Source organism: Streptomyces sp. NPDC032721 (assembly GCF_055579625.1).
The window spans coordinates 234,784-348,026 of the sequence record NZ_JBVIMX010000002.1 but is presented as its reverse complement, the minus strand read 5'-3'; the positions used below and the strand labels follow the sequence as shown (position 1 = coordinate 348,026).

At 70.9% G+C, this 113,243-nt stretch carries 104 protein-coding genes and 2 tRNA genes (2 of these 106 only partly in view); 35 read left to right on the top strand and 71 right to left on the bottom strand.

All coding sequences use genetic code 11. The features are described from left to right. Together ACZ5PB_RS07750 and ACZ5PB_RS07745 are read left to right on the top strand one after the other, a co-directional pair. Window positions 1-192: the 3' portion of a hypothetical protein gene (locus ACZ5PB_RS07750; RefSeq protein WP_468688734.1), read on the top strand. Its footprint begins 612 nt before the window's first position; only the last 192 of its 804 coding nucleotides appear in the window; its start codon lies beyond the left edge, outside the window; its stop codon occupies window positions 190-192. Further along, window positions 189-1,475, top strand: coding sequence for a sensor histidine kinase (locus ACZ5PB_RS07745; protein ID WP_468688732.1), 1,287 nt, complete (start codon window positions 189-191; stop codon window positions 1,473-1,475). Before ACZ5PB_RS07750 ends, ACZ5PB_RS07745 begins: the two co-directional genes overlap by 4 nt. 363 nt (window positions 1,476-1,838) lie before the next feature. Here ACZ5PB_RS07745 and ACZ5PB_RS07740 read toward each other — a convergent pair whose 3' ends face one another. The 3 genes from ACZ5PB_RS07740 to ACZ5PB_RS07730 all read right to left on the bottom strand — a co-directional run bounded on the left by ACZ5PB_RS07740 (window position 1,839) and on the right by ACZ5PB_RS07730 (window position 6,226). Next, the gene (locus ACZ5PB_RS07740; RefSeq protein WP_468688731.1) at window positions 1,839-3,719 is read right to left on the bottom strand and encodes an ABC transporter ATP-binding protein; all 1,881 of its coding nucleotides are present in this window, start codon (window positions 3,717-3,719) and stop codon (window positions 1,839-1,841) included. Next, window positions 3,716-5,455 (bottom strand): ABC transporter ATP-binding protein, encoded by a 1,740-nt coding sequence (locus ACZ5PB_RS07735; RefSeq protein ID WP_468688729.1) that lies wholly within the window; start codon window positions 5,453-5,455, stop codon window positions 3,716-3,718. Before ACZ5PB_RS07735 ends, ACZ5PB_RS07740 begins: the two co-directional genes overlap by 4 nt. Window positions 5,456-5,593: 138 nt before the next feature. Further along, window positions 5,594-6,226, bottom strand: coding sequence for an NADPH-dependent FMN reductase (locus tag ACZ5PB_RS07730; protein WP_468688728.1), 633 nt, complete (start codon window positions 6,224-6,226; stop codon window positions 5,594-5,596). A gap of 289 nt (window positions 6,227-6,515) precedes the next feature. Between ACZ5PB_RS07730 and ACZ5PB_RS07725 the strand changes: the two genes are divergently transcribed. Both ACZ5PB_RS07725 and ACZ5PB_RS07720 read left to right on the top strand, forming a co-directional pair. Beyond that, a complete protein-coding gene (locus ACZ5PB_RS07725; RefSeq protein WP_468688726.1) occupies window positions 6,516-7,220 on the top strand; it encodes a hypothetical protein in 705 nt (234 codons plus the stop codon). Between the two features lie 88 nt (window positions 7,221-7,308). Next, the gene (locus ACZ5PB_RS07720) at window positions 7,309-8,088 is read left to right on the top strand and encodes a class F sortase (RefSeq protein ID WP_468688724.1); all 780 of its coding nucleotides are present in this window, start codon (window positions 7,309-7,311) and stop codon (window positions 8,086-8,088) included. Window positions 8,089-8,110: 22 nt separating this feature from the next. Here the strand turns inward: ACZ5PB_RS07720 and ACZ5PB_RS07715 are convergent, their stop codons facing one another. Genes ACZ5PB_RS07715 through ACZ5PB_RS07705 form a run of 3 tightly spaced genes read right to left on the bottom strand, consistent with a single transcriptional unit; the run spans window position 8,111 to window position 10,472 of the window. Next, window positions 8,111-8,896, bottom strand: coding sequence for a sulfite exporter TauE/SafE family protein (locus ACZ5PB_RS07715; protein WP_468688723.1), 786 nt, complete (start codon window positions 8,894-8,896; stop codon window positions 8,111-8,113). Between the two features lie 37 nt (window positions 8,897-8,933). After that, entirely contained in the window at window positions 8,934-9,155 is a 222-nt protein-coding gene (locus tag ACZ5PB_RS07710) for a hypothetical protein (RefSeq protein ID WP_468688721.1), read from the bottom strand. 48 nt (window positions 9,156-9,203) lie between these two features. Beyond that, a complete protein-coding gene (locus ACZ5PB_RS07705; protein WP_468688924.1) occupies window positions 9,204-10,472 on the bottom strand; it encodes a ferredoxin reductase family protein in 1,269 nt (422 codons plus the stop codon). 383 nt (window positions 10,473-10,855) lie between these two features. Between ACZ5PB_RS07705 and ACZ5PB_RS07700 the strand changes: the two genes are divergently transcribed. Further along, window positions 10,856-11,179, top strand: a complete 324-nt coding sequence (locus ACZ5PB_RS07700) for a putative quinol monooxygenase (protein WP_468688719.1) — start codon at window positions 10,856-10,858, stop codon at window positions 11,177-11,179. 52 nt (window positions 11,180-11,231) lie between these two features. Here the strand turns inward: ACZ5PB_RS07700 and ACZ5PB_RS07695 are convergent, their stop codons facing one another. From ACZ5PB_RS07695 to ACZ5PB_RS07685, 3 genes are read right to left on the bottom strand one after another with little or no spacing between them, the layout of a single operon-like run. Continuing rightward, complete coding sequence (locus tag ACZ5PB_RS07695; protein ID WP_468688717.1) at window positions 11,232-11,960, bottom strand: response regulator transcription factor; 729 nt, start codon at window positions 11,958-11,960, stop codon at window positions 11,232-11,234. A gap of 29 nt (window positions 11,961-11,989) precedes the next feature. Continuing rightward, a complete protein-coding gene (locus ACZ5PB_RS07690; protein ID WP_468688716.1) occupies window positions 11,990-13,234 on the bottom strand; it encodes a sensor histidine kinase in 1,245 nt (414 codons plus the stop codon). Window positions 13,235-13,242: 8 nt separating this feature from the next. Then, window positions 13,243-13,893: a sensor domain-containing protein gene (locus ACZ5PB_RS07685; protein WP_468688714.1), complete on the bottom strand. Its 651-nt coding sequence runs from the start codon at window positions 13,891-13,893 to the stop codon at window positions 13,243-13,245. 136 nt (window positions 13,894-14,029) lie between these two features. On the opposite strand from ACZ5PB_RS07685, the gene ACZ5PB_RS07680 reads away from it, so the two are divergent. The 3 genes from ACZ5PB_RS07680 to ACZ5PB_RS07670 all read left to right on the top strand — a co-directional run bounded on the left by ACZ5PB_RS07680 (window position 14,030) and on the right by ACZ5PB_RS07670 (window position 16,586). After that, window positions 14,030-14,614, top strand: coding sequence for a TetR/AcrR family transcriptional regulator (locus ACZ5PB_RS07680; RefSeq protein ID WP_468688712.1), 585 nt, complete (start codon window positions 14,030-14,032; stop codon window positions 14,612-14,614). A 135-nt stretch (window positions 14,615-14,749) separates the two neighbouring features. Further along, the gene (locus tag ACZ5PB_RS07675; RefSeq protein WP_468688710.1) at window positions 14,750-15,580 is read left to right on the top strand and encodes an SDR family NAD(P)-dependent oxidoreductase; all 831 of its coding nucleotides are present in this window, start codon (window positions 14,750-14,752) and stop codon (window positions 15,578-15,580) included. 34 nt (window positions 15,581-15,614) lie between these two features. Then, window positions 15,615-16,586 (top strand): oxidoreductase, encoded by a 972-nt coding sequence (locus ACZ5PB_RS07670; protein WP_468688708.1) that lies wholly within the window; start codon window positions 15,615-15,617, stop codon window positions 16,584-16,586. 10 nt (window positions 16,587-16,596) lie between these two features. Here ACZ5PB_RS07670 and ACZ5PB_RS07665 read toward each other — a convergent pair whose 3' ends face one another. Continuing rightward, window positions 16,597-17,010, bottom strand: a complete 414-nt coding sequence (locus ACZ5PB_RS07665; protein WP_468688706.1) for a VOC family protein — start codon at window positions 17,008-17,010, stop codon at window positions 16,597-16,599. A 105-nt stretch (window positions 17,011-17,115) separates the two neighbouring features. On the opposite strand from ACZ5PB_RS07665, the gene ACZ5PB_RS07660 reads away from it, so the two are divergent. From ACZ5PB_RS07660 to ACZ5PB_RS07640, 5 genes are all read left to right on the top strand, one after another. Further along, window positions 17,116-17,757 carry a hypothetical protein gene (locus tag ACZ5PB_RS07660; protein WP_468688705.1) on the top strand — a complete coding sequence of 214 codons (642 nt, stop codon included), beginning with the start codon at window positions 17,116-17,118 and terminating at the stop codon, window positions 17,755-17,757. Window positions 17,758-17,887: 130 nt separating this feature from the next. Then, entirely contained in the window at window positions 17,888-19,186 is a 1,299-nt protein-coding gene (locus ACZ5PB_RS07655; RefSeq protein WP_468688703.1) for an ABC transporter substrate-binding protein, read from the top strand. A 65-nt stretch (window positions 19,187-19,251) separates the two neighbouring features. Next, window positions 19,252-20,154 (top strand): carbohydrate ABC transporter permease, encoded by a 903-nt coding sequence (locus ACZ5PB_RS07650; protein ID WP_468688922.1) that lies wholly within the window; start codon window positions 19,252-19,254, stop codon window positions 20,152-20,154. 6 nt (window positions 20,155-20,160) lie between these two features. After that, window positions 20,161-20,997: a carbohydrate ABC transporter permease gene (locus ACZ5PB_RS07645; RefSeq protein ID WP_468688702.1), complete on the top strand. Its 837-nt coding sequence runs from the start codon at window positions 20,161-20,163 to the stop codon at window positions 20,995-20,997. A gap of 118 nt (window positions 20,998-21,115) precedes the next feature. Then, the gene (locus ACZ5PB_RS07640; RefSeq protein WP_468688700.1) at window positions 21,116-22,276 is read left to right on the top strand and encodes an alkaline phosphatase PhoX; all 1,161 of its coding nucleotides are present in this window, start codon (window positions 21,116-21,118) and stop codon (window positions 22,274-22,276) included. Here the strand turns inward: ACZ5PB_RS07640 and ACZ5PB_RS07635 are convergent. The 7 genes from ACZ5PB_RS07635 to ACZ5PB_RS07605 all read right to left on the bottom strand — a co-directional run bounded on the left by ACZ5PB_RS07635 (window position 22,246) and on the right by ACZ5PB_RS07605 (window position 33,037). Next, window positions 22,246-23,238, bottom strand: a complete 993-nt coding sequence (locus ACZ5PB_RS07635; protein ID WP_468688920.1) for an ArsR/SmtB family transcription factor — start codon at window positions 23,236-23,238, stop codon at window positions 22,246-22,248. The two genes, ACZ5PB_RS07640 and ACZ5PB_RS07635, sit on opposite strands and share 31 nt — an antisense overlap. 437 nt (window positions 23,239-23,675) lie before the next feature. Continuing rightward, a complete protein-coding gene (locus tag ACZ5PB_RS07630; protein WP_468688698.1) occupies window positions 23,676-26,084 on the bottom strand; it encodes a discoidin domain-containing protein in 2,409 nt (802 codons plus the stop codon). A gap of 297 nt (window positions 26,085-26,381) precedes the next feature. Next, on the bottom strand, window positions 26,382-29,120 hold the full coding sequence (gene ppdK, locus ACZ5PB_RS07625) for a pyruvate, phosphate dikinase (RefSeq protein WP_468688697.1): 2,739 nt from the start codon (window positions 29,118-29,120) through the stop codon (window positions 26,382-26,384). Between the two features lie 421 nt (window positions 29,121-29,541). Next, window positions 29,542-30,669, bottom strand: a complete 1,128-nt coding sequence (gene dusB / locus ACZ5PB_RS07620; RefSeq protein WP_468688695.1) for a tRNA dihydrouridine synthase DusB — start codon at window positions 30,667-30,669, stop codon at window positions 29,542-29,544. 164 nt (window positions 30,670-30,833) lie between these two features. Further along, window positions 30,834-31,007, bottom strand: a complete 174-nt coding sequence (locus ACZ5PB_RS07615) for a DUF6243 family protein (RefSeq protein ID WP_468688693.1) — start codon at window positions 31,005-31,007, stop codon at window positions 30,834-30,836. A 177-nt stretch (window positions 31,008-31,184) separates the two neighbouring features. Then, on the bottom strand, window positions 31,185-31,769 hold the full coding sequence (locus ACZ5PB_RS07610) for a LuxR C-terminal-related transcriptional regulator (protein ID WP_468688918.1): 585 nt from the start codon (window positions 31,767-31,769) through the stop codon (window positions 31,185-31,187). A gap of 50 nt (window positions 31,770-31,819) precedes the next feature. Then, window positions 31,820-33,037: a sensor histidine kinase gene (locus ACZ5PB_RS07605; RefSeq protein WP_468688691.1), complete on the bottom strand. Its 1,218-nt coding sequence runs from the start codon at window positions 33,035-33,037 to the stop codon at window positions 31,820-31,822. A gap of 221 nt (window positions 33,038-33,258) precedes the next feature. Here ACZ5PB_RS07605 and ACZ5PB_RS07600 point away from each other — a divergent pair, with 221 nt between their 5' ends. Continuing rightward, on the top strand, window positions 33,259-33,660 hold the full coding sequence (locus ACZ5PB_RS07600; RefSeq protein ID WP_468688690.1) for a hypothetical protein: 402 nt from the start codon (window positions 33,259-33,261) through the stop codon (window positions 33,658-33,660). Window positions 33,661-33,712: 52 nt separating this feature from the next. Here ACZ5PB_RS07600 and ACZ5PB_RS07595 read toward each other — a convergent pair whose 3' ends face one another. Continuing rightward, a complete protein-coding gene (locus tag ACZ5PB_RS07595; RefSeq protein ID WP_468688689.1) occupies window positions 33,713-35,098 on the bottom strand; it encodes a glycine--tRNA ligase in 1,386 nt (461 codons plus the stop codon). A 229-nt stretch (window positions 35,099-35,327) separates the two neighbouring features. Between ACZ5PB_RS07595 and ACZ5PB_RS07590 the strand changes: the two genes are divergently transcribed. The 5 genes from ACZ5PB_RS07590 (at window position 35,328) to ACZ5PB_RS07570 (ending at window position 39,753) form a co-directional block, all read left to right on the top strand. After that, a complete protein-coding gene (locus tag ACZ5PB_RS07590) occupies window positions 35,328-36,341 on the top strand; it encodes a metal ABC transporter substrate-binding protein (RefSeq protein ID WP_468688687.1) in 1,014 nt (337 codons plus the stop codon). After that, window positions 36,338-37,168, top strand: a complete 831-nt coding sequence (locus ACZ5PB_RS07585; RefSeq protein WP_468688685.1) for a metal ABC transporter ATP-binding protein — start codon at window positions 36,338-36,340, stop codon at window positions 37,166-37,168. Before ACZ5PB_RS07590 ends, ACZ5PB_RS07585 begins: the two co-directional genes overlap by 4 nt. Before the next feature lies 1 nt (window position 37,169). Next, window positions 37,170-38,060, top strand: coding sequence for a metal ABC transporter permease (locus tag ACZ5PB_RS07580; RefSeq protein ID WP_468688683.1), 891 nt, complete (start codon window positions 37,170-37,172; stop codon window positions 38,058-38,060). Window positions 38,061-38,135: 75 nt separating this feature from the next. Further along, a complete protein-coding gene (locus tag ACZ5PB_RS07575) occupies window positions 38,136-38,567 on the top strand; it encodes a Fur family transcriptional regulator (RefSeq protein WP_468688681.1) in 432 nt (143 codons plus the stop codon). Window positions 38,568-38,787: 220 nt separating this feature from the next. Then, on the top strand, window positions 38,788-39,753 hold the full coding sequence (locus ACZ5PB_RS07570; RefSeq protein ID WP_468688680.1) for a trypsin-like serine peptidase: 966 nt from the start codon (window positions 38,788-38,790) through the stop codon (window positions 39,751-39,753). A 69-nt stretch (window positions 39,754-39,822) separates the two neighbouring features. Here ACZ5PB_RS07570 and ACZ5PB_RS07565 read toward each other — a convergent pair whose 3' ends face one another. The 9 genes from ACZ5PB_RS07565 to leuA all read right to left on the bottom strand — a co-directional run bounded on the left by ACZ5PB_RS07565 (window position 39,823) and on the right by leuA (window position 48,833). After that, window positions 39,823-40,272: a response regulator gene (locus tag ACZ5PB_RS07565; RefSeq protein ID WP_468688679.1), complete on the bottom strand. Its 450-nt coding sequence runs from the start codon at window positions 40,270-40,272 to the stop codon at window positions 39,823-39,825. Next, entirely contained in the window at window positions 40,269-41,951 is a 1,683-nt protein-coding gene (locus ACZ5PB_RS07560) for a sensor histidine kinase (protein ID WP_468688678.1), read from the bottom strand. The genes ACZ5PB_RS07565 and ACZ5PB_RS07560 overlap by 4 nt, the downstream gene beginning before the upstream one ends. A 1-nt stretch (window position 41,952) precedes the next feature. Continuing rightward, window positions 41,953-43,155 (bottom strand): PP2C family protein-serine/threonine phosphatase, encoded by a 1,203-nt coding sequence (locus ACZ5PB_RS07555; RefSeq protein WP_468688677.1) that lies wholly within the window; start codon window positions 43,153-43,155, stop codon window positions 41,953-41,955. An 84-nt stretch (window positions 43,156-43,239) separates the two neighbouring features. After that, window positions 43,240-44,091, bottom strand: coding sequence for an isoprenyl transferase (locus tag ACZ5PB_RS07550; protein WP_468688675.1), 852 nt, complete (start codon window positions 44,089-44,091; stop codon window positions 43,240-43,242). 22 nt (window positions 44,092-44,113) lie between these two features. After that, window positions 44,114-44,863, bottom strand: coding sequence for a DNA repair protein RecO (recO, locus tag ACZ5PB_RS07545; protein WP_468688674.1), 750 nt, complete (start codon window positions 44,861-44,863; stop codon window positions 44,114-44,116). A 56-nt stretch (window positions 44,864-44,919) separates the two neighbouring features. After that, a complete protein-coding gene (locus ACZ5PB_RS07540; protein ID WP_468688672.1) occupies window positions 44,920-45,138 on the bottom strand; it encodes a hypothetical protein in 219 nt (72 codons plus the stop codon). Window positions 45,139-45,330: 192 nt separating this feature from the next. Next, window positions 45,331-46,125, bottom strand: coding sequence for a hypothetical protein (locus tag ACZ5PB_RS07535; protein ID WP_468688670.1), 795 nt, complete (start codon window positions 46,123-46,125; stop codon window positions 45,331-45,333). Between the two features lie 22 nt (window positions 46,126-46,147). Then, on the bottom strand, window positions 46,148-46,918 hold the full coding sequence (locus tag ACZ5PB_RS07530) for a TerB family tellurite resistance protein (protein WP_468688668.1): 771 nt from the start codon (window positions 46,916-46,918) through the stop codon (window positions 46,148-46,150). Between the two features lie 154 nt (window positions 46,919-47,072). Continuing rightward, window positions 47,073-48,833 carry a 2-isopropylmalate synthase gene (gene leuA, locus ACZ5PB_RS07525; RefSeq protein WP_468688667.1) on the bottom strand — a complete coding sequence of 587 codons (1,761 nt, stop codon included), beginning with the start codon at window positions 48,831-48,833 and terminating at the stop codon, window positions 47,073-47,075. A 318-nt stretch (window positions 48,834-49,151) separates the two neighbouring features. Here leuA and ACZ5PB_RS07520 point away from each other — a divergent pair, with 318 nt between their 5' ends. From ACZ5PB_RS07520 to ACZ5PB_RS07510, 3 genes are all read left to right on the top strand, one after another. Continuing rightward, window positions 49,152-50,213: a M4 family metallopeptidase gene (locus tag ACZ5PB_RS07520; RefSeq protein ID WP_468688666.1), complete on the top strand. Its 1,062-nt coding sequence runs from the start codon at window positions 49,152-49,154 to the stop codon at window positions 50,211-50,213. Between the two features lie 100 nt (window positions 50,214-50,313). Beyond that, window positions 50,314-50,586 (top strand): protealysin inhibitor emfourin, encoded by a 273-nt coding sequence (locus ACZ5PB_RS07515; RefSeq protein WP_468688665.1) that lies wholly within the window; start codon window positions 50,314-50,316, stop codon window positions 50,584-50,586. Between the two features lie 80 nt (window positions 50,587-50,666). Further along, complete coding sequence (locus ACZ5PB_RS07510; protein WP_468688664.1) at window positions 50,667-52,037, top strand: GH1 family beta-glucosidase; 1,371 nt, start codon at window positions 50,667-50,669, stop codon at window positions 52,035-52,037. Here the strand turns inward: ACZ5PB_RS07510 and ACZ5PB_RS07505 are convergent. Continuing rightward, window positions 52,021-52,191: a hypothetical protein gene (locus ACZ5PB_RS07505; protein WP_468688662.1), complete on the bottom strand. Its 171-nt coding sequence runs from the start codon at window positions 52,189-52,191 to the stop codon at window positions 52,021-52,023. The genes ACZ5PB_RS07510 and ACZ5PB_RS07505 overlap by 17 nt on opposite strands. On the opposite strand from ACZ5PB_RS07505, the gene ACZ5PB_RS07500 reads away from it, so the two are divergent. After that, window positions 52,178-53,359: an MFS transporter gene (locus ACZ5PB_RS07500; RefSeq protein WP_468688916.1), complete on the top strand. Its 1,182-nt coding sequence runs from the start codon at window positions 52,178-52,180 to the stop codon at window positions 53,357-53,359. The two genes, ACZ5PB_RS07505 and ACZ5PB_RS07500, sit on opposite strands and share 14 nt — an antisense overlap. A 28-nt stretch (window positions 53,360-53,387) precedes the next feature. On the opposite strand, the gene era is transcribed toward ACZ5PB_RS07500, so the two are convergent. From era to ACZ5PB_RS07475, 5 genes are all read right to left on the bottom strand, one after another. Continuing rightward, the gene (gene era, locus ACZ5PB_RS07495) at window positions 53,388-54,341 is read right to left on the bottom strand and encodes a GTPase Era (RefSeq protein WP_468688660.1); all 954 of its coding nucleotides are present in this window, start codon (window positions 54,339-54,341) and stop codon (window positions 53,388-53,390) included. Window positions 54,342-54,425: 84 nt separating this feature from the next. Next, window positions 54,426-54,788, bottom strand: coding sequence for a transglycosylase family protein (locus ACZ5PB_RS07490; protein WP_468688659.1), 363 nt, complete (start codon window positions 54,786-54,788; stop codon window positions 54,426-54,428). Window positions 54,789-55,082: 294 nt separating this feature from the next. Next, window positions 55,083-55,448 carry a cytidine deaminase gene (locus ACZ5PB_RS07485; RefSeq protein ID WP_468688658.1) on the bottom strand — a complete coding sequence of 122 codons (366 nt, stop codon included), beginning with the start codon at window positions 55,446-55,448 and terminating at the stop codon, window positions 55,083-55,085. 106 nt (window positions 55,449-55,554) lie between these two features. Next, window positions 55,555-56,328, bottom strand: coding sequence for a hypothetical protein (locus tag ACZ5PB_RS07480; protein WP_468688657.1), 774 nt, complete (start codon window positions 56,326-56,328; stop codon window positions 55,555-55,557). A gap of 127 nt (window positions 56,329-56,455) precedes the next feature. Beyond that, the gene (locus tag ACZ5PB_RS07475; protein ID WP_468688656.1) at window positions 56,456-57,376 is read right to left on the bottom strand and encodes a helix-turn-helix transcriptional regulator; all 921 of its coding nucleotides are present in this window, start codon (window positions 57,374-57,376) and stop codon (window positions 56,456-56,458) included. A gap of 87 nt (window positions 57,377-57,463) precedes the next feature. Here ACZ5PB_RS07475 and ACZ5PB_RS07470 point away from each other — a divergent pair, with 87 nt between their 5' ends. Continuing rightward, entirely contained in the window at window positions 57,464-58,909 is a 1,446-nt protein-coding gene (locus ACZ5PB_RS07470; RefSeq protein ID WP_468688655.1) for an MFS transporter, read from the top strand. A 51-nt stretch (window positions 58,910-58,960) separates the two neighbouring features. Here the strand turns inward: ACZ5PB_RS07470 and ACZ5PB_RS07465 are convergent, their stop codons facing one another. From ACZ5PB_RS07465 to ACZ5PB_RS07445, 5 genes are all read right to left on the bottom strand, one after another. Further along, window positions 58,961-59,317 carry an MmcQ/YjbR family DNA-binding protein gene (locus tag ACZ5PB_RS07465; protein ID WP_468688654.1) on the bottom strand — a complete coding sequence of 119 codons (357 nt, stop codon included), beginning with the start codon at window positions 59,315-59,317 and terminating at the stop codon, window positions 58,961-58,963. Further along, a complete protein-coding gene (locus ACZ5PB_RS07460) occupies window positions 59,314-60,615 on the bottom strand; it encodes a hemolysin family protein (RefSeq protein ID WP_468688652.1) in 1,302 nt (433 codons plus the stop codon). The genes ACZ5PB_RS07465 and ACZ5PB_RS07460 overlap by 4 nt, the downstream gene beginning before the upstream one ends. Beyond that, window positions 60,612-61,109, bottom strand: a complete 498-nt coding sequence (ybeY, locus tag ACZ5PB_RS07455) for an rRNA maturation RNase YbeY (protein ID WP_468688650.1) — start codon at window positions 61,107-61,109, stop codon at window positions 60,612-60,614. The genes ACZ5PB_RS07460 and ybeY overlap by 4 nt, the downstream gene beginning before the upstream one ends. A 14-nt stretch (window positions 61,110-61,123) precedes the next feature. After that, a complete protein-coding gene (locus tag ACZ5PB_RS07450) occupies window positions 61,124-62,188 on the bottom strand; it encodes a PhoH family protein (protein ID WP_468688648.1) in 1,065 nt (354 codons plus the stop codon). 112 nt (window positions 62,189-62,300) lie between these two features. Beyond that, window positions 62,301-63,353, bottom strand: a complete 1,053-nt coding sequence (locus ACZ5PB_RS07445; protein WP_468688915.1) for a carbohydrate kinase family protein — start codon at window positions 63,351-63,353, stop codon at window positions 62,301-62,303. 506 nt (window positions 63,354-63,859) lie between these two features. On the opposite strand from ACZ5PB_RS07445, the gene ACZ5PB_RS07440 reads away from it, so the two are divergent. After that, window positions 63,860-65,263 (top strand): MFS transporter, encoded by a 1,404-nt coding sequence (locus tag ACZ5PB_RS07440; RefSeq protein ID WP_468688914.1) that lies wholly within the window; start codon window positions 63,860-63,862, stop codon window positions 65,261-65,263. Between the two features lie 29 nt (window positions 65,264-65,292). On the opposite strand, the gene ACZ5PB_RS07435 is transcribed toward ACZ5PB_RS07440, so the two are convergent. The 12 genes from ACZ5PB_RS07435 to hrcA all read right to left on the bottom strand — a co-directional run bounded on the left by ACZ5PB_RS07435 (window position 65,293) and on the right by hrcA (window position 77,373). Next, window positions 65,293-66,729, bottom strand: coding sequence for a M1 family metallopeptidase (locus ACZ5PB_RS07435; protein WP_468688646.1), 1,437 nt, complete (start codon window positions 66,727-66,729; stop codon window positions 65,293-65,295). A 61-nt stretch (window positions 66,730-66,790) separates the two neighbouring features. Then, window positions 66,791-67,696 carry a ribonuclease Z gene (locus ACZ5PB_RS07430; RefSeq protein ID WP_468688644.1) on the bottom strand — a complete coding sequence of 302 codons (906 nt, stop codon included), beginning with the start codon at window positions 67,694-67,696 and terminating at the stop codon, window positions 66,791-66,793. A gap of 14 nt (window positions 67,697-67,710) precedes the next feature. Beyond that, window positions 67,711-68,070 (bottom strand): histidine triad nucleotide-binding protein, encoded by a 360-nt coding sequence (locus ACZ5PB_RS07425; protein ID WP_468688643.1) that lies wholly within the window; start codon window positions 68,068-68,070, stop codon window positions 67,711-67,713. Window positions 68,071-68,121: 51 nt separating this feature from the next. Further along, complete coding sequence (locus ACZ5PB_RS07420; protein WP_468688641.1) at window positions 68,122-69,261, bottom strand: tetratricopeptide repeat protein; 1,140 nt, start codon at window positions 69,259-69,261, stop codon at window positions 68,122-68,124. Next, window positions 69,258-70,592 carry an ATP-binding protein gene (locus ACZ5PB_RS07415; protein ID WP_468688639.1) on the bottom strand — a complete coding sequence of 445 codons (1,335 nt, stop codon included), beginning with the start codon at window positions 70,590-70,592 and terminating at the stop codon, window positions 69,258-69,260. The genes ACZ5PB_RS07420 and ACZ5PB_RS07415 overlap by 4 nt, the downstream gene beginning before the upstream one ends. Before the next feature lie 74 nt (window positions 70,593-70,666). Further along, window positions 70,667-71,620 (bottom strand): ATP-binding protein, encoded by a 954-nt coding sequence (locus ACZ5PB_RS07410; RefSeq protein WP_468688638.1) that lies wholly within the window; start codon window positions 71,618-71,620, stop codon window positions 70,667-70,669. A gap of 271 nt (window positions 71,621-71,891) precedes the next feature. Continuing rightward, complete coding sequence (locus tag ACZ5PB_RS07405; protein ID WP_468688637.1) at window positions 71,892-72,578, bottom strand: hypothetical protein; 687 nt, start codon at window positions 72,576-72,578, stop codon at window positions 71,892-71,894. 114 nt (window positions 72,579-72,692) lie between these two features. After that, window positions 72,693-73,085 carry a VOC family protein gene (locus ACZ5PB_RS07400; RefSeq protein WP_468688635.1) on the bottom strand — a complete coding sequence of 131 codons (393 nt, stop codon included), beginning with the start codon at window positions 73,083-73,085 and terminating at the stop codon, window positions 72,693-72,695. A 65-nt stretch (window positions 73,086-73,150) separates the two neighbouring features. Further along, window positions 73,151-73,894 (bottom strand): 16S rRNA (uracil(1498)-N(3))-methyltransferase, encoded by a 744-nt coding sequence (locus ACZ5PB_RS07395; protein WP_468688634.1) that lies wholly within the window; start codon window positions 73,892-73,894, stop codon window positions 73,151-73,153. Continuing rightward, entirely contained in the window at window positions 73,891-74,991 is a 1,101-nt protein-coding gene (locus tag ACZ5PB_RS07390) for a nitronate monooxygenase (RefSeq protein WP_468688632.1), read from the bottom strand. Before ACZ5PB_RS07390 ends, ACZ5PB_RS07395 begins: the two co-directional genes overlap by 4 nt. Before the next feature lie 225 nt (window positions 74,992-75,216). After that, complete coding sequence (gene dnaJ, locus ACZ5PB_RS07385) at window positions 75,217-76,356, bottom strand: molecular chaperone DnaJ (RefSeq protein ID WP_468688630.1); 1,140 nt, start codon at window positions 76,354-76,356, stop codon at window positions 75,217-75,219. Next, window positions 76,357-77,373: a heat-inducible transcriptional repressor HrcA gene (hrcA, locus tag ACZ5PB_RS07380; protein WP_399439408.1), complete on the bottom strand. Its 1,017-nt coding sequence runs from the start codon at window positions 77,371-77,373 to the stop codon at window positions 76,357-76,359. Window positions 77,374-77,546: 173 nt separating this feature from the next. Between hrcA and ACZ5PB_RS07375 the strand changes: the two genes are divergently transcribed. Beyond that, window positions 77,547-78,287: an MBL fold metallo-hydrolase gene (locus tag ACZ5PB_RS07375; protein WP_468688628.1), complete on the top strand. Its 741-nt coding sequence runs from the start codon at window positions 77,547-77,549 to the stop codon at window positions 78,285-78,287. A 77-nt stretch (window positions 78,288-78,364) separates the two neighbouring features. Beyond that, window positions 78,365-79,189, top strand: coding sequence for a DUF3097 domain-containing protein (locus tag ACZ5PB_RS07370; RefSeq protein WP_468688626.1), 825 nt, complete (start codon window positions 78,365-78,367; stop codon window positions 79,187-79,189). Window positions 79,190-79,325: 136 nt separating this feature from the next. Here the strand turns inward: ACZ5PB_RS07370 and hemW are convergent, their stop codons facing one another. Then, window positions 79,326-80,558 (bottom strand): radical SAM family heme chaperone HemW, encoded by a 1,233-nt coding sequence (gene hemW / locus ACZ5PB_RS07365; RefSeq protein WP_468688625.1) that lies wholly within the window; start codon window positions 80,556-80,558, stop codon window positions 79,326-79,328. A 96-nt stretch (window positions 80,559-80,654) separates the two neighbouring features. Continuing rightward, window positions 80,655-82,604 carry a SpoIIE family protein phosphatase gene (locus tag ACZ5PB_RS07360; protein WP_468688623.1) on the bottom strand — a complete coding sequence of 650 codons (1,950 nt, stop codon included), beginning with the start codon at window positions 82,602-82,604 and terminating at the stop codon, window positions 80,655-80,657. Between the two features lie 257 nt (window positions 82,605-82,861). On the opposite strand from ACZ5PB_RS07360, the gene ACZ5PB_RS07355 reads away from it, so the two are divergent. Continuing rightward, on the top strand, window positions 82,862-86,962 hold the full coding sequence (locus ACZ5PB_RS07355; RefSeq protein WP_468688912.1) for a HAMP domain-containing protein: 4,101 nt from the start codon (window positions 82,862-82,864) through the stop codon (window positions 86,960-86,962). Continuing rightward, on the top strand, window positions 86,952-87,545 hold the full coding sequence (locus tag ACZ5PB_RS07350; RefSeq protein WP_468688621.1) for a response regulator: 594 nt from the start codon (window positions 86,952-86,954) through the stop codon (window positions 87,543-87,545). Before ACZ5PB_RS07355 ends, ACZ5PB_RS07350 begins: the two co-directional genes overlap by 11 nt. A 40-nt stretch (window positions 87,546-87,585) precedes the next feature. On the opposite strand, the gene ACZ5PB_RS07345 is transcribed toward ACZ5PB_RS07350, so the two are convergent. The 3 genes from ACZ5PB_RS07345 to lepA form a co-directional block, all read right to left on the bottom strand. Continuing rightward, on the bottom strand, window positions 87,586-89,475 hold the full coding sequence (locus ACZ5PB_RS07345; protein WP_468688618.1) for an AMP-dependent synthetase/ligase: 1,890 nt from the start codon (window positions 89,473-89,475) through the stop codon (window positions 87,586-87,588). A 209-nt stretch (window positions 89,476-89,684) separates the two neighbouring features. After that, window positions 89,685-89,855 carry a hypothetical protein gene (locus tag ACZ5PB_RS07340; protein WP_468688616.1) on the bottom strand — a complete coding sequence of 57 codons (171 nt, stop codon included), beginning with the start codon at window positions 89,853-89,855 and terminating at the stop codon, window positions 89,685-89,687. Between the two features lie 71 nt (window positions 89,856-89,926). Next, complete coding sequence (gene lepA, locus ACZ5PB_RS07335) at window positions 89,927-91,795, bottom strand: translation elongation factor 4 (protein WP_468688614.1); 1,869 nt, start codon at window positions 91,793-91,795, stop codon at window positions 89,927-89,929. A 246-nt stretch (window positions 91,796-92,041) separates the two neighbouring features. Here lepA and rpsT point away from each other — a divergent pair, with 246 nt between their 5' ends. Continuing rightward, a complete protein-coding gene (gene rpsT / locus ACZ5PB_RS07330) occupies window positions 92,042-92,308 on the top strand; it encodes a 30S ribosomal protein S20 (protein WP_468688612.1) in 267 nt (88 codons plus the stop codon). Between the two features lie 197 nt (window positions 92,309-92,505). On the opposite strand, the gene holA is transcribed toward rpsT, so the two are convergent. From holA to ACZ5PB_RS07305, 5 genes are all read right to left on the bottom strand, one after another. Further along, window positions 92,506-93,501: a DNA polymerase III subunit delta gene (gene holA / locus ACZ5PB_RS07325; protein WP_468688610.1), complete on the bottom strand. Its 996-nt coding sequence runs from the start codon at window positions 93,499-93,501 to the stop codon at window positions 92,506-92,508. 55 nt (window positions 93,502-93,556) lie between these two features. Continuing rightward, window positions 93,557-93,802 (bottom strand): hypothetical protein, encoded by a 246-nt coding sequence (locus ACZ5PB_RS07320; protein ID WP_468688609.1) that lies wholly within the window; start codon window positions 93,800-93,802, stop codon window positions 93,557-93,559. Between the two features lie 71 nt (window positions 93,803-93,873). Continuing rightward, window positions 93,874-94,773 (bottom strand): YceI family protein, encoded by a 900-nt coding sequence (locus tag ACZ5PB_RS07315; RefSeq protein ID WP_468688607.1) that lies wholly within the window; start codon window positions 94,771-94,773, stop codon window positions 93,874-93,876. Between the two features lie 336 nt (window positions 94,774-95,109). After that, a complete protein-coding gene (locus tag ACZ5PB_RS07310; RefSeq protein ID WP_468688910.1) occupies window positions 95,110-97,602 on the bottom strand; it encodes a ComEC/Rec2 family competence protein in 2,493 nt (830 codons plus the stop codon). 116 nt (window positions 97,603-97,718) lie between these two features. After that, window positions 97,719-98,375, bottom strand: a complete 657-nt coding sequence (locus tag ACZ5PB_RS07305; protein WP_468688605.1) for a ComEA family DNA-binding protein — start codon at window positions 98,373-98,375, stop codon at window positions 97,719-97,721. A 100-nt stretch (window positions 98,376-98,475) separates the two neighbouring features. Here ACZ5PB_RS07305 and ACZ5PB_RS07300 point away from each other — a divergent pair, with 100 nt between their 5' ends. Beyond that, on the top strand, window positions 98,476-99,048 hold the full coding sequence (locus ACZ5PB_RS07300; protein WP_468688604.1) for a hypothetical protein: 573 nt from the start codon (window positions 98,476-98,478) through the stop codon (window positions 99,046-99,048). An 84-nt stretch (window positions 99,049-99,132) separates the two neighbouring features. Here the strand turns inward: ACZ5PB_RS07300 and ACZ5PB_RS07295 are convergent, their stop codons facing one another. From ACZ5PB_RS07295 to leuS, 3 genes are all read right to left on the bottom strand, one after another. Further along, complete coding sequence (locus tag ACZ5PB_RS07295) at window positions 99,133-99,978, bottom strand: DegV family protein (protein WP_468688602.1); 846 nt, start codon at window positions 99,976-99,978, stop codon at window positions 99,133-99,135. 95 nt (window positions 99,979-100,073) lie between these two features. Beyond that, window positions 100,074-100,850, bottom strand: a complete 777-nt coding sequence (locus ACZ5PB_RS07290) for a hypothetical protein (protein ID WP_468688600.1) — start codon at window positions 100,848-100,850, stop codon at window positions 100,074-100,076. 178 nt (window positions 100,851-101,028) lie between these two features. Next, complete coding sequence (leuS, locus tag ACZ5PB_RS07285; protein WP_468688598.1) at window positions 101,029-103,905, bottom strand: leucine--tRNA ligase; 2,877 nt, start codon at window positions 103,903-103,905, stop codon at window positions 101,029-101,031. Window positions 103,906-104,296: 391 nt separating this feature from the next. Between leuS and ACZ5PB_RS07280 the strand changes: the two genes are divergently transcribed. Together ACZ5PB_RS07280 and ACZ5PB_RS07275 are read left to right on the top strand one after the other, a co-directional pair. Next, window positions 104,297-105,100, top strand: coding sequence for a hypothetical protein (locus ACZ5PB_RS07280; protein WP_468688596.1), 804 nt, complete (start codon window positions 104,297-104,299; stop codon window positions 105,098-105,100). After that, complete coding sequence (locus tag ACZ5PB_RS07275; RefSeq protein WP_468688594.1) at window positions 105,097-106,713, top strand: NADH-ubiquinone oxidoreductase-F iron-sulfur binding region domain-containing protein; 1,617 nt, start codon at window positions 105,097-105,099, stop codon at window positions 106,711-106,713. The genes ACZ5PB_RS07280 and ACZ5PB_RS07275 overlap by 4 nt, the downstream gene beginning before the upstream one ends. Window positions 106,714-106,795: 82 nt before the next feature. On the opposite strand, the gene ACZ5PB_RS07270 is transcribed toward ACZ5PB_RS07275, so the two are convergent. Then, window positions 106,796-106,868: transfer RNA gene (locus tag ACZ5PB_RS07270), tRNA-Ala, on the bottom strand. 147 nt (window positions 106,869-107,015) lie between these two features. On the opposite strand from ACZ5PB_RS07270, the gene ACZ5PB_RS07265 reads away from it, so the two are divergent. Then, entirely contained in the window at window positions 107,016-108,293 is a 1,278-nt protein-coding gene (locus ACZ5PB_RS07265; RefSeq protein ID WP_468688593.1) for a glycosyltransferase 87 family protein, read from the top strand. Here the strand turns inward: ACZ5PB_RS07265 and ACZ5PB_RS07260 are convergent. The 7 genes from ACZ5PB_RS07260 to ACZ5PB_RS07230 all read right to left on the bottom strand — a co-directional run bounded on the left by ACZ5PB_RS07260 (window position 108,272) and on the right by ACZ5PB_RS07230 (window position 112,746). Continuing rightward, a complete protein-coding gene (locus ACZ5PB_RS07260) occupies window positions 108,272-108,505 on the bottom strand; it encodes a hypothetical protein (protein ID WP_185026367.1) in 234 nt (77 codons plus the stop codon). The two genes, ACZ5PB_RS07265 and ACZ5PB_RS07260, sit on opposite strands and share 22 nt — an antisense overlap. Window positions 108,506-108,613: 108 nt before the next feature. Further along, window positions 108,614-108,686, bottom strand: a tRNA-Ala gene (locus ACZ5PB_RS07255). 146 nt (window positions 108,687-108,832) lie between these two features. Then, a complete protein-coding gene (locus tag ACZ5PB_RS07250; RefSeq protein ID WP_468688909.1) occupies window positions 108,833-109,498 on the bottom strand; it encodes a histidine phosphatase family protein in 666 nt (221 codons plus the stop codon). Continuing rightward, complete coding sequence (gene rsfS / locus ACZ5PB_RS07245) at window positions 109,495-109,938, bottom strand: ribosome silencing factor (RefSeq protein WP_468688591.1); 444 nt, start codon at window positions 109,936-109,938, stop codon at window positions 109,495-109,497. Before rsfS ends, ACZ5PB_RS07250 begins: the two co-directional genes overlap by 4 nt. Before the next feature lie 140 nt (window positions 109,939-110,078). Continuing rightward, entirely contained in the window at window positions 110,079-111,839 is a 1,761-nt protein-coding gene (locus ACZ5PB_RS07240) for an LCP family protein (protein ID WP_468688590.1), read from the bottom strand. Between the two features lie 47 nt (window positions 111,840-111,886). Continuing rightward, window positions 111,887-112,528 (bottom strand): nicotinate-nucleotide adenylyltransferase, encoded by a 642-nt coding sequence (gene nadD, locus ACZ5PB_RS07235; protein ID WP_468688589.1) that lies wholly within the window; start codon window positions 112,526-112,528, stop codon window positions 111,887-111,889. A gap of 50 nt (window positions 112,529-112,578) precedes the next feature. After that, window positions 112,579-112,746 carry a hypothetical protein gene (locus ACZ5PB_RS07230; protein WP_468688587.1) on the bottom strand — a complete coding sequence of 56 codons (168 nt, stop codon included), beginning with the start codon at window positions 112,744-112,746 and terminating at the stop codon, window positions 112,579-112,581. A 221-nt stretch (window positions 112,747-112,967) separates the two neighbouring features. Between ACZ5PB_RS07230 and ACZ5PB_RS07225 the strand changes: the two genes are divergently transcribed. Further along, window positions 112,968-113,243: the 5' portion of a M48 family metallopeptidase gene (locus ACZ5PB_RS07225; RefSeq protein WP_468688585.1), read on the top strand. It continues 867 nt past the right edge of the window; only the first 276 of its 1,143 coding nucleotides appear in the window; it begins with the start codon at window positions 112,968-112,970; its stop codon lies off the right edge, out of view.

Here is a 113,243-nt window from a genome sequence, read left to right as displayed (position 1 = left end):
ATGATCACGGTGAGCGAGGTACGGAACTACCGCACGGAGGACGGGGGCGAGTCCGGCGACGGAGACGGAGAGGGGAACGGGAACGGGAACAGCAGCGGGTCGGACACCGGCCCGGACACCGGGGGCGGCACCCCGAAGCCGGTCGCACCGCAGGTGCCGCCCCGGTCGACCAGCCCGGAGCCCACCCCGTGATCCGCCGTACCGTCGAGCGGGTGCGCTGCTTCTTCGCCGGGCTCAGCCTCCGGTGGAAGATCGCGGCGCTGCCGGCGTTCGGGGCGGCGGTGGTCGCGCTCGCCATCGGCGGGCTGATCCACCAGGCCCGTACCACCCAGGTGTCCGACACGGCGCGCGAGTCGGCGATCGCGGAGCTGTACCGCGTACGGCAGCTGTACGAGCTGACCGGGCACGTCGACCCCTCCGACACGGGGTCCTCGCTCGACTCCGCGGTCCTTCCGGCGCCGCTGGCCGCCGACGCGAAGGCGGGCGGCCGCAACACCTACCTCGATCTGACGGGGGACGATCCGGCCGTGTGGGCGGCGCGCCCGATCGGCGAGCACGTGCTGTCGGTTCGGCTGCCGCTGACCGCGCAGCGGGCCGAGATCCACGAGCTGGACCGGAACCTGGTCGTGTGGGGCGCCCTGGTCGTCGCGCTGGCCGCGCTCGGCGGGGCGGCGCTGGCGTCGCGGCTGAGCCGTGAGCTGCGTACGGCGGCGGCGACGGCCCGCCGGATCAGCGGCGGGGAGCTGGACGCGCGGATCGAGCGCAGGCCGGGGCGTGCGGAGGGTTCGGGGGACGAGGTGGCGGAGCTGGGTGCCGCGGTGAACACCATGGCGGCGTCGCTCCAGCGGCGCATCGAGGCCGAACAGCGGTTCACGGCGGACGTGGCGCACGAGCTGCGGACGCCGCTGACGGGGTTGCAGACGGCGGCGGAACTGCTGCCGCCGGGGCGGCCGACCGAGCTGGTACGGGACCGGGTGACGGCGCTGCGGACGCTGACGGAGGACCTGCTGGAGGTGGCACGGCTGGACTCGGGGACGGAGGAACCGGAACTGGCGGTGCAGCCGTTGGGGGCGTTTGTGGCGGGCGCGGTGGGGCGGTTGGGGGGCGAGGTGGTGGTGTCGGTGCCGGTGGCGGCGGAGGAGACGTATGTGCTCACGGACGTACGACGGCTGGAGCGGATCGTCACCAATCTGGTGGTGAACGCGCGGCGGCACGGGGGTGATCCGGTGGAGGTACGGGTGGAGGGGCCGTGCATCGTGGTGCGCGACCACGGGCCGGGGTTTCCGCGGGAGCTGCTGGAGGAGGGTCCGCAGAGGTTCCGGACGGGGACGGCGGAGCGGGGGCACGGGACGGGGCTGGGGTTGACGATCGCCTTTGGGCAGGCGAGGGCGGTGGGGGGTGCGGTGGAGCTTTTCAATGAGGGGGGTGCGGTGGCGGTGGTGCGGTTGCCGGAGGCGGGGGTGGGTGAGCGGTAGGGGCTGGGCGGGGGCCATGGCGGAGGTGGGGCGGGAGCGAGGGTCCGAGCGGGGTCGGGGGGCCGCCCCCCTTGCCCACCCGTCCCGCCCCCGGGGGGCGGCCCCGGTGCCCAAGGGGGGCGGGGGCGGCGGCGGCAACGCCGCCGAGGGGGGCGGCGGCGGGGAGGCGCCCCTTTAGGGGCGCGGGGAACTGCGCGACCAGCCACGACGCACCCGCACGTACGAACCCCTGGCCCCGCGGAGCGGTTTAGGTGAAGGGGTGGGGAGGGGCATCCAGCCCGCCGCAGGCGCGACACCGCCGAACGGCTTCGGGGGCCGCGCGGCGGCAGCCGCGAATCCAGCACAGCGGGGAGGGGCATCGGGTTACGCCGTGGTCGCGAATTGGGAGGCGTAGAGGCTGGCGTACGCGCCGCCCGTGTTCAGGAGGGTCTCGTGGGTGCCCTGTTCGACGATGTGGCCCGCCTCCATCACCAGGATCACGTCCGCGTCCCGGATCGTCGACAGCCGGTGCGCGATCACGAACGACGTCCGCCCCCGCCGCAGCGAGTTCATCGCCCGCTGGATGAGCACCTCGGTCCGGGTGTCCACGGAGCTCGTCGCCTCGTCGAGCACGAGGATCGACGGCTCCGTGAGGAAGGCCCTGGCGATCGTGATGAGCTGCTTCTCGCCCGCGCTGAGGTTCCCGCCCTCCTCGTCGATGACGGTGTCGTACCCGTCGGGCAGCGTCCGGATGAAGCGGTCCGCGTAGGTGGCCATGGCCGCCTCGACGATCCGTGTCCGCGACACCTCGCCCGGTACCCCGTAGGCGATGTTGTCGGCGATGGTGCCGCCGAACAGCCAGGTGTCCTGGAGGACCATGCCGGTCGCCGACCGGAGCTCCTCCCTCGGCAGGGCGGCGATGTCGGTGCCGTCGAGGGTGATGCGTCCGCCGGTGACCTCGTAGAACCGCATCAGGAGGTTGACCAGCGTGGTCTTTCCGGCGCCCGTCGGGCCGACGATGGCGACGGTCTGGCCGGGGTCGACGTTCAGGGTGAGGCCGTCGATGAGGGGTTTGGACGGCTCGTAGCGGAAGGAGACGTCCTCGAAGGCGACCCGCCCTGTGACCTTGGTGCGGCGGTCGCCCGCCGGGGGCTGGGCGGGCTCCTCCTCCGCGTCGAGGAGGTCGAAGACCCGCTCGGCGGAGGCCACTCCGGACTGAAGGAGGTTGGCCATGGCGGCGACCTGGGTGATGGGGCCGTTGAACTCGTACGAGTACTGGACGAAGGCCTGGATCTCGCCGATGGTCAGCGATCCGGAGGCCACCCGCAGGCCGCCGACGACGGCGATCAGGACGTAGTTGAGGTTGCCGACGAAGCTCATCGCGGGCTGGATGATCCCGGAGATGAACTGGGCGCGGAAACTGGCCCCGTACAGCTCCTCGTTGTGCTTGTCGAAGGTGTCGACGGCCTCCTGCTTGCGGCCGAAGACCTTCACCAGGGAGTGGCCGCTGTACATCTCCTCGATGTGCCCGTTGAGCCGCCCGGTGACGGCCCACTGCTTGACGAACTCGGGCTGGGCGCGCTTGCCGATGAGGTACGCGCCGTACAGCGAGAGCGGCACGGTGGCCAGGGTGACCAGGGCCATCAGCGGGGAGATCCAGAACATCATCGCGAGGACGCCGACGAGGGTGAGCAGCGAGCGGACCATCTGGCTGGAGGCCTGCTGCATGGTCTGGCTGACGTTGTCGATGTCGTTGGTGGTGCGGGAGAGGAGTTCGCCGCGCGGCTGGCGGTCGAAGTAGGAGAGCGGCAGAGCGGCCAGTTTGGTCTCGGCGCGTTCGCGCAGGCGGAAGGCGAGCCGCTGGACGACGACCATGGCGATCCGGGACTGGATCCAGGTGAAGGCGGCGCCGCCGGCGGTGAGGGCGAGGGCGAGCAGCAGGACACGGGCGACGGCGTCGAAGTCGATGCCGTTCGGGCTTCTCGCGCCGGTCACCACCAGGTCGGTGGCGTCGCCGAGGATCTTCGGGGAGAGGACGGCGAGGGCGACGGCGAGGATGCCGGAGGCGAGGACGGCGAGCAGGAGGTGCTTCTCGGGGGCGGTCATGCGCAGCAGCCGCAGGCCGGAGCGGCGGAAGTCGAGGGAGCGTTCGAGGCCGGGGGCGGCCGCGGCGCCGGGGCCGCGCTGCGGGGGCGGCCCCTGCCGGGCGGGAACCGCCCTGCCGCCGGCCCCGTCGTGCGTCTCCTTCTCCGTCGTGGTGCTCATGCCGCTTCCTCCTCGGTCAGCTGGGAGAGGACGATCTCCCGGTAGGTCTGGTTGTCCCGCATGAGTGCGTCGTGGGTGCCGGTGCCGACGACCCGGCCCTCGTCGAGGACGACGATGCTGTCCGCGCCCCGGATGGTGGAGACGCGCTGGGCGACGATGACGACGGTGGCGTCGGCGGTCTCCTCGGCGAGTGCGGCGCGCAGGGCCGCGTCGGTGGCGTAGTCGAGGGCGGAGAAGGAGTCGTCGAAGAGGTAGATGCCGGGGCGGGTCACCAACGCCCTTGCGATGGCGAGGCGTTGGCGCTGCCCGCCGGAGAGGTTGGTGCCGCCCTGGGAGACGGGGGCGGCCAGCCCTTCGTCGAGTGCTTCGACGAAGTCGCGGGCCTGGGCGACGTCGAGGGCGTGCCACAGTTCGGCGTCGCTCGCGTCGGGGTTTCCGTACCGCAGGTTGGAGGCGACGGTGCCGGAGAAGAGGTAGGGCTTCTGCGGTACGAGGGCGACGGTGCGGGCCAGCAGGGCCGGGTCCACCTCGGTGACGTCCACTCCCCCGACCAGGACCTGTCCGCCGGTGGCGTCGAAGAGCCTCGGGACGAGGTGGAGCAGGGTGGACTTGCCGCTGCCGGTGGAGCCGATGACGGCGGTGGTACGGCCGGGGCGCGCGGTGAGCGAGACGTCGCGCAGTACGGGTTCCTCGGCGCCGGGGTAGCTGAAGTGGGCGCCCCGGACGGTGAGTTGGCCGCGTCCGAAGAGCTGGGTGACGGGGGCGGCGGGCGGTACGACGCTCGGTTCGGTGTCGAGGACCTCCCTGATGCGCTCGGCGCTGACCTCGGCGCGCGGCAGCTGCATCATCAGGAAGGCGGTCATCATCACCGCCATCAGGATCTGCATCAGATAGCCGAGGAAGGCGATCAGCGAGCCGACCTGGAAGCCGCCGGAGTCGATGCGCTGGCCGCCGACCCAGATGATGGCGATGGTGGCCAGCTCCCACACGAGGAGGATGGCGGGCATCATCAGTGCCATCAGCCGGCCGGTGCGCAGCGAGACCCGCATCAGGTCGGCGTTGGCGTCGGCGTACCGTTCCTGCTCGTAGCGGTCGCGGACGAAGGCGCGGATGACGCGGATGCCGGTGATCTGCTCGCGCATCATCCGGTTGACGGCGTCGACGCGCTGCTGCATGTCGCGGAAGAGCGCGGGCATCCGCCGCATGATGAGCCCGATCGCCCCGCCGAGCAGCGGTACGAAGACCAGCATCAGCAGTGCCAGGGGTACGTCCTGGCTGAGCGCCATCACGATCCCGCCGGCGCACATCAGGGGGGCTGCGACCAGCATGGTCAGCCCCGTCACGGTGAGCGTCTGCACCTGCTGGACGTCATTGGTGGTACGGGTGATCAGCGAGGAGGCCCCGAACTGGCCCACTTCCCGCACCGAGAAGTCCTGTACCCGCGAGAACACGGCACGCCGCAGGTCCCGCCCCACTCCCATCGCGATCCGCGCCCCGAAGAAGACGGCGGTCGCGGAGGCCAGGATCTGGAGGAGGGTGACGCCGAGCATGACGCCGCCGGAGGACAGGACGTATCCGGTGTCACCGGTGAGGACGCCGCGGTTGATGATGTCGGCGTTGAGGGTGGGGAGGTAGAGGGTCGCGGCGATCTGGGCGAGCTGAAGGGCCACGACCAGGGCGATCGTACGGCGGTGCGGGCGGAGGTGGACGCGGAGCAGCCCGGGCAGTGCGGACATGGCGGGTACCGGTTCTCGTCGTCGGGACGGCGGAAGGGAAGGGCGGAAGGGAGACCTGAAGGGAAGGGCGGAAGGGAAGGGCGGCCCTGCCGGCTCCGCCGAGGTCGGCGGGGCCGTGGGGCCGTGGGGCCGTGGGCGTCAGGCCGCGAAGGGCCGGACGGTCTTGGCTTCGCGCAGGGCCTGGGCCCACCAGGTCAGCTTGTCCAGCAGGGACTTGGCGGCGGTCTCGCAGGCGTCGGGGTCGGTGTGCCGGCCGTCCTCGTCGAACTGGCCCCACGGCCCGTGGAAGGAGACGGTGTCGCGGATGGTCACCGCGTGCAGCTCGGCGAAGACCTGGCGCAGGTGCTCGACCGCGCGCAGGCCGCCGGAGAGGCCGCCGTAGGAGACGAAGCCGACGGGCTTGGCGTGCCATTCGGCGTTGTACCAGTCGATGAGGTTCTTGAGGCCGGCCGGGTAGGAGTGGTTGTACTCGGGGGTGATCACGACGAAGGCGTCGGCGGCCGCCAACTGGGCCGATGTCTTCGCCAGTTCGGCCCGGACGGCATCGGAGGGGTTGAAGGAGAGGGAGGTCGGCAGGGCGACGTCCGCCACGTCCACCACGTCGATCTCCAGCCCGCCGAACTGCTCGGCCCGGGAGAGGAACCACTGCGAGATGACCGGGGCGAAGCGGCCCTCGCGGTTGCTGGCGACGATGACGGCGACTCGAACGGGCTTGTCCGCAGGGGAGTTGGCGGTGGCGGTGGTCTCGGGTGCGTTGCTCGCGATGTCCATGCCGAGAAGATTCCAACCTCAAGCATGATTGAGGTCAAGCGCGCCCGGAAGTTTCTTGCCCGCCCGGTCGCACGGGCCCTCCCGGACCGCCCCGTCACCCATTCGGTCCGGTCGGCGGGCTGATCCCCCGTCACCGCCGCTGACCTGCCCGAACAGGCTGGCGTACGGGTGACGGGGTGGCTCACGGCCGCCCACAGGCCACCGTCTCGGCAGGCGCGCCGGGCCCGGCGCCGCTTATCTCGGAGGGAGAGGTACGACGAGTACGAGCGGGACGCCCCCGGAGGACCCCATGCGCAAGCCACCCGCCCGACGCCGACACCGCCGCGCCGACGTCCGTGTCCGCGTCCGGACCCGCAGCGGCGTGGTGGCCGGCGCGGTCGCGGTCGCCGCACTCGCGGTCGGCGGGACGGCCGCCCACGCGGCGGGTCACGTGGCGGATCACGCGATGGCTACCGCAGCGGCTCCCGCCCCCGCCCCCGCCGAGAACGACGAGAACGCCGGGAACGCCGAGACCGGGCAGCTGGAGTTCAACCCGGAGACCGTCTCCCCCGGCACGGAGGTCACCGTCAACACCACCGCGTGCGGGCCCCACCAGGCCGGTGCCGGTGACGCCAGCTCGCTCGGCCTCGGCGAGTTCCCCATGAAGACCGCCACCCACAAGGAGGTGCTGGTGGGGAAGTTCACGGTGCCCGCCCACACCGCCAAGGGCGAGTACGGCATCAGCGTCTCCTGCGCCGACGGTGTGAAGGCCGCGATGGGCGAGCTGTGGGTGACGGCGGGGTCGTCGGACTCCGACTGGCCCGGCCCTTCCCCCTCGCACACCAGCAGCCCCTCCACTCCCACCGGGCACGTCCGTACCGGTGTCGGCGGCGGTACGTCCGGCCCCGGCACCCCCCAGATCGCGGCGGGAGCGGCCGTACTGGCCGCGTCCGCCGTGGGCGGCAGCTGGCTGCTGCTGCGTCGCCGGGCGAGGGAGACGCAGCAGCGCGGCTGAACCGCCGCCCCGTGTCCCCGCCCCGCACCATGAGTCCCGGGCGGGGACACGGGCCGTACGCACGAGTGCACCAGTGGGAGTGCCCCCAATGCCTGTGACTCCGCCGCACGGATTCCCGCGCCGCCCCGCCGACTCCGCCAGGCCCGACTTCACCAAGCCCGGCTTCACCAGGCCCGACTCCACCAAGTTCGACTCCGCGAGGCTCCGCACCCAGTGCGCCCTGATCGCCATCGCCGCGCTGACGGGGCTGTGGCTCGTGCAGGAGGGCGTGTCCGACGGCAAGGCACCGCCGCAGCCGACCGCCGCCGAGGCGTTCGCCCCCGGCCGCGCGGACCGCACGGGGACCCGGACCGGCGAACGGCCCGCCGCCGTCGCTCCCGCCCCCGCCCCGCTCCCGCCGTCCGACCCGGTCCGGCTGCGCATCCCGCAGATCCGCGTGGACACCCCCGTGATGCGGCTCGGTCTGGATGCCGGCGGCGGTCTCGACGTACCGCCCGAGGACAACCCCAACATCGCCGGCTGGTACGGGGACGGCACCCCGCCCGGCACCGCCGGCACCGCGATCGTCGCCGGTCACGTCGATACGTCGAGCGGTCCCGCCGTCTTCTACCGGCTCGGCTCGCTGCGCAAGGGCCACACGGTCGAGGTGCTGCGCAAGGACGGCCGCACCGCCGTCTTCACGATCGACGCGATCGAGGTGTACGACGCCCAGGAGTTCCCCGACCGCAAGGTCTACGGGAAGGCCCTGCGCCCCGAACTCCGGGTGATCACCTGTGGCGGCGGCTTCGTCGAGGGCCAGGGGTACCGGGGCAATGTGGTGGCGTACGGGCACCTCACGGGGGTGAAGGCGGTCACCGCACGCGGGTAGCAGGTCCGGGACGGGCCCCGTCTCAGACCGCCACCCACTGGTCGTACGCCAGCTTGGCCACCAGCGTGAACACCACCACCAGCAGCACCACCCGCACGAACCCGCTGCCCTTCTTGAGCGCGGTGCGCGCCCCGAACATGCCGCCCGCCAGGTTGAACACCGCCATCAGCAGGGCGAGTTGCCACAGCACGTAGCCCTGATAGGCGAACATCGCGAGCGCCCCGGCGTTGGTGCACACGTTGACGATCTTCGCCGTCGCCGAAGCCGTGACCATGTCGAAGTGCAGGATCGCGGTCAGCGCGAGCACCAGGAAGGTGCCGGTGCCCGGCCCGAACAGGCCGTCGTAGAAGCCGATTCCGCAGCCCGCGAGGAGGATCGCGGCGAGGATCCGCTGCTTGGTGGCGGGGCCGGTGGCGGGCGCGGTGCCGAAGTTCGGGCGGAAGATGACGAAGGTGCCGACGCCCACGAGGACCACCATGATCATGGGCCGCATGACCTCGTTGCTGATCCCGGCGGCGAAGAACGCCCCCGCCATGGACCCGGCGAGCGCGGCGAGCCCGATCCGTACCGCGATCCGCACGTCGATCGGTGCCTTGCGGACGTACGTGATCGCCGCGCCCGTGGTGCCGACGATCGCGACCGCCTTGTTCGTACCGAGCGCGAACGTGCTCGCCATGGACCCCGGCAGCCCCATGACCAGGGCGGGCAGGAGCAGCAGTCCGCCGCCGCCGACCACCGCGTCGACCCAGCCGGCAACGGCTGCCGCCAGACAGAGGAGGACGACGGCGGTGATCGATATATCAGGCATGAGCACGACAGTACGGAGCGCAGATGCCCTGGACCACTTACTTGATGGAAAGTTGAGCAAGATCGGAACTGCCGGAACCGTCGGAACCGGTCACGGCCGGACCCCTGTCGGGCGCGGGCGGAGCCGCCGGTTCCACGGCCACGGCCAGGAAGGTCGCGGCGAGCGCGCTCACGCCGAAGAGCCCGGCGGCGACCTGCCGACGGGCCCGGCCTGCGACGGCGGCGGTACGAACGGGGACGGGTCTGCGGTGGCGGGCCATGGGTGTGCTCTCCGGAAGGGGTGAAGGAGCGGCAGGAGGAGGCGGGGGCTAGAAACTGAAGACCTCGGCGTGGATACGGGACTCGGGCACGCCCGCCCGTACCAGCGACGCGGTCGCCGCGACCGCCATCCCCGGCGGCCCGCACAGGTACACGTCGTGCTCCGCGATGTCGGGCAGCAGGTCGCGCAGCGCCTGCGGGGCGAGGGGGTCGTACGCCGCGTCGGAGGCGCCGAGCAGGAAGTGCAGCCCCGCCTCCCTGACCCGGGCGATCTCCTCCAGTTCCGCCCTGAGCACCAGCTGGGCGGCGTTGTTGGCCCGGTAGAGCAGGGTCAGTTCGCCAGGGCCGCCCGGCAGGGTCTCGAAGAGTGCCCGCATCGGGGTGATCCCGACGCCTCCCGCGAGCAGCAGCACCTTGCGGCGGGTGCGCCGGTGGGCGGTCATCGCGCCGAAGGGGCCGGTGGCCAGGACCCGGGTGCCGACCCGCAGCCTGCGCAGCCGCCGGGTGTGGTCCCCGGCCGCCTTGACCGTGATCCGCAGGGTGTCGTCCTTCACGGGCGCGGACAGCGAGAACGGCAGCGCCGTGTGCCACACCCTGCGTTGCAGGAACCGCCACCGGAAGAACTGCCCCGGCTCGGCCCTCAGTTCGTCGAGCCCGATGCCCTGCACCACCACCGACACCACACCGGGCGCCTCGTCGCGCACCTCACGCACCCGCAGGCTGTGCCGCAACGCCTGCCGCACCGGCACCACCGCCCGGTACCAGACCAGCAGCACCGCCACGCTCGCGTGCATCATCGCCCACACCCACAGCACCAGCGGATGCCCCGCCACGTCGGGCCCGACCAACTGGTGCGCGAACCCGAGACCGGCCCCGAGGTACGTCAGCAGGTGTACGGCCCGCCAGGTCTCGTGCCGGACCCTGCGGCGCACCGAACGGGCCGAGGTGACGCCCACCGCCGCCAGCAGCAGCGTGCCGAGCACGGCCGCGAGGATGCCTCCGTAGCCGAGCAGTTCCACCCCGGCCGTGAACAGGTCCGTCCCGCTGTGCGCGGCGTACCCGCACAGGGCGAGCAGTCCGTGGCCCGCACACAGGGACAGTACGTACCGTCCGCCCAGCGCGTGCCAGCGGGCGAGCCGGTCCGCGCCGACCCCGTGCTCGACGGCGGGCACCCGCGCCATCAGGAAGAGCATGACGAGCACCCCGTAGCCCGCGAGCAGCCCGCTCAGGTGCGCCCCGGACGCGAACAGCACATCGAGCCGGAACGACGGCACGGCCTGTACGCCCCACAGCAGACAGACGGCCCCGAGCCCGGCCACGATGCCGGTGCGGACGGTACCGGGCGTCAGGCGCGGGGGTGCGGACACGGACGGCACGGCGGCCACGGCTGCGGCGGACCCGGCACCCCAGGGGACGCCTGCGACGGGGGTCACCGCAGGAGCGGCAGGTACGGCGGGGGCAGAAGGAACAAAGGGAGCGGCAGGAGCCGCCGGGGATGCCCGGGTGGCGCCCGGGCGGGACAGGTATGCCGTCAGGGCGGGATAGGCATCCGTCGGCGGTGGGGTGGCCTCGATCGTCACAAGCGGCAGACTAGGGGCAGCGATGCCCGCGAAATCGCTGGTCAGAGGCGTGCGAGCGGATCCTTAAGGCGGCCTTGAGGGAGGGCTGAAGGATGGTTAACCGGGCGCCCTAGAATGGGTCGATGATCTTTATTGTCGTGAAGTTCCCCGTTAAGCCCGAGTACTCCGATTCGTGGATGGACCATGTCGAGGCGTTCACCGCCGCGACGCGCGCCGAGCCCGGCAACCTGTGGTTCGAGTGGTCCCGCAGTGTCGAGGACGCCGACTCGTACACCCTGGTCGAGGCGTTCCAGGACGACGCGGCGGCGGCGCACGTCGACTCGGACCACTTCCGTGCCGCCATGGAGACCATGCGGCCGCTGTTGCGCAGGACGCCGGAGATCGTCAGCACGACGATCGAGGGGCAGACGGGCTGGAGCACGATGGGCGAGCTGACGGTCGACTGAGACCGGAACCGCACGAGGGGAAGGAGGTGCCCGGGGGCAGCCCGGTTTCCTCCTACCCCTCCAGGTACCTGAGGACGGCCAGCACCCTCCGGTGGCCGCCCTCCTCCACCGCGAGGCCCAGCTTGGCGAAGATGTTCGCCACGTGTTTCTCGACCGCCCGCTCGGTCACCACGAACCGGTCCGCGATCGACTGGTTCGTCAAGCCCTGTGCCATCAGGCCGAGCACCTCGCGCTCGCGCGGGGTCAGCCCGTCCAGCGCCGACCGCCGGCGGCTGGCGCCGAAGAGCTGGGCGACCACCTCCGGGTCGAGCGCGGTGCCGCCCGCCGCGACGCGGCCGATCGCGTCCACGAACTCGCCGATGTCGACGACGCGCTCCTTCAGCAGATAGCCCACGCCGGCGGCACCCCGGCCGCCGCCTGCACCGGCGCCACCGCCTGCGCCGCCCAGCAATTCCGCCGCGTACCGCGTCTCCACGTACTGCGAGAAGATCAGCACGCCGACCTCGGGCCGGGTCCTGCGCAGCCGTACGGCCGCCCGCAGCCCTTCGTCGGTCTGCGTCGGCGGCATCCGTACGTCGGTCACCGCCACATCCGGACGGTGCTCGTCCACCGCCGCCAGCAGACCCTCCGCGTCACCGACCGCCGCGACCACCTCCACACCGCGCATGCCGAGCAGTTGCACGAGGCCGTCGCGCAGCAGCGCGGAGTCCTCGGCGATGACGACGCGCAGGGGCACTCGCGGTGCGCCTGGCGGCGGTGCGGCGGCGGGTGATGGATCCATGGGCCGGGGAACTCCCTCTCACGGTGCGGTTAGCCGTACGGCAGCACGACAGCGATCACCGTAGGCCCACCGGGCGGACTGTCGCACTCCAGCGTCCCGTCCACCGCCCGGATCCGCCCCAGCAGTCCGCTCAGCCCGCTGCCCGCGCCGACCACCGCTCCCCCGCGCCCGTCGTCCCGTACCACCAGCCTCAACTCACCCTCCGCTCCCGTCACTTCCACCCGTACCTCGCTCGCGCCGCTGTGTTTGGCGGCGTTGGCGAGGAGTTCGGCGGTGCAGAAGTAGGCGATGGACTCCAGCGCCGGGGACGGCCGCACGCCGATGTCCGTCGTCACGGTCACGGACAGCGGGGAATCCGCGGCCAGGGTGGCGAGGGCGGCGTCGAGGCCCTGGTCCAGGACGGGCGGGTGGATGCCCTTGACGAGGTGGCGGAGGTCGGCGACGGCCTGTTTGGCGTTGTCCCTGGCAGTCTCGACGAGAGCGAGTACCTGCTCCTTCTCCGCGCCGCCCGCGACGAGTTCGCGGATCATCGTGAGGTGCATGCCGAGGCCGACGAGGCGGACCTGCGTCCCGTCGTGCAGGTCGCGCTCGATCCGCCGGAGGGTGGCCGCCGCGTCCTCGACGGCCTGCGCACGGGTCTCCTCCAGGGTGCGGATGCGCCGGTCGGCGGCGCCGGGACCCAGCAGTGCGCGCAGGACGATCTCGTACGGTACGAGGGCCCGGCGGACCAGCCAGGGGGCGAGGGCGAGCAGCAGCGCGCCGAGTGCGACGACGGCCGCCCAGCGGGGCCAGGTGTCCATCTGCACGCCGAAGAATTCGAGCGAGACGTGCCGCTCGCTGCCGTCGGGGCCGTACTCCGTGGCGTAGTTGAGGTGCCGGAGGAAGGGGTGCAGCAGGTAGAGCACCCCGAAGACGTAGCCCATGGCCGCTGCCGCCAGGACGGGCAGCGCGAGCAGCGGTGCGGCGAAGGCCCAGCCGACGGCCCGCCAGCCGGCCCGGTCGGCGAGCGCGGCCCGCCGCCACCCGAGCAGCCCGGACTGCTTCGGCTGTACGGGGGTCTCGACGTCCACTCCCAGCAGTCCTCGCGCCAAGCGGCGCTGGAAGGCGCCCAGCCCGGCCGCGCCCCGTACGGTCAGCGCGAGCAGCCACGGCCCGAGCGCGGTGACGGAAAGGGCCCCTCCGGCGAGCAGCCCGGCGAGCACCAGCCCCATGCCCGCCAGGGCGAGCGGCAGGGCGAGGAGTGCGTACAGAAGGGCGGGGGCGTGACGGCGCATGGTGGCCACTAAAGCTGATGGATGATCGGTACGGACAACAGCCCGCAGAACGCCGCCACGGCGAGCGCGAGAGCGACGGTCCGCGCGAGACCGGTGCGGTCCCGGCCCAGCAGCCCGGCCGCGAGCCGCACCTGGAGCGCGGCGAACCCCTTGGCGATCCACGGCGTCAGCAGCAGGAATCCCAGCCCGCCCGCGATCCCGTGCACCGCCCACGCGCCGGCCATGGTGGGGCCGCCCCAGGAGTCGGTGGGGTCGTTGTCGGGGCGCAGCGGATAGCCGAGGTTGATGGCGACGACGAACCAGCAGAAGAGGACGAACACGGCGGAGACGAGCGCGACGGGTGCGGCGATCAGGGCGTGGACCACGCCGAGCACTCCGGACCGCTCGCGCACCTCGGTGCCAGGTTCCTCCCCCAGCGGCTCCCCCAGCACCCTGCGGACCAGCCAGAACTGGATCCGGCCGACCGGTGCGCCGACGAGGGCGAGCGGGATGCAGAGCAGGGCCGTGGGCAGGGCGAGCACGAGGTACGCGACCCGGCGCCAGGTGGCCGCGCGGAACGGCTCGCGCAGGATCGTCCTCGGGGCGGGGAAGCGGCGTCGGGCGGCGCGGGGCGGGGTGCCCGGTGCGCGGTGAGGGGCTTTGGCGGTGTCGGTGTTCATGTCTCAAGGCTGTCGGGCGGGGGTCCTCGGATCGACCGTGCCAGTACGGCGGTCGGGGGTTCGGTTTACCCCACCCCTGCCTGCACACTGCCGTCTTTCTTGACTGGTCGTTCTGGATTGGACTAGGGTCTCGTTCGTGGCCAGGACCAAGGAATTCGACCCCGATGCCGCACTCCAGTCAGCCCTCGAACTGTTCTGGCAGCGCGGTTACGAAGCGACCTCGATGGCCGATCTCGTGGACCGGCTGGGCATCGGGCGCGCCAGCATCTACGCCACCTTCGGCAACAAGCACGAGCTCTACCTGAAGGCCCTCGACCGGTACGCCCAGTCGAACAATCCACGCCTGCTGGACGAACTGTCCCAGCCGGGCTCCGCACTGCCGGCCGTGCGCGCGGTGGTACGCCGCTTCGCCGCCGAGGCGGGCTCCGAGGAGTGGCGCCTCAAGGGCTGCTTCGTCACCAACACCGCCGCAGAGCTGGGGCCGCACGACCTCGACGCGGCGCGCCGGGTGGACCACAGCTGGACCCACATCGAGACGCTGCTGCACTCCGCGCTCGTACGGGCGCAGGCGCAGGGCGAGCTGCCGGAGGGGCGGGATCCGCGTGCGCTGGCGCGGCTGCTGCTCGTACTCCTGCAAGGGATGCGGGTGACGGGCAAGGCATCCAGCGATCCGGCCAGGGTGCGGGACGCGGCCGAGCAGGCGCTGACCCTGCTGGACTGAGACCGCACCACCGCGCCGCCACATCACCGCACCGTCACATCACCGCACCACCATCGGGACCCGTAGCCGGGGTCCCGTTTTTCCGGCATCGATATTTGACCGATCGTTCTTTATAGAGAGACGGGAATCCTCCTCATGACTACCGCCACCGCAACCGCCTTCGCCACCCCCACCCGCGCCCGCTTCTCCGGCCGTACCGCGCTCGTCACCGGCGCCGGTTCCGGTCTCGGCCGGGGCATCGCGCTCGCCTTCGCCGCCGAGGGCGCCCGGGTGGTCGTCGCCGGGCGCACCGCGGCTCCGATCGAGGAGACGGTCGCGCTGATCGCGGCCGCCGGGGGCACCGCCGCCGCGTTCACCGCCGACGTGACACGGGCCGAGGACGTCACCGCACTGGTCGCGCACACCGTCGAGAAGTTCGGCCGTCTCGACATCGCGGTGAACAACGCCGGGGTCTTCCGGGGCGGCGCCCCGGTCGCCGACCTCCCCGCCGAGGACTGGCAGACCCTCCTCGACATCAACGTCACCGGGGTCCTGAACGCACTGCGGGCCGAGGTCCACCAGATGCGCGCCCAGAACCCCCGCGAGGACGGCGGTGCGGCCCCCGGCACCAAGGGCGTGATCGTCAACATCGCCTCCAACCTCGGCGCCCACACCCGCATCCCGAACGTCACCGGCTACCTCACCTCCAAGGCCGCCGTGTCCGCGCTGACCAGGGGTGCCGCCCTGGACCACATCGCCGAGGGCATCCGGATCAACGCGGTCAGCCCCGGCGCCTCGGAGTCCGCCATGTCGCTGCGGCCCGGCGAGACGGACGCCGAGCGGGCCGTCCGGATGAAGTCGGAATCGCCGCTCGGCCGGATCACGACCGCCTCCGAGGTGGCGGCGGCCGTGCTCTACCTGGCCTCCGACGACGCCGCGTCCTCCGTCGGCACGGACCTGGTCGTCGACGGCGGGGCCTCCGCGTAGCCCCTGGTCACCTCCCGGCTCGTACGCTGGCCGCATGACTACCGGCTGGAACGCGAGCGACATCCCCGACCAGACCGGCCGCACCGCGGTCGTCACCGGCGCCAACAGCGGCATCGGTCTGGTCACGGCCCGGGAGCTCGCCCGTCGCGGCGCGCACGTGATCCTCGCGTGCCGCGACGAGGGGCGGGGCAGGGCGGCGGAGGAACACGTCCGGCGCGAAGTCCCGGGCGCGTACGTGGAGTTCAGGCCGCTCGACCTGGCGGACCTGTCGTCTGTACGGGAGTTCGCGACGTCGTACGCGAAGCCCGGCACCAGCGACGGCACAGGCGTCGCCGCCGACTCGCCCCGCCTCGATCTCCTCATCAACAACGCCGGAGTGATGGCCCTCCCCCGTGGCCGCACCGTCGACGGTTTCGAGACGCAGTTCGGGGTCAACCACCTGGGCCACTTCGCCCTCACCGGGCTCCTGCTCCCCCACCTGCTCGCCACCCCGCGCGCCCGCGTGATCAGCCTGTCCAGCTCACTGCACGCACTGGCCAACATCGAGATCGGCGATCTCAACAGCGAGCACCGCTATCAGCGCTGGATCGCGTACGCCCGCTCCAAGTCGGCCAATCTCCTCTTCGTGCACGAGCTCGCCCGCCGTCTGCACGGCACCTCGGACCTGCTCGCCGCCGCAGCCCACCCGGGCTACGCGCACACCAACCTGATGACGGCGGGCCCGAACATGGAGGGGCGCAGGCGGATCGCCGGAATCATCGACACGGCCACCCGGTTCCTGGCCCAGAGCGCGGAGGCGGGCGCACTGCCCACCCTCTACGCGGCCACCGCCGCCGAGGTGCGCCCCGACTCCTTCACCGGCCCCCGCCTCCAGGGCTGGCGCGGCGCACCCGCCCCGTCGTGGCGCGCGCCCTGGACCCGTAACAACATCGCCGGTGAGCGGCTGTGGGCGGCATCCGAGCAGCTCACCGGCGTCACGTACCCGAAAACGGGCACCGACGCGTGACGCGCAGGGCTCAGCCCTCGACGACCGACGGGTCCATCCACATGACCTCCCAGTTGTGCCCGTCGAGGTCCTGGAAGGAGCGGCCGTACATGGTGCCGTAGTCCTGCGGGTCCTTGGAGTGCGTACCGCCGGCGGCGAGGGCCGCGTCGCACAGCTCGTCGACCTTGGCGCGGCTCTCGGCGCTCAGCGCGATGATCGCCTCGGCGCGGGTCGAGGTGTCCGCGATCTCCTTGGGCACGAACTCCTTGAAGCGCGGCTCGTTCAGCAGCATCACGACGATGGTGTCGCTGATGACGATCGAGGCGGTGTTGTCGTCGCTGAACTGCTTGTTGTGCGCGAAGCCCAGCCGGGCGAAGAAGTTCCTGGAGGCCTCCACGTCCTTGACGGGAAGGTTCACGAAGATCATCTGCTGGTACTGCGACATGGTGTGGTCTCTCGTCTCTCTCGTCCGGCGCGGCCCCACTGCCGCCGCCTTTCACAGATGTAGACCGGGGGTGATCCGAAAACTCATCGCCCCACGGGAAGAAAAATGCCAAAGAATTCGAACGGCGTCCCCTCGGAAGACCGGGCCTCGAAAGACCGGGCCTCGGAAGGCCGGGCTCCCGCCGGCAGGAGCATCGTCGAGAAGCTCTCCGGCGAGGCCCTGTACGCCGAGACCGGCAAGGACTGGCCCGCCTGGTTCGCCGCACTGGACGCCTGGGACGCCACCACCCGCACCCACACCGAGATCGCCCGCCACCTCGTCGAGGAACACGGCGTCGGCGGCTGGTACGCCCAGTCCGTCACCGTCGCGTACGAGCAGGAACGCGGGCTCCGCAAGCCCGGCCAGTCCTCCACGGGCGACTGGCAGGCAGGTGCGAGCCGTACGGTCGCCGCCGCTCCCGCCCCCGCCCTGGAGGCCTTCACCGACGAGGCGGTACGCCGCCGCTGGCTGCCAGGGGGCGACTTCGCGCTCCGTACGCACCGGCCCGGCAAGTCCCTGACCGCCGACTACACCCACCCCCGGGCGGGCATCTCGGGCCGCCTCTCGGTCGGCGTCACCGCCAAGGGCGAGGACCGCACCGTCGTCGCCCTCGCCCACACCAAGCTCGCCGACGCCGAAGCCGTGGCGGCGGCGAAGCAGTTCTGGACGGCGCACCTGACAGCCCTGAAGGACCTGCTGGAGCGTTGACGGCAAAGGTGCCGGGAGACGGTCATGCCGTCGCAACACCCTGGCCGTAATCCCGTCGCATGGTTGATCGTTGGGCCGTCCGGCTTCACCATGGCCCGGTCCCGTCGATCAACCAGTGGGGGAACAAGGCATGTCCATCAGTCGCAGAAATCTCCTCGCCGCAGGTTCCGGCCTCGCCCTGACCGGCGCGCTCACCGCGTGCGGCTCCAACACCGGTCGCGGCGGCGGCAGTTCGACCCCGGGCCCGGACGGCGGGGACGGCCCCGGCGGGGAGGGGCTCGCCCAGTGGTACCACCAGTACGGCGAGTCGGGCACCGAGCAGGCGGTACGGCGGTACGCGGCGGCGTACAAGAAGACCAAGGTCACCGTGCAGTGGCGGCCCGGCAACTACGACCAGCAGACCGCCGCGGCCCTCCTCACCGCGACCGGCCCCGATGTCTTCGAGGTCAACGGGCCGAGCCTGGACCAGATCCGGGGCGGACAGGTCGCCGACCTCACCGACCTCTTCGACGGTGTCAAGGACGACTTCAATCCGGCCGTGCTCGCCCCCAAGACGTTCGACGGCAAGATCTGGGCCGTGCCGCAGGTCATCGACATGCAGCTGCTCTTCTACCGCAGGAGCATGCTGGAGAAGGCCGGCGTCCAGCCGCCCCGCACCCTCGACGAACTCGTGGACGCGGCGAAGGAGTTGACGGAGTCCGGCGACAAGAAGACCAAGGGGCTCTTCCTCGGGAACGACGGCGGCGTCGGCGCCCTGGGCGGCACCCCGCTCTACGCGGCGGGCCTCTCCCTGGTCACCGAGGACGGCAAGGTCGGCTTCGACGACCCGGCCGCCGCCCGCGCGCTCGGCAAGCTGCGGCAGCTGTACGCGGACAAGTCGCTGCTGCTCGGCGCGCCGACCGACTGGGCCGACCCGTCGGCGTTCGTCCAGGGGCTGACCGCGATGCAGTGGTCGGGGCTGTGGGCGCTGCCCGCCGTGCAGAAGGCGCTCGGGGACGACTTCGGGGTGCTGCAGTTCCCGAAGGACGGCGCGGGCGGAAAGCCTTCGGTGGTCATCGGGGCGTACGGGGCGGCGGTCAGCGCGCGCAGCAAGCAGGTGGCCGCCGCCAAGGAGTACGTCAAGTGGCTGTGGATCGAACAGGCCGAATTCCAGACGGACTTCGCCCTGTCGTACGGCTTCCACATCCCGGCCCGTATCTCCCTCGCCAAGAAGGCGGACAAGCTGAAGTCGGGTGCCGCCGCCGACGCGGTGAAGTACGCCACCGAGAACAGCTACGCCCAGCCGCTGCTGTGGACCCCGGCCGCACAGACCGCGTACCAGGACGCGCTGAGCCGCATCATCAAGGACGGCGCCAACCCGGACACCGAGCTGAAGACGGTCGTGCGCAAGACGAACGAGGAACTCCAGCGCGTGAAGAAGAAGCCGTAGTGAGCACGGGAACGGCTCCGGGGGCCCGGCGGAGATCCACGGCGGAACCCAAAGGACGGTCCAAGATCTTCGGCACCCAGAACCGCACCCTCTGGTTCTGGGTGTTCGTCGGCCCCTTCGCCCTCGGGCTCGGCCTCTTCACCTACGTACCGCTGCTGTGGAGCCTCTACCTCAGCTTCTTCGACGCGCACAACACCGTCTCCCCGACGGACTTCGTCGGCTTCGACAACTACGCGGCGATGCTGCGCGACGACGCGTTCACCAGCAGCCTGGGCACGTTCGTCCTGTTCACCGCGTTCATCGTGCCGGCGACGTACGCGCTGTCCCTGGCGCTGGCGCTGATGGTCAACCGGCTCCGCTTCGCGCAGGCATTCTTCCGCTCCGTGTTCTTCCTCCCGGCGGCCTGCTCGTACGTCGTCGCCGCCCTGATCTGGAAGATGTCGATCTTCAACGGGGTGCGGTTCGGGCTGGCGAACACGGTGCTCGGCTGGTTCGGCGCGGACCAGACCGCCTGGCTGTCGACCACCGATCCGCCCTGGTACTGGCTGGTCATCGTGACCGTACGGCTGTGGCTCCAGGCCGGTTTCTACATGATCCTCTTCCTGGCCGGGCTCCAGCGCATCCCGCCCACCCTGTACGAGGCCGCGTCCGTCGACGGCGCCCGCCCCGGCTGGCAGGTGTTCCGCCACATCACCTTCCCGATGCTGCGCGCCACCTCGGTCGCGGTCGTCCTGCTCCTGGTCATCAATGCCTTTCAGGCGTTCGACGAGTTCTACAACCTGCTCTCCGACTCGCGCGGCTATCCGCCCTACGCCCGCCCGCCGCTCGTCTACCTCTACTACACGGCGCTCGGCCAGGGGCAGAACCTCGGGCTCGGCAGTGCGGGCGCGATCATCCTGGCGCTGATCATCGCCGTCGTGACGATCTTCCAGGCCCGTTTCTTCGGCCTCGGCCGGAAGGAGGACTGAGACCCGATGGACGACGCTCTGGTACGGGTGGGACGGGCGCTGCGCGTGGTGCTGCTCGTCGCGCTCGCGCTGCTCTTCCTGGTCCCCTTCTACCTGCTGCTGCGCAACGGGCTGGCCACCGATGCGGAGATCACCTCCCCCGAGTGGACGTTCTTCCCGTCCGCCCTCCGGTGGGGGAACATCGGGGAGCTCTTCGACGACACGGCGATCCCCTTCGCCCGCTCGCTGCTCAACTCCTCGCTGATCGCCGTCGCCACCACCCTCGGCACCGTGCTGCTCGCCTCGCTCGCCGGGTACGGGCTGGCCCGCATCCCCTACCGGCACGCCCACAAGGTCTTCTACGCGATCCTGGGCACGCTGATGGTCCCGGCGGCCGTCACCTTCGTGCCCAGCTTCGTGCTGGTGTCCTCACTGGGGTGGATCTCCACGCTGCGCGGACTGATCATCCCGACGCTGTTCTCCGCCTTCGCGTGCTTCGTCTTCCGGCAGTACTTCCTGGGGTTCCCCCGCGAGCTGGAGGACGCGGCCCGCGTCGACGGGCTCGGCCACTGGCGTACGTACTGGCGGATCGTCGTGCCGAACTCGCGAGCGGTGTTCGCGGCGGTCGGCACGATCGTCTTCATCGGCGCGTGGAACGCCTTCCTGTGGCCACTGGTCATCGGCCAGGACCAGCGGTCGTGGACGGTGCAGGTCGCGCTGTCCACGCTGAACACCGCGCAGACCGTCAAGCTGCACGAGCTGTTCATCGCGGCGGCCGTTTCCATCCTGCCGTTGCTGCTGGTGTTCCTGTTCTTCCAGCGGTGGATCGTGGCGGGCGTGGAGAGGTCCGGCATCGACGACTGATTCTCCTTGTCTTCACCGGTAGTTGAGACACCGTCAACCCCTCGCGCCTAGGTTCCGGGGGCACACCAGAGCCGCATCGAAGCCCCTCCCCGTCCCCGGAACCATGGAGCGAGCACTCATGGAACGTCGTACCTTCCTGCGCACCGCCGTCATCTCCACCTCCGTCACCGCCTTCGGCGGCACCCTGTGGCGCGGCGCCGCCCACGCCGACCCGGCACAGCCGGGCACCGGCCCCTACGGCGCGCTCGGCAGCGCCGACGCCAACGGCATCCAGCTGCCGGCCGGCTTCCGCAGCCGGGTGATCGCCAGGTCGGGCCAGAAGGTCTCCGGCACCGGCTACACCTGGCACAACGCCCCCGACGGCGGGGCCTGTTACGCGGACGGAACGGGCTGGATATACGTCTCGAACTCCGAGATCAACCCGTCCGGCGGCGCGGGCGCCGTGCGCTTCTCCTCGACCGGCGCGATCACCGGCGCGTACCGGATCCTCTCCTCGACCCGGCAGAACTGCGCGGGCGGCAAGACCCCGTGGAACACCTGGCTGTCCTGCGAGGAGGTCGACCGGGGGTACGTCTACGAGAGTGACCCGTGGGGCGTGAAGGCGGCCCAACGCCGCGACGCCATGGGCCGCTTCAAGCACGAGGCGGCCGCCGCCGACCCCGACCGCAAGGTGATCTACCTGACCGAGGACGTCAGCGACGGCTGCTTCTACCGCTTCACGCCCACCAGCTGGGGCAACCTGGCCTCGGGCCAGCTGGAGGTCCTCAAGATGGGCTCCGGCACCAGCGGCCCCGTCACCTGGGCGAAGGTCCCCGACCCGTCCGGCGCGTCCAAGGCCACCCGCGACCAGGTCTCCGGCGCCAAGCGCTTCAACGGCGGCGAGGGCTGCTACTACGCGGGCGGCATCTGCTTCTTCACCACCAAGGGCGACAACCGGGTGTGGCGCTACGACGCCGCCGCGCAGACCCTCGACCTGGTCTACGACGACTCCCTGGTCACCGGCGGCTCCGCCCCGCTGACCGGCGTCGACAACGTCACCGGCACCTCGTCGGGCGACCTGTTCGTCGCCGAGGACGGCGGCAACATGGAGATCTGCGTGATCACCCCGGACGACGTGGTGGCGCCCTTCCTGCGGATCGGCGGCCAGTCCGGCTCGGAGATCACCGGACCCGCCTTCTCCCCCGACGGCAGCCGCCTGTACTTCTCCAGCCAGCGCGGCACCAGCGGCAGTTCGTCCGGCGGCATCACCTACGAGGTGACGGGCCCGTTCCGCGCGTAGCTCAGCGGCGCAGGGGCCGCCGCCCCGCCCCTGAGCAGGGCGGCGCCCAGCGGGGTCAGCGAGTGCAGTACGGCGCTGCCGTGCCGGAGTGTCACCACAAGACCCGCCTCCCTCAGCACGCACGCGTGCTGGCTGGCGGAGGCGAGGGACACTCCGGCCCGCACCGCGAGCTCGCTGGTCGTGCAGCCGTGGTCGATGGCGCGCAGCACGACCGAGCGGGTCTGCCCGACGAGCCGGCCGAGGTACGGGCTGGAGACGGTGGCGGGGGCGGGCGGCGGGGTGTGCGCCACCGGATAGACCAGCACCGGCGGCAGCCCGGGGTCGTACAGCATGACCGGCGCCCCCTGACAGAAGAACGACGGCTGGAGCCGCAGCCCGCGCCCCCGCAGGTGCACCTCGCGCTCCACCGGGTAGTCCGCCTCCAGCACGGGCGAGCGCCAGCGCAGCACCGGCGGCAGGGAGGCCAGCAGCGCGTCGGCACCGCCGTCGAGGAAGGCACGCCCCCGGGCGGCCCGGTCCGCCTCCACGCGCGCGTGCAGATGCGTCCAGTACGGGGCGACGGCCGCCCGGTGATAGTCGCCCAGGGCATCCACCAGCGGGCCGAGTCGCGGCGCCTGCGCCGCCTCGCCCTTCAGCAGGGCCACTTCGCCGTGCACCCGGCTGTCGGGGGTGGCCCGTACGGCCTCAAGCCCCTCGTCCCAGCCGTCCACGCCCTCCGCGGGGGTGAGGAAGTCGGGGAAGTAGCCGCGCTCGGGCACCAGGGACGCGAGCGTCCTCCTGGCGTCCCGGCCGACGCCGCCGCCGAGCCGGGTCCGCGCCTCCTTGCGCCACTGCCCGTACACCCGGCCGCCGCGCCGGTCGCGCAGCCGGTGGAAGCTGAGGACCGTCTCCCACAGGGCGTCCGGCCGGGGGGCGAGCCGCACCCGCGCGAGATCCTCCACCGTGAAGTGGATACGCAGCACCACCGGCCCAACTCCCCACCTTCGCCCGAAGGTTGCATCCGCAACCGTCCCGCAGACGAGTATGCACGCCCTCACACGCGGTCACCACGGCCTTTCGGCCAGAGTTGAAACGCCTCGCGGCAGCTGGGCCGAAACGAGAGGCTTTGTCATGTCGGGCACCGGAGCCGAACGGGTACCAAGAGGGTGGGGCGAAGGCCGTGGGGGGCTTCGTCGCACTTGACGGCGGTGTGCACGGCCGGCTCACCGGCCGCCCGACGGAGGTGCAGGGGCGCGTACCACGGGTGGGGATCCGAGGTGCGCGCCCCGCACCTCTCCTGCTTCGCCCGCCGTCCACTGCCCGTACTGCGAAGGTCCACTTTTCAACTGCCACTTCGCGCAGGTGGGTTGGCGCCGGGTGGAACCGCACAGAACCGAACGCCGGGGCGGGGCAACGAACGCTACGGGCGGACCTCGAACCGCCACAGCGAGTACCCGTAGGCGGACTGCCTCTTGCGCCCCTGCATCCGGATGTGCCGTGCTTCCACCGGCTCCGCGAGCTCCACGGCGTCCTCCCCGGCGGTGGTCCGACCACGCCGCTCGGCGACGGTGCGCCACTGGGTGCCGTCGCCGGACACCTGGAGGTCGTAGTCCTTGCCCGCGGCGGCCTCCCAGTCGAGCAGGATCCGCCGCACCGGGTGCGGCGCGCCCAGGTCGACCGAGAGCCACTCCCCGTCGGTGTACTTCGACGCCCACCGCGTCCCGGGGTCACCGTCGGTGGCCAGCGCCGCGCCCAGGTGGGCGGCCTCGGCGGACGAGGCGGCCGTCGCCCGCCCGCGCGCCAGGTCGGGCACGTCGAAGACCTGCACGGACCACAGGGTGTAGCGCGCGGCCCGGCCCTCCCGCCCGCGCACCCGTACGTAGCGGGCCTCGGCCGCGTCGAAGGCGAGCTCGTCGCGCCCCGGCGCCCGGTGCCCGCGCCGCTCGGCCACGGTCCGCCAGCCGTGCCCGTCCCGCGAGACCTCGATGTCGTACGAACGCCCGTACTCCTGCCCCCAGTCGAGCCGCACCCTGCCGACCCCGCGCACCTTCCCGAGGTCCACCGTCAGCCAGGGCGAGCGCTCGGGGCGGCTGCTCCAGCGGGTGACCGGGCTGCCGTCGGTGGCGGCGGCCGGCTTCGTACCGTACGAGGACGAAGAGGCCGAGGCAGCCGCGCCGAAGGAGATCTGATCGGGCTCGGCGAGCGTCGGTCCGACCACCTTCAGCCCGGGCCCGAGCGCCCCGCGCCGCATCGACGCGGTGAAGGCCGTATACGGAACCCCGGCCGCCGCGCCGCTCCACATCTTCTGGGCGAGCACCCCGAAGGTCTTCTCGATCAGGGTGTGCACGTCCTTCTCGGTGTACGTGGCGTGCACGAGGTCGTTCCAGACGGCGGACATGGCGCCGCGCAGGGCGGGGTCGAAGGGCGCGAGGCTCTCGCCGCCGGGGAAGACGTGCGGCTCCCAGCTGTCGTAGAGGGAGCGGCCGTCGAGGCCGAGGGGGTGGTAGTAGGTGGCGAAGGGGACGACGTAGAGCAGCCCGTCGTTGGTGTTGACGAGGTCGGTGAAGCCGTCGCGCTTGGCGGCCTGCGGCCCGTACCAGCCGTTGTTCCAGCTGTGGACGGTGACGTCCTTGTCGTAGGCGGCGGGCTCGGTGGTCAGCCGGGACAGGGAGCCCCACGCGCGCGGGTGCTTCTTCAGCTTCTCGCGCAGATGGGCGGCCATGGAGTTGAAGTAGGTGCGGTAGTGGGACTCTGGGCCGGTGTACTCGTCGGCCCCGTAGTGCACTTCGGGGCTGCGGAACCAGGGGGTGAACTCGTCGAAGACCTCCTTCATGAAGGTCAGCGTGTCCGGGTTCCCCAGGTCCAGGTGGTCGCTGTTGGGCCCGCCGAGGCCGATGTCGGGGCGGAAGCGCACGAAGGACCGGGAGTGCGCGGGGGCGTCGATCTCCGGGGTGAGCTGGACGGCGTGCGCGGCGGCGGTGTCCTCGAAGGAGTCCCAGTCGGCGCGGTCGTACGCACCGTCCTTCGCCGCGAGCCCGTCCCACCTGCTCTTCTCGCTGCGCAGGCGGAAGGCGTCGTACGCCTTGGACCAGTCGCCGCCGGGGGCCTGGATCTCGTTGTCGTTGAGGTGCAGTTGCAGGTCGTTGAGCTTGAACCAGCCCATGATCCGCAGGTAGTCGCGGAGGAAGCCGGGGGTGAAGTAGCGGCGGGCGACGTCCAGCATGAAGCCGCGCAGCGGGTAGTTCGGCCAGTCCCGGGCGGTACCGGCGGGGGCGCGGGTGCGGCGGTCGTCCTGGAGGAGTATCTGGAGGAGGGAGCGGGTGCCGTAGAAGGCGCCCCGGTAGGTGGGGGCGACGATCCTCAGGTCCCTTTCGGTGGCGGTGAGTTCGTATCCCTCCTGGGTGTAGCGCTCGCCGCCCTGCGGGTGGGCGGCGCGCGGGTCGACGCGCAGGACGATGTCGCCGCGCCGGGCGTCGCCCTGCCGGGGAGCGCCGATCCGTACGCCGGTGACTTCCGCGATCTCCTGGGTCAACGTACGGGCGAGGGAGAGGAGTTGACGGTCGGCGCGGCCCTCGACGACGACCCGGGTGCCGTCGTCGATCCGGTACGTACCGCGGGCGCCGGTCCACTCCTGGAGGGCGGGGACGACGACCGGTCTGGCGTTGGTCCCGTCGGCGGCCCTCGCGGGCTCGCGCAGCGGCGGAGCGGGTTCGGCGGCGTACGCGGAGAGGGCGGGCAGCGGCAGCGCGGTGGCGGCACCGGCGACCGCGACGGCGGTGACGAGGGTGCGGCGCGAGACACGGGTGCGGGGCGGCGGTTCCTTGCTCATGCGGGGGTCCTCCTGGGGGACGTCCGTGGCGTACGAGCGGGGGGTGACGCGAGCGATCCACAGTGGTCTATACCGGTATCCGAACCGTGACGACAAGAGTGCGCACCAGAATCGCCCAGGACCGCACAGGAAGAGGCACGTGCGCAAAGGGGTACACACCGAAGCGGCGGCACCCCCGCACAGGGTGCCGCCGCTTCGTCATGGGCCCGGGTCCGCCGCCGGGGGTGAGGGTGGGACTTGCAACGTCCCGGGGGCGGATCCGGTGGTCTTACGGGGTGGTGCCGCTCGCGCGGTGGGTCAGCGGCTGTCGCTGCCCGTCGCCTGGGCCGCGGCCCGGCCCGCTTCCAGCCGGGCGACCGGAATACGGAACGGGGAGCAGGAGACGTAGTCCAGGCCCACCTCGTGGAAGAAGTGGACGGACTCCGGGTCGCCGCCGTGCTCGCCGCAGACACCCAGCTTGAGGTCCGGGCGGGTCTTGCGGCCGGCCTCGACGGCCTGCTTCACCAGCGAGCCGACGCCGTCCTTGTCGATCGTCTCGAACGGGGAGACGCCGAAGATGCCCTTCTCCAGGTACGCCGTGAAGAAGCTCGCCTCCACGTCGTCGCGGGAGAAGCCCCAGACGGTCTGGGTCAGGTCGTTGGTGCCGAAGGAGAAGAACTCCGCGGCCTCGGCGATCTGACCGGCCGTGATGGCCGCACGCGGCAGCTCGATCATGGTGCCGAGCGCCAGCTTGAGGTCTATGCCGTGGGCCGCCTCGACCTCGGCGATGACCGCTTCGGCCTCCTCGCGGACGATCTCCAGCTCCTGGACCGTGCCGACGAGCGGAATCATGATCTCCGCACGCGGGTCGCCCTTGGCGTTCTTGCGGGCGGCGGCTGCCTCGGCGATGGCGCGGACCTGCATGGTGAACAGGCCGGGGATGACCAGGCCCAGGCGTACGCCGCGCAGGCCGAGCATCGGGTTCTGCTCGTGCAGGCGGTGCACGGCCTGGAGCAGGCGCAGGTCGTTCTCGTTGGCGTCCTTGCGGGACTCGGCGAGGGCGACGCGCACCGACAGCTCGGTGATGTCGGGCAGGAACTCGTGGAGCGGCGGGTCCAGGAGACGGACGGTGACCGGCAGGCCGTCCATCGCCTCGAAGAGCTCTATGAAGTCCTTCTTCTGGAGCGGCAGCAGGCCCTTGAGGGCTTCCTCGCGCTCGTCGTCGGTGTCCGCCAGGATCAGCTTCTCGACCATCGAGCGGCGCTCGCCGAGGAACATGTGCTCGGTGCGGCACAGGCCGATGCCCTGGGCGCCGAAGCGGCGGGCGCGCAGTGCGTCCTCGGCGTTGTCGGCGTTGGCCCGTACGCGCAGCCGACGGCGGCGGTCGGCGTACGCCATGATCCGGTGGACGGCCTCGACCAGCTCGTCGGCGTCGTCGGCGCCGGCGTGCATCCGGCCCTCGAAGTACTCGACGACCGGGGACGGGACGACGGGGACCTCACCGAGGTAGACCTTGCCGGAGGAGCCGTCGATGGAGACGACGTCGCCCTCCTCGACGACCGTGTCGCCGACGGTGAGGCGGCGGCGCTTGGTGTCGACCTCGATCTCCTCGGCGCCGCAGACACAGGTCTTGCCCATGCCCCGGGCGACGACGGCGGCGTGCGAGGTCTTGCCGCCGCGCGAGGTCAGGATGCCCTCGGCGGCGATCATGCCGTCCAGGTCGTCGGGGTTGGTCTCGCGGCGGATCAGGATGACCTTCTCGCCGGACCGCGACCACTTGACGGCGGTGTACGAGTCGAAGACCGCCTTGCCGACCGCGGCGCCCGGCGAGGCGGCGATGCCCCGGCCGAGCAGCTGGGTCTTCGCGTCCTCGTCGAAGCGCGGGAACATCAGCTGCGCGAGCTGGGCGCCGTTGACGCGCTGGAGCGCCTCGGCCTCGTCGATCAGGCCCTGGTCGACGAGCTGGGTGGCGATGCGGAAGGCGGCACCGGCGGTGCGCTTGCCGACGCGGGTCTGGAGCATCCACAGCTGGCCGCGCTCGATGGTGAACTCGATGTCGCAGAGATCCTTGTAGTGGGTCTCCAGCGTCTCCATGATCTGCATGAGCTGGTCGTACGACGTCTTGTCGATCGACTCCAGGTCGGCGAGCGGGACGGTGTTGCGGATGCCCGCCACCACGTCCTCGCCCTGCGCGTTCTGGAGGTAGTCGCCGTACACGCCCTGGTGTCCCGAGGCGGGGTCGCGGGTGAAGGCGACGCCGGTGCCGGAGTCGGGGCCGAGGTTGCCGAAGACCATGGAGCAGACGTTGACCGCGGTGCCCAGGTCGCCGGGGATGCGCTCCTGGCGGCGGTAGAGCTTGGCGCGGTCGGTGTTCCACGAGTCGAAGACCGCGTTGATGGCGAGGTCCATCTGCTCGCGCGGGTCCTGCGGGAAGTCCCTGCCGCACGCGTCCGAGACGATCTTCTTGAAGCTCTTGACCAGCTTCTTGAGGTCGGCGGCCTCAAGGTCGGTGTCGACCTTGACCTTCTTGGCCGTCTTCGCCGCTTCGAGGGCCTCCTCGAAGAGCTCGCCGTCCACACCCAGCACGGTCTTGCCGAACATCTGGATGAGACGCCGGTAGGAGTCCCAAGCGAAGCGCTCGTCGCCGCCGGACTGCTTGGCGAGCCCGGTGACCGACTTGTCGGAGAGACCGATGTTGAGGACCGTGTCCATCATGCCGGGCATCGAGAACTTCGCGCCCGAGCGGACCGAGACCAGCAGCGGGTCGCTCGCCTGACCGAGCTTCTTGCCCATCTTCGCCTCAAGGGCGTCCAGGTGGGCGCTCACCTCGTCGCGCAGTTCCTTGGGGGCCTCACCGCTGTCGAGGTAGACCTTGCAGGCCTCGGTGGTGATGGTGAACCCGGGGGGCACCGGCAGGCCGAGATTGGTCATCTCGGCGAGGTTGGCGCCCTTGCCGCCCAGCAGGTCCTTGAGGTCCCTGTTGCCTTCGGTGAAGTCGTAGACGAACTTCTGCGCCGAAGACGACTGCGGTACGTGGGGTTCTTTGTTTTCCGACACGGGTCTCGGCTCCTCGAAGACGCGGTGGCTGCCCTGACGGCCAGGAACATACCCAGATCGAAGGTGTCTGGGTACGTCCACTTAACCGTCATACGGCTTTAACCACCCGTCCGCCAGCAGATCGAAAGCCGGGGGGACTTCGGAGCAAAACCATGAGTACGTTCAAGACTTATACGCAGCACTACGTTCCGTTGATAGACCTTCGCAGATCATCGACGCAACGTAGTGGAATGGTTCACCCGGGAAACGAAGAAGGGGTGGCACCGAGTGCCACCCCTTGGAAAGGTGCAATCCCTCATTTGCTGCTCATGTGAGCAACTACATCATCAGGCGTGGCGAGAATCACGCTCACAAGTGAGCGCGGATCTCAGGATGCAGACCCGCGCTCAGCGGCGAATATCGACGGCCCGCACTCGGACGGTCACCCTCCGGATGTGTCCAGCTCGGCATCGGCGCTGATACCCGCGCAGTCGTACGGGTCCTTCAGCCAGCCATCCGGCAGGACAACCCGGCCATTTCCGGACGTACGACCCCGAGGGCCGTCCGCACCCACCGGCCACGGCTGATCAAGGTCCAGCTCGCTCATATGAGCGTCCATTTCGGCCAGCGAAGAGGAGATCGCGAGCTTCTTGCGCATCTCCGAGCCCACCGAGAACCCCTTGAGGTACCAGGCCACGTGCTTGCGGAAGTCGATGACACCGCGTGCCTCGTCACCGATCCACTCCCCCAGCAGCTCCGCGTGCCGCCGCATGACCGCCGCGACCTCGCGCAGCGTCGGCTCGACCCGCTCCGGGCGGCCCTCGAAGGCCGCCACCAGGTCCGCGAACAGCCACGGCCTGCCCAGGCAGCCGCGCCCCACGACCACCCCGTCGCAGCCGGTCTCGCGCACCATCCGCAGCGCGTCGTCCGCCGACCAGATGTCGCCGTTGCCGAGCACCGGGATCTCCGGTACGTGCTCCTTGAGGCGTGCGATGGCCTCCCAGTCGGCCGTACCGCCGTAGTGCTCGGCCGCCGTCCTGCCGTGCAGGGCGATGGAGGTGACGCCCTCGTCGACGGCGATGCGGCCGGCGTCCAGGAAGGTGAGGTGGTCGTCGTCGATGCCCTTGCGCATCTTCATGGTGACCGGCAGGTCCCCGGCGTTGCCCACCGCCTCGTGCAGGATCGCCCGCAGCAGCGGCCGCTTGTACGGCAGCGCGCTGCCGCCGCCCTTGCGCGTCACCTTCGGCACCGGGCAGCCGAAGTTGAGGTCGATGTGGTCCGCCAGGTCCTCGTCCACGATCATGCGGACGGCCTTGCCGACGGTGACCGGGTCCACCCCGTACAGCTGGATCGAGCGCGGCGTCTCGTGCGCGTCGAAGTGGATGAGGTGCATGGTCTTCTCGTTGCGCTCCACCAGCGCCCGGGTCGTGATCATCTCGCTCACGAACAGCCCCTTCCCGCCGGAGAACTCACGGCAGAGGGTGCGGAACGGCGCGTTCGTGATGCCTGCCATGGGCGCCAGCACCACGGGTGGCTGCACGACATGGGGGCCGATGTTGAGCGAGGTCATTACCTCATTGTCGCCCACCCGCCGTCCGCGACCCGCCGCGCACAGCGGACAGGGCCCGCACCGCGCGCGGCGGTCCGGGCCCTGCCTGTCTGCTGGGTCGCACTTGGGTCGTCGTGTGAGCTACGCCACGCGGGCCTGGGTCAGGCCTGCGAGTCGGGCCTGCGTCAGGCCTGCGAGTCGCCGCCCGCCCGCTCGCGCATCTTGCGCAGCAGTTCCGCCTTCTTGTCGGCGGCGCTCTCGCGGTCGGCGTTGCGGTGGGGGCCGTTCTCCTGCTGTTCGGCGCGGGACAGCTTCTTGCGCTGTCCGCCCACGCCGAGGAGGTTGTTGCGCTTTGCCACGGGTTCTCCCGGAAGTGTTGAGAAGTGATCTACGGATTCGTCGGTGGGGGACGGTCGCCGCTCCTGGGGAGGGGCCCGTCACGCTCTCACTCGTAAATCGGCGTCTGGAAGAACATGCCACGAACGGTACCCCGGCCCCGTGGCCCCGGTCACCGGGTTTTCCGCCGGCCCAGGACGCTACGCGCCGCCCTCCAGAAAGCGCAGGACGGCGAGTACCCGGCGGTGGTCGGCGTCCGCGCGCGGGAGGTCGAGTTTGGCGAGAATGCTGTTGATGTGTTTGGCGACGGCGCTCTCGCTGACAACGAGCTGCCCGGCGATGCCCGCGTTGGAACGGCCTTCGGCCATCAGCGCCAGGACCTCGTGCTCGCGGGCGGTGAGCCGCTCCAGGGGGTCGCTCCGGCGGCGCACCAGGAGCTGGGCGACGACCTGGGGGTCCAGTGCGGTGCCGCCGTCGGCGACCCGGCGCAGTACCTCGATGAACTCCTCGACGTCGGCGACCCGTTGTTTGAGGAGGTAGCCGATGCCGCTGGTGTGGGCGGCGAGGAGTTCGGCGGCGTACCGCTCCTCGACGTACTGCGACAGCATCAGCACCGCTGTGTCCGGCCACCGTTCGCGCAGCCGCAGTGCGGCCCGTACCCCTTCGTCGGTGAAGGTCGGCGGCATCCGTACGTCGACGACGGCGAGGTCCGGCCGGTGCTCGGCCATCGCGGCGAGGAGCCCCTCGCCGTCCCCGGCCTGGGCGACGACCTCGAACCCGGCCATCTCCAGGACCTTCACCACGCCGATCCTGAGCAGGACGGAATCCTCGGCGATCACGGCGCGACGCACGGCAGCTCCACATTCATCACGGTCGGTCCCCCGGTCGGGCTGGTCATCCGGAGGGTGCCGTCGACCGAACCCACGCGCTGCGCCAGCCCCTTGAGGCCGGTGCCGCCGGACGGGTCGGCGCCGCCCACCCCGTCGTCGGCGACCGCCACCTGAAGTATCGCTCCCAGCCGGGTGACGGTCACCTCCGCCCGGGTGGCGTGCGCGTGCTTGGCGATGTTGGTGAGGGCCTCGGAGACGACGAAGTAGGCGACGCCCTCGACCGCGGGGGTGGCCCTTCCGTCCATCTCGACATGCAGCTTCACCGGGAGGGGAGCCCGTGCGGCCAGTCCTGACAGGGCTGCGTCCAGGCCGAGTTCGTCGAGTACGGCCGGGTGCAGACCGCGTACCAGTGCGTTGAGTTCCTCGATGGCTTCCTTGGCCTCCCGGTGCGCCTCGTCGATGACCTGTCGGGCTTCGGGGGACAGATCGGCCAGAACAATCTTTGCGATGCCCAGATTGAGGGCGAGGGAGACCAGGCGCTGCTGGGCGCCGTCGTGCAGGTCGCGTTCGATGCGCCGCCGTTCGGCGGCGGCGGCGTCGACGGCACCGGCCCGGCTTTCGGTGAGGTCCTCGACGCGCCGCTTCAGCGTTTCGTCGCGCTCGTCGCGCAACAGGGCGGGCGCGATCCGGTGTTCCAGCCGTACGAGGGCGGCGGCCAGCGGCGGGGTCGCGGCGAGCGCGGCGATGCCCGCGGCCATGACGTAGGCGGTGGTCGTGGTGTAGCCGGGGTGGGCGGTCCGCCAGCCGTCGGGGATCAGCGCGAATTCCCACGCGTAGACGGTGGTGGCCGCGGTCCCCGCCGCGCCGAGCAGCAGCACCAGCAGTTCCAGGGCGCCCAGGCAGGGCGCGACCAGCCAGTTGTAGGCCAACTGCCGTCCGAGGACGGCGAAGCGGAGCCGGGGGATGACGACACCGGTCAGTGCCCGGTGGCGCCACCGGTGCCCGTCGGTGAGCCCGATGCCCGCGACCAGGAGCAGGAGCACCGGCACGGGCAGGACGAACGGGGCCGCGTCGGACGACGCCTCCAGGACGCCGACGGCCTGTGTGGCCGCCCACAGGAACAGCAGCGGCGTCAGCAGGTGGAGCGGCACCCCGGACGCGAGGAAGGCGAGGTCGCGCCGCAGCCGCGTCAGGGAACGGCGCAGCCGTGGCGGCACCTTCATGATCCGGATCTGGCTTCCATGATCCGAGCCTAGAGCCACGCACAGCGCCGCCACCATGCACCCTGTTACCGCTCCCGGGGTGCAACCAGTGCCACCCCAAGACGGACAGCAGTGGCAATGACCTGCGAGGACGTGGCGGGGAGTGTGGATCACGAGCCCGGAGAAGCGGGTTCCCCGGACCGCCCGACGGCCGGGAACCCTCCCCCGGAAGGCAGCCCGCCATGGCGCTCACGGTCCTGAACTCCCCGGTCCGCACCCACCTGTTGACCGGCCGTCTGCTCACCGGCGCCGGTCTTGCCCTGCTGCCCTGGATGGGGTTCCTCGCCGCGACGCTGCCCCCGCCCGAGGCCGCCGCCTGGGTGCTGCTCGACGGCGTGGAGGCGTACTGCCTGATCACGGCGGGGCTGCGGCTGGCCCGTGGGGCGGGTGGGGTGCGCATACCGGCGGCCGGTGCGGCACTGCTCCTGCTGGCCGACGCGACGGCGGACCTGCTCACCTCGGCGCCCGGCCCTGAGTTCGCGCAGGCCGTCGCGATGGCGGTGTGCGCCGAGGTGCCGCTGGCCGTCCTGTGCACCGCCCTGTGCACACCCCTGGCACGCCGGAGCCCCCGGCCGCCTCGCTGAGAGGCGGCCGGGGGCCCCGGACGTACAGACAGAACAGGAAGGGACCGGGCTGCTAGCAGCCGATCAGCCGGACCGCCAGGTACTCCTGGATCATGTCCAGCGAGACGCGCTCCTGCTTCATGGTGTCGCGCTCGCGCACGGTCACCGCGTTGTCGTCGAGGGTGTCGAAGTCGACGGTCACGCAGAACGGGGTGCCGATCTCGTCCTGACGGCGGTAGCGGCGGCCGATGGCACCCGCGTCGTCGAACTCGATGTTCCAGTTCTTCCGCAGGTCGGCGGCCAGGCCCTTGGCCTTCGGCGAGAGCTGCGGGTTGCGGGACAGCGGCAGGACGGCGACCTTGACCGGCGCCAGGCGCGGGTCGAGGCCCATCACGACGCGCTTCTCCATGACGCCCTTGGCGTTGGGCGCCTCGTCCTCGCGGTAGGCGTCCAGCATGAAGGCGAGCATGGCGCGGTTGACACCGGCCGCCGGCTCGATGACGTACGGCGTCCAGCGCTCGTTGGCCTCCTGGTCGAAGTAGACCAGGTCATGGCCGGAGGCGGCGGAGTGCGCCTTCAGGTCGAAGTCGGTGCGGTTGGCGACGCCTTCGAGCTCGGAGAATTCGGTGCCGCCGAAGTTGAAGCGGTACTCGATGTCGGCGGTGCGCTTGGAATAGTGCGAGAGCTTTTCGGCCGGGTGGTCGTACCAGCGGATGTTCTCGGGGTTGATGCCGAGGTCCAGGTACCAGTTCCAGCGCTGCTCCATCCAGTATTCCTGCCACTGCTCGTCCTCGCCCGGCTTGACGAAGAACTCCATCTCCATCTGCTCGAACTCGCGCGTGCGGAAGATGAAGTTGCCCGGAGTGATCTCGTTCCGGAAGGACTTGCCCATCTGCGCGATGCCGAACGGCGGCTTCTTGCGCGAGGTCTGCTGCACCTGGGCGAAGTTGGTGAAGATGCCCTGCGCGGTCTCCGGGCGCAGGTACGCCTTGGAGGCGGTGTCCTGGGCCGGGCCGAGGTGGGTCTCCAGCATGCCGGAGAACTGCTTGGGCTCGGTGAACTGGCCCTTGGTGCCGCAGTTGGGGCAGTTGACGTCGGCCAGGCCGTTCTCGGGGGTGCGGCCGTGGTGCTTGGCCTCGTACGCCTCGATCAGGTGGTCGGCGCGGTGCCGCTTGTGGCAGGCGGTGCACTCGGTGAGCGGGTCGGAGAAGGTCGCGACGTGACCGGACGCCACCCACACCTCGGGGGCCAGGATGACCGACGAGTCGATGCCGACCACGTCCTCGCGCGCGACGACCATCGCCCGCCACCACTGACGCTTGATGTTCTCCTTGAGCTCTACGCCCAGCGGTCCGTAGTCCCAGGCAGCTTTGGAGCCGCCGTAGATCTCACTGCTCGGGAAAACGAAGCCACGGCGCTTGCTCAGGCTGACGATGGTGTCGATCTTGTCGGCGGCCACGGTGCTCTCTTCATTACGACGACGAAGGTCTGTACGTTCTCAAATTTCACTCAGCCGCCGGTGCGCGCGGCCCCACTGCATGGCCCCCCTGCACGGCCACGGCCCGGCGCGGCCCGGCGAAGCCTTCAGATTACCGGCGTGCGGGGGGCCCGGATCAAATCGGTAACCGGTGCAGAGCAGACAACCCCACTATTGACAATCGTTTCCACTTTTGTTGAAAATGAGTGTCATGAACGTACGACGCCTCATACCCGCCACCGCCACCGCCGCCGCGGTCTCCCTCTCCCTGGTCACCCTGTCCGCCTGCGGCGGCGCCTCGGCAGCCGACGACGCGAAGAACGGGGACGGCGGCAAGCTGAACGTGATCGCGTCGTTCTACCCGATGCAGTACCTGGCCGAGCAGATAGGCGGCGACAAGGTCGCCGTCACCCCCCTCACCAAGCCGGGCGTCGAACCGCACGACCTGGAGCTCAAGCCCAAGCAGACCGCGGAGCTCTCCGACGCGGACCTGATCGTCTACCTCAAGGGCCTCCAGCCGGCCGTCGACGAGGCCGTCAAGCAGTCCGGTGCCAAGGCCACCGTCGACGCGGCGACCCTCACCTCCCTGGAGGCGCACGGCACCGAGACCGGTGGCCACGAGCACGGCGAGGAAGCCGGGCACAAGGGCGAGGAGGCCGGGCACGAGGGCCACGACCACGGGCACGACCACGGCGCAGACGGCGCCTCCGACCCGCACATCTGGCTGGACCCGGTGAAGTACGCCGAGGTCGCCAAGGGCGTCGGCAAGGCCCTGGAGAAGGCCGACCCGGCCAACGCGGCCACGTACCAGAAGAACACCACCGCCCTGGTCGGCAAGCTGGACGGCCTGAACACCGCGTTCAAGGACGGCCTGAAGAACACCGCCACCAAGACCTTCATCACCACCCACTCCGCCTTCGGCTACCTCGCCGAGCGCTACGGCCTGGAGCAGGAGGGCATCAGCGGCGTCGACCCCGAGTCGGAGCCCAGCCCCGCCCGGATCAAGCAGCTCCAGAAGATCGCCAAGGAGGACAAGGTCTCGACCGTCTTCTTCGAAACACTTGCCAGTGACAAGACTGCTTCGACCCTGGCCAAGGACACCGGTCTCAAGACGGACGTCCTGGACCCCCTCGAAGGCATCACGGACAAGTCCAAGGGCTCGGACTACATCGAGGTCATGCAGTCCAACCTCGCGGCGCTGAAGAAGGCCCTCGGCGCCAAGTGAGCAGCCCCTCTCACCCCGCAGCAGCATCGGAGGCCCCCACCGTGCCCAACGACGCCGTCATTTCCCTGAGCGCCGCCACCGCGACGCTCGGCTCACGCCCCGTGCTGCGCGGGATCGACCTCACCGTGCGGCGCGGCGAGGTCGTCGCGCTGCTGGGGGCCAACGGCTCCGGCAAGTCCACGGCCGTACGTTCCGTGATCGGCCAGGTGCCGCTGACCGGCGGCTCGGTCGAACTGTTCGGTACGCCGCTGAAGCGGTTCCGGCAGTGGGCGCGGGTCGGCTACGTGCCGCAGCGGACGACGGCTGCGGGCGGGGTGCCGGCGACGATACGCGAGGTGGTGTCGTCGGGACGGCTTTCGCGGGCCCGCCTGGGGCTGCTGTCGAAGGCGGACAAGGCGGCCGTCGAGCGGGCCATCGGCCTGGTCGGGCTGAGCAGCCGGGCCAGGGACTCGGTGAGCGCACTGTCCGGCGGACAGCACCAGCGGGTGCTGATCGCCCGCGCGCTCGCCTCCGAGCCCGAGCTGCTGATCATGGACGAGCCGCTGGCCGGCGTCGACCTGGCCAGCCAGGAGATCCTCGCGGCGACCCTGCGCGAACAGGTCGCCGCCGGTACGTCGGTACTGCTCGTGCTGCACGAGCTCGGCCCGCTGAAGCCCCTGATCGACCGCACCGTCGTCCTGCGCGACGGACTGGTCGTGCACGACGGGCCGCCGACCTCCGCCGGGTCCCTGCCGGGGCACGACGACCACCACCTGACCAAGGAAGACTGCCACCCGCACACGGCGCCCGCCGCCGTGTCCGGCGTACCGACGGGACTGCTGGGCTGACATGAGTGAACTCCTGGACATCTTCAGCACCCCGTTCATGCAGCGGGCCCTGATCGCCGCCGTCCTGGTCGGCATCACCGCCCCCGCGATCGGCATCTACCTGGTGCAGCGCCGGCAGTCGCTGATGGGCGACGGCATCGGCCATGTCGCCATGACCGGTGTCGGCCTCGGCTTCCTGCTCTCGGCCAGCCCCGTCTGGACGGCCACCGTCGTCGCCATCGCCGGTTCCGTCGTCATGGAACTGATCCGCTGGTACGGCAAGACGCGCGGCGACATCGCCCTGGCGATGCTGTTCTACGGCGGCATGGCGGGCGGTGTGCTGCTCATCAACCTGGCGCCGACCGGCTCCAACGCCAATCTCTCCTCGTACCTCTTCGGCTCGCTGTCCACGGTCTCCGCCGAGGACGTGACGGCGATCGTGATCCTGGCCGCCTTCGTCGTCCTGGTCACCATGGGACTGCGCAGGCAGCTGTTCGCGGTCAGCCAGGACGAGGAGTTCGCCCGGGTGACCGGGCTGCCGGTGCGGGCGCTCAACCTGCTGGTCGCGGTCACGGCCGCCGTCACGGTGACCGTCGCGATGCGGGTCGTGGGGCTGCTGCTGGTCAGCGCGCTGATGGTGGTGCCGGTGGCGGCGGCGCAGCAGATCTCGCGCAGCTTCACCGTGACGTTCGTCCTCGCCGTGGCGATCGGTACGGCGGTGACCCTGGCCGGAACCGTCACCTCGTACCAGTACGACGTGCCGCCGGGCGCGACCATCGTGCTGCTGGCCATCGGCGTCTTCATCGTGCTGACTCTTCTCGCCGCGCCCCTGGCACGGCGGCGCTCGCGCGCGGGACACTCTGCCGAGGGGCCGGCCGACGCGCTGGTGGCCGCTGATGCGGTGAAGGCCTGAGTCGTGCCGGTGGACAGCACTGGCACAATGGCCCGACGTATCTATTCGCGTAATGGGCGACCAGAGGAGGCACCTGTGACGACGGCGCCGAACGGGGCGACGGCGAACGCCGCACCGGTACGTGGGCGCTCCACCCGGCAGCGGACCGCCGTGGCGGCGGCGCTGGACGAGGTGGACGAGTTCCGCAGCGCGCAGGAGCTGCACGACATGCTCAAGCACAAGGGCGACTCGGTCGGCCTGACCACGGTCTACCGCACGCTCCAGTCCCTGGCGGACGCGGGCGAGGTCGACGTACTGCGCACCAGCGAGGGCGAGTCGGTCTACCGGCGTTGTTCCACCGGTGACCACCATCACCACCTGGTGTGCCGGATGTGCGGCAAGGCGGTCGAGGTCGAGGGCCCGGCGGTCGAGTCGTGGGCCGAGTCCATCGCGGCCCAGCACGGCTATGTGAACGTGGCGCACACGGTGGAGATCTTCGGTACGTGCGCGGAGTGCGCGGCCGGCTGACCCACCGCCCTCACGGGTGACCGAACGCCCCCGCTCCCTCGTGGAGCGGGGGCGTTCGCCATTTCCACTCGGCTCCGCTCGGCTCCGCTCGGTGCCACTCGGTGCCACTCGGTTTCGGCCAACCCTCGACCGCACTCCTGACAGTTGTTCAGCAACCGTGGCAGCCTGCCTCACGCACACCGATTTCCGCACCGCTCCCCTCTTCGCAGAAGGAGTCAGCGTGAGACGTCGTCCCCACAGTGCACTGTTCGGCCTGGCAGCGGCGGTGGGTGGCCTGCTGGCCACCGGAGCGGCCCCGGCCGCCGCGTCCGCCCCGGCCGGCCCGGCCCCGACCGCCGAACAGCAGGTACGTGACTTCTGGACCCCGGAGCGGATGCGCTCCGCGACCCCGCTCGACGTACTGAAGGTGGCCCCCTCGAAGGTCGCCCCGGCGAAGGCGGGCGGCCCGGCGGTCTCCGTCCCGGGCACCGCCCCCACCGCACCCGCCGGCCCTTCCACCAAGGCGTTCCCGCAGAAGGGCGGGGCGTGGACCGGTGGCGGGGCGGTGGTGAAGACCTCCGGGCGGGTGTTCTTCACCTATCAGGGCCGTACGGCTTCCTGTTCGGGCAACTCCGTCACCAGCGCCAACAAGTCCACGGTCGTCACCGCGGGCCACTGCGTGAAGATGCAGGGCGCCTGGCACACCAACTGGGTGTTCGTACCGGCCTACAACGACGGCCAGACGCCGTACGGCACCTGGACCGCGGCGAAGACCTCGGCCACCGACCAGTGGGCGGCCAGCGAGGACATCAACTACGACGTCGGCCTGGCCGTGGTGAACCCGCTCAACGGCCAGAAACTGTCCGACGTGGTCGGCGCGCAGGGCGTCCAGTTCAACGGCGGCTACAACAAGGCGATGTATGCCTTCGGTTTCCCGGCAGCCGCCCCGTACGACGGCAAGAAGCTCATCTACTGTTCCGGGAACACCACCAAGGACTTCCTGTTCTCCAAGGACCACAGTCTGGGCTGCGACATGACCGGCGGCTCCAGCGGCGGCCCGTGGTTCAACTCTTTCAACGAGTCGACGGGGACGGGTCTCCAGGCGTCGGTGAACAGTTTCGGCTACACCTTCCTGCCGGGGCGGATGTTCGGCCCGTACTTCGGCAATGAGGTGAAGGCGGCGTACGACAAGGCTCAGGCGAGCTAGTCGGCCTGAGCTCTTCCGCGGTGCGGCCACTGGACCTGTTCACGCGGACAGTGGCCGCATGCGCGGTGTTCACCTGTGGGGCGGAAGTTTCACCACGGTCACGAAGAAGTTGTCGATCTGCCGGACGGCCGCGATGAACTGGTCGAGGTCCACGGGTTTGGTGACATAGGCGTTGGCGTGGAGTTTGTAGCTGCGCAGGATGTCCTCCTCCGCCGCCGAGGTCGTCAGCACCACCACCGGGATGTGTGCCAGCGACTCGTCCTTCTTGATCCGCTCCAGCACCTGACGGCCGTCGTACTTGGGCAGGTTGAGGTCGAGCAGGATCAGGTCCGGACGCACCGCGCCGGTGTGCGCGCCGTGTCTGTAGAGGAAGTCCAGTGCCTCCTGTCCGTCGCGCACCACGTGCAGCCGGTTGCGGATCTTGTTCTCCGCGAAGGCCTCACGGGTGATCAGCTCGTCGCCGGGGTCGTCCTCGACGAGGAGGACCTCGATGGGGCTGAGAGGGGCGGGGATGCTCATGCGCTCGCTCCTGCGGGGGTGGCGGCCGACGGGACGGGGGAACCGGTGACGGTTGTGCCCGGCACCGGCAGGCTGAAGCACACCTTCACCCCTTGCGGGGCCGAGGTGTCGAGGCGGATCGTGCCGCCGTAGTACTCGACGATCTTCCGGCAGAGCGCCAGGCCGATCCCGGTTCCCGCGTACTCCTGGCGGGAGTGCAGGCGCTGGAAGATGACGAAGACCTTCTCCGCGAACTCGCCGGGCACCCCGATTCCGTTGTCGGCCACGCAGAAGTGCCAGTCGTCGCCGCTCCGTTCGCAGGTGACGCGGATGACCGGGAGCCGGCCGGGGTCGCGGAACTTGACCGCGTTGCCGAGCAGGTTCTGCCACAGCATGGTGAGACTGGTCGGGTCGCCGGTCACCACCGGCAGCGGCCCTGAGGGCAGTTCAACGCGCGCGCCCGACTCCTCGACGGCCAGGGCGAGGTTGCCGAGCGCCTGGTGCAGCACCTCGCCCATGGCGACCTCGACGGGGTCGTCGTCCAGCCGCCCCACCCGGGAGAAGGTCAGCAGATCGGTGATGACGACCTGCATGCGCTTCGCACCGTCCACGGCGAAGTCGATGTACTGCTTGCCCCGGTCGTCGATCTCGTCCCCGTACCGCTTCTCCAGGAGCTGGCAGAAGGCGGCCACCTTGCGCAGGGGTTCCTGGAGGTCGTGCGAGGCGACGTAGGCGAACTGTTCCAGCTCGGCGTTGGACCGGCGCAGTTCGGTGGCCTGGAGGTCGAGGTCGGTGGCCTGCCGGGCGAGCTCCGCCTCCCGGCTGCGGGCCTCGGCGAGTTCGCCCGCGATGCGCCGGCGCATCGAGTCCACGCTGTCGCCCACCGCCCGTACGTCCTCCGGCCCCGGCACCTCGATCCGCCGGCCGAACTCGCCGCCCGCCGCCCGGTCCGCCGCCGTGCGCAGCTCCGCCAGGGGGGTGACGACCATGCGGCTGAGCAGCAGCGCGAGCAGCACCCCGGTCGCCACGATCACCGCCAGCATGCCGAGGAACGTCCAGTCGCGCAGGGCCCGCAGGTCCGTCATCTCGGCGCGGGCCGCAACCCGCGCCCGGTCGATGTGGATCTCCTGGGTCCGCAGCAGGGCGCGCAGTTCGTCGAAGCCCCGTTTGCTGGCCTCGATGCGCGGCTGTACGGAGTTGACGTCGGCTCCGGCGCGGATCACGGCGATCAGCGGCGCTGCCTCGTCCCTGCGCCACTGGGCCGCCTTGGCGGTGACCCCGGCCAGGTCGGCGCCGAACTGCCCCTCGGTGCCCAGCAGCCGGGCCGTCTCGTCGCGGTACCTGCGCTCGGCGCGCAGGCCCTCCTCGTACGGCACGAGGAAGGACTCGTCGCCGCTGAGGGCGAAGCCGCGCACCCCGGTCTCCTGGTCGAGGAGCGACTTCTGGAGCAGGAGGGCGGCGGACCTGCCGGGCTGGATGTGGTCGAGGAGGTCGGTGGTGCGGGCGCTGGTGCGGCCGAGCAGGGTGGCGCCGACCGCCGCGCAGAGCACGAGCAGGACGGCCATGGCGAGGAGCACGAGCCGGATCCAGCCCCGTACGGACAGCCGCGCGAAACCCTTCGGGGCCTCCGGGCCTTCCGGGACTTCGGGGACCTCTGAGGCTTCCGGGGCCCCCGGGGCCTCCGGGACTTCCCCGGCCATCTCAGCCGCTCCCCCAGGCCAGGTGCAGTACCGCTATGTCGTCGGCGAGACCGCCGTGCGGGGCCGCGGCGTCCGTCGCCGCCTGGACCAGGGTCTGGACGAACTTCCGGGCGGGCAGGGCCTCGTACTTCCGGGCCAGGTCGAGCAGCCCCCGCTCGCCGAGCCGGGCGCGCGGGCCCGTGAGGCCCTCGAACAGTCCGTCGGTGAAGACGACGATGCCGGTGCCCGCCTCCAGCGGCAGGTCGGTCTCGGGCCAGCTGCCGGAGCCGGGAGCGATGCCCAGCGCCATGCCGCCGGGCGGGTCGTACCACGTGGTGCCCGAGGGGCTCCGGACCAGCAGCCCCGGGTGCCCCGCCCGCACCACGCGCACCGAGGACCGGTCGGCCGGGAAGACCAGGCTGGTGAGGGTGGCGAAGACCTGCTCGGCGGTCCGCTCGGCCGCCATGATCTCTTCGAGGAGCCGCAGTTGGGCCGGTCCGGTGCAGCCGGTGAGCACCGCGGCCCGCCACGCCACCCGCAGGCACACCCCGAGCGCGGCCTCCGCCGCCCCGTGCCCGGAGACGTCGCCGATGACGGCGTGCACGGTGCCCTCCGCGGTCTGTACGACGTCGTAGAAGTCCCCGCCCAGCAGGCCCTGTTCGCGGCCGGGGTCGTAGCGTGCGTCGACCTCGAAGCCGGTGCCGCGCATCAACGGCACCGGGAGCAGGCCGAGTTCGAGCCGGGCGTTCTCCTCGGCGCGCAGCCGGCCCACCCGCAGTGCGGCCGACGTCTGCTCGACCTGCTTGCGCTGGACGGCGTACCGCAGCGCCCGGCTCAGGGTCTCGGCGTCCAGGCGCCCCTTGACCAGGTAGTCCTGTGCGCCCTCGGCCACCGCGTGCTGTCCGGCCTCGCCCTCGACGAGGCCCGTCAGGACGACGATGGCCGCGTCCGGGTGCGCGGCGAGCACCTGCCGTACGGCGTCGAGCCCGCGTACGTCCGGCAGGTGCAGGTCCAGGATGACGCACACCGGCCCGATGTGCCCGGCGAGGAACGTGCGGGCCTCACCGAGCGAGGTGCACCAGTGGACGTCCGCCCGCAGGTCGCTGTCCTGGAGTACCTCCGTGAACAGCAGGGCGTCCGCGGCGTCGTCCTCGACCAGCAGCAGCGCAGCGTCGAGTTCCCTCCGCCCGGCCGTCGTACCGGACACCACGAGTCGCTCGGTCACCGCTCAACTCCCGCCCCGGGAGGCCGGTCCGGTGCGGCCGGCACCTCCCTCTTCGGCCGAATAATACTGCCGGCAGCGGGACCATCAGCCCTGTTCGGGAACCTGCGGAACGGGCGAAATCTCCTGCTCCCGCTGCTCGTTGGGAACGGCTCCGCCGAACCTCCGGTCACGCTGGGCATACGTGTAACAGGCGTCCCAGAGGTTGCGCCGGTCGAAGTCGGGCCACAGCACGTCCTGGAAGACCATCTCGGCGTACGCGCTCTGCCAGAGCAGGTAGTTGGAGGTGCGCTGCTCACCGCTGGGGCGCAGGAACAGGTCCACGTCCGGCATGTCCGGGTAGTACATGTACTTGGCGAAGGTCTTCTCGTTGACCTTCGCGGGGTCGAGCTTTCCGGCGGCGACGTCGCGGGCGATGGCCTGCGCGGCGTCCGCGATCTCGGCCCGGCCGCCGTAGTTGACGCAGAAGTACAGGGTCATCGCGTCGTTGTCGACGGTCTGCTCCTGGGCGACCTGGAGCTCCTGGACGACCGACTTCCACATCTTCGGCATCCGCCCGACCCAGCGGATGCGGATGCCGAGTTCGTTCATCTCGTCGCGGCGGCGGCGGATGACGTCGCGGTTGAAGTTCATCAGGAAGCGGACCTCGTCGGGGGTGCGCTTCCAGTTCTCGGTGGAGAAGGCGTACAGGGAGAGGTTCTTGACGCCCATCTCCAGGCAGCCCTTGAGGACGTCGAGGACGACGCCCTCGCCGACCTTGTGGCCCTCGGTACGGGGCAGGCCGCGCTCCTTGGCCCACCGCCCGTTGCCGTCCATGACGATCGCCACGTGCTCCGGGATCAGCTCGCCGGGGATCTTCGGGGGGCGCGCACCGGACGGGTGCGGCTCGGGAACCTTGTACTCGCGCCGGTTGCGTCCCAGGATTCCGCGTCGTGCCATGGGTCGTGTCTCCCTTGTTGCCTTACGTCTTCTCTACGTACCGCAGCGAGCGCAGTCCGCGCTCCAGGTGCCAGTGCAGATACGCCGACACCAGCCCGCTGCCCTCGCGCGCGTGCCTCGGCTCGCACGCGTCGGCCGCCGCCCAGTCCCCCGTGAGCAGTGCGCTCAACAGCCCTACGGCCTCCGCAGAGGGTACGACGCTGCCCGGCACCCGGCAGTCACCGCATATGACTCCGCCCGCCGAGACGGAGAACAGCCGGTTCGGCCCGTCGATGCCGCACTTGGCACAGGTGTCGAAGCTGGGGGCGTACCCGTTGACCGCGAGCGAGCGCAGCAGGAACGCGTCCAGGATCAGGTTCGGCGCGTGCTCGGCGCGCGACAGGGTGCGCAGTCCGCCCACCAGGAGCAGGTACTGCTGTACGGCGGGCTCGCCCTCGTGGTCGGTGAACCGCTCGGCGGTCTCCAGCATGGCCGTACCGGCGGTGTAGCGGGCGTAGTCGGTGACGATGCCACTGCCGTACGGGGCGATGATCTCGCCCTGTGTGCAGAGCGGCAGCCCCCGGCCCACGAGCTCGCTGCCGCGCGCGAAGAACTGCACGTCCACGTGGCTGAAGGGCTCCAGGCGGGCCCCGAACTTGGACTTCGTACGCCGCACCCCCCGGGCAACGGCACGGATCCGCCCGTGGTGGCGGGTGAGCAGGGTAATAATCCGGTCCGCTTCGCCCAGTTTCTGGGTGCGTAGGACGATGCCGTCGTCGCGGAACAGGCTCATGGGAACCATTGTCCCGTACATCAGCACAAGGCCGGGACGGGACAGGGCACGGGCCCCTAGGGCAGTTCCCCCCGGCTTCTGGCGTTGACGTAGGCCGTGGTGGCGCTGAGGCGTTCGGCGGTGGTGGCGGGGCGGACGTCGTCGTGGTCGCAGTTCCACTCGCGGCCCGCGCCCACCGGGACCAGCCGCAGCAGCCGGCCGACCCTGGCGACGACGCTGCCGACCCGTCCGGTGGCGAGGTCCACCACGTACGAGCCGAGCGGCGGCGGCTTCACCGCTCCCCTGCCCCGGCCGTCGGCGGCACGATGCGGGCCCCCTCCAGCACCGCACGCAACTTCTTCACATTTCCCTCCGCCTGTTCGACTCATTCCGCAGAGCGTTGCGGCATTTCCATCATTGCCATGGCTTCCCGGCCGGAATGGATTTCACGTTTCGCATTACGCGGAGGAGGCGGAATGGCTACTCTCCTAGTGATCCATGACCTCTTCGCGGGACTTCACGTCGACCTCGTTCAGAATCAGAAAGTGCCGGTCCTTTTCCGTCATGAACTTGAGGAATCCGGGCTCGGCCTCCAGCACATATCCCAGCAGGGGGGCCGACCGCCCGGCCACCTCGACCCGCTCCAGCGGCATCCACGGAGTGCGCACCAGGGCCGCGCTGATGAGCATGGCCCCGATCACCAGGCTCATCACCAGTCCCATGAGGTGCTGCCCGACCCAGCGGGACGCCGCACCGACCTGCCCGTGCTGTCCCCGGGCCAGGACGCCCAGGAAGACCATCACGGCCGTCACGCCCAACGAGACCGGCAGCAGCCACCAGGCGTGGAAGCTCCCGATGTACGCGGCCACCCCGGCCAGCACGATCGCGAGCATCCCCACCCCGGCCAGATCCACCCGGTAGCGGCCCCGGCTCCCGCTCCCCGTGGGCACGCCCTCCGCCGCACCCCGCCGGATCCGTACCGTCAGGAGATAACCGCCGACCACCCGGAAGAGGAAAGCCGGCAGCAGTACGGCGAGCAGAACCGCCGCGACCACCGAATCGGCCATTACCGTGCCGAGCACGATTCCGATGCTGTCTTCCAGATCAAGGGTGTGCAGTACGGCGAATGCGGTGTGCCACTGATATCCGGAAACCGCGAACAGCCGGAGCATCAGGAAGAGGAAGGCCGCCGTGGTGAGCGTGAGCCCGCTCCACCCGTGTTCCCGCTCCCGCTCGTGCTCCGGGACCGGCCCGCGCGCCGCATCGGTCTCTGTGTGTGCCATGCGGCCAAAACTGCCACAGCGGTCAGGACGGAGTGCGCGCCGCCGCCAGCAGTCGTGCCGTGTCGTCCGCGCACAGTTGGAGTGCCGCACCGACGGTGGTGAGTACGTCCCGCTCGGCCGGGCTGTAGGGGCCGTCGGCGAGCGCGATCCGGGCACCCTGCAGCAGGATCGACTCCCGCCCCGCGGGAGCGAGGTGGGGGGCGAGCGGTTCGAGGGCCTCGTGCAGTTCGATGGCGAGACCGGCGCTGTACGGGCCGTCCTGGCCGTAGGGGCCGCCGTCCTGGCCGTACGGACCGCCGTCCTGGCCGCCCGTGCCCGTGCCCGCGCCTTCGCCGCCCGGCAGGTAGCGCCCGGTGTCCTGGGAGAGTGCCTCGATGAGGTAGCTGAGCCCTTCCTCCGTACAGTCCTCGAAGCCGGCGGAGCGGACCGTGGCCGCCGCCGTACCGGTCACCGTGGGAGAGGACGTACCACCGGCGGCGAGGACCGCGAGGGCGACCGTGTGGACGGCGTCGCGCAGCATCGCGGAGAAGCGGACGGTGGTGGGGTGGTCGAGCGTCTCGGTGCCGAACCGGCCGTCACAGGAGGCGCATTGGACGACGGGCCCGGTGAAACCGCGCGCGAGGAGCGGGATGCCGAGGACGGCGAGACGCCGACGGCCGGTACGGCGCGCGTAGTTGCGGTCGCCGCCGCAGCCGGGGCAGAAGAACTCTCCGTCGCCGACGGTGGTCCAGGTGGTGCGGACGCCCCACAGGCTGCCCCACGGGCTGAGCGATCGGCCTCGCACTGGCAGCACGGCGCACCTCCGTAACGCTTCGGCATCTTTGCCGGGGTTGGACGTGATGTTAGCCACATCCGGCGGGCCCCGTCAGCACCCCGGGAAAAGACGCCGGTCCCGCCCACCGCACTGGTGGCCGGGACCGGCTGGAAACAGCGGGGGTACGCCCGGGTCAGCGCGCGGCCCGGTTCACCGCGGAGACAACTGCCTTGAGGGAGGCCCGAGTCGTGTTCGGGTCGATGCCGATGCCCCACAGGACCTTTCCGTCGATGGCGCACTCGATGTACGAGGCTGCCTGCGCGGACGCGCCCTCGCTCATGGTGTGCTCCTGGTAGTCCAGCAGCCTGGCGTCGACCCCGACGGCGGCCAGCGCCTCGAAGAAGGCGGAGATCGGACCGTTGCCGACACCGGTCAGCACGGTCTCCTCGCCGTCCACGACCGCTTCCACGGTCAGGGTGTCCCGGCCGTCGGTGTCGGTCGTGGTCTGGCCGGAGTTGACCTGAATACGACCCCACGGGTTCTCGGCGTTGGGCAGGTACTCGTCGCGGAAGACCGACCAGATGGCCTTCGGGGTGACCTCGCCGCCCTCGGAGTCCGTCTTCTGCTGGATGATCCGCGAGAACTCGATCTGCATGCGGCGCGGCAGGTCCAGCTTGTGGTCGTTCTTCAGGACGTACGCGATGCCGCCCTTGCCGGACTGCGAGTTGACCCGGATGACGGCCTCGTAGGAGCGGCCGACGTCCTTGGGGTCGATCGGCAGGTACGGGACGGCCCACTCGATGTCGTCGACGGACTTGCCCTGCTTCGCCGCGTCCGCCTCCATGGCGTCGAAGCCCTTCTTGATGGCGTCCTGGTGGGAGCCGGAGAAGGCGGTGTAGACCAGGTCGCCCGCGTAGGGGTGGCGCGGGTGGACCTCCATCTGGTTGCAGTACTCGCTGGTGCGGCGGATCTCGTCGATCTGCGAGAAGTCGATCTGCGGGTCGACGCCCTGCGAGAAGAGGTTCATGCCCAGGGTGACCAGGTCGACGTTGCCGGTGCGCTCGCCCTGGCCGAACAGGCAGCCCTCGACGCGGTCGGCGCCGGCCATCAGCGCCAGTTCGGCGGCGGCGACGGCGGTGCCCCGGTCGTTGTGCGGGTGCACGGACAGGCAGACATGCTCGCGGCGGGTCAGGTTGCGGGACATCCACTCGAAGCGGTCCGCGTGGGTGGACGGCGTCGAACGCTCCACGGTGGCGGGCAGGTTGAGGATGATCTCCCGGCCCTCCTCCGGTCCCCATACGTCACATACGGCCTCGCAGACCTCCAGGGCGAAGTCCAGCTCGGTGTCGGTGAAGATCTCCGGCGAGTACTGGTAGCCGAAGATCGTCTCGGGGCCGAGGATCTTCTCCGCGTACTCCATGACCAGCCGGGTGCCGTCCACGGCGATCTGCTTGACCTGGTCCTTCGTGCCGCGGAAGACGACCCGGCGGAAGGTCGGCGCGGTCGCGTTGTACAGGTGGACGGTGGCCCGGTGGGCGCCGCGCAGGGACTCCACGGTCCGCTCGATCAGTTCCTCGCGGGCCTGGGTCAGGACGGAGATCGTCACGTCCTCGGGGATCGCACCCTCTTCGATGATCGAGCGTACGAAGTTGAAGTCGGTGTCGCCGGAGGACGGGAAGCCGACCTCGATCTCCTTGTAGCCCATCCGCACCAGCAGGTCGAACATCTCGCGCTTGCGGGCGGGCGACATGGGGTCGATCAGAGCCTGGTTGCCGTCGCGCAGGTCGGTGGAGAGCCAGCGGGGCGCCTTGGTGATGCGGGCCTCGGGCCAGGTCCGGTCGGGGATGGCGACCGCGTCGTAACCGGCGTACTTGTGGACCGGCATGCCGGACGGCTTCTGGGTGTGCGTGGCGTTGGTGATCGGCGTGGGCGAACCAACGGACTGCTCGGTCATTGCGTAGGGCTCCTCGGGTCTCCTGCAAGGGGACGGCCGACTTCGTTGAGCGCAGCACCAGATCCCGCGGGGAGGGAGTCGGCCTACGACTACAGGCCCTCGCCGCGGCAGCTAAGGAGAAGCAGCCCGAAACGCATGATGTGCCGCAGCCTAACCGAGGGGCGGCGAGGATGCCGTTCCCGTATCAGTATGCAAGACCTGCATGAGACTGTATTGATGTCGGCGAAACAGTGATCCATCCCTCGAAGCGTTGAAATATGACGCAAATTTCCGTCGCAGGTAGTGACACAGCCATGACCCAGTGCCACATTGCTCGCCATGGAAGCCATCCATCCCGTTTTCTGCACCATCGTGCCGCCCCACGTCCTCGACAAGCTCGCGCGTGCCGAGGACCCCGCGCTCGCCGGTCCTGCCCGCCGCACCCTTGAGGCGGACGCCGCGCAGCGCACCCACCGCCGGCTGACCACGGTCATCGGCGCACCGTCGATCGCCCCCGCGCCGGGGGCCGCCGACAACAAGGTCCACCGCACCATCTACGACGCCCGCAACCGGCGCGAACTGCCGGGCCGTGTCGTACGGAAGGAGGGCGAGAAGCCCACCAAGGACGCCACGGTCAACCGTGCGTACGCCGGTCTCGGCGCCACCTTCGACCTGCTCCTGAAGGCCTTCGAACGCAACTCCATCGACGGCAACGGCCTGCCGCTGAACGCGACCGTGCACTTCGACAGGGAGTACGGGAACGCCTTCTGGGACGGCGAGCAGATGGTCTTCGGCGACGGTGACGGGGAGATCTTCCTCGACTTCACCCTCCCCGTCGACGTCATCGGCCACGAGCTGGCCCACGGCCTGACCCAGTACACGGCGAACTTCACCTACTTCGGCCAGCCGGGCGCGCTCAACGAGTCCGTGTCCGACGTGATCGGTTCGCTGGTCAAGCAGTACGTCAACGACCAGACGGCGCACGACGCCGACTGGCTGATCGGCGCCGGGCTGCTCGCCGAGCGGGTCACCGGTGTGGCGCTGCGCTCGATGAAGGCCCCGGGCACGGCGTACGACGACGACGTCCTGGGCAAGGACCCGCAGCCCGCGACGATGGACGACTACGTCACCACCGGCCGCGACAACGGCGGCGTGCACATCAACTCCGGCATCCCCAACCACGCGTTCTACCTCCTCGCCGACGCGCTCGGCGGCAAGGCGTGGGAGCGGGCGGGGCAGATCTGGTACGACACCCTGACCGCGGGGACGCTCACCGTCACACCGACCTTCGCGGACTTCGCGCGGGCCACGGTGGTGGCCGCCCGCACCAGGTTCGGCGAGGGCGAGGAGCTCCAGGCGCTGCTCAAGGCGTGGGAGCAGGTCGGGGTTCCGTCGCACTGACTCGGCGCGGGGTGACCGCGCGCGGCAATGACCTGACTCGGATTCCGCGCGCGGCAACGCCCTCTATCGGCGAGGCCTCCCTCGTACTAGAACGGACCCCATGCGTATCCAGGTAGTCCGTACGGGAGGTTTCGCCGGGATCGAGCGCCGGGCCGAGGTCGACACCTCCGCCCGGCCCGATGCCGCCGCATGGCACGCCCTGGCCACCGAGGCGCTCGCCCCGGGCCAGGGCCTTCGTCTGCCGCCGACCGGGATCGCGGACGGATTCAGTTACGAGATCACGGTGGACGGGCGGACCGTCCACTGCGCGGACCCCCATCTCACCGAACCGCAGCGGGAGTTGATCTCACGCGTGCTGAAGGAAGGTGCCTAGCGGGGCTCCCCCGCAAAAGATGAAGATCTTTCACGTTTGATCGTTGACAGGGTTACCCAGCGGTATCCACCATCTCCCTCATGACAACGCCGCCCGCCGCGCCCCGGTCCCCGCTGCCCCGTTTCCCCGCCAACTTCCTCTGGGGAGTGTCGACCTCGGCCCACCAGATCGAGGGCGCGGTCGCCGAGGACGGCCGGGGCCCGTCCTCCTGGGACGCCTTCGCCGCCACGCCAGGACGCATCAAGGACGGCTCCGACGCGGCCGTGGCCGTCGACCACTACCACCGCTACCCGGAGGACGTGGCCCTGCTGAAGGACCTCGGGGTGGACGGCTACCGCTTCTCCGTCTCCTGGTCCCGGGTGCTCCCCCAGGGCGCGGGCGCCGTCAACACGGCGGGGCTCGACTTCTACGACCGGCTGGTCGACGCCCTGTGCGACGCGGGCATACGCCCCGTACCGACGCTGTTCCACTGGGACACCCCGCTCGCCCTGGAGCAGGCGGGCGGCTGGCTGGAGCGGGACACCGCGCACCGGTTCGCGGAGTACACGGAGGTGGTCGCGGACCGCCTCGGCGACCGGATCGGCCGCTGGATCACCCTGAACGAGCCCGCCGAACTCACCATGCTGGGCCACGCCCTGGGCGAGCACGCCCCCGGCAAACGGCTCCTGTTCGACGCCCTGCCCGTCGCCCACCACCAGCTCCTGGCGCACGGCCTGGCGGTGGAGGTGCTGCGCGCGCGGGGCTCCGGAAGCATCGGCATCGCCAACTCGCACGGCCCCACCTGGGCCGCCTCCGGCTCGGACGAGGACAAGGCCGCCGCCGACTTCTACGACCTGCTCCTCAACCGGCTCTTCGCCGACCCGATCCTGCTCGGCGAGTACCCGGAGGGCATCGCCGACATGCTGCCCGGCCCGGTCGCCGACGACCTGAAGCTGATCTCGCAGCCGCTGGACTGGTACGGGATGAACTTCTACCAGCCGACCAGGGTGGGCGCCCCCGACCCGGACGCCTCCACCGACTTCGCCGGCATCACCATCCCCCCGGAGATGCCCTTCTCGGTGCGCCCGGTCGAGAGCGAGCGGCGCACCGCCTTCGACTGGGCGGTGGTTCCCGAGGCCCTGACCGAACTCCTCGTCTCCTTCCGCGACCGCTACGGCGAGAGCCTGCCGCCGGTGGTCATCACCGAGAACGGCTGCAGCTACGAGGGCATCGACGACCAGGACCGCATCAGCTACCTCGACGGCCACCTGCGGGCGCTGCACCGGGCGATGGACGAGGGCGTCGACGTACGCGGGTACTTCGTGTGGTCGCTGATGGACAACTGGGAGTGGGCGGAGGGGTACGCGCAGCGCTTCGGCCTGGTCCACATCGACTACGAGGGCGGCACCCTGGACCGCACCCCGAAGGCGTCGTACGGCTGGCTGCGGGACGCGCTCAGGGCGCAACGGTGACGACCGCCCCCGGCACGTCCGAGGAGGGCGGTACGTCAGGGAAGGGCGGCATGTCGGGGGAGGACGGCATGTCGGGGGAGGGCGCCCCCGCCGCCCTGCGGTAACCCTCCGCGGAGGTCTCGCGCGGCTGGACGAGGACGCTGTCGCTGGCCAACGGAGCGATCTGGGTGGGCTGGTTCGGCCCGATCCAGATCCTCCTCGCCCTCCAGGCGGCCGAGATCGCCCCGGGCACGGGGATGTCGAAGGAGTCGGTGCTGGCCTGGGTGACGGGCATCGGCGCCACCGTCTCGATGCTCTCCAGCCCGGTCTTCGGCGCCCTCTCGGACCGTACGGCCTCACGCTTCGGGCGTCGTACGCCGTGGATCGTGGGCGGTGTCGGCTCGGGCGCCGCCGCGCTGGTCCTGCTCTCGCTGGCCCCCGGCATCGTCACGATGACGCTGGGCTGGTGCCTGGTGCAGCTGACGCTGAACGCCGCGTTCGCCGCGATCACCGCGTCGGTGCCGGACCGGGTGCCGCACCGGCAGCGGGGTGTGGTCGGCGGCTGGCTGGGGGCGGCGCAGATCCTGGGTGTGGTGGTCGGCACGGGGCTGGCGACGGTGGGCGGCGGGGTGGTCGCGGGGTACGCGGCGTGCGCGGTGTTCTGCGTGGTGGGGGTGCTGCCCTTCGTGCTCCGCCACAGGGACCCGGTGCTGGACCGGGCGGCCCGCCCGCCCTTCGCGTGGGGCGCCTTCGTCCGGTCGTTCTGGCTGAGCCCGCGTACGTATCCCGACCTGGGCTGGGCCTGGCTGACCCGGTTCCTGATCAACCTGGGCAACGCGATCGCCCTGCTCTACCTCCTGTACTACCTGCGCGACCGGCTGCACCACGACGACCCGGAGACCGGCGTACTGATCCTGACCGCCGTCAACGGGGTGACGCTCCTGGCGACGGTGGTGGTCAGCGGGTCCTGGTCGGACCGGGTGGGCCGCCGCAAGCCGTTCGTCCTGTGGGCGGGCGTCCTGATGGCGGCGGCGACCGCCCTGCTCGCCGTCTGGCAGACGTGGCCGGGGGCGCTGGTCGCGGCGGCGCTGCTGGGCGTCGGCTTCGGGGTGTTCACCTCGGTGGACTTCGCCCTGATGACCGATGTCCTGCCCAGGGCCGCGGACCGGGGCAAGGACCTCGGCCTCATCAACGTCGCCAACTCCCTGCCCCAGGTGGCCGCCCCGGCGGTGGCGGCCCCGATCGTCACCGGCTTCGGCGGGTACGTGGGGCTCTACGCGATCGCGGCGGGGGTGGGGCTGGTGGGAGCGCTGCTGGTGACCCGGATCCGGGGAGTCCGGTAGCCCGACGGCACCAGGCGGCGCCTCATCCTCAGAAGCCCAGCTTGCGCAGCTGCTTGGGGTCCCGCTGCCAGTCCTTGGCGACCTTCACATGGAGGTCGAGGAAGACCGGCGTCCCCAGCAGCGCCTCGATCTGCTTGCGCGACTTCATCCCGACGTCCTTCAGCCGCTGCCCCTTCGGGCCGATGATGATGCCCTTCTGGCTGGGGCGCTCGATGTAGACGTTCGCGTGGATGTCCAGCAGCGGCTTGTCGGCCGGGCGGTCCTCCCGGGGGATCATCTCCTCGACGACGACCGCGATCGAGTGCGGCAGCTCGTCGCGCACACCCTCCAGCGCCGCCTCGCGGATCAGTTCCGCGACCATCACCATCTCCGGCTCGTCCGTGAGGTCGCCCTCCGGGTACAGCGGCGGGCTCTCCGGCAGCATCGGTGCGATCAGGTCCGCCAGCAGCGACACCTGCGAGTCCCCGACCGCCGACACCGGCACGATCTCCGCCCATGCGATGCCCAGCTCGCGGCCGAGCTCGTCGATCGCCAGGAGCTGCTCGCGCAGCTGCTTGGGCGAGACGAGGTCGGTCTTGGTCACGATGGCGATCTTCGGGGTCTTCCTGATCCCGGCGAGTTCCTTGGCGATGAACTTGTCACCGGGGCCGAGCTTCTGGTCCGCGGGCACGCAGAAGCCGATCACGTCGACCTCGGCCCAGGTCGTACGGACGACGTCGTTGAGCCGCTCGCCGAGCAGCGTGCGCGGCTTGTGGAGGCCGGGGGTGTCGACCAGGATCAGCTGCGCGTCCGGCCGGTGCACGATGCCGCGCACCGTGTGCCTGGTGGTCTGCGGGCGGCTGGAGGTGATGGCCACCTTCTTGCCGACCAGAGCGTTCGTGAGGGTGGACTTGCCCGCGTTGGGGCGGCCCACGAAGCAGGCGAAACCGGCCCGGTGCGGGGCGGGGCCGGCTGCGGGGTTTTCGGGAGTACGAGCGCTCATGGCGCCCATTCTCCCCGATGTACGACGAAGGGCCGACCAGAGGTCGGCCCTTCGGGACGGGAGGGGTTGCCTCAGGCGGTGGCCTCAGGCCAGTCCGCCCTTGACGCCGCAGGAGCCCCAGGCGCCCGCGCCCTGGGACGCGAGGACCTTCTCGGCGACGGAGATCTGCTCCGCCTGGCTCGCCTGGTGCGCGCTCGGCGCGTGCGCGGTGCCGCCGAAGGCCGCCCAGGTCTGCTGGGTGAACTGGAGGCCGCCGTAGTAGCCGTTGCCGGTGTTGGTGGCCCAGTTGCCGCCCGACTCGCACGCCGCGACCGCCGACCAGTTGGCACCGGAGGCGGCGGAGGCGCTGCCCGAACCGGCGAGGACCGTGGCCGCCGCGGCGCTTGCCATGACGACGGAACCGGTGATGCGGCGGGCAACGGTGGAACGGATCAGGGAGGAGAACACGCAGTGACCTAACTCTGGGGGACGTGGTCCGCCGAGCCGGGGCTTCGCTTGCTGCCCCGTTCGGCGTTCCTCCACAGTCCCAGCGCGGCGACGCCCGATCCACGGACCTTCGCGAGTGCCCGGGGGGCCGAAGGTCCCGCCCCCACGGCCCGCCCCGGAGGGCCGAAAGACCCGGGCCGAAGGTCCCGCCGCGCGCACCACGCGCCCGGAACGCCCCCGCCGCCAAGATCGCCCGAAGGGCCTCCCGGCCCCCGCCCGGGGCCTGCGTGTGCTACGTCACGCCGGGCGTGCCGCTCAGACCTCGCTGCGCCCCCGCAGGACCCCGTCCGCCCCCGCGACCAGCACCGGAGTGCCCGCGCCGCCCAGATCACGTACCGCCGAGAGGTCGGCCTCCGCCGCGCCCTCGGCCGCCGTGACGACCGCCGCCGCCTCCAGCGACCCCGCCCCGCTCGCCACGGCCATCGCCACGGCCGTCTGGAGCGCGCTCAGCCGCAGCGAGTCGAGCGCGACGGTCCCGGCGACGTACGTACGGCCGGTCTCGTCGCGTACGGCAGCGCCTTCCGGCACCCCGTTGCGGGCCCTGGTGCTGCGGGCGAGCGTGATGAGCTTCTGGTCCTCGGGGTCGAGGGTGATGTTCTGCGGAGTCTCGGCTGTGGTCATGGCTCCGAGCATAGGAAGCCCCGGAGCGGGACCGCCCGACGGGGCGGGCGTTCCTGCCGTCCGGTCGGGCGTTCTTCCCGTCCGGTCCGGCGTTCCTGCCGTCCGGTCAGGCCTTCTTGCCGTCCGGGCCGGCCTTGGTGGCCTTCTCGGTCTTGGCGACGGCCTTGGTGAAGGCGTCGGCGAAGGCCTGTACGTCGGCCTTCGTGAAGCTGATCTCCATGACGGAGACGACCGCTCCGCCCACGCGCGCGTTGGCCAGGTCGAACTGCATGACCGGCATCTCCGGGTCCTCCGAGGTGAACTTCAGCCGCACGCCCTGCGAGCCCTGACCGGCCGCAGGCACGGAGAGGTCCTCGTACTTCACGGTGACCTTGGCGCCCTCGGAGTCGGTGGCGGTGAAGTTGCGGCACTTCTCCGGCAGCGGCTGGTTCTTGATCAGCTTCGTGGCCTCGGCCTCGGTGTAGGCGGTGACCCCGTTGACCATGAACGGGCCCTCCTCCGACTTGGTGAAGCCGATGACCCCGGTCTGCTGCGGCTTGGGGCCCTGCTCGGCGCCCACCACACCGTCGAGGAGGAACTGGCACTCCTTCTTGTCCGCCTTGCCCATGCCGAACTCGCCGTTGCCCGCCTCGGTGGAGGAGATCTCGCTGTCCTTGCTCCAGCCGGTGGGCATCTCCTTCACCTCCAGCAGGGCGGACTCCACCTGGCGCTGGGTGAGCGGCGCGACGGGCTGGGGCTTGGGCGTGGCCGACTTCGTCGCCGTGGTCTTCTTCGCGGCGGACTTCTCCTCCGCGTCCGCGGCACCCCCGCACGCGGTGGCGAGGAAGAGGGACGAGGCGGCCAGGGCGATGCCGGAGGCGCGGAGGGTACGGGTACGCACGAGTGCTCCTGAAGAGGATGTTCGAATATCCCGGCAAACTTAAATGGGAAGTAAAGAAACACCAAATCCGCACAAGTTTGCACGCCAGAGGCCCTGGGGCAGCCCTTTGGTCCCTGGGCCCCCTGGGCTACCCCGCGACCGGGTACATCCCCTCGCGCCGTCCCTCCGGCGTCGCCAGCCACTCCAGCTTCTCCGCCGTGCCGGTGTCCGCGCGCGGGGTGTGCAGCACGATCACCAGGTCGGGGCGGGCCGGGATACGCAGCTGGGTGGCCTCGAAGGACAGGTCGCCGACCAGCGGGTGCGCCAGGTCCTTGCGCAGCAGGCCGCCGGGGGCGATGTCCCGCCGTTCCCACAGCTCGGCGAACTCCTCGCTCGCCGCCTTCGCCTCCCGTACGACCGCCTGGAAGCCGTCGTCCTCGCCGCGCTCCGAGCACGCCGCCCGGAACTGGGCGACCACCTGCGGCGCCAGCTCCCGCCAGCGGGCGGCGCGGGAGCGGTAGACGGGGTCGGTGAAGAACGCGATCAGGCAGTTCTGCACGATGTCGGGGCGCAGACCCAGCACGGCGGCGGCCGCGTCGTTGTAGATGACGGTGTTCCAGTACGCGTCCATGATGTGCGCCGGGAACGGCATCCACGCGTCGATCAGCCTGCGCAGCCCCGCGCACATGTCGGCGTCGGCGGGATCCACCTCGGGGGCGGGCGGGTTGAGACCGGCGAGTACGTAGAGGTGGCGGCGTTCGGCGCTGTTGAGGCGCAGCACCCTGCCCACGGAGTCGAGCACCTGCGGCGAGACGGTGATGTCGCGGCCCTGCTCCAGCCACTGGTACCAGCTGACCCCCACCCCGGCGAGCACCGCGACCTCCTCGCGGCGCAGCCCGGGGGTGCGGCGGCGGGCCCCGCCGTCGGGCAGTCCGGCCTCGGCGGGGGTGACGCGGGCGCGGCGGCTGCGCAGGAACTCGCGGAGTTCGCCCAGCCGGTGCGCCTTCATGTCCGTACCGCCTGCCGGGCCCGATATCGCGTCGGTGGACTTCGGTGCCGGTGTCGCCATGCTGCGGTTCCCCCCTGGGTGGTGGTGCGGGCACCAGGATAAGTACCCGCTCCCCACGGGTATTCCGGCGGTTCCAGAGTGTGGGTCATGGCACTCGACACCGCTCCCTCCCCTTCGTCCCCAGCTTCGTCCCCGGCTTCGTCCCCGGCCCGGACGCGCCCCGGCGCTCCGGCCGGTTCCCCGCTCACCCCCGGCCGTTCCGCCCTGGTCCTGTTCGTGCTGTGCGCGGCGCAGTTCATGGTCTCGCTGGACTTCTCCGTACTGAACGTGGCGCTGCCCGCCCTCGGCGCCGACCTCGGCATGAGCCAGTCCGCGCTCCAGTGGGCGGTCACCGCCTTCGCACTGCCGTCGGGCGGCTTCCTGCTGCTCTTCGGGCGCACCGGTGACCTGTTCGGCCGCCGCAAGCTGTTCCTGACCGGACTCGTCGTCTTCGGCGCGGCCTCGGTGCTGGCCGCTTTCGCCTGGAACCCGGCGGTCTTCCTGGCCGCCCGCGCCCTGCAAGGACTGGGTGCCGCCGCGATCGTGCCGACCGGCATGTCCCTGCTGACCACCACTTTCCCGGAGGGCCCGCAGCGCGACCGGGCGCTGGGCATCAGCGGCACCCTGCTCTCGCTGGGCTTCACCGTCGGCATGCTGGCGGGCGGTGTGATGACCGACTTCCTCGGCTGGCGCTCGACGATGGGGCTGCTGGCCCTGTTCACCCTGATCGTGCTGCCGCTGGCGCCGGGCGTGCTCGGCGAGTCCCGTACCCCCGAGCGGCCGAAGCTGGACGTTCCCGGCGCGGTCACCGTCACCGGCGGTCTGCTCGCCCTGATCTACAGCCTGTCCTCGGCGGCCCAGCGCGGCTTCGGCGACCTGGACGTGCCTCTCACGCTGGCCGCCGGCCTCGCCCTGCTCGTCGCGTTCGTGGTGATCGAGTCGCGCTCCGCCCAGCCGCTGGTGTCGCTGCCGATGCTGCGCCGTCCTTCGGTCGCCTGGGGCAACCTGGGCGGTCTGCTCACCTTCTCGCTGATGACCACGGTCGTCTTCGTACTGACCCTGTACCTCCAGGAGGTACTGCACCTCTCGGCGGCCATGACCGGTCTGGTCTTCGGTGTGCAGGGTGTGCTGTCGGTGCTCGCCGGAATGCTCGCCCCGAAGGTGATCGGCCGGATCGGCGCCCGCCGCACCCTGTGGATCTCGCTCCTCGCCCAGGGAGTGCTGACGGCCGGGCTGCTCGGCATCGGCGCCTCCTCGGGCGCGCTCCTCGCCACGGCCGCGGTGTCCCTGTCGAGCATGGCCCACCTCGGCGCGATCATCGCGTACGGACTGACCGTCACCTCCGGCGTACCGGATCACGAGCAGGGCCTGGCGACCGGTCTGGTCACCACCACCCAGCAGGTCAGCATCACGGTCGGGATCCCGCTGCTCGGTGTCCTGGCCACCACCCAGGGCGATCTGCTCGGCGGGGCCCGGCTGGTGCTGGGCATCGCGTCGGGGCTGCTGATCGCCGGTGCGGCACTGATCGCGGTGGGACTGCGCCGCAAGGTCTGATCAGCCGGTACGGACAGGCACGTTCGGACGAGCACGTTCGGACGAGCACGTTCAAGGGCGGTCCAGCCTCAGCCGGACCGCCCTCGGCATGCCCGCCACCACCAGGTCGTACGAATCCTCGATCAGCTCGCGCACGAGCCGGTCGGGGAGCGAGCCGTCGAGGGTGACGGTGTTCCAGTGGCGCTTGTTCATGTGCCAGCCGGGGACGATGGCGGGGTGCTCGGCGCGCAGCCGCAGCGCGTCCTGGGGCTCGCACTTGAGGTTGACGCTCAGCGGTGCGGCGTCCAGGGCGCTCAGCGCGAACATCTTGCCCAGCACCTTGAAGACGGACGTCTCCGGCGTGAAGGGGAACTCCTCGACGGCTTCGTTGAATTCGAGGCAGAAGGCGCGGAGTTGTTCGGGCGTCATGCGGGAGCGTCCTTGCCCTTGTCGTCGGGGTCCACCGGCTCGGCGAGCACCGTCACGATTCTGTTCCGGCGGCCCGCGGGCGATTCCGCCGTCAGCCGCAGCGCCCGCCCGTCGGGCAGGTCGACGAGGGCCGAGGCGCCCGCGATCGGCACCCTGCCGAGCGCCTTCGCCAGCAGTCCGCCGACCGTCTCGACGTCCTCGTCGTCGAACTCGTCGAGCCCGTAGAGCTCCCCGAGGTCGTCGATGTCGAGCCGGGCGGTGACCCGGAAGCGGCCGTCGCCGAGGTCGTCCACCTGGGCGACCTCGCGGTCGTACTCGTCGGTGATCTCGCCGACGATCTCCTCCAGGATGTCCTCGATGGTGACGATGCCGGCGGTGCCGCCGTACTCGTCGATGACGACGGCGACGTGGTTGCGCTCCTGCTGCATCTCGCGCAGCAGGTCACCGGCGTTCTTGGTGTCGGGTACGAAGACGGCGGGGCGCATCGCGGTGGAGACCAGGTCGGCCTCGGCGTCGCGGTTGATGTGCGTCTTGCGGACCAGGTCCTTGAGGTAGACGACACCCACCACGTCGTCCTCGTTCTCGCCGGTCACCGGGATGCGGGAGAAGCCGGAGCGCAGCGCGAGCGTCAGAGCCTGCCGGACCGTCTTGAACCGCTCGATGGAGACCAGGTCCGTGCGCGGCACCATCACCTCGCGCACCAGGGTGTCGCCCAGCTCGAAGACGGAGTGGACCATGCGGCGCTCGTCGTCCTCGATGAGCGACTCCTGCTCGGCGAGGTCGACCATGGCGCGCAGTTCGGCCTCACTGGCGAAGGGGCCCTTGCGGAAGCCCTTTCCGGGGGTGAGGGCGTTGCCGATGAGGATGAGCAGCTGCGGGATCGGGCCCATGATGCGGGCCAGCGGCAGCAGTACGTACGCGGAGGCGGTGGCGGTGTTCAGCGGGTGCTGGCGGCCGATGGTGCGCGGCGAGACGCCCACGGCGACGTAACTCACCAGGACCATCACCGCGATGGCGACCAGCAGCGCTTCCCAGGTCTTCTCGAAGAGTTCCAGGAAGCCGTACGTGACCAGGACGCCCGCCGCCATCTCGCAGGCGACGCGCACCAGCAGTGCCACGTTCAGGTAGCGGGTGGGGTCGGCGGCGACCTGGGCCAGTTTCGCGCTGCCGCGTCTGCCCGCCCGCCGGGCCTCGTCGGCCCGGAAGGTGGAGACGCGGGCGATGCCGGCCTCCGCGCACGCCGCCAGCCAGGCGACGACGACCAGCGCGACGGCGCCGAGGATCAGCTGGGCGCTCATGACACGGTCGGCGCCGGGGAGGGGCCGGTGTGGCCCTTCTCCGCCCGCCAGCCGTCGACGATGGCCGCCTGGAGGCCGAACATCTCGGTCTTCTCCTCGGGCACCTCGTGGTCGTAACCGAGGAGGTGGAGCACCCCGTGCACGGTCAGGAGCTGGAGCTCCTCGTCCATGGAGTGCTCGGTGGGGGCGTCCTTGCCCTGCTGCTCGGCGACCTCGGGGCAGAGCACGATGTCACCGAGGAGCCCCTGCGGGGGCTCCTCGTCGTCCTTCGCCGGCGGACGCAGTTCGTCCATCGGGAAGGACATGACATCGGTCGGTCCCGGCAGGTCCATCCACTGGATGTGGAGCTGCTCCATGGCGTCGGCGTCCACGACGATCACCGAGAGTTCGGAGAGCGGGTGGATGCGCATCCGGGTCAGGGCGTAGCGGGCGATGTCGAGGATCGCCTGCTCGTCGACCTCGGTTCCGGACTCGTTGTTGACGTCGATCGACATGGTGCGCTTCTGCTCTACTTCCCGGTTGCGCCGCCCTGCCCGTTCCGGGTCCCGGTGCGGCTGTCGTACTGCTCGTACGCGTCGACGATACGGCCGACGAGCTTGTGCCGTACGACATCCTCCGACGTGAGCCGCGAGAAGTGGATGTCCGGGACGTCCCCGAGGATGTCCTGGACCTGGCGCAGACCGCTCTTGGTGCCGTTCGGCAGGTCGACCTGGGTGACGTCACCGGTGATGACGATCTTCGAGTCGAAGCCGAGCCGGGTGAGGAACATCTTCATCTGCTCGGTGCTGGTGTTCTGCGCCTCGTCGAGGACGACGAACGCGTTGTTCAGCGTGCGTCCGCGCATGTACGCCAGGGGGGCCACCTCGATCGTCCCGGCCGCCATCAGACGGGGGATGGTCTCGGGGTCCAGCATGTCGTGCAGCGCGTCGTAGAGCGGGCGCAGATACGGGTCGATCTTGTCGAAGAGGGTGCCCGGGAGGAAGCCGAGGCGCTCACCCGCCTCGACGGCCGGGCGGGTCAGGATGATCCGGTCGACCTGCTTGGACTGGAGCGCCTGGACCGCCTTCGCCATGGCGAGGTAGGTCTTGCCGGTGCCCGCGGGGCCGATGCCGAAGACGACGGTGTTCTTGTCGATGGCGTCGACGTACCGCTTCTGGTTGAGCGTCTTGGGGCGGATGGTGCGGCCGCGGTGGGAAAGGATGTTCTGGGTGAGTACGTCGGCGGGGGTCTCGGTGACGGCCTGGCCGTTCTTCCCGCCGGTGTCGGTACCGGTCCCGTTGCCGTTCGCCCTGAGCATGGCGATCGAGCGTTCCACTGCGTCCTCCGTCATCGGCGCTCCGGTGCGGAGCACCAGCATCATCTGGTCGAACAGCCGCTGGATCAGGGCGACTTCCGCCGTGTCCCCGGTAGCGCTGATCTCATTGCCCCGGACGTGGATGTCGGCCGCCGGGAAGGCCTCTTCGATCACGCGCAGCAGTGCGTCGCCGGATCCCAGGATCATCACCATGGGGTGAGTGGCGGGGATCTTGAACTCGGCGCGGGCCTGCGGCCGACGTGTGGGTGTCTGAGTCATGGGCCGGCACTGTGGCCTGCACATACCTCCCGTTGCAGGGTTCTCGCTGCTCGACAACCTCTGGATTCCCAAGCGTACGACTCACCGCTGACATCACCGAGGGGTTTTACCCTCAGGCCCGGAAACCGATGGTCGGCACGGCCCTGCGCAGCGGCCACGGCCTGGCGTCGGCGGGGAGGATGCCCTCCAGGAACGCGTACCGGCGCAGCGCCTCCTGGTCCTGGGCCCGGTACCCGCGCACCTGCTGCCACCAGGCGCCGATCTCCGCCCAGCCGGGCGCGGACAGGGAGCCGCCAAACTCCTGGACGGAGAGGGCGGCGGTCAGCCCGGCGAAGGCCAGCCGGTCGGCGAGCGGCCAGCCCGCCAGGGTGCCGGTGACGAATCCGGCGACGAAGACGTCCCCGGCGCCGGTCGGGTCCAGTGCCTCCACGGCGATGGCGGGCACCTCGGCGCTCTCGCCGGTCGCCCCGTCCACGGCGTAGGCGCCTTCGGCGCCGAGGGTGACGACGGCGAGCGGCACCTTGTCGGCCAGCTTGTGGGCGGCCCTGCGGGGGCAGTCGGTGCGGGTGTAGCGCATGGCTTCGCCGGCGTTGGGGAGGAAGGCCTCGCAGTGCTCCAGGTCGGCGAGTCCGGCCAGGTCCCAGCGCCCGGTGTCGTCCCAGCCGACGTCGGCGAAGACGCGGGCGCCGTTGCGGGCGGCGGACTCCACCCACTCCTGCCGGTGCCCGGGGACCAGGGAGGCGATGGCGGCACGCGCGCGTGGGGGGCAGGCGGGGAAGGGTGCGGGGCCGCCGGGCGGCGGGGCCTCGTGGCCGTGGGAGACCATCGTGCGCTCGCCCTCGTACGCCATGGAGACGGTCACCGGGGAGTGCCAGCCGGGCACGGTGCGCGACATGCCGAGGTCGATGCCCTCGCCGTCGGCCAGGGCGTCCCAGCAGTACTCGCCGTAGTGGTCGTCGCCGAAGGCGGCGGCGAGCGCGGTGCGCAGGCCGAGGCGGGCCAGGGCGGTGGCCATGTTGGCGACGCCGCCGGGGCTGGAGCCCATGCCCCGGGCCCAGGACTCGGTGCCGCGCACGGGGGCGCTGTCGAGGCCGGTGAAGATGATGTCGAGGAAGACCGTGCCGGTGAGGAACACGTCGCAGCAGGGGCCGCCGGGGGCGCGCAGACCGTCGAGCGGGTCGAGTCTCGCGGCGCTGCCCGGCGCGTGCTGGTGCCCGCCGGAGGTGACCTTCTCGCCGTGGTGGTCGCCGTAGTGGTGGTGCGTGCTCACTTGCGCTCCCCGTGGTGCGATGCGTGTGCTGCTGTTGGTGTGGTGCGGTGCGCACTGTTGGTTGCGGTGCGCGCTGTGCCCTGTGCGGCCGCCGTTTTGCGGCCAGTGTGCACGATCGACGCGCTTCGGCGGAGCACTGTGAACAGGGCGTGACGGGCGCGCCGGACAAGCCGAGAGAACCGGAAAATCCGCGCGTATACCCGGCTCGATTCCCGCCAAACACAATGTGTCGCAGGTCACAGCCTGTTTTCCCTTTTCCTGTGGTCTGCGCGCTTGATAAGAATTGGGCCGCGTTCCTGTCCGTCGACGGTCGCTCAACCCCTTTCCTCCATGGCCGTCATGACGTCCTGTCATTACGCACGTCTCCTCCAGGAATGCCCGTGTTCTCGCGCTCTCGCGCTCTGTCGGCGCGCCCTCGCGCCCTGTGGCCGCTCGTCGCCGTCTTCACCTCCGGTTACCTCGCCTCGTACCTGCTGCCGACCCTGGTCGGTCGGCTCGGTTCCGGCCTCGGCCTCTCCCCCGCGGGTGCGGGCCTGGTCGGCAGCACACTGCTGCTGTGCTCGGCCACGGCCGGTTTCACCCTGGCGTCCCGGGTACAGCACATCGGCCCGCGCAGGGCGGCCCGCACCGGCCTGCTGCTGATGCTGCTGGGGTACGGCTGCGCGGCCCTGGCCTCCACCGTCCCCACCGTCGTCGCGGGCGCCGCGCTGGGCGGACTGGGTTCCGGTACGGCGACGGCGGTCGCGGCCGCCGGGATCGCCACCGCCACCGACCCGCACCGGGCGTCCGTACTGGGCCTGCTGAGCGTGTCGGCGACGGCGGGCGCGCTCTATCTGTCGGTGCCGCACCTGGACGGCGGCCACCGCCCGCCGTTCGTGGCGCTCGCGCTGATCGCGGCACTGGTGTGGCCGGCCGCCGGGCGGCTCGACAGTGCCCGGTCCTCGGCCTGCGCCTCCGTACCGCAGGCGCCTCTTGAGGTGCTCGGGGCCGCCGCCGCGCACCCGTCCCGGCTGCCGCACCTGCGGTCCGGTCTGGTGCTGGCCGCCGCGATGCTCTGCTGGTCGCTCTGCCAGAACGCGCTGTGGGGAGTCAGCAACCGCATAGGCACCGTGCAGGCGGGCCTGTCCGAGGTGACGGTCGGCGCGGTCTTCGCCGCAGGACTCGGGGCCGGTCTGGTCGGAGTGACCGTGGCCGGTGCGCTCGGGTCGCGGCTGGGGCGGGCGATTCCGGTCGGCGGCGGCACGGTGGCCATCGCCCTGTGCATCGCGGCGAGTTCGTCGGCGAGCGGCCTGACGTCCTTCGCGTCGGGCGAGATCCTGTGGAACGCGGTCTACCCGGTCGTCCTGTCGTACCTGATCGGGCTCGCCGCCTCGATGGACCCGCGCGGCCGGTGGGCGGTGTTCGCCGGTTCGGCGTCGTCACTGGGGGTGGCCTGTGGCCCCGTGGTGGGCAGTCTGCTGTCCGCGTGGGCGGGGTTCCCGGTGATGGGGCTGGTGCTGGGCGGCGTCCTGCTGCTGACCGCGCTGCCGATGACGGCGGTCGCACTGCACACCGGCGGGCGTCCGCTGGTGGCGGGGGCGGTACGCCGCAGGGGCGGCGCCGCGGCGGCGGTCCTCGCGGGCACGACGGGCGCGCCGGCCGGTCAGGTACCGCAGGTGGGGGCCGCGGAGCAGGAGGTCGCGGAGATCTCCGTACGGCCGCTCACCCGGCGGGTGCGCTCGCCGTTCGCCCGCTCCGCCCCGCGCCCCGCGCGCGTGGCGCAGGTGCGGGGTGCGGAGCGGGAGCGGACCGGGGCCGACGTCTGAGCCGGACTCCCCCTTGGGCGGTGGATCCGTCAGAGGATCCGGTGCTGCTTCCAGAACGGTCCGAGGTCCTTCGTGGTGGCCGCCTGAGCGGCGCGCTTGAAGTCCTGGAGGGTGGACACGCCCTGCCAGTGGTCGCGGACGTAACGGCGCAGCATGGCGGCCATCGCGGGGCTGCCGATGACGCGTTCCAGGTCGTGCAGGGCGCAGGAGCCGCGGCGGTAGATCGTCTGCGACCACTCGTTGCGGCGTCCTTCCGCGAAGTAGCCCATGGTGCGGGTGAGGGCGGCGGTGTCGCTGGGCCAGGGGCCGAGGGCGCTCCAGCAGTCGCGGGTGTCGTCGCGGTAGTACAGCTGGTTCGCGTACTGCGCGAAGCCCTCGTCCAGCCAGGGCTCGGTGAACTGGTCGTTGCCGACGATGCCGTACCACCACTGGTGGGCCAGTTCGTGCACCACGGCCGACCCGTCCTCCTCGGTCCACAGCAGGACGAGGCCGGAGTGCTCCATACCGCCGACGGTGTCGAGGTTGTCGCTCATCACGAGGTCGACCTCGCCGTGCGGGTAGCGGCCGAAGCGGCGGCCGAACTCGTCGATGGAGCCGGAGCCGTCCCTGAAGGCGGCTTCGACGCCCTTGAGCGGGGTCGTGGCGGTCCAGTAGCCGTGCAGCCTGACGCCGCCGGGCGAGGTCACGGTCCTGGTCAGGAAGGGGCCTGCCGCCCAGGCGAAGTCCCGTACCCCCTTGGCCGTGTTCGTGGCTACGGTGCGGCCGGGGGCGCCCGCGCGGCGGGTGGTGGTGCCCGTCGCGGGGACCTTGAGCGCCGTGGGGTGGTCGAGCACCACCCGGAAGTCCCCGGTCAGGGTGTAGAAGCTCTCGCCGAAGCCGACGTCGGGGTCGAGGTGGCGGCCCTTGGCGTCCTGCACCGACAGCACGGGCAGGGCGTTGCCGATGAAGCGGTGCGCGCCGTCCCTGCCGAAGCGGTGGATCCGGTCGGGCACGGTGATGGCGACGTCGAAGGACACGCTCGCCCGGGCCCCGTACGGCACCGGCTCGTCCAGGTCGATCCGCAGCGCGGAACAGGCGACGGCGAGCGGCTGCGGGGTGCCGCCGGTGACGCGGCCCACGGTGACCGGGGAGGGCCTGGCAGGGGTGCCGCATCCGTCCTCGGGGTGGCCGTTGCCCCACAGCCGTACGTCGACGAAGCGCAGCGGCGTCCGTGCGGCGTTGCGGAACGAGATCTTCTGGCGGCCCTTCCAGTGCGAGCCGTCGGCGTCGCTGCGCAGGGTGACGTCGTAGGACGGCCGGTCGGGGGTCCGCCGGTCGGGGGTCGCGGCGGACCGCGCGGGCCCTGCCGGGGCCTGAGCCGCCGCCTTCGTGGGGGCGGGATTCTGTGCTGCCGCGGCCTGTGGGGCGAGCAGCAGGGCGGCCGACAGCACGAGCAGCAGCGGACGCCAACGCCTGATCGAGGTCATGACAAAGCAGGCTAGGGCGAGGAGGCGCCCGGACGAGGAAGTTCCGGGCGCCCGGGCCCGGTCACAGCCGCTTGGGCACCGGCACCCGCATCAGATCGTCCGCGACCGTCAGCTCGCCCTCGAAACCGGCCGCACGGGCCTGCCGCTCGAACTCCTCGGGCTCGCTGTAGCGCTGCGAGAAGTGCGTGAGGACCAGGTGCCGTACGCCCGCGTCACGGGCCGCCCGGGCCGCCTGGCCCGCGGTGAGGTGGCCGTGGTCCTGCGCGAGGCGGACGTCCTCGTCGAGGAACGTCGACTCGATGACGAGCATGTCGCACCCCTCGGCGAGCGCGTGCACCCCGTCGCACAGCCGGGTGTCCATGACGAAGGCGAAGCGCTGCCCGCGCTTCTCCTCGCTGACGTCGAGCAGGTCCACGCCGTTCAGGGATCCCTCCCGCTGGAGGCGGCCGACATCGGGCCCCTTGATGCCGTGCTCGGCCAGCTTCTCCGGCAGCATGCGCCGGCTGTCGGGCTCGACGAGCCGGTAGCCGTAACTCTCCACCGGGTGCGACAGCTTGTGCGTCTCCAGGGTGTACGCGCGCGTGGTGGCGAGTGTCCCGTCGGCGGCGACCGGCGCCTCGGTCAGCCGCACCGTCTCCCGGTAGGCGGTCGCGTGCCGCAGCCGGTCGAAGAAGTGCTGCCCGCTGGCCGGGTAGTGCGCGGTGACCGGGTGCGGCACCTGGTCGAGGTTGATGCGCTGGATGACTCCGGCGAGACCCAGCGAGTGGTCACCGTGGAAGTGCGTGACACAGATCCGGTTGATGTCGTGCGCGGCGACCCCGGCGCGCAGCATCTGGCGCTGGGTGCCCTCGCCGGGGTCGAAGAGGATGCCCTCGGCATCCCAGCGCAGGAGGTAACCGTTGTGGTTGCGACGGCGGGTGGGAACCTGGCTGGCGGTGCCGAGGACGACGAGTTCGCGTGCGGACACGGGGTGCGCCGGGCCTATCCGGGCGGCCAGTTGAGGCCCCGGCCGCCCAGCACGTGGGCGTGCGCGTGGAAGACCGTCTGTCCGGCACCGGCACCGGTGTTGAGGATGACGCGGTAGCCGCTCTCGGCGATGCCCTCGTCGAAGGCGACCTCTCCGGCCTCGCGCAGCACGTCCGCCGCGATCAGCGGTTCGGCGGCGGCCAGTGAGGCGCCGTCCGGGTGGTGCACCTTGGGGATGACCAGGACGTGCGTGGGCGCCTGCGGGTTGATGTCGCGGAAGGCGAGCGTGGTCTCGCTCTCGCGCACGATCGTCGCCGGGATCTCCTTGGCTACGATCTTGCAGAACAGGCAGTCGGCCTGCGCTTCACCTGCCATGTCGGGCTCCTCGTCGCTGCGTTGATCGGATACCGCGCATGGTATCCGCTGCTATCCGCCGGACCGCTGCGACGGCTGACCGGTGCCCTGTCGCAGTGGCTGCGCCCACAGCGCGCGCTCCTTCTCCCGCTGGACCCGAATTGCGGCCCGCTCGAACCACACGGTGAGCAGGGTGGGCACCAGCGCCGCCCAGAACAGCACCTGCGGCACCAGCCGCTCGGTCCACGGCACGGCCACCACCACGACCGCGCAGAGCATGCACCACAGGGCCTGCCCGAACGCCACCCGCGCCCAGAAGTCCGTCGCCAGCAGCGCCCGTACGGAGAGCCGGGCGCCCGCCCGCATCCCCCGGTAGCGCCGCCACGCGCCGAACGCCCAGACCGCGGCCATCACCCCCAGCGCGTACATCCGCGTCCCGGGGTGCGCGGGCAGCTCGGAAGGTCCGCCGCCGGGGAACAGGCGTCCGGTGACCCCGGCGATCGCCACACACAGCAGGGCCAGCCAGCGGGTGCCGCGCAGCATCCGGTAGACGGCGCTCTCCAGGCCCCTGCGCAGCCCGTCGCTGGCGGGGACTGCGGCCAGGGCGTCGGCGTACGCGTCGGCCATGTCGGGGAGCTTCGCGTCCGGTGCGGCGGCCGCCGTGTTCGCCCGTACCGTGTGCGCCCAGCGGCACTGCGGATCGATCGCGAGCGCGGCGGCGACGGCCTGTGCCGCCACGTCCTGCCTGCCCAGCAGGTACGCGGCCGTCCACAGCGCGTGGTGCGCCTCGGTCTCCTCGGGCCCCAGCCGTACCGCCGCCAGCGCGACGTCGTACGCCTCCTGCCGGGCCTCCTCGGGGTATTGCAGCGCCTCGGACAGGGCGACGTGGGCCGCCCAGTGCTGCGGGTGCGCGTGGACGGCGAGGCGCCCGGCGTGCTGCGCCTCGGGGCGGCGGCCGAGGATGCACATCAGCCGCTGGCGCAGGATCAGTGCGCCCAGTCCCTCGGGGTCGTGCGCGAGGGACTGGTCGAGTGCGTACTCGGCCCCGGCGAGGTCGGCCGTGCCGGAGAGGTGGCAGCGGGCCAGGTGCACCCAGGCGGCGGCGTCACCGGGGTCCTCGGCGAGGCGTGCGGCGAGCAGCGGCCGGGCCTCCTCGGGGCGCCCGAGGTCGAGGAGTGCCTCCGCCTTTGCGGTGAGTTGGGGCCCGGTCACAGCTTCTTCTTCCGCTTCAGGTACGCGAGCAGGTCGTCGTACGTGCCGCCGTCGTTGGCGAACATCGCGACATTGCGCGCGGCCGCGAACCAGGGGTCGGTGGAGGGCCGGATCTGTCGTACGGCGCCCAGCAGGTCCTTCGTGTTGATCATGCGGATGGTGCCGGTGCGCGCCGAGTCGAGCAGTGCGGTCTCGGACGCGCTCTCGCAGACGTACGCGAGGTCGGCGCCGGAGAACCCGTCGGTCGCCTTGACCAGTTTGCCCAGGTCGACGGCTTCGATGGGCCGGTCCTTGAGGTGGTGGCGCAGGATCGCCTCACGGGCCGGTCCGTCGGGCGGCAGTACCAGGAGGGTGCGGTCCAGCCGGCCGGGTCTGCGCAGGGCGAGGTCCACGTCCCAGGGGACGTTGGTGGCGGCGAGAACGAAAACACCTTCGTTGTTGTCCTCGACGCCGTCCAGTTCCATCAGGAGCTGATTGACGGCGTTGCGCAGCCCACTGTGGTGCGAGCGGCTGCGCTTGGCACCCAGGGCGTCCAGTTCGTCGAGGAAGACGACACAGGGGGCCTTGCGGCGGGCCGCCCGGAACACTTCGTGAATGTTCCGCTCGGACTGTCCGATGTACATGTCGAGCACGTCGCTGAGCGACACGGACATGAAGGAAGCGCCCAACTCCCCCGCCACCGCCCGTGCGATGAAGGTCTTGCCGCAACCGGGCGGCCCGTACAGCAGCAGTCCGCCGCGCAGACTCTTGCCGAACAGTTTGCGCAGTTCGGGATTGCGCATCGGCGCCAGGAAGGCGGCTTCCAGGCGGTCCTTGACCTCCTGCATGCCGCCGACGTCGGCGAGCCGGAGACCGCCGGGCGCTTCGACGTCGTACGCCTGGGCGTCGCCCGGGTCACCGCCGCCGTCGGCCGCGAGGGGCAGTTCCGTGGCGCTCGGCCCGGGCTCGCTGTCCTGGGCCGTACTGTCCGGGGCCGTGCTGTCCGGGGTCGCGAAGCGGGGCGGGATGACCTCGCCGACCTCCTGGGCGGCGGCCTGCCAGTCGAACCCTGCGGGCGGCGGCGGCAGTTGACCGTGCGCGGCCACCGGAGCAGGAGGGAGGTGCGGGGCGGCGGTCGGCGTCGCCGCCCCTCCCATGGCCCGTGCCATGAGTTCCCTCGCCTGTGTGTCCCCGGGTGCGTGCGTCAGCGCCACGGCCGCCTCGGCGACCGCCGCGTTCCCCAGCCCGGCGTCGAGCAGCAGTTGGGCCAGATGCAGTCGCAGGGGTACGTCGTCGGGGGCGGCCGCGACGGCCGCGCGCAGGCTGTGGATCAGGGGTGACTCGTCGGACATGCCGCCACCCTACGAAGGCCCCCCGGCCACCCGCCTACGCGGGTCCCGCCGCGCCACCCCGGCCCGGCCCGCCCCTAGGGCCTGCCCAGCCCCTCCAGCAGCAGTTGCCCGTACTCGCGGTGGGCCAGCGGCAGCCGGTAGCCGCCGTCCTCCGGCAGCACCACCGACGCGTCGATCAGCGCGGCCAGTTCGCCGTCGCCCGCGAACACCGTCCGCACCTGTTCGGCGGTGAAGGTCCCGGCGAACGCCGAGAGACGCGCCCACAGCAGCCGCTCCGCCCGCCCGCACAGGTCGTGGCTCCAGGCGATGGCCCGCAGCAGGGTGCTGTGCCGGGCGGGCTGCTTGGGACCGTGTATCAACACTCCGAACCGCGCCCCCGGCTCGCACAGACTGCCGTACAGCTGCTGCGGGGTGGCCGTCCTGCCGAGCGAGCGGGCGGCGAGCAGCACGCTCAGCGGGTCGCCGTCGAGGCGTTCGGCGAGCAGCCTGGTCCAGAAGACGGGCAGGTCGACACCGTGCATCGCGGCCTTCTCACGGAGGAGTTCGACGGTCTGCTCGCGCGAGAGGGGCCGCAGCGGGATGCGCTGCTCGTCGGGCACCCCGATCGGGGTGCGGCTGGTCACCAGGATCTGCAGGCCGGGGCACGCGTCGTGCAGCCGGCCCACCAGATAGGCGCAGCCCGCCCTGACGTGTTCGCAGGTGTCCAGTACGAGCAGCCCGCGCCGCCCGGCCAGCAGCCGCAGCACCGCCTCCATGGGATCGGTGCCGCTGCCGGGCGCCGTCCCGGCGTGCAGGGCGGCGGCGACGGTCTGCGGGACCAGGGCGGCGTCCGCGCAGTCGGAGAGGTCGGCACGGTGGACGGGGAGGTCCGTGACGGCCTCGGCGACGCGGGCCGCGAGGTGCGACTTGCCGACCCCGGCGGGACCGGTGAGGGTCAGCAGCCGGGTCTCGGCGAGCAGTTCGCGGAGTTCACCGAGGGCGGGCTCGTGGGGGATACGGGGAACGGGGAGGCCGTATGCGGGAGGCATGCGCCCACTGTGACCGGGCACGGCCCCGCCGCGCGCCCCTGCGGGCCGGAGATCCGTACACCTAATTCCCCAGGTGGGGGCTACGTAGGTATGTGCTGCCGTACGCACGGGTACGGCAGTGCTACGAACACCGCCCCGAGGGCCCCCGGATTACTGCCCACCCCTCGGGCCCCGCGAACCCCGCAACGGCGCCTTTCGTCAACTCCCCATAGTAGGAGGGCAGTCCGGCACTGTGTGGGCAGTCGGTCACGGAGAGGGCTGTCGGCGGGGATCATTTCTCCGGGTGGCAACTGCACGTGGGTTCAGGAGAGCGGGACGGGGGCGGGGGTGGCGGGTCGGCGGTCACCGTGACCGTGACAGTGGGGTGCGGCCGGGGGCCGCCGGTGGGCGGCTCCGGGTCCCGGGTGGGTGTCGGCGGACGCCAGGTGGGCGGCGGGTCCCAGGTGGGCGGGGGCTTCCAGGTGGGGCGGGTGGTGGGCTTCTGCGGAGGGGCCGAAGTGGGCCTGTCCGTACGGGCGTCGCAGTCGCCCAGGACGTTGGCCCGGAACACGGTGCGGTCCGCCACCCGGGCGGTCAGGTCGCCCCGTACGCACCGCCCGTCGCGCTCCTCGGTGACCTTGCCCTCGATGCTGATCTCCCGGCCGTCCTTGGTCTGGCCCTCGCAGGCGACGGTGGCGACGTTGCGCACCGTGGGGCGGGGCCGCGGGGTGCCGCCGGGCAGGGCGGTGACCCTGCCGTTCTCGCCGACGGTGGAGGTGCAGGTCATCCAGTTGACGTCTACACCGACTCGCTCCAACGCGCGCGTGCCGGTCTGGTCGGTGGTCAGTGCCACCGCGAACGAACTCAACCCGCCGGCCGTGCCGCCGGGCTCGCATGCCGCGACTCCCGCGACCGCCCCGGTGGCCACACCGATCGCCGCGAGGGTGCGCCGGTACCGTAATCGCCTCAATGCCCCCATGACAGGCAGCCTGCCACCGGCCGCCCCCGGCGAACAGTCCGGTTGCGGCCACTGTGCGCCGCTGTGCGCCTTCTCGGGGCAGGCGCGGGGGCCGGTGGCGGGTCGGGTGCGGGTTCAGCCGCCGAGGAGCAGCCACTCCTGGAGTTCCACCAGGTTGCCCTCGGGGTCCTTGAGGTGGGCGGCCCGCATGCGTTCGGTCATCACCGCCGGGCCGTGCACCAGCACCGCACCCCGCCCGGTGATCTCCGCGCAGTACCGGTCGAGGTCGTCGACCCGCAGCACCACGAACGACCGGTGCCCCGCCGGGTCCTGGGCCAGCTCCCCCAGCAGCCCGGCCATCATCGCCCGGTCCTGCAAGGCGATCCCGGCGGACCCCACCGACAGCGAGAACTTCTCGTAGGGGCCGTTCTCGAACCCCGACTGGGGTTTCAGCCCGAGCACTTCACCGTAGAAGCGGTAGCAGGCGGCGAAGTCGGACACCAGCAGCCGTACTTGTGCGAGTTCCATGACTCTCTCTTCCTGGTCGAAGCCCCCTGTGAGGATGCCCCCGCCGGTCCGCCGGCCACCGTCCTTCAGGACCACCGTCCGGTGCGCCCCAGCAGCAGTGCGGTGGCCGCTGTTCCCGCCGTGGACGTACGGAGCACACTGCGGCCCAACCGGTACGGTTGCGCCCCCGCCGCCGCGAACACCGCGAGCTCCTCGGGCGAGACCCCGCCCTCCGGCCCGACGACCAGCACGATGTCACCCGCCCCGGGAAGCTCCGCCACAGCGAGGGCGCCGCTGTCGGCGTCCCGGTCCTCGTGGAGGACGGCGGCGAAGTCAGCGGTGGCCAGAAGTGCCCCCACCTGCTTGGTGCTCATCAGGTCGGCGACCTCGGGGAAGCGGAGCCTGCGCGACTGCTTCCCGGCCTCGCGGGCGGTGGCCCGCCACTTGGCGAGGGATTTCGCCCCCCGCTCGCCCTTCCACTGGGTGATGCAGCGTGCCGCCTGCCACGGCACGACGGCGTCCACCCCGGTCTCGGTCATCGTCTCGACGGCCAGTTCCCCCCGGTCGCCCTTCGGCAGTGCCTGGACGACGGTGATGCGCGGCCGGGGCTCGTCCTCGACGAGGGTCCCGGTCACCTTCACGACGAGCCGGTCCTTGCCCTCCGCGGCCACCACGACGGCCTGGGCGCCGTTGCCGAGGCCGTCGGCGAGCACGACGTCCTCACCGGCCCGCAGCCGCCGCACGGACACCGCGTGACGCCCCTCGGGGCCCTCCAGCACGAACTCGCCGCCCTGCGGCACGTTCTCCACCACGAACACCGGCGCCGTCATGACGTCGACCTCCTCAAAGCCATCTCCGTCCACGCCGAGTCCGCCTCCGCGCCCAGCACCTGCACGAGCCGCCCGGCGGGCAGGTCCCTCGCCAGCCGGTGCCCCTGTCCCGCCCACAGCGCCATCCCCTGGGCGTCGCCCACGCGCGCGGCGGCCCTGCGCAGGCCCGCCGTCATGAAGTGCACCTCGGGGTACGCGGACGGCGCGTACGGGCCGTGCTCGCGCATGAAACGGTTGACCAGTCCGCGCGCGGGCCGCCCGGAGAACGCGCGCGTGAGTTCCGTCCGTACGAACAAAGGGTTCTTCAGCGCCTGCTTGTGCATCGCGTGCGCACCCGACTCCGGGCACGCCAGGAACGCCGTCCCGAGCTGCGCCGCGTCCGCTCCCGCGGCTCGTACGGCGGCGATCTGCGCACCGCGCATCAGCCCGCCCGCGGCGATCACCGGCAGCTGTACGGTCTCGCGGACCTGCGTCACCAGGGACAGCAGCCCGAGCCCGCTGCTGCCGTCGGTCTGCGGGTCGTCCCGGTGGGTGCCCTGGTGGCCGCCCGCCTCGATGCCCTGGACGCACACCGCGTCCGCACCGGCCCACTCGGCGGCCTGCGCCTCTTCGGGAGTGGTCACGGTGACCACCGTGTAAGTGCCCGCATGGGCGAGGGCGTCGAGTTCGTCCCGGGAGGGGCAGCCGAAGGTGAAGGAGACCACCGGCACCGGATCGTCCACCAGGAGCGCCAGTTTGGCCTCGTAGCCGTCGTCGGTGCCGCGCCGGTCGTCCTGCTCGTCGATCGGCGTCTCGTACCAGGCGCTCTCACTGGTGAGCTGCTGCCGGTAGAGGTCGAGGGCGGCCGGGTCACCGGCGGGCTGCGGCATGAACAGGTTGACCCCGAAGGGCTTGGCCGTCAGCGCGCGCAGCTGCTTGATCTCCTCGTACATCCCGTCGGCGGTCTTGTACCCCGCGGCGAGGAAACCGAGCCCACCGGCATCGGAGACCGCACCGGCCAGCTCGGGGCGGGAGACCCCGCCGGCCATGGGCGCAGCGACGATTCCACGCCGGCACAACTCCGCGAGCGCGGGAACCGCCCTGGACGTAACAGACATGCCCGCATAGTTTCACGCGACGGCCGACCCGCCGAATCGAAAACGAGCGGGACCGGACCACCAGGTCCGGCCCCACTCCGTTCGATTCGTCCCAGGCACCCGGGGCCACCCGGCCCCGAACCTCAGGTCCGCCCGTTGAACGCGTCCTTCAGCCGCGAGAACAGCCCCTGCTGTCCCGGCTGACCCCATCCCCCGGGGGACAACCCCCGGACCCCCGGCCGTACCTCAGGTCCGCCCGTTAAAGGCATCCTTCAACCGCGAGAACAGCCCCTGCTGTCCCGGCTGGAACTGCCCCTGGGGGCGCTCCTCGCCGCGCAGCTTCGCCAGCTGGCGCAGCAGGTCCTCCTGCTGCTGGTCCAGCTTGGTCGGGGTGAGCACCTCGACGTGCACGATCAGGTCGCCCCGGCCGCCGCCCCGCAGGTGCGTGACACCGCGCCCGTGCAGCGGCACCGACTGGCCCGACTGCGTACCCGGACGAATGTCGATCTCCTCGACCCCGTCGAGCGTCTCCAACGGCACCTTGGTGCCGAGCGCGCCCGCCGTCATCGGGATGGTCACCGTGCAGTGCAGATCGTCGCCGCGCCGCTGGAACGTCGGGTGCGGCAGCTCGTGGATCTCCACGTACAGGTCACCGGCGGGGCCGCCGCCGGGGCCGACCTCGCCCTCGCCCGCGAGCTGGATCCGGGTGCCGTTGTCGACACCGGCCGGGATCTTCACGGTGAGCGTGCGACGCGACCGTACGCGGCCGTCACCGGCGCACTCCGGGCACGGCGTGGGCACGACCGTGCCGAACCCCTGGCACTGCGGGCAGGGCCGCGAGGTCATGACCTGGCCGAGGAACGACCGGGTGACCTGCGAGACCTCACCGCGACCGCGACACATGTCACAGGTCTGCGCGGAGGTGCCGGGGGCCGCGCCCTCGCCACTGCAGGTCGTGCACACCACAGCGGTGTCGACCTGGATCTCCTTGGTGGTGCCGAAGGCCGCCTCGTTGAGGTCGATCTCCAGACGGATCATGGCGTCCTGGCCCCGGCGGGTCCGCGAGCGCGGTCCGCGCTGCGAGGCCGTGCCGAAGAAGGCATCCATGATGTCGGAGAAGTTCCCGAAACCGCCCTGGCCGAAGCCACCGGCCCCGCCACCGCCCGAAGCGGACAGCGGGTCGCCGCCGAGGTCGTAGACCTGCTTCTTCTGCGGGTCCGACAACACCTCGTAGGCGGCGTTGATCTCCTTGAAGCGCTCCTGGGTCTTCGGGTCCGGATTCACGTCCGGGTGAAGCTCACGAGCAAGACGCCTGAACGCCTTCTTGATTTCGTCCTGGGAAGCGTCGCGGCGCACGCCGAGTACGGCGTAGTAGTCCGTGGCCACTTACGACTCCGCCAGGATCTGTCCGACGTAACGTGCCACTGCGCGTACCGCTCCCATCGTTCCGGGGTAGTCCATGCGGGTCGGTCCGACCACGCCTAGTTTGGCGACTGCCTCGTCGCCCGAACCGTAGCCGACTGCGACCACGGACGTAGAACTGAGTCCTTCATGGGCGTTCTCGTGCCCGATACGTACGGTCATACCGGACTCGGTCGCCTCACCGAGCAGCTTCAGCAGAACCACCTGCTCCTCCAGCGCCTCCAGTACGGGGCGGATGGTGAGCGGGAAGTCATGGCCGAAGCGTGTGAGATTGGCGGTGCCGCCGATCATCAGCCGCTCTTCCGTCTCCTCCACGAGCGTCTCCAGAAGAGTCGCGAGAACCGTCGAAACGGTTCCCCTGTCCTCCGGGTCGAACGACTCGGGAAGCTCCTGCACCAACTGCGGCACATCGGCGAAACGACGGCCCACGACACGGCTGTTGAGCCGCGCCCGCAGATCCGCCAGTGACGTCTCGCCGAACGGCGCCGGGCAGTCGATCATCCGCTGCTCGACCCGCCCCGTGTCGGTGATCAGCACCAGCATCAGCCGCGCGGGGGCAAGTGAGAGCAATTCCACGTGCCGCACCGTGGAACGCGTCAGGGACGGGTACTGGACGACCGCCACCTGCCGGGTCAGCTGCGCGAGCAGCCGCACCGTACGGGCGACGACGTCGTCGAGGTCGAGGGAGGCGTCCAGGAAGTTCTGGATGGCCCGCCGCTCCGGTGTCGACAGGGGCTTGACCCCCGCCAGCCGGTCGACGAAAAGCCGGTAGCCCTTGTCGGTGGGGATGCGCCCGGCGCTGGTGTGCGGCTGGGCGATGAACCCCTCGTCCTCCAGGGCCGCCATGTCGTTGCGGACGGTGGCCGGGGACACACCGAGCTGGTGGCGCTCGGTGAGGGCCTTGGAGCCGACGGGCTCCTCCGTGCCGACATAGTCCTGGACGATGGCGCGCAGCACTTCAAGTCTGCGTTCACTGAGCATCGCGCACACCTCCAAGCCGTGTTGTTCCCTGGTGCAGGTCGGTCATGGGGGGGCATGTTCCCCGCTGCCCTGCCTGGCACTCCCCCTGCACGAGTGCCAGCGTTTCCCCGGGCCAGTGTACGGCGGCGGGGTGCCGACCGAACAAGGGCGGCTGCTCACGCTAGCGTCACGGTATGGACTTGCGATGGGAAGAGCTGGGCGCTGATACGGGCTGGGAAAGTCTCGCTCCGGGTGTCGCCAGGCGCCGGCTGCCGGGCTGGGACGCCACTGTCGGCCTGGTGGCAGGGGCCCACGGGGCACTGCTGTACGACACCGGTTCGTCGCTGCGCGAGGGCGCGGAACTGCGGATGCAGGCCGAGGTGCTGCTGGGCCGCAGAGTGACGCACATCGCGCTCAGCCATCCGCACTTCGACCACGTACTGGGGACGGGCGTCTTCGCGGGCGTGGAGGTCCTCGCCGCCGCCGGCATGGACATCCTGCTCACCACGGAGCGCGAGTCGATCGCCACGGACGCGGCACGGCAGGGGGTGGAGCACGGCGCCGCCATCGAAGCCGCCGAGCTCCTGGCCGCCCCGCAGCACCTCGTCTCCGACGAGCGCACCCTCGACCTGGGCGGCGGCCGCAGCGTCCTGTTCGCCAACCTGGGCCCCGCACACAGCGGGCACGACCTGGTGGCCCTCGTACCGGGCCTGGAGGGCGGCCCCGAGGTGGTCTTCTGCGGCGACCTCGTCGAGGAGTCCGGCGAACCCCAGGCGGGCCCCGACGCCGTCCCGGCGCGCTGGCCCGCCGCCCTGGACCTGCTGCTCGCCCTGGGCGGCGAGAGCGCCGTGTACGTCCCCGGCCACGGCGCCACGGTGAACGCCGCTTTCCTCCGCGCCCAACGCGACGCCCTGGCGGAGCGTTTCCCCGCCTGACTTCACCGCCCAGCTTCACCCCCTGGCTGCGCCCCATCGGGAACACCCGCGCCGCGCCCCCCTGTAGCGTTCGGCAAATGCGCAGCTACAGCCCGGACTTCACCCCGCCCTGGAAGAAGTCCACGCCCGCCCCCGAACTCCCCGCCGAGACCGACCTGGTGGTCGAGGAGGTCTCCACCGGCTTCTGCGGTGCGGTGATGCGCACCGAGAAGACCGCCGAGGGCCCCACCGTCACCCTTGAGGACCGCTTCGGCAAGCACCGGGTGTTCCCGATGACCCCGGCCGGCTTCCTTTACGAGGGCAAGCCGGTCACCCTGGTCCGGCCCACGGCGGCCACGGCCCCGGCCCGGCCCACCCGTACCGCCTCCGGCTCCGTCGCCGTCACGCACGCGCGCGCACGCGTGGCGCGAGCGGGCCGCATCTACGTGGAGGGCCGGCACGACGCCGAACTGGTGGAACGCGTCTGGGGCGACGACCTGCGCATCGAGGGCGTCGTCGTCGAATATCTGGAGGGCATCGACGACCTCCCCGCGATCGTCGCCGGGTTCGCCCCCGCCCCGGACGCCAGGCTCGGCGTGCTGGTCGACCACCTGGTGCCCGGCTCCAAGGAGTCCCGCATCGCCGCCTCGGTGACGGACGCGAACGTCCTGGTCGCCGGACACCCGTACATCGACGTGTGGGAGGCCGTGAAGCCCTCCTCGGTGGGCATCCCCGCCTGGCCGGTGGTCCCGCGCGGCCAGGACTGGAAGACGGGCGTGTGCCGCGCCCTGGGCTGGCCGGAGAACACGGGCGCGGCCTGGCAGCACATCCTGGGCAAGGTCCACTCGTACCGCGACCTGCAGCCCGAACTGCTCGGCCGGGTCGAGGAACTGATCGACTTCGTGACGGCACCCGCCGAATAACCGAAGAGACGGAAGCAAGGGAAGAGACCGGACAAGAGGCAGGCGGACCAGCACCCTGGTCCGCCGCCCGCCCGGCCCCTCTCCGCCCGCCCGACACTCTCCGCCCGTTCGGCCCCCTCCGCCCGCCCGGGCCCGCTCAGTCCACCAGGTCCCGCACCACCGCGTCCGCCAGCAGCCGCCCGCGCAGCGTCAGCACCGCACGCCCCTGCGCGTAAGGACCGTCCTCCAGGAGCCCGCCCCTTACCGCCTTCTCGGCGGCGGCCAGTCCCGCCGGTTTCAGCAGCGACAGTTCGCAGCCCTCCACCAGCCGCAGTTCCAGCAGGATCCGTTCCACCCGCCGGTCCTCCTGCGACAGCACCTCGCGCCCGGCGCCCGGGGAGCGCCCGTCGCCCAGGGCCTGTGCGTAGGCGCCCGGGTGCTTCACGTTCCACCAGCGCACCCCGCCGACGTGACTGTGCGCACCGGGGCCCGCACCCCACCAGTCGGCGCCGCGCCAGTACAGCTCGTTGTGCAGACAGCGGCCCGCCTCGGAGGTGGCCCAGTTGGACACCTCGTACCAGGAGAAACCGGCGGCCGACAGGGCCTGCTCGGTCATCAGGTAGCGGTCCGCGTGCACGTCGTCGTCGGTCATCGGGACCTCGCCGCGCCGGATCCGCCGGGCCAGCTGGGTGCCCTCCTCGACGATCAGCGCGTACGCACTGACGTGGTCGGGGCCCGCCCCGACGGCCGCGTCCAGGGAGGCCTGCCAGTCGGCGTCGGACTCCCCCGGGGTGCCGTAGATCAGGTCCAGGTTCACATGGTCGAACCCGGCGGCCCGCGCCTCCGCGACGCACTCCTCGGGGCGGCCCGGGGTGTGCGTACGGTCCAGGATCTTCAGTACGTGCGGCCGCGCGCTCTGCATGCCGAACGACACCCGGTTGAAGCCGCCCTCGCGCAGCTCCGACAGATACGCCGGATCCACCGACTCCGGATTGGCCTCCGTGGTGACCTCGCAGTCGTCCGCGAGGCCGAACTCCTCGCGGATCGCCCCCAGCATCCGTACGAGATCGGCGGCGGGGAGCAGCGTGGGAGTGCCCCCGCCGACGAACACGGTCCGCACCGGCCGCGGGTCGTCGCCCAGGACCTTGCGCGCGAGGCGCACTTCCTCCACGAGGGTCGCCGCGTAGTTGTCGCGGGAGGCGAGCGCACCGCCCGAGCCGCGCAGCTCGGTCGCCGTATAAGTGTTGAAGTCGCAGTACCCGCAGCGAGTCGCGCAGTACGGAACGTGCAGATAGAACCCGAGGGGCCGCTCCCCCGCCCCCCGCAACGCGTCGGGAGGCAGCGCCCCGTCCTCGGGCATGGGCTCACCGTCAGGCAGTACAGAAGGCATGAACCCCATTGTCCGCCCTCGGGCGGAAAGCTCCGGCCACCTCGCCCCCGGCCAGGAGCGGCCGCCCCGACCGGCCCACCCCGGCCGGTCGCTCCGCTACTCCGCCCGCAGCACCAGCAGCGCCAGGTCGTCGTCCGGCGGCTCGGCGGCGAAGGCGTGCACCGTCCGGGTGATCCGCTCCACGACCCCCTGTGCGGACAGCCCCACGCACCCGGACAGGACCTTCGCCAGGCCGTCCCCGTCGTCGAACATCACCCGCCCGTTGCGCCGCTCCGTCACCCCGTCGGTGACGCTCAGCAGGGCCTCCCCGGACTGGAGCACGAACGTCTCGCTGTCGTACGCCGCGTCGTCCAGCACTCCGAGCAGCACCCCCGGCTGTCCGGCCACCCGTACGTCGCCGTCGGGACGCAGCACCAGTGGAAGCGGGTGTCCGGCGCTGGAGACCGTGCAGCGCACCCCGCCGCCGTCCGGCAGCGGCTCCAGCTCGCCGTACAGCATCGACAGGAACCGCGCCTGCGGGCCCTCGGGGAGCTCCTGGCCGCCCGCCGCGGCGACCAGCCTGGCCGCGGCGTCCGCCGCTTCGGTCGCGTCATCGAGCAGCAGCCGGTTCAGCCGGTCGAGGACCTCGGAGACCTGGTAGCCCTCGCGCGCCAGCAGCCGCAGCCAGGGGCGCACCAGGCCGGTGACCACTGCCGCCTCGGGGCCGTTCCCCTGTACGTCGCCCAGGGCGAAGCACCAGCGGCCGTCCGCCGCGTGGAAGATGTCGTAGAAGTCGCCGCCGGCCAGGCCCTCGCCCCGGGGCTGGCAGACGAGGGCGCTGGTCATGCCGGGGATGTCCGCGACCCGGCTGGGCAGCAGGGCCCGCTGCAGCACGTGCGAGATGGTGGCCTGCTGGGTGTAGCGGCGGGCCGCGCCCACCGCAAGCGCCACCCGGCGGACGAAGTCCTCGATCAGGCCGGTCACCTCGTCGGGGATGCGCACCATCCCGGCCCGCCCCAGCATCAGGACGCCGACCCGGCGCCCGCCCACCACCATCCGGCAGGCGACCACCGCTCCGGCGCCGCCGAAGATCTCCCCGGCGGCGGGCCAGGGCAGCGACACGGGGCCGCCGCGCGCCGAGTCCGGCAGCCGGGGCGGTTCCTTCTCCAGCAGGGTGCGCAGTTCCTCCATGCAGGCCTCGCGCGCGTGCCAGACCCTGGCGAGCCGGGGTTCCGCCGCCGGACCCCCGCCCTCCGGGTCGAGCCACACCGCGCACCAGTCGGCGAGCCGGGGCACCAGGAGCTGTGCCGCCAGCGCCACCACCATGTCCTGGTCGAACTGTCCGGCCAGCAGGTCGGAGGCCTCGGCGAGGAACGACAGGGCACCCCGGTTGATCCAGTCCGGGTCCTCGTCGCGGGCGGACCGCCGGGGCAGCGGGGCGAGGAGCTCGGCGGTGCGCAGCCCGCGCTGGAGGGCCCGCTCGGAGGCGAGCACGGCACGGCCGGGGAAGGTCCCGTCCGCCTCGGCGGACGCCTGCTGCCAGCTGTCGACGACGAGCGCGGCCCAGACGGTCTTGAGTCCGGTGCGGTAGGTGACGCCCCAGCTCTCGGCGAGCCCGGCTACCAGGTGCAGCCCGCGTCCGTACTCCGGGGCGCCGTTTCTCTCGCGGCGCTGCGGCTGGTTGTGCACCACCCGGGAGGGGTGGTGGTCGGAGACCTCGACGACGAGGACCACGGAGTCGCCCTGCGCACCGCGCTGCCCGGCGTTCTGCTCGATCCGGCACAGCAGCTCGACGGTGGTGCCGGCGTGCACGACGGCGTTGGTGACGAGTTCGTTGACGACGAGGGCCGCGTCGTCGGCGAGCCGTCCCACGACGCCCTCGTCGTCGGGCAGCAGGGAGGTACCCGACCAGTCGGCGACGGCCGCGCGGACGAACTTCCGTGCGGCGGAGGGCGCGAGTGGATTGCCGGGCAGGCTGGTGCGGGCCTCGGACTGGATCTCGTACCTCCCGGCCTGCGGGGCGATCTCGCGGGCGCCTTCGTCCCGCTGTGTCGGAATGAGTGTCACGGTGCGGCTCCTGACGGGTTGTCGCAATGCGCCGCTTACGACAACCACAGGGTGACAGACTGAGCCCGCCCATAAGCACCGAGTCACTGAAGTGGGCCTCAATGAACGAAGATCGTGCCATTCCACGCCCCGGGGCCCGCTTCCACGCCCGCACCGGCATCCTCGCCGACGTCCGGCCGGGAGACCCTCCCGCCGACGACGGGCATCCCGGCGACGGCTGGGTGCACACCTCCGAACTCCGTCCCCTGCTCGCCGCGATGACCTCGCTGCGGGACGGGGACTTCCGGGTACGGCTGTCCGAGAGCCATGCGGGTACGGCGGGCGAACTCACCGCCGTCTTCAACCAGATCGCCGACCGCAAGGAGCACTTCGGGGCCGAACTGGCGCGCGTGCGCCGAGAAGTCGTCCGGCACGGCAGGCTCGACGAGCGGCTGACCGTGAGCCCGGGCCAGGGCGGCTGGGCCTCCAACATCAACAGTACGAACGCACTTCTCGACGCCCTCGTGGTGCCCGCCGCCAACGCCACGCGCGTGCTGGACGCGGTCGCGGGCGGCGACCTCACCCAACGGGTCGACCTGCACGACGGGAACCGGCAGCTGCACGGCGATCTGCGCCGCCTCGGCCGGGCCGTCAACAAGATGGTCGATCAGCTTTCGCTCTTCACGGGTGAAGTGACCCGGGTGGCTCGCGAGGTCGGCACCGAGGGGCGGCTCGGCGGCCGGGCCAAGGTGCAGGGACTCTCGGGAAGTTGGCGGGACGTCACGGAGGCCGTCAATACGATGGCGTCCCGGCTGACCGACCAGGTCCGCGACATCGCGGCGGTCACGACGGCGGTGGCGCGCGGCGACCTGACCCGTACGGTCACGGTGGAGGCGACCGGTGAACTCCTCGAACTGAAGCTGACCGTCAACACGATGGTCGACCAGCTCTCCGCCTTCGCCGACGAAGTCACCCGCGTCGCCCGCGAAGTCGGCACGGTCGGCCAGCTGGGCGGCCGCGCCCAGGTCCGGGGTGTCAGCGGGGTCTGGAAGGACCTCACCGACAACGTCAACTTCATGGCGTCCAACCTGACCTCCCAGGTCCGCAACATCGCCCAGGTCACCACCGCCGTCGCCAACGGCGACCTGTCGCAGAAGATCACCGTCGACGCCCAGGGCGAGATCCTGGAGCTGAAGTCGACGATCAACACGATGGTCGACCAGCTCTCCGCCTTCGCCGACGAAGTCACCCGCGTCGCCCGCGAAGTCGGCACCGAGGGAAACCTCGGCGGCAGGGCACAGGTCCGAGGTGTTTCCGGCGTCTGGAAGGACCTCACCGAGAACGTCAACTTCATGGCGGACAACCTCACTTCCCAGGTCCGCAACATCGCACTCGTCTCCACGGCGGTCGCCCAGGGAGACCTCGGCAAGAAGATCACTGTCGAGGCGAAGGGCGAGATCCTGGAGCTGAAGTCGACGATCAACACGATGGTCGACCAGCTCTCCGCCTTCGCCGACGAAGTCACCCGCGTCGCCCGCGAAGTCGGCACCGAGGGAAACCTCGGCGGCCAGGCACAGGTCCGAGGTGTTTCCGGCGTCTGGAAGGACCTCACCGACAACGTCAACTTCATGGCGTCCAACCTGACGTCCCAGGTCCGCAACATCGCCCAGGTCACCACCGCCGTAGCCAACGGCGACCTGTCCAAGAAGATCACCGTCGACGCGCGCGGGGAGATCCTGGAGCTCAAGGACACCGTCAACACGATGGTGGAACAGCTCCGCGCCTTCGCCGACGAAGTGACCCGTGTCGCCCGCGAGGTCGGCACCGACGGACGGCTCGGCGGCCGCGCCCAGGTCCTGGGCGTCAGTGGCGTCTGGAAGGACCTCACCGACAACGTCAACTACATGGCCGACAACCTGACCTCTCAGGTCCGCAACATCGCGCAGGTCGCCACCGCCGTCGCCCAGGGCGACCTGTCCAAGAAGATCGATGTCGACGCGCGCGGCGAGATCCTGGAACTCAAGACCACCATCAACACCATGGTGGACACCCTGTCGTCGTTCTCCTCGGAGGTGACCCGCGTCGCCCGCGAAGTCGGCTCCGAGGGCCAGCTCGGCGGCCAGGCCCGGGTCGAGGGCGTGTACGGCACCTGGAAACGCCTCACCACCAACGTCAACGAACTCGCCCTGAACCTCACCACCCAGGTCCGTGCGATCGCCGAAGTGGCCTCCGCCGTCGCCCAGGGCGACATGTCCCGCTCGATCACCGTCGAAACCCGCGGCGAGGTCTCCGAACTCAAGGACAACATCAACCTGATGGTGTCCAACCTCCGCGAGACCACCCGCGCCAAGGACTGGCTGGAGTCCAACCTCGCCCGCCTCGCCGGCCTGATGCAGGGCCACCGCGACCTGATGGAGGTCGCCGACCTCATCCTGCGCGAACTGACCCCACTGGTGAATGCCCAGTTCGGCGCGTTCTTCCTGGCCGACCCGGACACCGACGGCACCCCCTCGCACACCACCAACGTGACGATGCCGCAGCGCGGCCTCGCCTTCATCGCCGGCTACGGATCCGCACAGGGCGCCACCGTCGACACCCACGGCATGCCCGGCCACGGCCTGGTCCGCCAGGCGGCCCTGGAGAAGAAGCGCATCCTCGTCGAGGAGGCCCCGCCGGACTACATCAAGATCAACTCAGGTCTGGGTGAAGCGGCCCCCGCGAGCGTCGTCATCATCCCGATCCTCTTCGAGGACAAACTGCTCGGCGTGATCGAGCTGGCGTCCTTCTCCCGCTTCTCCGACGTCCACCTGGCCTTCTTCGACCAGTTCGTGAACACCATCGGCGTCGCGATCAACACCATCATCGCCAACTCCCGTACGGAGTCGCTCCTCAGCGAATCCCAGCGGCTCGCCATCCAGCTCCAGGACCGCTCCAACGAACTCCAGCGCCAACAGGCCGAACTCCAGCGCTCCAACGCCGAACTGGAGGAAAAGGCCGCCCTGCTCGCCACGTCCTCCCAGTACAAGTCGGAGTTCCTGGCGAACATGTCGCACGAGCTGCGCACCCCGCTCAACTCCCTGCTCATCCTGGCCCGGCTGCTCTCCGACAACCCGGACGGTCATCTCTCCGACCAGGAGGTCCAGTTCGCGACGACCATCCACCGCTCGGGTTCCGACCTGCTCCAGCTGATCAACGACATCCTCGACCTGTCCAAGATCGAGGCCGGCCGGATGGACGTACGGCCCAAGAAACTCCCGCTCATCAAACTTCTCGACTACGTCCACGCGACCTTCCGGCCGGTCACCCTCGACCGGGGACTGGCCTTCGAGGTGGCGGTCGGCGAGAACGTGCCGCGCGAAGTGTTCTCCGACGAACAGCGACTTCAGCAGATCCTGCGCAACCTGCTGTCCAACGCCATCAAGTTCACCTCCACCGGGCGCGTCGAACTCCACGTCAGCTGGATCTCCGACCCGGAGAGCACCCTCCTGAAGAACACCCACGACGTGGTCGCCTTCGCCGTCTCCGACACCGGCATCGGCATCGCCCCGGAAAAACTTCCCGTCATCTTCGAGGCGTTCCAGCAGGCGGACGGCACCACCAACCGCAAGTACGGCGGCACCGGACTCGGCCTGTCCATCAGCCGGGAGATCGCCGGACTGCTGGGCGGCCGCATCATCGCCGAGAGCGAGCCGGGGCAGGGCTCGACTTTCACGCTGTACGTACCCGTGCGCTACCCCGGGCACATCGACACCGAACAGCTCACCCACCAGGCACCCCCGCGTGCCCTCGCCATGACCCCGTCCGAACGGCTGTCGGCCAACCATGTGACCCTGCCCGACCAGGACAACGACTGGCCCACCACCACCAAGCTGGACGAGTGGAAGTCCGGCCGCGCCGGCGCCGTGCTCCCCGGCCGCCGTGTCCTGATCGTCGACGACGACATCCGCAACGTGTTCGCCCTGACACATGTACTGGGCCGGGTGGGAATGCCGGTGCTGTACGCGGAGAACGGCCGGGAGGGCATCGAGATGCTGGAGCGCAACCCCGACGTCGAACTGGTCCTGATGGACATCATGATGCCCGAGATGGACGGTTACGAGACCATCGAGGCCATCCGCAACACTCCCCGCTGGACCGACCTGCCGATCGTCGCCCTCACCGCGAAGGCGATGCCGGGTGACCGGGAGAAGTCGATCGCGCAGGGAGCCAATGAGTACGTGCCGAAACCGGTGGACGTGGACCGGCTGCTCTCCGTCGTCTGTTCCGTTCTCGACCCGGAAGGGGAACCGGTGGGAACGGCCGAACCGGACCGGGAGGAATGCGCGTCACAAGGTTTTGTCACCCCGGCAGTTCCAGGAGTTGTGGACAATGACCACTGAGCCACCGAGAACAGCGCACAGCGACCACGCCAGCATCCTGCTCGTGGACGACATGGAGGACAACCTCATCGCTCTGGAGGCGGTACTCGGCGCCCTCAACGAGCCCCTGGTGCGGGCCCGTTCGGGCGAGGAGGCGATGAAGGCGCTGCTGCGGCAGAAGTTCGCCGTTGTACTCCTGGACGTCCGGATGCCCGGCATGGACGGCTTCGAGACCGCCTCCAACATCAAGCGCCTCGATCAGACCAAAGACATTCCGATCATTTTCCTGACCGGCACGGAGGGCGATTCCGGCTACGCCTTCAGGGGCTACGCGACGGGCGCGGCCGACTTCCTGACGAAGCCGTTCGATCCCTGGGTCCTGCGCGCCAAGGTCAACGTATTCCTTGAACTCCACAGGAAGAACCGGCAACTTGAGCGAATGCTCAATCAGGAACGGCAGCAGTACGGGCTGCTCGCCGCACAGTTGACGGAGATCGAGGAGCAGGTCGCCAGGGACAGCCCGGCCGAGGACTCACTGCTGAAGGAGCGAGTGGCCCGGATACGGGAAACCCTGACGGAGATGCGCCGCGGCCACTCCCTGTGAGGACCGCGGCACTCCACCGTGCCGTGATGAACAGCGGGGGTCAGGCCTCCCTGCTCCCCGCGTACATCTCGTCGATCAGGTGCTTGTACTCGCGCTCGACGACCGGCCGCTTCAGCTTGAGGCTGGGCGTCAGCTCACCGTTCTCCACGTCGAGGTCTCGGGGCAGCAGGCGGAACTTCTTGATGGTCTGCCAGCGCTGCAGCCCCTCGTTGAGCTCCTTCACATACCCCTCCACGAGGGCCTGCGTCTGCGGAGCGGCCATCACGTCGGCGTACGTGGTCGCGGTCAGCCCCTGCTCCTGCGCCCAGGCCATGATCGTCGGCTCGTCGAGCGAGATCAGCGCCGTACAGAAGTTGCGGTCGCCGCCGTGCACCAGGATGTTCGAGACGTACGGGCAGACCGCCTTGAACTGTCCCTCCACCTCGGCGGGCGAGATGTACTTGCCGCCCGAGGTCTTGATGAGGTCCTTCTTGCGGTCGGTGATCCGCAGGTACCCGTCCGGGGACAGTTCGCCGATGTCACCGGTGTGGAACCAGCCGTCGGACTCCAGGACTTCGGCGGTCTTCTCCGGCAGCCCGTGGTAGCCCTGCATGATGCCGGGGCCGCGCAGCAGGATCTCGCCGTCCTCGGCGATCCGCACCTCGGTCCCGGGGAGCGGCTTGCCGACGGTGCCGGTGCGGTACGCCTCACCGGGGTTGACGAAGCTGGCGGCGCTGGACTCGGTGAGCCCGTACCCCTCCAGGATGTGGATTCCGGCTCCGGAGAAGAAGTAGCCGATGTCCGGGGCGAGCGCGGCGGAACCCGACACGCAGGCGCGCAGCCGCCCGCCGAACGCCTCACGGATCTTGGAGAACACCAGCGCGTCGGCGACCTTGTGCTTGGCGTTCAGGGCGAAGGGAGCGGTCGCCTGCCCGGTGCGCCGGAAGTTGTCCTGGGTGACCTTCGCGTACTCGCGGCCGACACCCGCCGCCCACTGGAAGATCTTGTACTTGGCGCCGCCACCGGCCCGCGCCTTGGAGGCGACTCCGTTGTAAACCTTCTCGAAGATGCGCGGTACGGCGGCCATGTACGTCGGCTGCACGACCGGCAGGTTCTCGATGATCTTGTCGATGCGGCCGTCGACGGCGGTGACGTGGCCGACCTCGATCTGGCCGGAGGTGAGCACCTTGCCGAAGACGTGTGCCAGCGGGAGCCACAGGTACTGCAGGTCGTCCTTGGTGATCAGCCCGGTCGCTACGGTCGCCTTGGCCATGTACGACCAGCAGTCGTGCGGCAGCCGCACGCCCTTGGGGCGGCCGGTGGTGCCGGAGGTGTAGATGAGGGTGGCGAGCTGGTCGGAGGTGATCGCCGCGACCCGCTCCTTGACCGCCTCCGGGCTCTTCTCCAGGTAGGCGTTACCGCGTGCCTCCAGGTCGGCGAGGGAGAGCACCCAGCCCTCGGGGTCACCGTCGGCCGCCACGGCGTCCTCGGCGTTCACCACGACGACGTGGGCGAGGTGGGGCAGGTCGGCGCGCTTCTCACGGGCCTTGGCGAGCTGCGCGGCGTCCTCGGCGATCAGAACCCGGCTCTCGGAGTCGGAGAGGATGTAGGCGCTCTCCTCGGCGTTCGTCGAGGGGTAGATCGTGGTGGTGGCGGCACCGGCACACATCACACCGAGGTCGGAGAGGATCCACTCCACCCGGGTGTTCGAGGCGAGGGCCACCCGCTGCTCGGGCTGCACCCCCAGGTCCAGGAGTCCGGCGGCGATCGCGTAGACCCGCTTCGCGGCCTGCCCCCAGCTCAGCGAACGCCATTCGTCGGGGCCACTTCCGCCGGCCGGCGGCACCGGGTACCGGTAGGCCTCTCCGTCCGGCGTGGCAGCCACGCGCTCAATGAAGAGGGCCGCGACGGACGGCGGCCGGTTCTCGATCAAGGTCTGTGTGTCGCTCACGACGTCCTCCGGGCCCACGGCATTGCTGCGCGACTGGCTGGTATTTAACTGGCGAGTAACAAACGAATCAGTGATCAGACTAGAGCTCCCGGGCCGGGTACGTAAGAGCCCGAGGCTCCTCCTTTTCTCCGAACGCCGCACGGCCCCGCGCACCACGCGGCGGGCCCGCCGCACCGGAGTGCGACGGACCCGCCCCAACTGCTGCTCTTTCAGGAACGCTTGACGGCCTGAGCCTCGGCAGCGACCTGCGCCTTGACCACGGCGTCCACGGTGGCGGCCGCGCTCGCGTCAGGACAAGCCGTGATGTCGGCCACCCGGTCGGCGGCAGCGTGGCGTCCTTGGTCGCCTTCAGCTTCTCGCCGGCCCCGCTGACCGCGCATCCATGCAAAAAGCGCCCGTCCGTGGCTCGGACGGGCGCTTGTGCGGAAAGCGCTCTGCGGTTGACGCAGATCTACTTCTTTGCCTTGCCGCCGGAGTCGTCGCTGGAAAGAACGGCGATGAAGGCTTCCTGCGGCACTTCGACACTGCCGACCATCTTCATGCGCTTCTTTCCTTCCTTCTGCTTCTCCAGGAGCTTCCGCTTGCGGGAGATGTCGCCGCCGTAGCACTTGGCGAGGACGTCCTTGCGGATGGCGCGGATCGTCTCGCGGGCGATGACCCGGGAGCCGATGGCGGCCTGGATGGGCACCTCGAAGGCCTGCCGCGGGATGAGCTCGCGCAGCTTGGCGACGAGCCGCACGCCGTACGCGTACGCGGCGTCCTTGTGCGTGACGGCGGAGAAGGCGTCGACCTTGTCGCCGTGCAGCAGGATGTCGACCTTGACGAGGGCGGCGGACTGCTCGCCGGTCGGCTCGTAGTCGAGGGAGGCGTAACCGCGGGTCTTGGACTTCAGCTGGTCGAAGAAGTCGAAGACGATTTCCGCGAGCGGCAGCGTGTAACGGATCTCGACCCGGTCCTCGGAGAGGTAGTCCATGCCCAGGAGCGCGCCCCGGCGGGTCTGGCAGAGCTCCATGATGGCGCCGATGAACTCGCTGGGGGCGAGGATCGTGGCGCGGACGACGGGCTCGTACACGTCCGAGATCTTGCCCTCGGGGAACTCGCTCGGGTTGGTGACGGTGTGCTCGCTGCCGTCCTCCATGACCACGCGGTAGACCACGTTGGGCGCCGTCGCGATGAGGTCGAGGCCGAACTCGCGCTCCAGGCGCTCGCGGATCACGTCGAGGTGCAGCAGTCCCAGGAAGCCGACGCGGAAGCCGAAGCCGAGTGCCGCGGAGGTCTCCGGCTCGTACACCAGGGCGGCGTCGTTGAGCTGGAGCTTGTCGAGGGCCTCGCGCAGGTCCGGGTACTCCGAGCCGTCGAGCGGGTACAGGCCCGAGAACACCATCGGCTTGGGGTCCTTGTAACCGCCCAGCGCCTCGGTCGCGCCCTTGTTCAGGGAGGTGATGGTGTCACCGACCTTGGACTGACGGACGTCCTTCACACCGGTGATGATGTAGCCGACCTCGCCCACGCCGAGACCGTCGGAGGGGGTCATCTCCGGCGAGGAGACGCCGATCTCCAGGAGCTCGTGGGTGGCGCCGGTCGACATCATCTTGATGCGCTCGCGCTTGTTGAGCTGGCCGTCGACGACTCGTACGTACGTCACGACGCCGCGGTAGGAGTCGTAGACCGAGTCGAAGATCATCGCGCGGGCGGGGGCGTCCTTGACGCCGACCGGGGCCGGCACGTCGCGCACGACGCGGTCGAGCAGCGCGTCCACGCCGACGCCGGTCTTCGCGGAGACCTTCAGGACGTCCTCGGGCTGGCAGCCGATGAGGTTGGCGAGTTCCTCGGAGAACTTCTCCGGCTGGGCGGCCGGCAGGTCGATCTTGTTGAGGACGGGGACGATCGCGAGGTCGTTCTCCATCGCCAGGTAGAGGTTGGCGAGGGTCTGCGCCTCGATGCCCTGCGCGGCGTCGACCAGCAGGACCGTGCCCTCGCAGGCGGCCAGCGAGCGGGAGACCTCGTAGGTGAAGTCCACGTGGCCAGGGGTGTCGATCATGTTGAGGACATGGGTGGTGCCCTTGTTGTCGCCCTCGGTGGGCGCCCAGGGCAGCCGTACCGCCTGGGACTTGATGGTGATGCCGCGCTCGCGCTCGATGTCCATGCGGTCGAGGTACTGGGCACGCATCTGCCGCTGGTCGACCACTCCGGTCAGCTGGAGCATCCGGTCGGCCAGAGTCGACTTGCCGTGGTCGATGTGCGCGATGATGCAGAAGTTGCGGAGCAGTGCCGGGTCGGTACGGCTCGGCTCGGGCACGTGGAGAGGAGTCGCGGGCACGCAGGGTCCTGATTCTTGAGAAGAGGGCACCACGTGCTGTGGGACGGCGTGCGTCGGGCGCGCGCGTGCCTCGTTCTCGTCTCGGTCCGGAAGTCTGAAGTCTTCCCATGGTCCCACGAGCGGGGACCTGCGGCCGGTTTGGGCCGGTCGGCGGACGGCTGGTAGCCTGGGCAGCTGTGTCTGGTGACCTTCACGGGTCGCGGGACACGAAGCGACATCCAAATCGAACCTGTAAAGGCTCTTTCAGTGGCGAACATCAAGTCCCAGGTCAAGCGGAACAAGACGAACGAGAAGGCGCGCCTGCGCAACAAGGCCGTCAAGTCCTCGGTCAAGACCGCGGTGCGCAAGGCCCGCGAGGCCGTCGTCGCCGGCGACGTCGAGAAGGCCACCCTGGCCGTTCGCGACGCCTCCCGTGCGCTCGACAAGGCCGCGAGCAAGGGTGTCATCCACAAGAACGCCGCCGCCAACAAGAAGTCGGCGCTGGCTGCCAAGGTCGCCACCCTTCAGGGCTGAGCATCACCTCTGAAGTACTTGTAGTGAATCGTCGGAGTCAGGACCCAGCGGACCCTCTCTACCGCTCCTGACCCGGCACCCCCGCCGCGCACCGAACGCGTTCGCCACGCGGGCGCGGTGGAACCAGCTCGAACCGGAACCCCGGTCCCGTCCTTCCCCAGGACGGGACCGGGGTTCCGGTGTTTTCCGCTGTGTGTTTATCGGGCGTTGCGCGCCCTGGCCGCCCGGGCCACCGCGACCACTGCCTTCTCCAGTGCGTACTCGGGGTCGTCCCCGCCGCCCTTGACGCCCGCGTCCGCCTCGGCGACCGCCCGCAGGGCGAGGGCGACCCCGTCCGCCGACCAGCCGCGCATCTGCTGCCTCACCCGGTCGATCTTCCACGGGGGCATGCCGAGGTCCCTGGCCAGGTCGCCGGGCCGGGCGCCGCGCGGGGCGGAAGCCAGCTTGCCGATGGCCCGTACGGCCTGGGCGAGCGCGCTGGTGATCAGTACCGGTGCCACGCCCGTCGACAGCGACCACCGCAGTGCTTCGAGCGCCTCGGCGGCCCGTCCTTCGACGGCCCGGTCGGCCACGGTGAAGCTGGAGGCCTCGGCCCGCCCGGTGTAGTACCGGCCGACGACCTCCTCGTCGATGGTGCCCTCGACGTCCGCGACCAGCTGCGCGACGGCGCTCGCCAGCTCGCGCAGATCGCTGCCGATGGCGTCGACCAGCGTCTGGCTCGCCTCGGGGGTGGCGGAGCGGCCCAGGGCCCGGAATTCCGACCGTACGAACGACAGCCGCTCGGCGGGCTTGGTGGTCTTGGGGCAGGCGACCTCGCGCGCGCCCGCCTTGCGGGCGGCGTCCAGCAGGCCCTTGCCCTTGGCGCCGCCGGCGTGCAGCAGGACGAGGGTGATCTCCTCGGCGGGAGCGCCGAGGTACGCCTTGACGTCCTTGATCGTGTCGGCGGTGAGGTCCTGTGCGTTGCGCACGACGACGACCTTGCGCTCGGAGAAGAGCGAGGGGCTGGTCAGCTCGGCCAGGGTGCCTGGCTCCAGCTTGTCGGGCGTGAGGTCGCGTACGTCGGTGTCGGCGTCCGCAGCGCGGGCCGCCGCCACGACCTCCCGTACGGCACGGTCGAGGAGGAGGTCCTCCTGACCCACCGCGAGGGTGACGGGGGCGAGCGGATCGTCGGTCGAATTCTTCCTGGTGGCCATCGCGGTCAAGCATCCCACGGGCCACTGACAGTGCCCGCCCTCGCCGGATCCGCCCCTACGGGGCCTCCAGCCACCCCTCGTACTCCGCGGCCAGCGCGTCCAGCACGGCGGGGTCCAGGCGCCCCTCGGGGTCCTCGACGACCACCAGCCACTGCGCGTCCTCGGCGTCGTCCTCGCCCGCCAGGGCGTCCCGGACGAGCTGCGGCTCCTCCGCCGTCCCGAAACGGCCCGGCAGCTCCTGAGCCACCTCTTCGGCGGCGTCCCGGTCCGGCAGCACCAATACATGTCGTACATCGCTCACCCGAACATTGTCGGGCACCGCGTGCTGCCGGACGCACCGTATTAGGTGCCCGGGGCTACTGGTGGAGCTGTTCAGGATGCCGGGGCGCCCGCGTTCTTGGGGATGATCTGGATGTCCAGCTCGACGGCGATGGAGGACCCGACGGCGGCGATGCCGTGCCCGAGCATGGTCTGCCAGGTGAGGGTGAAGTCCTCGCGGTGGAGTTCGGCGGTGGAGTGGACGGCCGCGCGGGTCTCGCCCTGGATGCCGTTGCCCATGCCGAGGTACTGGCTGTCCAGCGTGACGGTGCGGCTGACGCCGTGCAGGGTGAGCGCGCCGGTGACCGCCCAGCGGCTGCCGCCGCGGTGCACGAAGCGGTCGCTGTAGAACTCCATCGTCGGGTAGTTCGCGACGTCGAAGAAGTCCTTGCCCCGCAGGTGGTCGTCACGCATCTTGACGTTGGTGTCGATGGAGTTGGCGTCGATGATGACGTGCATGGCGGACTGTTCCATGCGCTCGCCGATCCGCACCGCGCCCGCGAAACTGTTGAACCGGCCTCGGATGCGGGCCAGTCCGATGTGCCGTGCGGAGAAGCTGATCTGGGAGTGCATCAGGTCGATCTCCCAGTCGCCGGGCTCGGGGAGCTGCGGCGGGGAGGCGATCTGGAGGGAGATGTCGCCGAGGCCTGAGTGACCGCTCTCGGTGACGGTGGCGCTGCCCCGGTACGGGGTGAAGCCCTCGGCGGTGACGGCGAGCCGGTAGTCGCCTGCGGGTACGGCGGCGACGAGGGTGCCGTAGGGGTCGGTCTCGCCCCCGACGACCCTGCGGCCCGCGCCGTCGGTGACGACGAACTCGGCCTGCCGGACGGGCTCGTTGACCGGGTCGAGGACCCGGCAGCTGAGGACGCCGGCCGATGAAGGTACGGAGAATCCGGCGAGTGGGTTGGCGTGGCTTCCGGTGGTCGGACGGCGGCCAAGCCAGCGGGAAATCATGAGGTGCGCACCCCCGTGCGAATGGTTTCTGCAGGGGCGCGCGGAGACACGACGAACCGCCGGAGCAGCGACCCTTTGACGAAAAAGCATTCGATCACTCATGGGGCGTTCGAGGCAAACGCGCCGCTCGGTGATGAGATGGCATCACCTGTCCACAGAGGTCTGAATTGAGCGTTCCGCTTATCCGTATCCACTGGTCACTGGCTCATTACCCGCAGTAACTCAGGTGTCGGGGGCAAGTTGCGGAGACCTCGTGGAGGCGGGTTGCGGGCACGCTGCGCAGCCAGTCGTACGGGTTGGCCCGGGGGTTGAGCCGTACCGCGAATACGGCTGGAATCAGCTCCCCAGCGGCACCGCCGCCAGCCCGTCCCCCGCGCCGGTCACCGCGATCGCACCGTCCCGGTCCGTACGCAGCACCACCGCCCCGAGGGCGGCGAGCGCGGCCAGGGCGGCGGGCGCCGGGTGACCGTACGGGTTGTCGCGGCCCACCGGAACGAGGGCCAGCCGGGGCGCGAGCCGATGGAGCAGGCCGGGGTCCTGGTGGGCCGAGCCGTGGTGGGCCACCTTGAGGACGTCGACCGGCGGGAGGCCCGGATGCGCCCTCAGCAGGCCCCGCTGGGCGGGTGGTTCGAGGTCGCCGGGCAACAGGAGGGTGAGAACCTCACCCGTCGCACCCCCGCCCCCTTCAGGGCCGGGACCGGGGCCGGGACCCGGACCGGGCGGGTGGATCCGTACGAACAGGGTGGCACTCGCGTCGTTCGCCTCCCGGGGTGCCGGGTACGGAGCCGGAGGCGGCCACAGCACCTGCCAGTCGAGCGGTCCGATCCGGCGCCGCTCCCCCGGCCGGGCAACGGTCACCGGCACCCCCGCCTCCGCCGCTGTCCTGCGTACGAACGCCGCCTGCTCCCTGGGCTCCGCGAACGTCGTCGTCTCGATCGCCCCGACCGCCCGGCCGCGCAGCACCCCGGGCAGCCCGGACACGTGGTCGGCGTGAAAGTGACTGAGCACGACCAGCGGCACCCTGGTGACACCGAGCCGCCGCAGGCACCGGTCCGCCAGCAACGGGTCGGGGCCCGCGTCCACGACCACCGCCGTGCCCTCCTCCCCGGCCGCGAGCACCGTCGCGTCGCCCTGCCCCACGTCGCACAGCACCACCTTCCAGTCCGGCGGTGGCCACCCCGTGAGCAGTCCGGTGAGCGGTGGCGGCCGCAGCACCGCGAGCAGCAGGAGCAGTACGCAGCCGGCGCTCAGCCACGGGTGGCGCCCGGCCCGGCGCGCGGCAAGCACCACGGCGAGGGTCACGACTGCCAGCAGCAGGCCGCCCCGCCAGCCACCCGGCCAGCCGATCTCCGCCCCGGGCAGCGCCGCCCCCGTCCTGGCCACCCCGGCGATCCACCCGGCGGGCCAGCCCGCCACCCCGGCGAGCAGTTCGGCGACAGGCATCGCCACCGGCGCCGTGGCCAGGGCGGCGAAGCCGAGGACGGTGGCGGGTGCAACGGCGAGTTCGGCGAGGAGGTTGCAGGGGATGGCCACCAGGCTGACCCGTGCTGCCATCACGGCGACCACCGGCGCGCACACCGCCTGCGCCGCACAGGCTGCGGCCAGCACCTCGGCGAGCCGCGGCGGCATCCCCCGCCGCTGCAGTCCGGCGCTCCAGACGGGGCCCAGGGTGAGCAGCGCCCCGGTGGCCAGTACCGACAGCAGGAATCCGTAACTCCGGGCCAGCCACGGGTCGTACAGCACGAGCAGCAGTACTGCGGCGGCCAGCGCCGGGATCAGGGACCTGCGCCGTCCGGTGCCGATGGCGAGGAGGGTGACGAGGCCGCAGGCGGCGGCCCGCAGCACACTGGGCTCCGGGCGGCACACGATCACGAAGGCGAGGGTGAGCACCCCGCCCGACAGTGCGGTCGTACGCAGTGAGATCCCGAGCCGGGGTGCCAGGCCCCGCCGCTCGGCCCGCAGCGCGAGGCCGGGCGGCCCGATGAGGAGGGCCAGGACGATCGTGAGGTTGCTCCCGGAGACGGCCGTCAGGTGTACGAGATCGGTCGCGGTGAAGGCGTCGTGCAGCTCCGGCTCCATCCGTGAGGTGTCGCCGACGACCAGCCCCGGCAGCAGGGCACGCGCATCGGGCGGCAGCCCTTCGGTAGCCTCCCGCAGCCCGGCCCTGAGCTCACCGGCCGTGCGCTGTACGGCGGTTGGCTGGCCGATGACGGCCGGGGCCCCGTTTCCCGGCAGGCGCAGCACGGCGGCGATCCGGTCGCCGTCCGGCAGCGGCGGTGCCAGCCGGGCGCCGCTCACCCGCAGCCGGGTGGAGGGCAGCAGCCGAAGCCACCGGGCGGTGGGGCCGCGTACCGGGGCCAGGACGAGGACCGGTGTCCGGACGAGGGTGGCCGCTCCGTCGGCGGTGGTGACGCGGGTGATCTCGGCGTCCAGCACGACGGACCGGGGTGCAGCGCGGTCGCCCCGTACCCGTGGCCGGGTCTGCCGAGGGTCGCCGGTGACGGTGAGCTCGGCCCCCACCACGGCGTGCCTGCGGGCCAGTTCGGGTACCGGCCCTCGGTGGAGGTCGGCCGAGTGCAGGGCCGCCGAGGCAGCTGCGGCCGCAGCGCAGAGCAGGGCGGTGAGGACGGCAGCGGCGCGACGGGGGCGTCCGCCGCCACCGGCCGCCTGCCTCCGCGCCATCACCAGCCCCACCACCAGCGCTCCCGCGAGAAGGACGCCCAGGAGGACGACCCCGGCTGCCTCCGCCCCGCCCACGGTCAGCGCGGCCGCTCCCCAGGCCGCCAGCGCCGGCGGCACCAGCCGGAGGTCGGAGGGGCCCTCCTGCATCGGGTCGGAGGAACCCAGCCTGCGCCCGGAGGCCGTGTGCACGGTGGGCCGGGCGGCGGGCGACGCACCCGTGGACGCCGCTGCCGCGTCGCGCCCCTCGCCCCGGCCGGCCCTCCTCACGGGCGTACGAGCCGCTGAAGGTCCGTGAACCGGCGGTCGCCGATCCCGTTGACTTCGCGCAACTCCTCCACCGAGCGGAATCCGCCGTGCAGCACGCGGTACTCGACGATGTGCCGGGCCAGGACGGGGCCGACTCCGGGAAGGGTGTCGAGCTGTTCCACGGTCGCGGAGTTGAGGCTGACCGGGCCGGTCGGCGGGACGCCGCCGGGCCCCGTTGCCGATGCTCCTGCGGCGGTCTGCTGGGGTGGGGCGGGGCCGCCCACCACGACCTGCTCGCCGTCGGTGAGCACCCGGGCCCTGTTGATCCCGCTGAGGTCCTGACCGGCCCTGACCCCGCCCGCCATCCTCAGCGCGTCCGCCACCCGCGACCCGGCGGGCAGTCTGTGCACCCCGGGCAGCTTCACCGCGCCGCTCACGTCGACGACCACGAACGTGCCGCCCGGGGCCTGAAGTGCGGGCATCGCCGTCGGCAGCGTCCCCGCGGGCTGCGGGGCACGGGGCGAGGGCAGTGCACGCGGCACGGTCGCCCGGGGGGCCGCCACGCCGCCCGCCTCCACCGTCTCCGGGGCACGCACGGGCTCGGGGCGGCCGGACCAGAAGTGGTGGAAGGCGAAACCCGCGGACACGACCAGGACCGCAGCGAGCGCTCCCACGGTCCGGGGCTCCATCCCGCACCTGACCTGCACCCACACCGGCACCCGCTCCCGCGCCGCGGCCCACGCCCGGCGCAGCCCGCCCGCTCGCCGCCGCAGGGTGCCGGGCGCGGCGGGAGCAGGAGAAGCGGCAGGAGAAGCTCCGGGTGTACGGACCGGAGCCGCCGGCCTCGGAGCCGGCGCCCGGGGCGGTGACACCGGTGACACCGGTGACACCGGTGACACCGGTGGCGCGGCGACCGGTGGCGCGGCGACCGGCGATGCCGCAGCAGCGGCCAGGGCCGCCACCCCCACTGCCCGCGCCACAGAAGCCCGTGAAGCCGGAGAAGCGGGTGAAGTCGGTGGAGCCGGTGCAGCGGGAGCAGCCGGTGCAGCGGGCACCCGCGGCCTGACGCCGGAAAGCCCCGGCAGCGCGAACAGCGCGTCCGCCCGCCGCCGGGACAGCGAGGCCGCCGCGGTGGTGGCAGCCGTCCCTCGCCGGCGCCGCCGCAGCCCCGGCGAGGCGCGGAACCTCGTACGCGAGGAGGACGGGGAGGACGAGGAGGGCGACGAGACCGAGGAGGAGGACGAGGAGTGGGAGGTACGACCGGGCGCGCGGCCCGGTCCTGTCGTTTCGTTGCGTGATCGCAGAGTCATGCGCCTGACGGTAGGCACATCGGCCCAACCCCGCTGATCTTGATCAAATCCTGTGGAAAGGCCGAGAGTTGTGGATAACTCGGTCACCCGCAGGAGTGACGGAACCTGCGCGTCCGGCGCCTCAGCGCGGCGAGACCACGGCTCCCAGCAGCCCGGGCCCGGTATGCGCTCCGATGACCGCACCCACTTCGCTGACGTGCAGGTCTGCCAGGCCCGGCACCCGCTCCCGCAGCCGCTGGGCCAGCGTGTCGGCCCGCTCGGGTGCCGCCAGGTGGTGCACGGCGATGTCCACCCGCCGCTCGCCGGCCCGCTCGACCGCGATCTCCTCCAGCCTGGCGATCGCCTTGGAGGCCGTACGCACCTTCTCCAGCATCTCGATGCGCCCGTCGTCGAGAGCGAGGAGCGGCTTCACCGCAAGCGCCGATCCGAACATCGCCTGCGCGGCCCCGATCCGCCCGCCGCGCCGCAGGTAGTCCAGGGTGTCGACGTAGAAGTACGCGGCCGTCTCCTCGGCGCGCTTCTCCGCGGCGGCCACCGCCTCGTCGACCGTGCCGCCCGCCTCTGCCACCTCCGCTGCGGAGAGGGCGCAGAAACCGAGCGCCATGGCGACCATCCCGGTGTCCACCACTCGCACCGGAACCGGGGCCTCACGTGCGGCGAGGACAGCGGCGTCGTACGTACCGGAGAGCTCGGCGGGGAGGTGCAGCGAGACGATCCCGGTGGCTCCGGCCTCGGCCGCCGCCCGGTACGTCGCTGCGAACATTTCGGGGCTCGGCCGGGAGGTCGTCACCGAACGGCGCTTCTGGAGCGCCTGGGCGAGCGAGCGAGCAGAGATCTCGGTGCCCTCTTCGTACGCCTGGTCGCCGATGACGACGGTCAGCGGCACCGCGGTGATGCCGTGCCGCTCCATCGTCGGGGGCGGCAGGTAAGCCGTTGAATCGGTGACGATCGCGACATGGCGTGACATGTAGCGGGAGGTTACCCGCAGGCGAAGCCCTGCGGCAGTCCCGGCCCCTCCCAACCGGCCATCGGCCGGTGGACGACGGCCGGCAGCCACCGGGATCAGGTCGTGCCCTCGGGCCGAGGCGCCTTCTGCCACGGGTAGGTGGGCTGCATCTGCGGGTCCCGTGCGGTGATCGCCTGCGGCCCGGACTCCCCGGCGCCGGATCCGGACCCGGAACTGGCCGATCCGGCCCTGTACTCGCCGCTCGTCACGTCGTCGCTCGCTTCTGCCCAGGTCCGCGAGGGCCCCTGCGCAGGAGTTCCGCTCCCCTGGGCCTCGTCCGGTTCCACTGCCGCCCAGTGCCGCAGCGCCCCCGACTCCATGCGGATCTGCTCGCTCAGCGACGCAAGGTCGTCGTCCGCGAACTTCCTCGCCCGGTCCCGTGCCGCCCAGCGCAGCGAATCGGCGGACTGCACGACCTGTTCGGTGCGTTCCCGCAGTTCCGGGATGCGCTCGGCGGCCCGCGTCTTGTCCGGGTCGCGCTCCAGGCGGCGCAGCTCGTCGTCCAATTGGTGGCCGTACTCGCTCAGCCGCTCGAACAGTGCGACCGACTCCGACAGCGAGGCGTCCGACGTGATTCCCGTGGCCAGGGCCTCCTGGGTGGCTCGCATGGAGGTGCGCAGCGAGAGGCGCAGCTGTGCGAGTTCTCCGCCCATACCCACCTGGCCGTAACTCTTCGCGCGCAAGGTGGTGTCCTCGACGGTGCGCCTGGCCTGGGTGATCGTACGGTCCACACCGCGTTTGGCGGCCCCGACAGCCTTCACCGTCACGTACACCCCCAGCCCTACGAAGGCGAAGAACAGCAGCGCCATGATCAGGATGACGACAGCTTCCATGACGCCCCTCCGCGGTAGGACTGAACAGTGACGGGTGTTCCTGCTCCTCCACCGTAAACGGAGCGGGCAGGTTGAAGGTTCCATCGGAACCCCCAACCTGCCCGTAGGGGAAAGCCCTCAGCCACTGCGCGAATACGCCCTGATCAGGCGATCCAGGACATCGGCGGCGGCCACCGCACTACGCCGGAACGATGTTCACCAGCTTCGGCGCACGCACGATCACCTTGCGGATGTCCGCACCGCCCAGGGCGGCGACGACAGCCGGATCGGCCAGTGCCAGCTTCTCCAGTTCCTCGTCGCCGATCGACGGCGAGATCTCCAGGCGCGCCTTGACCTTGCCCTTTACCTGTACGACACAGGTCACGGTCTCGTCCACGACGTACGCCGGGTCCGCGACCGGGAAGTCCTGGTGGACCACGGACTCCGAGTGGCCCAGCTTGCGCCACAGCTCTTCGCCGATGTGCGGGGCCAGCGGCGCGACCAGCAGCACCAACGGCTCGGCGACGGAGCGCGACAGGGGGCCGCCCGTCTTCGTCAGATGGTTGTTCAGTTCAGTGATCTTGGCGATGGCGGTGTTGAAGCGCATGCCGGCCATGTCCTGGCCGACGCCGTCGATCGCCTTGTGCAGGGCACGCAGGGTGTCCTCGTCAGGCTCGGTGTCGACGACGGTGACGTCGCCCGTCGTCTCGTCGACGATGTTGCGCCACAGCCGCTGCAGCAGCCGGTACTGGCCGACGACCGCGCGGGTGTCCCACGGACGCGACACGTCCAGCGGGCCCATCGCCATCTCGTACAGGCGCAGCGTGTCCGCGCCGTACTCGGCGGAGATCTCGTCCGGCGTGACGGCGTTCTTCAGGGACTTGCCCATCTTGCCCAGGACGCGGCTGACCTTCTCGCCCTGGTAGTAGAACCCGCCGTCGCGCTCCTCGATCTCGGCGGCCGGCACGGCGATGCCGCGGGCGTCACGGTAGACGAACGCCTGGATCATGCCCTGGTTGTACAGCTTGTGGAACGGCTCGCTGGACGAGATGTGTCCCAGGTCGAACAGCACCTTCGACCAGAACCGCGCGTACAGCAGGTGCAGCACCGCGTGCTCCGCGCCGCCGACGTACAGGTCGACTCCACCGTGCGGCATGCCGTCGCGCGGGCCCATCCAGTACTGCTCGACGGCCGGGTCGACCAGCTTGTCGCTGTTGTGCGGGTCCAGGTAGCGCAGTTCGTACCAGCAGGAACCGGCCCAGTTGGGCATGGTGTTGGTCTCACGGCGGTACTTCTTGGGGCCGTCGCCCAGGTCCAGGGTGACGTTGACCCAGTCCTGGTTGCGCGACAGCGGCGTCTCGGGCTGTGCGCCGGCGTCCTCGGGGTCGAAGGTGCGCGGCGAGTAGTCCTCGACCTCGGGCAGTTCCAGCGGCAGCATCGACTCGGGCAGCGAGTGGGCGATGCCGTCCTCGTCGTAGACGATCGGGAAGGGCTCGCCCCAGTAGCGCTGGCGGCTGAACAGCCAGTCGCGCAGCCGGAAGTTGACCGTGCCCTCGCCGATGCCTTCTGCGGTCAGCCACTCGGTGATCTTCACCTTGGCGTCGGCCACCCCCAGGCCGTCCAGCGACAGCGTGTCATGGGCGGAGTTGACCAGCTTCGCGTCGTACGAGGCGAACGCCTCGTCCCAGTCCGCCGGGTCCAGGGAGCGCCCGTCGGACGGCTCGACGACACAGCGCATCGGCAGTTCGAAGGCACGCGCGAAGGCGAAGTCGCGGCTGTCGTGCGCGGGAACGGCCATGATCGCGCCGGTGCCGTAGCCCATCAGCACGTAGTCAGCAATGAAAACGGGGACCTTTTCCCCACTTACCGGGTTGGTCGCAAAGGCACCGGTGAAGACGCCGGTCTTCTCCTTGGCGTCGGCCTGCCGCTCCACGTCGGACTTTGCGGCGGCCTGCTTGCGGTACGCGGCAACGGCCTCGGCCGGAGTGGCATGCCCACCGGTCCAGACGTCGTGGGTCCCCTCGGGCCAGGCGGCCGGAACAATCTCCGACACCAACTCGTGCTCGGGCGCCAGCACCATGTAGGTCGCGCCGAACAGAGTGTCCTGGCGGGTGGTGAAGACCGTGATCTTCCGGCTGTCGTCGACCGCGAAGTCGACGCGGGCGCCCTCACTGCGGCCGATCCAGTTGCGCTGCTGCAGCTTGATCGCCTCGGGCCAGTCCAGCCCGTCCAGGTCGTCGATCAGACGGTCCGCGTAGGCGGTGATGCGCATGTTCCACTGGCGCAGCTTTGCCTTGAACACGGGGAAGTTCCCGCGCTCGGAACGGCCGTCTGCGGTCACTTCCTCGTTGGCCAGTACGGTGCCCAGTCCCGGCGCCCAGTTCACCGGGGCGTCCGAGGCGTACGCCAGCCGGTACTCGCTCAGCACGTCGGCGCGCTCACCTGCCGACAGCTCGCTCCACGCGCGCGTGCCCTCGACCGCGCGCTCGCCGCTCTCGAACTGGGCGACCAGATCAGTGATCGGGCGGGCCTTGCGGGCGTCCGCGTCGTACCAGGAGTTGAAGATCTGGACGAAGATCCACTGCGTCCACTTGTAGTACTCGGCGTCGATCGTCGCGAACGAGCGGCGCTTGTCGTGGCCCAGACCCAGCCGACGCAGCTGGTCCTTCATATTGGCCATATTGGCCTCGGTGGAGGTGCGCGGGTGCGTACCGGTCTGCACCGCGTACTGCTCGGCGGGCAGGCCGAAGGCGTCGAAGCCCAGCGTGTGCAGCACGTTGTGGCCCGTCATGCGCTGGTGGCGGGCGTAGACGTCGGTGGCGATGTAGCCCAGGGGGTGGCCCACGTGCAGGCCCGCACCGGAGGGGTACGGGAACATGTCCATGATGAACTTCTTGGGCTTCGCGGCCAGCTCCGCGTCGCCCGACAGGTCTCCGTCGCCCGGGTTCGGCGCCTCGTAGGTGCCCTCGGCGTCCCAGAAGTCCTGCCAGCGTGCCTCGATGTCGGCGGCCATGGCGGCCGTATAGCGGTGCGCGGCTGCCACCTCGGCAGCGGCAGCGGAATTCGTCTCGCTCATGTTTTTTGAAGCTCCATCGATTCGTCTCTGCTCACGGAAATGAAAAAGCCCCTCGCACAGGAGGGGACGCCGCGCCGATGCCGACCAGGTTCTTCACCGGTCGGTACTGATCAGCGCGGCTCGATAAGCAGAAGGCGTACGGCACGCATGGCGTCAGGGTACCGCAGGGCCCGCACGGGCCGCATCGAGCGTTACCGGCCCCGGCCGACGGCAGCGTACGCAAGGACGTCAACAGGCGGCACCGCGGCCTCCGGGGCCATACGCAGCGCGGACCGTACCCGCCCCCGCCGCCCCTTCGGCGCCGAACCGCCAAACCTCCCACCACCCTCCACCGCCCCGCCTAGCCTCCCGCCACGGGACCACATTCCCGAGCCCCCCGGAGCCCTCCCCCATGAACCCCGCACACCGGCACCCCGTACACCTGAACCAGGCACACCCCGTGAAGCGCACGAAATCCCGGCCAGTGCCCCGCATCCTGCTGACGGCCGCGTTACCCCTGCTGCCGCTGCTCGCCCTCCTCGGCGGCGACGGCCTGCGTTCCGCCCTCGATTTCACCAGCGGCGTCCTGACCCTCGTCTCCCTCACGGCCGCCGTTGCCTGGGGTCTCCTCGCCACCGACCGGCTGCTGCTGCGGCCCCGGCACCGGCTGGTCGCCCAGGCCGTACACCGGGCCACCGCAGCCGCTTCCCTAGGCTTCCTCCTGCTGCACCTCACGGTGAAGGTCGCCCTCGGCCACGTCTCCCTTCTGGCAGCCCTGCTTCCGTTCGCGGGCGGCCTGTCGGGGACGGCCGTGCTCATCGGTTTCGGCTCGCTGGCCGGGCTGCTGATGGTGGTGGCCGCCACCACGGGCGCACTGCGCAGCGCCTTCGCCACTCCGGGCAGCATCCCCGGCCGCTGGCGAACACTGCACATGCTGGCCTATCCCGCCTGGTGCGCGGCCCTGCAGCACGGCCTGTTCACCGGCCGGCCGGCCGACGCCTGGGTCGTCACGATGTACGCACTGTGTCTGGCCGGAGTGGCCACCACGCTCTCCCTACGGCTGCTTCCCGCCCGTCTCAAGCGGCGCATCATCGCCCGCACTCTGCCCTCACCACCACCCACCGCCCCGCAGCGGCGCCTTCCCCTCGCACGCGGACCACGAGCCGTCGCGTCAGCTCCCCGGCATGCCCACACCCCCACAGGAGACCGCCGTTGAACGCCCGCGACCCCCACAGCACATCCGGCGCCCGCAACGCCCCGCTCCCCGACGTCCCACATGTGGTCACCGTCGGGCTCCCCCACCTCACCGCCGGCTTCGACCTCGCGGCCCGCCTTGACCTCAGTACCCACCTCAAGGTCCACGGCCCCCTCGCCCCCGTGCCGGGCGAGCACCTCGCCGCAATTGCCGAGGACATCGCACTGCAGGGCCGAGGAGGTGCGGGCTTCCCTTTCGCCCGAAAGTTACGGGCGGTGGCCGAGGCAGCCACCCGGCGCGGTGTGCTTCCCTCGGTCGTCGTCAACGCCAGCGAGGGCGAGCCCGCCTGCCGCAAGGACACCGTGCTGCTCAACCGCACCCCGCATCTCGTCCTGGACGGTGCGCTGCTGGCTGCCGAGGCGCTCGGCGCGCGCACCCTGTACGTCGCCGTCACCCGTGACTCCACCGAAGCGTCGGTACGGGACGCCTTCGCCGAACGCGGCCTGTCCGACCGGCGCCTGCGCAACAAGGGCATCCGCGTACGGGTGCTCCGTACGCCCGAGCGCATGGTCTCCGGCGAGGCGTCCGCGGTGATCCGCGCCGCGAACGGCGGCCCCGCTCTGCCACCCGGCCGCCGCGAACGTGCCTCGGAGTCCGGCGTCGCGGGCGCTCCGACCCTGCTCTCCAACGCCGAGACGTACGCCCAGCTCGCCGTCGCCGCCCGCCTCGGTGCCCCGCGCTACTCCCGCACCGGCATCCCGGAGGAGCCCGGCACCGTCCTGCTGACGCTGTCCGGCGCGCTCCCCCAGCCGCTGGTGATGGAAGTCCCCTCCGGCGTCCCGCTGGGGCACGTGCTGCAACTGGCAGGTGCTCCACCGGTCCCCCAGGGCGTCCTGACCGGCGGCTACCACGGCAGTTGGATCGACACGTACGCAGCGCACGATGCCGCCGTCTCCCGCGCGTCCCTGGCCTTCTTCGGCGGCGCTCTCGGCGCGGGGGCGCTGCTCCCGATCGACCAGGACACCTGCCCACTGGGCGAGTCCCTGCGCATCGCGAACTGGCTGGCCGCCGAAACCGCAGGCCAGTGCGGCCCCTGCAAACTGGGCCTGCCCGCCGCAGCGGGCAGCCTCTCCGACGTACTCGACGGAGGCGGCCAGGCAGCCCTGGAAGCTCTCCGCGAGACCACCCGGGCGGCGAAGGGGCGGGGCGCCTGCAAACATCCCGACGGCTCGGTCCGCTTCCTGCTGTCCACCCTGAACGCCTTCACGGACGACCTGGCGGCCCATGTCCTGGGCGGCGGCTGCGGTCGTCCCACGGCCGGCGTCCTGCCCCTCCCCGGCCCCGCCCCGCGCTCCTCCCGGCGCGGCAGGGGCGTTTCCAGTGGCGAGAAACTGGCCGTCGACTGGACCCTGTGCCAGGGGCACGGTCTGTGTGCGGACGTCGTCCCGGAACTGATCCGGCTCGGCCACGACGGCTATCCGGCTCTCGCGGACGCCGCCGTACCCCTGCATCTGCGCGAGCGTGCCCGGCGTGCGGTCCGCCGCTGCCCGGCCCTCGCCCTGCGTGTCGAGGCAGCCCCCGCCGAACGCCCTGCAGCCCCCGCCCGCAGGGCGCTTGACCGGCGCAGGGGCTGAGGCGGAGCGAAGAGCACACAGGGCCGTCGGCAACAGCGCACAAAGAAGCGGGCCGTCCGATGGACGACCCGCTTCTTGATTGTGGAGCTAAGGAGAATTGAACTCCTGACCTCCTGCATGCCATGCAGGCGCTCTACCAACTGAGCTATAGCCCCGTGCTGTGCACTTGGTGTCGTTTTCCGTGGTTTCCCCCGGCGACATCGCCAACTTTAGACGGTGGATCGCCGCTTCACCAAATCCCTTTTCCCGCTCCTCTTCGGCCACGCGCGCGTAGGCACAGTGTGACACTAACGTCACTGCACGTGACCACATCCCTCGTTGACCGTATCGCCACCGTCCGTCCCCTCCGCTTCCCGCGCCGGGTGCTCGCCGCCGGCGTCGCCTGCCTGCTGTCCTTCGCCGTTTTCTGGACGGTTCAACGGCTCGCCCAGGTGTCGATGATCGACCTGATTGTCTACCGCGCGGAAGGCGCGACGGTCCTCGCTGGCGGTGATCTCTATGCGATGCGGGTCACGGCCGCGCACCTCCCGACGACCTACCCGCCCTTCGCGGCCCTCCTGTTCACTCCGCTTCCGCTACTGGACATCGGTCTCCTGCGGACGCTCGCCACGGCCGGCAATCTCGGTCTGCTGATCGCCCTGGTGCATCTTTCGCTCAAGTTGATCGCTCGCCCCGAACCGGCTGTCACCTTGTGGGTGGCGGCCGTTGCCGTCTGGTGCGAGCCGGTATGGACGACGTTGAGGTACGGGCAGGTGAATCTCGCTCTCGCGGTTCTCGTGCTGTGGGACCTGACCCGTCACGACCGGCACCGTTGGGCGGGCGCGGGCATCGGGCTCGCCACGGCAGTGAAGCTCACGCCTGGACTCTTCGTCGCCTCCCTGTTGTTCACAGGGCTGGTACGGGCCTGGCGAAGCGGTGCTTACCGGGACGGCGGCAACACCTGGCTGCGGCGGGCGGCCGTGGCCTGTGGCACGTTCCTCGCTGCCACTGTCACCTCGGCAGTGCTGCTCCCCGCCGACTCCCTGAACTTCTGGACGCGGGCCCTCTTCGACTCCGCCCGGGTCGGCAACACGGAGGACACCGCCAACCAGTCCCTCAGCGGGCTCCTGGCCCGCCTCCTGCACACCGGCGAGCCCGGCATCTGGTGGGCCGTCTGCGCGGCGCTCGTGGCGCTTGTGGGGCTGTACGCGGCAGCCGACGCCGCCCTCCACGGCGAACGCGCCCGCGCGGCACTGACCTGTGCCGTGACGGCCCTGCTCGTCAGCCCGATTTCGTGGTCGCACCACTGGGTGTGGTGCGTGCCGCTGGTGCTGTTCCTCGCGTCCGAAGCCGTACGCGCAGGGCGGGCAGGTAGGGCAGCCGCCTGGGCGGCGGGAGTCGTCTTCTTCTCGTACGCGCTGTGGGCCGTGCCGCACGGAAAGCAGGGGCGGCCGGAACTGCGGCAGAACATCGGGGAGTTCGCACTGTCGGCCCTGTATCCCGCGATCGGCCTCGCCTTTGTGCTGGCGTGCGCCTACCGCTCCCTGGTGCGGACCCGGGCTCCCGCTCCGGAGCGGACTCAGGCTCTCGCGAAGGAGTAGAACCTCTTGAGGGTGCAGTGTTCGTCAAGCAGCCGGCCGTAGATCGGCTCGCCCTCCAGCTCCCGGTACGTCTCGATCGGGTCGCCTTTTATGATCAGCGCCCGCGCGCACTCCTCGCACCAGTACTGGTACTCGGAGTTGACGGGCTCCATGTCCCGGACGATCGGTGTACCACTGCCGCACCAGTCGCATTTCCGCCTGTGTGCGCCCATCGTCCCCTCCCCTGCCGCGGTCGCCCCCTCCGGCGGTCGATTCTGTCACGGCTCCGCAAGAGGGACAGCAAAAGATCCCGCCCCCTGACGGGGACGGGATCTTGATTGTGGAGCTAAGGAGAATTGAACTCCTGACCTCCTGCATGCCATGCAGGCGCTCTACCAACTGAGCTATAGCCCCGCGTGTTCTTGGTGCTGTGCGGGTGTTTCCCGCTCTGCGCTGCGAACAAGAAGAACTCTAGCCTGCGACCTGCCGGAAAGTGAAATCCGGGTCGGCCGCCGTCCGGGGAACCTCCCGGCGTGCTGCCGGGAGCGTTGCCGGACGGTTCAGTCGTCGTCCCCGAGCACGGGTTCCGGGAGCGTCCCGGCGTTGTGCTCCATGAGCCGCCAGCCGCGGGCGCCCTCGCCGAGGACGGACCAGCAGCAGTTGGAAAGACCGCCGAGGCCCTCCCAGTGGTGCGACTCCAGGCCGAGGAGACGGCCGATGGTGGTGCGGATGGTGCCGCCGTGGCTGACGACGACGAGGGTGCCGCCGTTGGCGAGCTTGTCGGCGTGCGCCAGGACGACAGGGGCGGCCCGGTCGGCGACCTCGGTCTCCAGTTCGCCGCCGCCGCGCCGGACCGGCTCGCCGCGCTTCCACGCCGCGTACTGCTCGCCGTACTGCGCCACGATCTCCTCGTGGGTGAGGCCCTGCCAGGCGCCCGCGTACGTCTCGCGCAGCGCCGCGTCGTGCGTGATGTCGAGCCCCGTGAGGGCGGCCAGTTCACCGGCCGTGCGCGCCGCCCTCTTGAGGTCGGAGGCAATGATGGCGTCCGGCTTCAGCGAGGCGAGCAGCCGGGCGGCCCGGCGGGCCTGCGCCACACCGGTGTCCGTCAGCTCGATGTCCGTGGTGCCCTGGAAGCGGCGCTCCAGGTTCCAGGAGGTCTGGCCGTGCCGCCACAGAACTATGCGACGGCCCCGGGTCACCGTGCCGCCGCTCTGCCCGCCGTTCAGAACAGGTCTCCTTCTCCGTCCAGCTCACCCGCGGGGTTCAGCTTGGCGTGCTCTTCGGCCTTGCCGCGGGTCTTCACCGCGTCCTCGGGCAGCGCGATCTCGGGGCAGTCCTTCCACAGGCGCTCCAGCGCGTAGTAGACGCGCTCCTCGCTGTGCTGGACGTGCACCACGATGTCGACGTAGTCGAGGAGGATCCAGCGGGCCTCGCGGTCGCCCTCGCGGCGGACCGGCTTGGCGCCGAGCTCCTTGCTGAGCTTCTCCTCGATCTCGTCGACGATCGACTTGACCTGGCGGTCGTTGGGCGCGGAGGCCAGCAGGAAGGCGTCCGTGATGGACAGCACGTCGCTGACGTCGTACGCGATGATGTCGTGCGCGAGCCGGTCGGCGGCCGCCTGTGCGGCAGCGTTGATGAGCTCGATGGAACGGTCAGTGGCGGTCACAAGCAGGCTTTCGTCGGCGGTCGGTGATTACCACAAGGGTCTCACGTGACGCCGACATGCCCCGCCGGAGTTTTCCGGCGGGGCGCGGAGCGGTACGGAGGGCTGCCGGCCGGCGCCACCTGTACCTACTGTGGCGACTGCTACGGAGTCGGAACCTTGTAGTCCTGGCCGAGGGTCACGGAAACCTCTGCGTTCTGGATCGCCGGGCCCTGGGTCACTGCGGTCGCCGGCAGCCCGAGGGTCCTGGCGACCTCTTCCGCCTTCGGCTTCTGTGCCGCGTCGGCGTAGGTGACCCGCGAGGCCGCGGCGGTGGTGGCGGAGCCGCCGTCGGAGAACGCGTAGCCGCCGTTGACCAGGGCGATCCGGGCTGCCTCGGTGGCGGCCTGCTTGCCGCTGGCGTTGCGTACTCCCACCCGTACGGCCGCGCCCTGCTCGGGGGCGGAGGCGCTGCCGCCGAGGACGGTCTTGACCACGGTGTCGGACGCGCTGACGCGGCCGTCCGTGCCCACCGGCAGCGGAACCGTCCGGTAGGCGCCCTTCTTGGCGTGCTCGGCGAGCCCGGCGAGGGACGTGGCGAGGGACTGTTCGGTGAGCGACGGGTCCAGGATCAGCGCCAGGCTCTTGACGGTGACCGCCGCGACCTTCGGGTCGTCCGAGATCTTCTTCAGTACGCCCTGCATGACCGCGCCGAAGCGGGCGAGCTGTTTGGCCTCGGGCTCACCGGGTGCCCGGTAGGTGGCGTACGCAACGGCCTTCTGGCCGCTGAGGGTCTGCTGGGCGCCCTTGTTCACCAGGGGGGCAGCGCCCTTCTTGGTGTCGGGTACGGCGGTGTCGGTGTCGGTCTCGATGAAGCCGACCATGTCGACGAGGTTCTCCAGGTACGGAGTGTCCAGCCGCCAGGTGCCGCCGATAGTGGTGCCGAGGGCGGTGCCGAGGGACTCGCGCGTACCGGCGCCGCCGTCGTCCTCTACGGATTTGGCGAGGGTGGTGGGTACGCCGTTGTCGTCGGAGAGGGCGAGCGCGTTGGGGACCAGGACGGTGGTGCCCTGCTGAGTGCTGGCGTTGTCGACGAGCAGCACTGTCGAGGTCATGCCGGGCTTGTCGGTGTTGTGCAGGTGCAGGGCGATGACGTCGCGCTTCTGGGCGCCGTTCGCCACCGGGCCCCCGTTCTTCTCCGACGACATACCGGGGAGCTTGTCGGCGTACCAGAGGTAGCCGAGGCCGCCCACCACGACGAGGGCGAGGACGACACCCAGAGCCACGATGCGGGAGCGGCCACGCCGCTTGGCCTCCTCGCGGCGTTCGGTGCGGCTTTCGGAAAACTTCAGCCAGTCAATGACGTCTTCGGAGTTTTCGTCGGGTTCTTCGACGAAGGAGAACTGTTCTGTGGCATACGCGCCTTCGCCGTCCTTGGCAGGTCGCTGTCCGGCGGCGACCGACGTCTCGGGATTCTCCGGTGCCGTGTCGGGGCGGGCTGCGGGGCGGCGGGCCTGCTGCTGCCCGGGGATCTGCTGCTGCGGTTCGGGGTTCCGGCGCGGTTCCGCAGCGGGTGCCTGCTGCGGGATCCACTGCTGCTGTGTACCGGTGTCGTAGCCGTACGCGCCGTCGGGCTGCGGCGCCGTCTGCTGTTGTTGCTGTTGCTGTTGCTGCGGATATTGCTGTGCGTACGGATCGAACTGGGCGGACTGTTGTGTCTGTTGGGCGGCGTAGGGGTCGTACCCGTATGCCTGCTGTTGTTGCTGCTGCGCGTACGGGTCGAACTGCGGCGGTTGCTCCGGCTGTTGCGGCGCGGCCTGCTGGTACACCGGCTGCCCGTACGCGTCGTAGCCGATGATTTCCGGCTGCTGCTGTGCGTACGGATCGTGTGCGTACGGGTCGTACGGGTTCTGGCGGTCGTTCACCGGTGCCCCATTTCCGTGCTGCTCCTGCTGCTGGGTGCCGCTTGCCGTCAGTCCCGGTACAGCTCGCGCTTGTCGATGTAGCGGACCACTCCGTCGGGCACCAGGTACCAGACCGGGTCGCCACCGCGCACCCGCGCGCGGCAGTCCGTCGAGGAGATCGCGAGGGCGGGCACTTCCACCAGGGAGACCCCGTCCTCGGGCAGCCCGTCGGACGTCAGGTCGTGCCCGGGGCGGGTGACGCCGATGAAGTGGGCGAGGGAGAAGAGTTCCTCGGCGTTGCGCCAGGTGAGGATCTGCGAGAGCGCGTCGGCGCCGGTGATGAAGAACAGGTCGGCGTCGACATTGTCCGCACGGAGGTCCCGCAGGGTGTCGATCGTGTACGTCGGGCCGCCTCGGTCGATGTCGATGCGGCTGACCGAGAACTGCGGATTGGACGCGGTCGCGATGACCGTCATCAGATAGCGGTCCTCGGCCGGCGTGACCAATTTGTGGCTCTTCTGCCACGGCTGTCCGGTCGGCACGAACACCACCTCGTCGAGGTGGAACAACGCGGCCACCTCACTGGCGGCCACCAGGTGGCCGTGGTGGATCGGGTCGAACGTGCCGCCCATGACTCCGATGCGGCGCTTGCCCGTGCCGTCCGCGCTGCTCCCACCGGCCGGGCCGGTGGGCGTTACCTGCTCTCCCATGCGTGCAGACCCTACTGGCCCGTGTGCCCGGCCCGGTCCCCCGGTCCGGTTCAGCGGTCCCGGTTGAAGCGGGTGGTGATCCACAGCAGCAGCATCAGCGCGATGAAGGCGCCGCCACCGGTGACGAGGGGACTGAGCGAGGCGTGCTCGTCGACGTGCTTGGAGCCTTCGCCGGAGGCGAGGGTCACGAGGTTGGCTGCGGTGCTGTGGAGACTCATCTTCGGCGGACCTATCGGGAGACGTCAGGGGAGACTTCGGAAACATCGTATGCGGCGCATGCGGGCACGCTCACGCCGACTCAGTCGTTGAGGCGATATCGGCCCCCGGGCAACCGGCCCGGACGAGGCGGCGTCAGCACAGGAGAGGTTCCCGGACGCCCCCTCTAGGCTGGGGCCGTCCGGGGGACGGGACATGTCTCGTACGAGAGCAGGGGTCTTTCATGACAGACGGCAATCACGAGCAGGGACAAGGCAGCGAGCAGGGGGGCGGCGGGGCCTCGGGGAGCGGGGGTGGACGGGAGAACCTGCCCGGGCGGCAGCGCAGGCGTTTCCCCGGGATCTCCTCGCGGGCGTACGAGCACCCGGCGGACCGGTCCGCCCTGGTGGCGCTGCGCAAGCTGAGCGGTTTCGACACGGTCTTCAAGGCGCTGAGCGGACTGCTGCCGGAGCGGAGCCTGCGGCTGCTGTTCCTGTCCGACTCGGTGCGGGTGAGCGAC

Bases quoted from the DNA above. Each gene is read 5' to 3' on its own strand.
- ACZ5PB_RS07740 (WP_468688731.1), bottom strand. From the start codon at position 3,719: ATGAGCACCACGACGGAGAAGGAGACGCACGACGGGGCCGGCGGCAGG.
- ACZ5PB_RS07735 (WP_468688729.1), bottom strand. From the start codon at position 5,455: ATGTCCGCACTGCCCGGGCTGCTCCGCGTCCACCTCCGCCCGCACCGC.
- ACZ5PB_RS07730 (WP_468688728.1), bottom strand. From the start codon at position 6,226: ATGGACATCGCGAGCAACGCACCCGAGACCACCGCCACCGCCAACTCC.
- ACZ5PB_RS07725 (WP_468688726.1), top strand. From the start codon at position 6,516: ATGCGCAAGCCACCCGCCCGACGCCGACACCGCCGCGCCGACGTCCGT.
- ACZ5PB_RS07720 (WP_468688724.1), top strand. From the start codon at position 7,309: ATGCCTGTGACTCCGCCGCACGGATTCCCGCGCCGCCCCGCCGACTCC.
- ACZ5PB_RS07715 (WP_468688723.1), bottom strand. From the start codon at position 8,896: ATGCCTGATATATCGATCACCGCCGTCGTCCTCCTCTGTCTGGCGGCA.
- ACZ5PB_RS07710 (WP_468688721.1), bottom strand. From the start codon at position 9,155: ATGGCCCGCCACCGCAGACCCGTCCCCGTTCGTACCGCCGCCGTCGCA.
- ACZ5PB_RS07700 (WP_468688719.1), top strand. From the start codon at position 10,856: ATGATCTTTATTGTCGTGAAGTTCCCCGTTAAGCCCGAGTACTCCGAT.
- ACZ5PB_RS07695 (WP_468688717.1), bottom strand. From the start codon at position 11,960: ATGGATCCATCACCCGCCGCCGCACCGCCGCCAGGCGCACCGCGAGTG.
- ACZ5PB_RS07690 (WP_468688716.1), bottom strand. From the start codon at position 13,234: ATGCGCCGTCACGCCCCCGCCCTTCTGTACGCACTCCTCGCCCTGCCG.
- ACZ5PB_RS07685 (WP_468688714.1), bottom strand. From the start codon at position 13,893: ATGAACACCGACACCGCCAAAGCCCCTCACCGCGCACCGGGCACCCCG.
- ACZ5PB_RS07675 (WP_468688710.1), top strand. From the start codon at position 14,750: ATGACTACCGCCACCGCAACCGCCTTCGCCACCCCCACCCGCGCCCGC.
- ACZ5PB_RS07670 (WP_468688708.1), top strand. From the start codon at position 15,615: ATGACTACCGGCTGGAACGCGAGCGACATCCCCGACCAGACCGGCCGC.
- ACZ5PB_RS07665 (WP_468688706.1), bottom strand. From the start codon at position 17,010: ATGTCGCAGTACCAGCAGATGATCTTCGTGAACCTTCCCGTCAAGGAC.
- ACZ5PB_RS07660 (WP_468688705.1), top strand. From the start codon at position 17,116: ATGCCAAAGAATTCGAACGGCGTCCCCTCGGAAGACCGGGCCTCGAAA.
- ACZ5PB_RS07655 (WP_468688703.1), top strand. From the start codon at position 17,888: ATGTCCATCAGTCGCAGAAATCTCCTCGCCGCAGGTTCCGGCCTCGCC.
- ACZ5PB_RS07645 (WP_468688702.1), top strand. From the start codon at position 20,161: ATGGACGACGCTCTGGTACGGGTGGGACGGGCGCTGCGCGTGGTGCTG.
- ACZ5PB_RS07640 (WP_468688700.1), top strand. From the start codon at position 21,116: ATGGAACGTCGTACCTTCCTGCGCACCGCCGTCATCTCCACCTCCGTC.
- ACZ5PB_RS07630 (WP_468688698.1), bottom strand. From the start codon at position 26,084: ATGAGCAAGGAACCGCCGCCCCGCACCCGTGTCTCGCGCCGCACCCTC.
- dusB (WP_468688695.1), bottom strand. From the start codon at position 30,669: ATGACCTCGCTCAACATCGGCCCCCATGTCGTGCAGCCACCCGTGGTG.
- ACZ5PB_RS07610 (WP_468688918.1), bottom strand. From the start codon at position 31,769: ATGGCCGGGTTCGAGGTCGTCGCCCAGGCCGGGGACGGCGAGGGGCTC.
- ACZ5PB_RS07605 (WP_468688691.1), bottom strand. From the start codon at position 33,037: ATGAAGGTGCCGCCACGGCTGCGCCGTTCCCTGACGCGGCTGCGGCGC.
- ACZ5PB_RS07600 (WP_468688690.1), top strand. From the start codon at position 33,259: ATGGCGCTCACGGTCCTGAACTCCCCGGTCCGCACCCACCTGTTGACC.
- ACZ5PB_RS07590 (WP_468688687.1), top strand. From the start codon at position 35,328: ATGAACGTACGACGCCTCATACCCGCCACCGCCACCGCCGCCGCGGTC.
- ACZ5PB_RS07580 (WP_468688683.1), top strand. From the start codon at position 37,170: ATGAGTGAACTCCTGGACATCTTCAGCACCCCGTTCATGCAGCGGGCC.
- ACZ5PB_RS07565 (WP_468688679.1), bottom strand. From the start codon at position 40,272: ATGAGCATCCCCGCCCCTCTCAGCCCCATCGAGGTCCTCCTCGTCGAG.
- ACZ5PB_RS07560 (WP_468688678.1), bottom strand. From the start codon at position 41,951: ATGGCCGGGGAAGTCCCGGAGGCCCCGGGGGCCCCGGAAGCCTCAGAG.
- ACZ5PB_RS07550 (WP_468688675.1), bottom strand. From the start codon at position 44,091: ATGGCACGACGCGGAATCCTGGGACGCAACCGGCGCGAGTACAAGGTT.
- recO (WP_468688674.1), bottom strand. From the start codon at position 44,863: ATGAGCCTGTTCCGCGACGACGGCATCGTCCTACGCACCCAGAAACTG.
- ACZ5PB_RS07535 (WP_468688670.1), bottom strand. From the start codon at position 46,125: ATGGCACACACAGAGACCGATGCGGCGCGCGGGCCGGTCCCGGAGCAC.
- leuA (WP_468688667.1), bottom strand. From the start codon at position 48,833: ATGACCGAGCAGTCCGTTGGTTCGCCCACGCCGATCACCAACGCCACG.
- ACZ5PB_RS07520 (WP_468688666.1), top strand. From the start codon at position 49,152: ATGGAAGCCATCCATCCCGTTTTCTGCACCATCGTGCCGCCCCACGTC.
- ACZ5PB_RS07515 (WP_468688665.1), top strand. From the start codon at position 50,314: ATGCGTATCCAGGTAGTCCGTACGGGAGGTTTCGCCGGGATCGAGCGC.
- ACZ5PB_RS07510 (WP_468688664.1), top strand. From the start codon at position 50,667: ATGACAACGCCGCCCGCCGCGCCCCGGTCCCCGCTGCCCCGTTTCCCC.
- era (WP_468688660.1), bottom strand. From the start codon at position 54,341: ATGAGCGCTCGTACTCCCGAAAACCCCGCAGCCGGCCCCGCCCCGCAC.
- ACZ5PB_RS07485 (WP_468688658.1), bottom strand. From the start codon at position 55,448: ATGACCACAGCCGAGACTCCGCAGAACATCACCCTCGACCCCGAGGAC.
- ACZ5PB_RS07475 (WP_468688656.1), bottom strand. From the start codon at position 57,376: ATGGCGACACCGGCACCGAAGTCCACCGACGCGATATCGGGCCCGGCA.
- ACZ5PB_RS07470 (WP_468688655.1), top strand. From the start codon at position 57,464: ATGGCACTCGACACCGCTCCCTCCCCTTCGTCCCCAGCTTCGTCCCCG.
- ACZ5PB_RS07465 (WP_468688654.1), bottom strand. From the start codon at position 59,317: ATGACGCCCGAACAACTCCGCGCCTTCTGCCTCGAATTCAACGAAGCC.
- ACZ5PB_RS07460 (WP_468688652.1), bottom strand. From the start codon at position 60,615: ATGAGCGCCCAGCTGATCCTCGGCGCCGTCGCGCTGGTCGTCGTCGCC.
- ybeY (WP_468688650.1), bottom strand. From the start codon at position 61,109: ATGTCGATCGACGTCAACAACGAGTCCGGAACCGAGGTCGACGAGCAG.
- ACZ5PB_RS07450 (WP_468688648.1), bottom strand. From the start codon at position 62,188: ATGACTCAGACACCCACACGTCGGCCGCAGGCCCGCGCCGAGTTCAAG.
- ACZ5PB_RS07435 (WP_468688646.1), bottom strand. From the start codon at position 66,729: ATGACCTCGATCAGGCGTTGGCGTCCGCTGCTGCTCGTGCTGTCGGCC.
- ACZ5PB_RS07425 (WP_468688643.1), bottom strand. From the start codon at position 68,070: ATGGCAGGTGAAGCGCAGGCCGACTGCCTGTTCTGCAAGATCGTAGCC.
- ACZ5PB_RS07415 (WP_468688639.1), bottom strand. From the start codon at position 70,592: ATGTCCGACGAGTCACCCCTGATCCACAGCCTGCGCGCGGCCGTCGCG.
- ACZ5PB_RS07410 (WP_468688638.1), bottom strand. From the start codon at position 71,620: ATGCCTCCCGCATACGGCCTCCCCGTTCCCCGTATCCCCCACGAGCCC.
- ACZ5PB_RS07405 (WP_468688637.1), bottom strand. From the start codon at position 72,578: ATGGGGGCATTGAGGCGATTACGGTACCGGCGCACCCTCGCGGCGATC.
- ACZ5PB_RS07400 (WP_468688635.1), bottom strand. From the start codon at position 73,085: ATGGAACTCGCACAAGTACGGCTGCTGGTGTCCGACTTCGCCGCCTGC.
- ACZ5PB_RS07395 (WP_468688634.1), bottom strand. From the start codon at position 73,894: ATGACGGCGCCGGTGTTCGTGGTGGAGAACGTGCCGCAGGGCGGCGAG.
- ACZ5PB_RS07390 (WP_468688632.1), bottom strand. From the start codon at position 74,991: ATGTCTGTTACGTCCAGGGCGGTTCCCGCGCTCGCGGAGTTGTGCCGG.
- hrcA (WP_399439408.1), bottom strand. From the start codon at position 77,373: ATGCTCAGTGAACGCAGACTTGAAGTGCTGCGCGCCATCGTCCAGGAC.
- ACZ5PB_RS07375 (WP_468688628.1), top strand. From the start codon at position 77,547: ATGGACTTGCGATGGGAAGAGCTGGGCGCTGATACGGGCTGGGAAAGT.
- ACZ5PB_RS07370 (WP_468688626.1), top strand. From the start codon at position 78,365: ATGCGCAGCTACAGCCCGGACTTCACCCCGCCCTGGAAGAAGTCCACG.
- hemW (WP_468688625.1), bottom strand. From the start codon at position 80,558: ATGCCTTCTGTACTGCCTGACGGTGAGCCCATGCCCGAGGACGGGGCG.
- ACZ5PB_RS07355 (WP_468688912.1), top strand. From the start codon at position 82,862: ATGACCTCGCTGCGGGACGGGGACTTCCGGGTACGGCTGTCCGAGAGC.
- ACZ5PB_RS07350 (WP_468688621.1), top strand. From the start codon at position 86,952: ATGACCACTGAGCCACCGAGAACAGCGCACAGCGACCACGCCAGCATC.
- ACZ5PB_RS07340 (WP_468688616.1), bottom strand. From the start codon at position 89,855: ATGCGCGGTCAGCGGGGCCGGCGAGAAGCTGAAGGCGACCAAGGACGC.
- holA (WP_468688610.1), bottom strand. From the start codon at position 93,501: ATGGCCACCAGGAAGAATTCGACCGACGATCCGCTCGCCCCCGTCACC.
- ACZ5PB_RS07315 (WP_468688607.1), bottom strand. From the start codon at position 94,773: ATGATTTCCCGCTGGCTTGGCCGCCGTCCGACCACCGGAAGCCACGCC.
- ACZ5PB_RS07310 (WP_468688910.1), bottom strand. From the start codon at position 97,602: ATGCAGGAGGGCCCCTCCGACCTCCGGCTGGTGCCGCCGGCGCTGGCG.
- ACZ5PB_RS07295 (WP_468688602.1), bottom strand. From the start codon at position 99,978: ATGTCACGCCATGTCGCGATCGTCACCGATTCAACGGCTTACCTGCCG.
- ACZ5PB_RS07290 (WP_468688600.1), bottom strand. From the start codon at position 100,850: ATGGAAGCTGTCGTCATCCTGATCATGGCGCTGCTGTTCTTCGCCTTC.
- leuS (WP_468688598.1), bottom strand. From the start codon at position 103,905: ATGAGCGAGACGAATTCCGCTGCCGCTGCCGAGGTGGCAGCCGCGCAC.
- ACZ5PB_RS07280 (WP_468688596.1), top strand. From the start codon at position 104,297: ATGAACCCCGCACACCGGCACCCCGTACACCTGAACCAGGCACACCCC.
- ACZ5PB_RS07260 (WP_185026367.1), bottom strand. From the start codon at position 108,505: ATGGGCGCACACAGGCGGAAATGCGACTGGTGCGGCAGTGGTACACCG.
- nadD (WP_468688589.1), bottom strand. From the start codon at position 112,528: ATGGGAGAGCAGGTAACGCCCACCGGCCCGGCCGGTGGGAGCAGCGCG.
- ACZ5PB_RS07230 (WP_468688587.1), bottom strand. From the start codon at position 112,746: ATGAGTCTCCACAGCACCGCAGCCAACCTCGTGACCCTCGCCTCCGGC.